96 protein-coding genes and 1 other RNA gene (2 of these 97 running past the window's edge) are annotated in these 115,343 nt (G+C 36.7%); 41 read left to right on the top strand and 56 right to left on the bottom strand.

The window, feature by feature from the left end; genetic code table 11:
* Positions 1-892: the 3' portion of a nucleoside permease gene (locus EPI11_RS13430; protein WP_128390497.1), read on the top strand. Its footprint begins 350 nt before the window's first position; 892 of the gene's 1,242 nt are visible here — the last part of the coding sequence; the start codon falls outside the window, past its left edge; it ends in the stop codon at positions 890-892.
* 1 nt (position 893) lies between these two features.
* Here the strand turns inward: EPI11_RS13430 and EPI11_RS13425 are convergent, their stop codons facing one another.
* Positions 894-4,175 (bottom strand): T9SS type B sorting domain-containing protein, encoded by a 3,282-nt coding sequence (locus EPI11_RS13425; protein WP_206619124.1) that lies wholly within the window; start codon positions 4,173-4,175, stop codon positions 894-896.
* A 418-nt stretch (positions 4,176-4,593) separates the two neighbouring features.
* Here EPI11_RS13425 and rpsA point away from each other — a divergent pair, with 418 nt between their 5' ends.
* A complete protein-coding gene (gene rpsA / locus EPI11_RS13420) occupies positions 4,594-6,375 on the top strand; it encodes a 30S ribosomal protein S1 (RefSeq protein ID WP_128390495.1) in 1,782 nt (593 codons plus the stop codon).
* 76 nt (positions 6,376-6,451) lie between these two features.
* Complete coding sequence (locus EPI11_RS13415; RefSeq protein ID WP_128390494.1) at positions 6,452-6,646, top strand: hypothetical protein; 195 nt, start codon at positions 6,452-6,454, stop codon at positions 6,644-6,646.
* Between the two features lie 13 nt (positions 6,647-6,659).
* Here the strand turns inward: EPI11_RS13415 and EPI11_RS13410 are convergent, their stop codons facing one another.
* Positions 6,660-7,433: a hypothetical protein gene (locus tag EPI11_RS13410; protein ID WP_128390493.1), complete on the bottom strand. Its 774-nt coding sequence runs from the start codon at positions 7,431-7,433 to the stop codon at positions 6,660-6,662.
* Between the two features lie 218 nt (positions 7,434-7,651).
* Here EPI11_RS13410 and EPI11_RS13405 point away from each other — a divergent pair, with 218 nt between their 5' ends.
* Positions 7,652-8,209 carry a fasciclin domain-containing protein gene (locus EPI11_RS13405; RefSeq protein WP_128390492.1) on the top strand — a complete coding sequence of 186 codons (558 nt, stop codon included), beginning with the start codon at positions 7,652-7,654 and terminating at the stop codon, positions 8,207-8,209.
* 67 nt (positions 8,210-8,276) lie between these two features.
* Here EPI11_RS13405 and EPI11_RS13400 read toward each other — a convergent pair whose 3' ends face one another.
* Together EPI11_RS13400 and EPI11_RS13395 are read right to left on the bottom strand one after the other, a co-directional pair.
* Positions 8,277-8,753: a hypothetical protein gene (locus EPI11_RS13400; protein WP_128390491.1), complete on the bottom strand. Its 477-nt coding sequence runs from the start codon at positions 8,751-8,753 to the stop codon at positions 8,277-8,279.
* 82 nt (positions 8,754-8,835) lie between these two features.
* Positions 8,836-9,885, bottom strand: a complete 1,050-nt coding sequence (locus EPI11_RS13395; protein WP_128390490.1) for a glutaminyl-peptide cyclotransferase — start codon at positions 9,883-9,885, stop codon at positions 8,836-8,838.
* A gap of 88 nt (positions 9,886-9,973) precedes the next feature.
* Between EPI11_RS13395 and ffs the strand changes: the two genes are divergently transcribed.
* The 3 genes from ffs to fsa all read left to right on the top strand — a co-directional run bounded on the left by ffs (position 9,974) and on the right by fsa (position 11,790).
* Positions 9,974-10,071, top strand: an RNA gene (gene ffs / locus EPI11_RS13390) — signal recognition particle sRNA small type.
* Between the two features lie 201 nt (positions 10,072-10,272).
* Entirely contained in the window at positions 10,273-11,076 is an 804-nt protein-coding gene (locus EPI11_RS13385; protein ID WP_128390489.1) for an SDR family oxidoreductase, read from the top strand.
* Between the two features lie 57 nt (positions 11,077-11,133).
* Positions 11,134-11,790, top strand: coding sequence for a fructose-6-phosphate aldolase (gene fsa, locus EPI11_RS13380; protein ID WP_128390488.1), 657 nt, complete (start codon positions 11,134-11,136; stop codon positions 11,788-11,790).
* An 83-nt stretch (positions 11,791-11,873) separates the two neighbouring features.
* Here the strand turns inward: fsa and EPI11_RS13375 are convergent, their stop codons facing one another.
* Both EPI11_RS13375 and EPI11_RS13370 read right to left on the bottom strand, forming a co-directional pair.
* Positions 11,874-13,691 carry a chloride channel protein gene (locus EPI11_RS13375; RefSeq protein WP_128390487.1) on the bottom strand — a complete coding sequence of 606 codons (1,818 nt, stop codon included), beginning with the start codon at positions 13,689-13,691 and terminating at the stop codon, positions 11,874-11,876.
* Between the two features lie 99 nt (positions 13,692-13,790).
* Positions 13,791-14,372, bottom strand: a complete 582-nt coding sequence (locus EPI11_RS13370) for an acyl carrier protein phosphodiesterase (RefSeq protein WP_128390486.1) — start codon at positions 14,370-14,372, stop codon at positions 13,791-13,793.
* 150 nt (positions 14,373-14,522) lie between these two features.
* On the opposite strand from EPI11_RS13370, the gene glmM reads away from it, so the two are divergent.
* Entirely contained in the window at positions 14,523-15,911 is a 1,389-nt protein-coding gene (gene glmM / locus EPI11_RS13365) for a phosphoglucosamine mutase (protein WP_128390485.1), read from the top strand.
* Between the two features lie 2 nt (positions 15,912-15,913).
* Positions 15,914-16,564, top strand: coding sequence for a peptide deformylase (gene def / locus EPI11_RS13360; RefSeq protein WP_128390484.1), 651 nt, complete (start codon positions 15,914-15,916; stop codon positions 16,562-16,564).
* 241 nt (positions 16,565-16,805) lie between these two features.
* Here def and EPI11_RS13355 read toward each other — a convergent pair whose 3' ends face one another.
* From EPI11_RS13355 to EPI11_RS13325, 7 genes are all read right to left on the bottom strand, one after another.
* On the bottom strand, positions 16,806-17,534 hold the full coding sequence (locus EPI11_RS13355) for an ElyC/SanA/YdcF family protein (RefSeq protein WP_128390483.1): 729 nt from the start codon (positions 17,532-17,534) through the stop codon (positions 16,806-16,808).
* Positions 17,535-17,647: 113 nt separating this feature from the next.
* Positions 17,648-21,580 carry a choice-of-anchor I family protein gene (locus EPI11_RS13350; RefSeq protein ID WP_128390482.1) on the bottom strand — a complete coding sequence of 1,311 codons (3,933 nt, stop codon included), beginning with the start codon at positions 21,578-21,580 and terminating at the stop codon, positions 17,648-17,650.
* 297 nt (positions 21,581-21,877) lie between these two features.
* Positions 21,878-22,630: a triose-phosphate isomerase gene (tpiA, locus tag EPI11_RS13345; RefSeq protein ID WP_128390481.1), complete on the bottom strand. Its 753-nt coding sequence runs from the start codon at positions 22,628-22,630 to the stop codon at positions 21,878-21,880.
* On the bottom strand, positions 22,630-23,133 hold the full coding sequence (locus EPI11_RS13340) for a TlpA family protein disulfide reductase (RefSeq protein ID WP_128390480.1): 504 nt from the start codon (positions 23,131-23,133) through the stop codon (positions 22,630-22,632). The genes tpiA and EPI11_RS13340 overlap by 1 nt, the downstream gene beginning before the upstream one ends.
* A gap of 123 nt (positions 23,134-23,256) precedes the next feature.
* Positions 23,257-24,333 carry an ABC transporter permease gene (locus tag EPI11_RS13335; protein WP_128390479.1) on the bottom strand — a complete coding sequence of 359 codons (1,077 nt, stop codon included), beginning with the start codon at positions 24,331-24,333 and terminating at the stop codon, positions 23,257-23,259.
* Positions 24,334-24,402: 69 nt separating this feature from the next.
* Positions 24,403-25,500 (bottom strand): BT_3928 family protein, encoded by a 1,098-nt coding sequence (locus EPI11_RS13330; RefSeq protein ID WP_128390478.1) that lies wholly within the window; start codon positions 25,498-25,500, stop codon positions 24,403-24,405.
* Between the two features lie 16 nt (positions 25,501-25,516).
* The gene (locus EPI11_RS13325) at positions 25,517-26,056 is read right to left on the bottom strand and encodes a DUF1599 domain-containing protein (RefSeq protein ID WP_128390477.1); all 540 of its coding nucleotides are present in this window, start codon (positions 26,054-26,056) and stop codon (positions 25,517-25,519) included.
* Positions 26,057-26,139: 83 nt separating this feature from the next.
* Here EPI11_RS13325 and folP point away from each other — a divergent pair, with 83 nt between their 5' ends.
* On the top strand, positions 26,140-26,961 hold the full coding sequence (gene folP / locus EPI11_RS13320) for a dihydropteroate synthase (protein ID WP_128390476.1): 822 nt from the start codon (positions 26,140-26,142) through the stop codon (positions 26,959-26,961).
* A gap of 282 nt (positions 26,962-27,243) precedes the next feature.
* On the opposite strand, the gene rlmH is transcribed toward folP, so the two are convergent.
* The 7 genes from rlmH to rpsF form a co-directional block, all read right to left on the bottom strand.
* Positions 27,244-27,717: a 23S rRNA (pseudouridine(1915)-N(3))-methyltransferase RlmH gene (gene rlmH / locus EPI11_RS13315; RefSeq protein ID WP_128390475.1), complete on the bottom strand. Its 474-nt coding sequence runs from the start codon at positions 27,715-27,717 to the stop codon at positions 27,244-27,246.
* A 22-nt stretch (positions 27,718-27,739) separates the two neighbouring features.
* Positions 27,740-28,327 (bottom strand): DKNYY domain-containing protein, encoded by a 588-nt coding sequence (locus tag EPI11_RS13310; protein WP_164879172.1) that lies wholly within the window; start codon positions 28,325-28,327, stop codon positions 27,740-27,742.
* 117 nt (positions 28,328-28,444) lie between these two features.
* Positions 28,445-30,445, bottom strand: coding sequence for an NAD-dependent DNA ligase LigA (gene ligA / locus EPI11_RS13305; RefSeq protein ID WP_128390473.1), 2,001 nt, complete (start codon positions 30,443-30,445; stop codon positions 28,445-28,447).
* Between the two features lie 113 nt (positions 30,446-30,558).
* Positions 30,559-31,026: a DUF6495 family protein gene (locus EPI11_RS13300; protein WP_128390472.1), complete on the bottom strand. Its 468-nt coding sequence runs from the start codon at positions 31,024-31,026 to the stop codon at positions 30,559-30,561.
* Between the two features lie 130 nt (positions 31,027-31,156).
* Complete coding sequence (gene rplI, locus EPI11_RS13295) at positions 31,157-31,603, bottom strand: 50S ribosomal protein L9 (RefSeq protein WP_128390471.1); 447 nt, start codon at positions 31,601-31,603, stop codon at positions 31,157-31,159.
* Between the two features lie 15 nt (positions 31,604-31,618).
* Positions 31,619-31,915 carry a 30S ribosomal protein S18 gene (gene rpsR, locus EPI11_RS13290; RefSeq protein ID WP_128390470.1) on the bottom strand — a complete coding sequence of 99 codons (297 nt, stop codon included), beginning with the start codon at positions 31,913-31,915 and terminating at the stop codon, positions 31,619-31,621.
* 3 nt (positions 31,916-31,918) lie between these two features.
* Positions 31,919-32,260: a 30S ribosomal protein S6 gene (gene rpsF / locus EPI11_RS13285; RefSeq protein WP_128390469.1), complete on the bottom strand. Its 342-nt coding sequence runs from the start codon at positions 32,258-32,260 to the stop codon at positions 31,919-31,921.
* Positions 32,261-32,432: 172 nt separating this feature from the next.
* Between rpsF and EPI11_RS13280 the strand changes: the two genes are divergently transcribed.
* Positions 32,433-33,128 carry a LytR/AlgR family response regulator transcription factor gene (locus EPI11_RS13280; RefSeq protein ID WP_128390468.1) on the top strand — a complete coding sequence of 232 codons (696 nt, stop codon included), beginning with the start codon at positions 32,433-32,435 and terminating at the stop codon, positions 33,126-33,128.
* Here the strand turns inward: EPI11_RS13280 and priA are convergent.
* From priA to nadC, 4 genes are all read right to left on the bottom strand, one after another.
* On the bottom strand, positions 33,125-35,572 hold the full coding sequence (gene priA / locus EPI11_RS13275; protein WP_128390467.1) for a replication restart helicase PriA: 2,448 nt from the start codon (positions 35,570-35,572) through the stop codon (positions 33,125-33,127). The genes EPI11_RS13280 and priA overlap by 4 nt on opposite strands.
* 144 nt (positions 35,573-35,716) lie before the next feature.
* Positions 35,717-36,145, bottom strand: a complete 429-nt coding sequence (locus EPI11_RS13270) for a DUF2147 domain-containing protein (protein ID WP_128390466.1) — start codon at positions 36,143-36,145, stop codon at positions 35,717-35,719.
* A 21-nt stretch (positions 36,146-36,166) separates the two neighbouring features.
* Positions 36,167-37,093 (bottom strand): YihY/virulence factor BrkB family protein, encoded by a 927-nt coding sequence (locus tag EPI11_RS13265; RefSeq protein ID WP_128390465.1) that lies wholly within the window; start codon positions 37,091-37,093, stop codon positions 36,167-36,169.
* Positions 37,093-37,950 (bottom strand): carboxylating nicotinate-nucleotide diphosphorylase, encoded by an 858-nt coding sequence (gene nadC / locus EPI11_RS13260; protein WP_128390464.1) that lies wholly within the window; start codon positions 37,948-37,950, stop codon positions 37,093-37,095. Before nadC ends, EPI11_RS13265 begins: the two co-directional genes overlap by 1 nt.
* A gap of 196 nt (positions 37,951-38,146) precedes the next feature.
* On the opposite strand from nadC, the gene EPI11_RS13255 reads away from it, so the two are divergent.
* From EPI11_RS13255 to EPI11_RS13245, 3 genes are all read left to right on the top strand, one after another.
* Positions 38,147-39,043, top strand: coding sequence for an HNH endonuclease (locus EPI11_RS13255; protein ID WP_128390463.1), 897 nt, complete (start codon positions 38,147-38,149; stop codon positions 39,041-39,043).
* Between the two features lie 156 nt (positions 39,044-39,199).
* Positions 39,200-40,705, top strand: a complete 1,506-nt coding sequence (locus tag EPI11_RS13250; protein WP_128390462.1) for a tyrosinase family protein — start codon at positions 39,200-39,202, stop codon at positions 40,703-40,705.
* Between the two features lie 74 nt (positions 40,706-40,779).
* Positions 40,780-40,965, top strand: a complete 186-nt coding sequence (locus EPI11_RS13245) for a hypothetical protein (protein WP_128390461.1) — start codon at positions 40,780-40,782, stop codon at positions 40,963-40,965.
* Positions 40,966-41,178: 213 nt separating this feature from the next.
* On the opposite strand, the gene EPI11_RS13240 is transcribed toward EPI11_RS13245, so the two are convergent.
* Positions 41,179-42,087, bottom strand: a complete 909-nt coding sequence (locus tag EPI11_RS13240) for a bifunctional metallophosphatase/5'-nucleotidase (protein ID WP_128390460.1) — start codon at positions 42,085-42,087, stop codon at positions 41,179-41,181.
* Between the two features lie 3 nt (positions 42,088-42,090).
* A complete protein-coding gene (locus EPI11_RS13235; protein ID WP_317125644.1) occupies positions 42,091-42,780 on the bottom strand; it encodes a 5'-nucleotidase in 690 nt (229 codons plus the stop codon).
* Positions 42,781-42,920: 140 nt separating this feature from the next.
* On the opposite strand from EPI11_RS13235, the gene EPI11_RS13230 reads away from it, so the two are divergent.
* The 16 genes from EPI11_RS13230 to EPI11_RS13155 all read left to right on the top strand — a co-directional run bounded on the left by EPI11_RS13230 (position 42,921) and on the right by EPI11_RS13155 (position 73,076).
* Positions 42,921-43,439, top strand: a complete 519-nt coding sequence (locus EPI11_RS13230; protein WP_128390458.1) for a DUF6913 domain-containing protein — start codon at positions 42,921-42,923, stop codon at positions 43,437-43,439.
* Between the two features lie 2 nt (positions 43,440-43,441).
* Positions 43,442-44,320: a 4-hydroxy-tetrahydrodipicolinate synthase gene (dapA, locus tag EPI11_RS13225; RefSeq protein ID WP_128390457.1), complete on the top strand. Its 879-nt coding sequence runs from the start codon at positions 43,442-43,444 to the stop codon at positions 44,318-44,320.
* A 30-nt stretch (positions 44,321-44,350) separates the two neighbouring features.
* The gene (locus EPI11_RS13220; protein WP_128390456.1) at positions 44,351-44,863 is read left to right on the top strand and encodes a ferritin; all 513 of its coding nucleotides are present in this window, start codon (positions 44,351-44,353) and stop codon (positions 44,861-44,863) included.
* A 153-nt stretch (positions 44,864-45,016) separates the two neighbouring features.
* The gene (locus EPI11_RS13215) at positions 45,017-45,823 is read left to right on the top strand and encodes an outer membrane protein assembly factor BamD (protein ID WP_128390455.1); all 807 of its coding nucleotides are present in this window, start codon (positions 45,017-45,019) and stop codon (positions 45,821-45,823) included.
* 7 nt (positions 45,824-45,830) lie between these two features.
* Positions 45,831-46,148 carry a DNA-directed RNA polymerase subunit omega gene (locus tag EPI11_RS13210; protein WP_128390454.1) on the top strand — a complete coding sequence of 106 codons (318 nt, stop codon included), beginning with the start codon at positions 45,831-45,833 and terminating at the stop codon, positions 46,146-46,148.
* 9 nt (positions 46,149-46,157) lie between these two features.
* Positions 46,158-47,369: a bifunctional phosphopantothenoylcysteine decarboxylase/phosphopantothenate--cysteine ligase CoaBC gene (gene coaBC / locus EPI11_RS13205; RefSeq protein ID WP_128390453.1), complete on the top strand. Its 1,212-nt coding sequence runs from the start codon at positions 46,158-46,160 to the stop codon at positions 47,367-47,369.
* Positions 47,362-48,249, top strand: coding sequence for a type IX secretion system protein PorD (gene porD, locus EPI11_RS13200; protein ID WP_128390452.1), 888 nt, complete (start codon positions 47,362-47,364; stop codon positions 48,247-48,249). The genes coaBC and porD overlap by 8 nt, the downstream gene beginning before the upstream one ends.
* 160 nt (positions 48,250-48,409) lie before the next feature.
* Positions 48,410-50,062: a DNA repair protein RecN gene (gene recN, locus EPI11_RS13195; protein WP_128390451.1), complete on the top strand. Its 1,653-nt coding sequence runs from the start codon at positions 48,410-48,412 to the stop codon at positions 50,060-50,062.
* Between the two features lie 71 nt (positions 50,063-50,133).
* Positions 50,134-51,324 (top strand): enoyl-ACP reductase FabV, encoded by a 1,191-nt coding sequence (fabV, locus tag EPI11_RS13190; protein ID WP_128390450.1) that lies wholly within the window; start codon positions 50,134-50,136, stop codon positions 51,322-51,324.
* A gap of 355 nt (positions 51,325-51,679) precedes the next feature.
* The gene (locus EPI11_RS13185; protein ID WP_164879171.1) at positions 51,680-55,804 is read left to right on the top strand and encodes an Ig-like domain-containing protein; all 4,125 of its coding nucleotides are present in this window, start codon (positions 51,680-51,682) and stop codon (positions 55,802-55,804) included.
* A 295-nt stretch (positions 55,805-56,099) separates the two neighbouring features.
* Positions 56,100-59,681 (top strand): Ig-like domain-containing protein, encoded by a 3,582-nt coding sequence (locus EPI11_RS13180; protein ID WP_128390448.1) that lies wholly within the window; start codon positions 56,100-56,102, stop codon positions 59,679-59,681.
* 352 nt (positions 59,682-60,033) lie between these two features.
* On the top strand, positions 60,034-69,063 hold the full coding sequence (locus tag EPI11_RS13175; RefSeq protein ID WP_128390447.1) for an Ig-like domain-containing protein: 9,030 nt from the start codon (positions 60,034-60,036) through the stop codon (positions 69,061-69,063).
* A 102-nt stretch (positions 69,064-69,165) separates the two neighbouring features.
* Positions 69,166-70,161, top strand: a complete 996-nt coding sequence (locus tag EPI11_RS13170; RefSeq protein ID WP_128390446.1) for a glycosyltransferase — start codon at positions 69,166-69,168, stop codon at positions 70,159-70,161.
* The gene (gene coaE, locus EPI11_RS13165) at positions 70,161-70,754 is read left to right on the top strand and encodes a dephospho-CoA kinase (RefSeq protein ID WP_317125643.1); all 594 of its coding nucleotides are present in this window, start codon (positions 70,161-70,163) and stop codon (positions 70,752-70,754) included. Before EPI11_RS13170 ends, coaE begins: the two co-directional genes overlap by 1 nt.
* A gap of 101 nt (positions 70,755-70,855) precedes the next feature.
* The gene (locus tag EPI11_RS13160) at positions 70,856-72,349 is read left to right on the top strand and encodes a sensor histidine kinase (protein WP_449404034.1); all 1,494 of its coding nucleotides are present in this window, start codon (positions 70,856-70,858) and stop codon (positions 72,347-72,349) included.
* 7 nt (positions 72,350-72,356) lie between these two features.
* On the top strand, positions 72,357-73,076 hold the full coding sequence (locus EPI11_RS13155) for a response regulator transcription factor (protein WP_128390444.1): 720 nt from the start codon (positions 72,357-72,359) through the stop codon (positions 73,074-73,076).
* A 34-nt stretch (positions 73,077-73,110) separates the two neighbouring features.
* On the opposite strand, the gene EPI11_RS13150 is transcribed toward EPI11_RS13155, so the two are convergent.
* The 10 genes from EPI11_RS13150 to EPI11_RS13105 all read right to left on the bottom strand — a co-directional run bounded on the left by EPI11_RS13150 (position 73,111) and on the right by EPI11_RS13105 (position 82,689).
* A complete protein-coding gene (locus tag EPI11_RS13150) occupies positions 73,111-73,851 on the bottom strand; it encodes an acyl-[acyl-carrier-protein] thioesterase (RefSeq protein WP_128390443.1) in 741 nt (246 codons plus the stop codon).
* Entirely contained in the window at positions 73,851-74,765 is a 915-nt protein-coding gene (miaA, locus tag EPI11_RS13145; protein WP_128390442.1) for a tRNA (adenosine(37)-N6)-dimethylallyltransferase MiaA, read from the bottom strand. The genes EPI11_RS13150 and miaA overlap by 1 nt, the downstream gene beginning before the upstream one ends.
* Positions 74,765-75,592 (bottom strand): ion transporter, encoded by an 828-nt coding sequence (locus EPI11_RS13140; RefSeq protein WP_128390441.1) that lies wholly within the window; start codon positions 75,590-75,592, stop codon positions 74,765-74,767. Before EPI11_RS13140 ends, miaA begins: the two co-directional genes overlap by 1 nt.
* Positions 75,593-75,632: 40 nt before the next feature.
* On the bottom strand, positions 75,633-76,997 hold the full coding sequence (locus EPI11_RS13135) for an exonuclease domain-containing protein (RefSeq protein WP_128390440.1): 1,365 nt from the start codon (positions 76,995-76,997) through the stop codon (positions 75,633-75,635).
* 105 nt (positions 76,998-77,102) lie between these two features.
* Positions 77,103-77,765 carry a YggS family pyridoxal phosphate-dependent enzyme gene (locus EPI11_RS13130; RefSeq protein ID WP_128390439.1) on the bottom strand — a complete coding sequence of 221 codons (663 nt, stop codon included), beginning with the start codon at positions 77,763-77,765 and terminating at the stop codon, positions 77,103-77,105.
* A 2-nt stretch (positions 77,766-77,767) separates the two neighbouring features.
* Complete coding sequence (locus EPI11_RS13125; RefSeq protein ID WP_128390438.1) at positions 77,768-78,283, bottom strand: YdbT family protein; 516 nt, start codon at positions 78,281-78,283, stop codon at positions 77,768-77,770.
* Positions 78,284-78,294: 11 nt separating this feature from the next.
* Positions 78,295-79,509 (bottom strand): DUF1015 domain-containing protein, encoded by a 1,215-nt coding sequence (locus EPI11_RS13120; RefSeq protein ID WP_128390437.1) that lies wholly within the window; start codon positions 79,507-79,509, stop codon positions 78,295-78,297.
* A gap of 110 nt (positions 79,510-79,619) precedes the next feature.
* Complete coding sequence (locus EPI11_RS13115; RefSeq protein WP_128390436.1) at positions 79,620-80,504, bottom strand: 3-hydroxyacyl-CoA dehydrogenase family protein; 885 nt, start codon at positions 80,502-80,504, stop codon at positions 79,620-79,622.
* A gap of 14 nt (positions 80,505-80,518) precedes the next feature.
* The gene (locus tag EPI11_RS13110) at positions 80,519-81,712 is read right to left on the bottom strand and encodes a carboxypeptidase-like regulatory domain-containing protein (protein WP_128390435.1); all 1,194 of its coding nucleotides are present in this window, start codon (positions 81,710-81,712) and stop codon (positions 80,519-80,521) included.
* A gap of 11 nt (positions 81,713-81,723) precedes the next feature.
* On the bottom strand, positions 81,724-82,689 hold the full coding sequence (locus EPI11_RS13105; protein ID WP_128390434.1) for a Gfo/Idh/MocA family protein: 966 nt from the start codon (positions 82,687-82,689) through the stop codon (positions 81,724-81,726).
* Positions 82,690-82,858: 169 nt separating this feature from the next.
* Between EPI11_RS13105 and EPI11_RS13100 the strand changes: the two genes are divergently transcribed.
* Together EPI11_RS13100 and EPI11_RS13095 are read left to right on the top strand one after the other, a co-directional pair.
* A complete protein-coding gene (locus tag EPI11_RS13100; protein WP_128390433.1) occupies positions 82,859-83,500 on the top strand; it encodes a protein-L-isoaspartate(D-aspartate) O-methyltransferase in 642 nt (213 codons plus the stop codon).
* A 38-nt stretch (positions 83,501-83,538) separates the two neighbouring features.
* Positions 83,539-87,285, top strand: coding sequence for a transglutaminase domain-containing protein (locus EPI11_RS13095; protein WP_128390432.1), 3,747 nt, complete (start codon positions 83,539-83,541; stop codon positions 87,283-87,285).
* A 34-nt stretch (positions 87,286-87,319) separates the two neighbouring features.
* Here EPI11_RS13095 and smpB read toward each other — a convergent pair whose 3' ends face one another.
* Positions 87,320-87,775, bottom strand: a complete 456-nt coding sequence (gene smpB / locus EPI11_RS13090; RefSeq protein WP_128390431.1) for an SsrA-binding protein SmpB — start codon at positions 87,773-87,775, stop codon at positions 87,320-87,322.
* Between the two features lie 156 nt (positions 87,776-87,931).
* On the opposite strand from smpB, the gene EPI11_RS13085 reads away from it, so the two are divergent.
* On the top strand, positions 87,932-88,159 hold the full coding sequence (locus EPI11_RS13085; protein WP_128390430.1) for a VF530 family protein: 228 nt from the start codon (positions 87,932-87,934) through the stop codon (positions 88,157-88,159).
* Here the strand turns inward: EPI11_RS13085 and EPI11_RS13080 are convergent, their stop codons facing one another.
* The 6 genes from EPI11_RS13080 to EPI11_RS13055 all read right to left on the bottom strand — a co-directional run bounded on the left by EPI11_RS13080 (position 88,160) and on the right by EPI11_RS13055 (position 94,394).
* Positions 88,160-89,710: a hypothetical protein gene (locus EPI11_RS13080; protein WP_128390429.1), complete on the bottom strand. Its 1,551-nt coding sequence runs from the start codon at positions 89,708-89,710 to the stop codon at positions 88,160-88,162. It abuts the gene before it with no gap.
* 10 nt (positions 89,711-89,720) lie between these two features.
* Entirely contained in the window at positions 89,721-90,872 is a 1,152-nt protein-coding gene (locus EPI11_RS13075; RefSeq protein ID WP_128390428.1) for an ABC transporter ATP-binding protein, read from the bottom strand.
* 81 nt (positions 90,873-90,953) lie between these two features.
* Positions 90,954-91,358, bottom strand: a complete 405-nt coding sequence (locus EPI11_RS13070; RefSeq protein WP_128390427.1) for a hypothetical protein — start codon at positions 91,356-91,358, stop codon at positions 90,954-90,956.
* Positions 91,359-91,418: 60 nt separating this feature from the next.
* A complete protein-coding gene (locus EPI11_RS13065) occupies positions 91,419-92,270 on the bottom strand; it encodes an aldose 1-epimerase family protein (protein ID WP_128390426.1) in 852 nt (283 codons plus the stop codon).
* Positions 92,271-92,382: 112 nt separating this feature from the next.
* Positions 92,383-93,324 carry a fibronectin type III domain-containing protein gene (locus EPI11_RS13060; protein ID WP_128390425.1) on the bottom strand — a complete coding sequence of 314 codons (942 nt, stop codon included), beginning with the start codon at positions 93,322-93,324 and terminating at the stop codon, positions 92,383-92,385.
* 125 nt (positions 93,325-93,449) lie between these two features.
* A complete protein-coding gene (locus EPI11_RS13055) occupies positions 93,450-94,394 on the bottom strand; it encodes an alpha/beta fold hydrolase (RefSeq protein ID WP_128390424.1) in 945 nt (314 codons plus the stop codon).
* Positions 94,395-94,669: 275 nt separating this feature from the next.
* Here EPI11_RS13055 and EPI11_RS13050 point away from each other — a divergent pair, with 275 nt between their 5' ends.
* Complete coding sequence (locus tag EPI11_RS13050) at positions 94,670-94,912, top strand: hypothetical protein (protein WP_128390423.1); 243 nt, start codon at positions 94,670-94,672, stop codon at positions 94,910-94,912.
* A gap of 69 nt (positions 94,913-94,981) precedes the next feature.
* Here the strand turns inward: EPI11_RS13050 and clpB are convergent, their stop codons facing one another.
* A complete protein-coding gene (gene clpB, locus EPI11_RS13045; RefSeq protein WP_128390422.1) occupies positions 94,982-97,591 on the bottom strand; it encodes an ATP-dependent chaperone ClpB in 2,610 nt (869 codons plus the stop codon).
* Positions 97,592-97,717: 126 nt separating this feature from the next.
* Here clpB and ytxJ point away from each other — a divergent pair, with 126 nt between their 5' ends.
* Positions 97,718-98,110, top strand: coding sequence for a bacillithiol system redox-active protein YtxJ (ytxJ, locus tag EPI11_RS13040; protein ID WP_128390421.1), 393 nt, complete (start codon positions 97,718-97,720; stop codon positions 98,108-98,110).
* 89 nt (positions 98,111-98,199) lie between these two features.
* Here the strand turns inward: ytxJ and fahA are convergent, their stop codons facing one another.
* Positions 98,200-99,486, bottom strand: coding sequence for a fumarylacetoacetase (gene fahA, locus EPI11_RS13035; protein WP_128390515.1), 1,287 nt, complete (start codon positions 99,484-99,486; stop codon positions 98,200-98,202).
* A gap of 109 nt (positions 99,487-99,595) precedes the next feature.
* On the opposite strand from fahA, the gene glyA reads away from it, so the two are divergent.
* Together glyA and EPI11_RS13025 are read left to right on the top strand one after the other, a co-directional pair.
* Positions 99,596-100,870 carry a serine hydroxymethyltransferase gene (gene glyA / locus EPI11_RS13030; RefSeq protein WP_128390420.1) on the top strand — a complete coding sequence of 425 codons (1,275 nt, stop codon included), beginning with the start codon at positions 99,596-99,598 and terminating at the stop codon, positions 100,868-100,870.
* Positions 100,871-100,987: 117 nt separating this feature from the next.
* The gene (locus EPI11_RS13025) at positions 100,988-101,425 is read left to right on the top strand and encodes a hypothetical protein (protein WP_128390419.1); all 438 of its coding nucleotides are present in this window, start codon (positions 100,988-100,990) and stop codon (positions 101,423-101,425) included.
* Positions 101,426-101,668: 243 nt separating this feature from the next.
* Here EPI11_RS13025 and EPI11_RS13020 read toward each other — a convergent pair whose 3' ends face one another.
* Positions 101,669-102,241: a pentapeptide repeat-containing protein gene (locus tag EPI11_RS13020; RefSeq protein WP_128390418.1), complete on the bottom strand. Its 573-nt coding sequence runs from the start codon at positions 102,239-102,241 to the stop codon at positions 101,669-101,671.
* Positions 102,242-102,562: 321 nt separating this feature from the next.
* Between EPI11_RS13020 and EPI11_RS13015 the strand changes: the two genes are divergently transcribed.
* The 4 genes from EPI11_RS13015 to EPI11_RS13000 are packed head-to-tail and all read left to right on the top strand — an operon-like array spanning position 102,563 to position 107,450.
* A complete protein-coding gene (locus EPI11_RS13015; protein ID WP_128390417.1) occupies positions 102,563-104,140 on the top strand; it encodes a TolC family protein in 1,578 nt (525 codons plus the stop codon).
* A 6-nt stretch (positions 104,141-104,146) separates the two neighbouring features.
* Positions 104,147-105,130: an HlyD family secretion protein gene (locus EPI11_RS13010; RefSeq protein ID WP_128390416.1), complete on the top strand. Its 984-nt coding sequence runs from the start codon at positions 104,147-104,149 to the stop codon at positions 105,128-105,130.
* A complete protein-coding gene (locus EPI11_RS13005) occupies positions 105,130-106,302 on the top strand; it encodes an ABC transporter permease (RefSeq protein ID WP_128390415.1) in 1,173 nt (390 codons plus the stop codon). The genes EPI11_RS13010 and EPI11_RS13005 overlap by 1 nt, the downstream gene beginning before the upstream one ends.
* The gene (locus EPI11_RS13000; RefSeq protein ID WP_128390414.1) at positions 106,299-107,450 is read left to right on the top strand and encodes an ABC transporter permease; all 1,152 of its coding nucleotides are present in this window, start codon (positions 106,299-106,301) and stop codon (positions 107,448-107,450) included. Before EPI11_RS13005 ends, EPI11_RS13000 begins: the two co-directional genes overlap by 4 nt.
* A gap of 138 nt (positions 107,451-107,588) precedes the next feature.
* Here EPI11_RS13000 and EPI11_RS12995 read toward each other — a convergent pair whose 3' ends face one another.
* The 10 genes from EPI11_RS12995 to EPI11_RS12950 form a co-directional block, all read right to left on the bottom strand.
* Positions 107,589-108,044 (bottom strand): hypothetical protein, encoded by a 456-nt coding sequence (locus EPI11_RS12995; RefSeq protein WP_128390413.1) that lies wholly within the window; start codon positions 108,042-108,044, stop codon positions 107,589-107,591.
* 98 nt (positions 108,045-108,142) lie between these two features.
* On the bottom strand, positions 108,143-108,493 hold the full coding sequence (locus EPI11_RS12990) for a hypothetical protein (protein WP_128390412.1): 351 nt from the start codon (positions 108,491-108,493) through the stop codon (positions 108,143-108,145).
* 53 nt (positions 108,494-108,546) lie between these two features.
* Positions 108,547-109,176, bottom strand: a complete 630-nt coding sequence (locus EPI11_RS12985) for an MCP four helix bundle domain-containing protein (RefSeq protein WP_128390411.1) — start codon at positions 109,174-109,176, stop codon at positions 108,547-108,549.
* Between the two features lie 232 nt (positions 109,177-109,408).
* The gene (locus EPI11_RS12980) at positions 109,409-110,038 is read right to left on the bottom strand and encodes a trimeric intracellular cation channel family protein (protein WP_128390410.1); all 630 of its coding nucleotides are present in this window, start codon (positions 110,036-110,038) and stop codon (positions 109,409-109,411) included.
* 4 nt (positions 110,039-110,042) lie between these two features.
* The gene (gene metQ, locus EPI11_RS12975; protein WP_128390409.1) at positions 110,043-110,861 is read right to left on the bottom strand and encodes a methionine ABC transporter substrate-binding lipoprotein MetQ; all 819 of its coding nucleotides are present in this window, start codon (positions 110,859-110,861) and stop codon (positions 110,043-110,045) included.
* Between the two features lie 23 nt (positions 110,862-110,884).
* A complete protein-coding gene (gene metI / locus EPI11_RS12970; RefSeq protein ID WP_128390408.1) occupies positions 110,885-111,538 on the bottom strand; it encodes a methionine ABC transporter permease MetI in 654 nt (217 codons plus the stop codon).
* Positions 111,531-112,562, bottom strand: coding sequence for a methionine ABC transporter ATP-binding protein MetN (gene metN / locus EPI11_RS12965; RefSeq protein ID WP_128390407.1), 1,032 nt, complete (start codon positions 112,560-112,562; stop codon positions 111,531-111,533). Before metN ends, metI begins: the two co-directional genes overlap by 8 nt.
* Positions 112,563-112,583: 21 nt before the next feature.
* Positions 112,584-113,582 carry an EamA family transporter gene (locus EPI11_RS12960; RefSeq protein ID WP_128390406.1) on the bottom strand — a complete coding sequence of 333 codons (999 nt, stop codon included), beginning with the start codon at positions 113,580-113,582 and terminating at the stop codon, positions 112,584-112,586.
* A gap of 753 nt (positions 113,583-114,335) precedes the next feature.
* The gene (locus EPI11_RS12955; RefSeq protein ID WP_128390405.1) at positions 114,336-115,211 is read right to left on the bottom strand and encodes a pirin family protein; all 876 of its coding nucleotides are present in this window, start codon (positions 115,209-115,211) and stop codon (positions 114,336-114,338) included.
* 6 nt (positions 115,212-115,217) lie between these two features.
* On the bottom strand, positions 115,218-115,343 hold the final stretch of the coding sequence (locus EPI11_RS12950; protein WP_128390404.1) for a GNAT family N-acetyltransferase. The gene runs 165 nt beyond the window's last position; 126 of the gene's 291 nt are visible here — the last part of the coding sequence; the start codon falls outside the window, past its right edge; its stop codon occupies positions 115,218-115,220.

The raw sequence follows: 115,343 nt of genomic DNA, 5'->3' as shown, positions 1-115,343 counted from the left end.
TTATACCGTTTTAGAGAAGAAAGGTTATAACATCGTTAAAGACTTTCCGCCTATACGCGTGTGGGGTACTGTGGGTTTTATTTGCGCTATGTGGGTAGTAGATATTTGTGGATGGACGCAAAGCCCTTACCAGCTATATGTAAGTGCAGGAGCTGCCTTGTTTTTAGGAGTGTATGCTTTTACAATGCCTGCTGCGCCGCCATTAATGGTACAGGCTAAAAAAAGCTGGTCTTCATCACTGGGATTAGATGCTTTTGTGTTGTTTAAACAACGAAAAATGGCGGTGTTTTTTATATTCGCCATGCTGCTTGGTGCTGCTTTACAAATAACAAATGCTTTTGGAGGACCTTTTCTGGATGATTTCAAATCGGCTTATCCTGACTCTTTTGCAGTGCAGCATCCTAATTTGCTGTTATCCATTTCGCAAATTTCAGAAACACTATTTATCCTTTCAATACCTTTTTTCTTAAGCCGTTTTGGTATTAAGCGTGTAATGATGTTCAGTATGCTGGCGTGGGCATTGCGTTTCAGTCTTTTTGGCTTTGGGAATCCTGATGACAGATTATACCTTTTGATAATCTCAATGGTTATTTATGGAATGGCATTCGATTTTTTCAATATATCCGGATCATTGTTTGTTGAACGCGAAGCAGACCCCACTATCCGTTCTAGCGCGCAGGGTTTGTTTATGATTATGTGTAATGGTGTTGGAGCCTTTATAGGTGGTCTAGCCAGTGGCTGGATAGTCGATTTTTTCACGGTAAACGGTGTAAAAGACTGGCAGAGCATTTGGTTTACATTTGCAGCCTATGCAATTATACTGGCGGTTATTTTCCCATTTGCATTTCGTTATAAACACGATCCCATGATTTTAAATGATAGTAAGGAATAAACTATCGTATCATAGAGAAATGCCCTTTTAGCTCCTGTCCGTTTTGGCGAATTACTACAAACCAATAATCGGTAGACGGTAATCTTTTGCCATTAAGTGTGCCATCCCATCCATTGCTGTTAGGGTCAAAACCGGTTATAAGTTTTCCGTAACGATCATAAATATAGATCTTCATATCCGGTTCTAAAACCGATAGCTTTATACGCCATGTTTCATTGATACCATCTCCGTTTGGTGTGAAAAATTTAGGGTAGGTAAGTATGTAAGCAAAACGTTTATCTATTCCGCAATCACCTTTATCTTTTACATAAACGGTATATTGTCCTGGTGGAAGCCCGGTAAAAGTTGGTGAATCCTGATAGGTGATATTGTCTATCGAATATTCAAAATCACTCGGGATATTTGTAGGCTCCATAACAACTGAAATAACATTGTTGTTATCTGTCCAATCGCTCACATTAACTGTGTTGATAACGGGTGGGGGTGAAGTTGTTACTTCTACTGTTTTTGATGCTTCACAGCCAAACTTGTCTTTAACAGTTACAGTATAAGATCCCGGCTGGCTAACGGAGGTACTTTGATTTGTCGATCCATCTGACCATATATAACTGCTAAAACCGCTATCTGCAGTAATAACTATATTTTCACCTTCACATCCATGCCATTTTTCGGCCATTTTTAATACAGGTTTTGGTCTTACAAGAAGATTGAAGGATGTTAGGGCAATACAGCCATTGCCGGAAATATGTGTAACTCTTACATGTATGGTTGTAGTTGCTGTTGTGTACTGTTGTAAATTTGTTATAGCATTGATGCCTTGCTGGGCATCATTTAAAGTAGCATGGTAGGTAATCGTTACATCGCTTGGAATCTGAGTATCTAAAATAATGGCATTGTGTACAGAAATATCAAATACTTCGGTACCATTATCATCATCATCACAATGTTCTAATGTGGGTATTCTGTCAGGATCTGGTGCATATACAAGCGAAGGAATATCTGCAATGTTAAAAGTGAGGGGTCTTGATCCGCATTTATCTGTTACAATTACAGTATATACTGCCAATTCTAAGTCGTTGAAAATATTATTTTCTCCATTATCAATAAGAAAAGGCTGTCCGTTTTTTGATACAATTTTATAGGTTATCGGGGCTACGCCAAATGCAGAAACCTGGATATCCCCATTTTGGCTAAAACAGCTAAGGTTTAGTAACCCGGTTATGGTTAACTCGTTAAAGTATTTAAATTCATAAGATACAGAGGTGCACAGTTTTTCATAGATTTCCTGGCTTCCGTCTCCCCAGCATTTGTATTGTTTTACGATTCTATAATTACCTGTTGGGTAAACAAGGCTGTAAGTGGTGTCATTGTTTTTTATTTTTAATGCATTTGGAGTGCCATTTAAAGGATCGTTTATAATTTTTGTGCCTTCGGTATATAAAACGCCTGTGTCCGGGTGCGACCAAAGTCCGGATACTTCATCCAGTTTTTGGAGAGAATAGGTAACAAATATCTGTCCGTTACTCACATGATCATAAAAAAGGTCGAAAGAACCGCAATGAGGGGTAAGTGTATGGTCATTAGTTGTTACTTTGTAGGCATTCACAGTAAAAACGGGGGGGAGCATCTCGACATCATTATCACATGTTGTAGAAGCTTTAAACTTATATTGGCCAGGCACTAAATGGTCCATATATAATGTTTCTTCACTTTGATTAACATAAGCAAAAACATCATGAGGAAGCGGATGCGGATAATTTGTCGGAGCTGAAACAATTGCTATTTGTGTAATATCCTCACCTATTGAAAGCCGTATTGTTCCAAAACCTTCTTCACAGTCTACCCGTGCGTTCACATCGGCTCTGGCGCCTTTATAAGGTGCGATCTTAAAATCTTTAGTAAGTACTATACCGCAGGTATCTATAAGTGTAACGCTGTATTCTCCCGGCGGAAGATTATTTATCAATACTTCATCTACAGGATCGTCGTCAGGATCGTATTCAAAAACAACATGAGGCACCGGATTGGCATATTCGGGCGGGGCAGCAGTTATTATTACTGTTTGCATATATAGTCCGGGAATAGAAACTACTGCGCTTCCAAGGCCGGTTGTACATAAAGCATTTCCTGTAAATACCTCGGCAGCTACTATGGGTTTGGCAATTTCAATTATTCCGGAAGAAGCTGTTCTGCCACAGGCATCTAAAATAGAGAAAGCATAACTGCCCTCGGGTAAGGGGTTGCCCGGACTTCCAAATACGGCAGGTAAGTCTGGAGTGTTATAAGGGCCGGGATATATGTCATTATAATCGGCCGGATTAAATCCGGGTGGGGTTGTAGTAAATTGCAGTGTAAACGGAGGCATGTACTTATTAGGATTAACTTCCATTGTTCTGCCTAAACATTCTACAAGCTTTAATTCTCCCATAACTGTAAGTAATGGTTTTACGGGATATAACGGACTTTGTAATTCTTTACCGCAACGGTCTACTATTTTAAATTTATAAGAACAGTTCTGATTATAATAATAAGGTACAACCTGAGTTATCGGAAAACCGTCATTAACACCTCCGGCAATTGTTTGGGTGTAAATAATAGGTGGGGCTCCATTTGGTGGGTAATAAGTAGAAGTAACCTCAATAGGGTAAGCTATAGCAGAAGTAGGATTGGTGTTTGCCACATCATTTAAGATCGTTAATAGATCACACGCAGCTAATTCATCATCAGGAAAACTTATAGAGCCTAGTTCGAGAACTGGAGTATCTAAAAAAAGTGTAACTACCTGAGAGTCGGCTGCACCGCAGTTGTCTGTAACTTTTATGGTATAAGAGCCGGGTGCAAGCCCTGTAAATATAGTTGATGTTTGTGCCGGCCTTATTATGGGAGTGGTTATTTCATACGTAACAGGATTTCCACTAATCATTACAACAGTAAGAATTCCGTCGTTACAAATTGCGTTTACATGATCTATTGTGAACTGTAAAGGAATGATGTTGTCATCTATAATTGTTTGTGTAACCGCTGGGGCTCCAAAAGGTGTACCTGCTACTATTTGTGTTGCTTCTACTTTATAGTTGCCACTTGTTTGTCCGATCACGTTTGGATCTGTACTACTCCATACAGGAGTTGTTACGTTAGGAAGTTTATAGACTCTATAATGTATTGAAGCACCGGTTTGTGCTCCGCTTGAAGATAATACCATACTGCCATTACCATTACAGGTCGCAGCTGTTGGTACAGCTGTAACTGAAAAGGTTTGTGCCCAAACAGAGGGAGCAAACATAAATAGTAAAAAAAAGCAAATGCAATTTTTTAAGGTTAATTGAATAACCTTTTGGGTTATTTTGTTTATGGCTAGTTTCATGATGAAAATTAAGTTTTTGTGACTTAATTTCAAGTTTTTTTCCGTGACTAAGTTAAAAAAAATATTTTATATAAAAACTATGTTAATTTTTTTGTTTTTATATGTTATATTTTAGATATGTAGATAAAATGATTTCGAATATCAAGCAAAAAGTATTTTACTTGCTTAAAAATCTGCATATTAATATTTGTAAATATTGAAAAAGGTAGTACCTTTGCACACCTTTTGGCAGATGAGGTTTCCTTAAGGTATTTAAATTATTTTATGTAAAACGCTTCTGTTGTTTTATACTGCATAAGAAACCATGTAAAGCACAGGATACAAATTTTTTATCAGCATGTCTGAACAAACAAAAACAAAAGAAGAATTTCTACAGGAGTTTAACTGGCATAACTTCGAAGAAGGTATTGATCCGGTAGACGAACAAAACCTAAGGGAATTTGAAACATTAGTTGAAAAAACTTTTATTTCAACTGATAGCGATGAAGTAGTAGAAGGTAGTGTAGTAAGAATTACTGACAGAGACGTAATCGTTGATATCAACGCAAAATCGGAAGGTGTTATTTCTCTTAACGAATTCCGTTACAATCCAAACTTAAAAGTTGGAGATAAAGTTGAAGTTCTTATCGACGTTCGCGAAGATAAATCAGGACAATTAGTATTATCTCACAAAAAAGCACGTACTATTAAGGCTTGGGATAGAGTTATCAATGCTAACGAAACAGGCGAAATCGTTAATGGTTTTGTTAAATGCAGAACTAAAGGTGGTATGATCGTTGACGTTTTCGGTATTGAAGCTTTCTTACCAGGATCTCAAATTGACGTTAAGCCAATCAGAGATTACGATCAGTATGTAAACAAAACTATGGAATTCAAAGTTGTGAAAATCAACCATGAATTTAAAAACGTAGTTGTTTCGCATAAAGCACTTATCGAAGCAGATATCGAAGTTCAGAAAAAAGAAATCATTGGGCAGCTTGAAAAAGGCCAGGTACTTGAAGGTGTTGTTAAAAACATTACTTCTTACGGTGTATTCATCGACCTTGGAGGTGTTGACGGACTTATCCACATCACTGACCTTTCTTGGAGCAGAATTAACCACCCAAGTGAAGTTCTTGAACTTGACCAAAAACTTAACGTTGTTATCCTTGATTTCGATGATGAGAAAACAAGAATCCAACTTGGTCTTAAACAATTACACGCTCACCCATGGGATGCACTTGATGCAAAACTTGCAGTAGGTGATAAAGTTAAAGGTAAAGTAGTAGTTATTGCTGACTACGGTGCATTTATCGAAGTTGCTGAAGGTGTTGAAGGACTTATCCACGTATCTGAAATGTCTTGGTCTACGCACTTAAGATCTGCTCAGGACTTTGTTAAAGTTGGTGATGAGGTAGAAGCAGTTATCCTGACATTAGACAGAGATGACCGTAAAATGTCTCTAGGTATCAAACAACTTTCTCAAGATCCTTGGACTGATATCACTTCTAAATACCCAGTAGGTTCTAAACATACAGGTATCGTTAGAAACTTTACAAACTTTGGTATTTTCGTTGAACTTGAAGAAGGTATCGACGGATTGATCTACATCTCTGACCTTTCTTGGACTAAGAAGATCAAACATCCATCTGAATTTGTAAACGTTGGTGATAAACTTGACGTAGTAGTTCTTGAACTTGATGTTGACGGACGTAAACTATCTCTTGGTCACAAACAAACTACAGCTAATCCTTGGGATAAATATGAAGAAGGATTTGCAGTAGGTACTGTTCATACAGGTGAAATCGCTGAGATCGTTGACAAAGGTGCTACTGTAGAATTTGGTGACGATATCGTTGCTTTCATTCCAACACGTCACCTTGAAAAAGAAGACGGAAAAAAACTTAAAAAAGGAGAATCTGCTGAATTCAAAGTAATTGAATTTAACAAAGAATTCAAAAGAGTTGTAGCTTCACATACTGCTACATTCCGTGACGAAGAAGAGAAAAACGTTAGAAACAATAACGAATCTAACAATAACAATTCTTCTTCTAACAACAATGCTGAAAGAAGCACTTTAGGTGATCTTGATGTATTAGCTGAATTAAAAGAAAGAATGGAAAAAGGAGAAAACAAATAATCCTTATCCTCTTTAAATATAAAAGTCCTCTGAGTAATCAGGGGACTTTTTGTTTATATTCGCTAAAAAATTCTTTATGTCGTATTTATTAAAGCGGCTCTTCCTGCTACTTTCACTTCTCATAGGCGCATGGCTTTTTGTATATGTAATTAGCTTTTTTGCTACGTTTAGCCCTGAAACAGAATTTACCCTGCAGCAATATTCTTTTATTACGGCTTTAATAGTATTTGTTGTAATTGTTGTTTACGAAAGAATTAAAGTCAGAAAGTAATAAAAATACATTCTTATTTGTGCTTTATCATATAAACAGCATCGGGCTCATAAGTTTTAGAATAGACTAAGAATGCAATATCCAGTTCGGGCAGCAGGTAATAGTATAAGCCTGTGTCATATTCATAATCGGAGGTAAAGAGTAATGCACCGCTCTGGCAGGGTATTTTTACTTTTAGTAGCTCTCCGTTAAATTTCACATCATAATACGCAGGTCCATCCCAATAATACGTTGGTCTGCCTCCGGTAGGATTACCCATACCGTGAAACGGATTGAGTGATGGCATGTGGAAGTTCTGTTTTGTAAAATGCCTCATATAGATGACCTGTGAATCGTCATTCCATTTTTGGAAGGGGACAAGCTGGTTTTTTACACTAAGGAGTTCTTTTGGCAGGCTATCTATTTTATTAATGCCTCCGTTTCTATCGATACTATAATATTCTCTTACTTTATCATCTATAGAACTCTCCGGATTAGTCACATAATTTTCTGTCTCAACAATAATCTTTTTTTGTGCAGGGTCATAATACAAATGTCCGTCGTTGCCTTCCTTGGGTATTGTATCATTAATATCTACAACAGCGGCAGCAGTATCGTCAAAGTGATATTCTATGATGCCAGGTATAGCAAGTTTTTTAAATGTATAGTTTTCTGATGATGTGCCTTTATCAACATCACTGTATTTGGAGTTATAATAAAGACCTGTAAGGTTGTTAATTAATATTACCAATAGTGGTATGGCTATAATTATCGCAACTATAATTAGTGCTTTTTTGAGTTTTTTCATGGTAAGATTGACGCTTCTTTTATACTGTGGCTTTACAAGATAAATAATTATTTTAATAAACCCTTTTATTATTACGATTATAGCTGATTAGTTATTAAAGGGCTATAGGATGCCGTTCAAATCCAAATGTTATAAAAAAATTAAAATTTTCATTCTCTAAAACCATGATCGGGTTTATGGCGTATCTGCTTTTATAAACTTTAAAACAATAACCGATTATGAAAATTTCAAGAATTTTATCGACAGCCGTAATGGCACTTACATTAATGTTAGGAACAACTGCTTTTGCCCAAAAAACTAAAATGGTGGGCGGTGCTGCAATGTATCCAACAAAAAATATTATAGAGAATGCAGTAAACTCTAAAGATCATACTACACTTGTAGCTGCAGTTAAAGCTGCAGGGTTGGTTGAAACATTAGAAGGAAAAGGTCCTTTCACTGTTTTTGCGCCAACAAATGCTGCCTTTGATAAGTTACCTAAAGGAACTGTTGAAACACTGCTTAAACCAGAAAATAAAAAAATGCTTCAGGGTATACTTACTTACCATGTAGTTTCAGGTAAATGGAGTGCTGCCGATGTAGCTGCTGCTATTAAAAAAGGTGGAGGCAAAGCAGAGGTTACAACTGTACAGGGTGGTAAACTTTGGTTTATGATGAATGGAAAAGATCTTTGGGTCCAGGATGAAAAAGGTGGAAAAGCTAAAGTAACTATTGCCGACGTTAACCAGTCTAACGGTGTAATACACGTTATCGATACTGTGTTAATGCATAAATAAGAAATATTAGGTTTGTGTTAGACTAAAAATCCCCCATGTGAAAGCATGAGGGATTTTTGGTTTAAAATTATAGTGCTTTACAAATGGTTGCAGGGGTAATATCTGTAACAATGCTTTGTATTTCCAATCCCTTTTCATCATTTGGATGTAGTTTTTGGTAGTATTGGGAATAGTTTTTGTCAAAATTTAAATACAAATTGGCACGTGTGAGTTTATCTTTAATTTTTACATGTTCTATAAAAGCAGCAAATATTTTTTCCTTCATAATCTGGGTGTAATTTTTAGGTACTTCTATAAAATAATAAAAAGTATGGTATAGGTTTTTTATTCGCTTAAGACATTTTGCGGCTTTATCGGGAATTATTTTGTTGTCTTCGCTTTGTTCATACATGGTGATGTAAGAAACGCCTAATCCATATTTAGAGTAATCTATACTTGTATAACTTATGGTATCATTGGCAACTACAAATTTTTCGATTAATTGCTTTTGAGCGTAACTGCTGAATGATAAGGATGCTAACAAAAGGATAAATATATTTTTCATACTATAAACATAAGTAAATTCTTTTATTAAAAAAAAGCTGCCCAAGGGCAGCTTTTACTTATTGTTTTATGTCAAATTTGAATTATTCTTTAATCCTGATTTCAAACATTGTATCCCAGTCTTTACCTGTTATAAAGAAGGTTTTTGTTTTAGGATTATAAGCTATGCCGTTAAGTACATCTCTGCCTGGGTTAGTTACTTTTTTATCTAACTCTGCAAGGTTAAGTACGCCTTCTACAGCACCCGTTTTTGGATCTATAACAGCGATAGCGCTCATTTGATAAATATTGCCATATATTTTCCCGTCAACCCATTCCAATTCGTTTACCGCTTTGATTTTGGTTCCCTGAGTATAAACATTAACATAGTCTACTTCTTTTAATGTTTCAGGATCCAGTTTCCATATTTTTTCTGAACCATCACTCATGTAGAGATTCTTACCATCGTTTGTAAGTCCCCAGCCTTCAATATCTTTAAAGTAAGTGAATTCTCTTTCTTTCTTTAAATTATCTGCATTGTATATAAATCCTGTTTTTTCTTTCCAGGTAAGCTGGTAGATCTTGTTGTTAAGTATGGTTATACCTTCGCCAAAAAAACGCTGCTCAAGATCAATACTTTTATAAACTTCTCCGGTTTTGTAATTTACCTTGCGCAGTTTAGATTCTTTGTACTGCCCGGTTCCTTCAACTAAAGTATCCCTGTAAAACTCAAGACCCTGAGTATAAGAAGTAACATCGTGCGGGTAGGTGTTTACAATCTCATATTTAAGTTCTTTAGTCTTAACATTAGAAACAAGTTCAACTCTGCCTGTGGTTTCTATGTTTTCACCTTCAAAATAAACAAGAGCTTTTATATCCTGATATCCGAATTTCTGATTGTTAAGAGCAAAATCCAGCTTTTTGTTGTTAACTGATGTACCGATCTTTTTATTGTTTATAAAGTAAACAACAGAGTCGATTGCCTTTTCTTTAGCATTTATAACCGACAAAGGAAGGGTTTCCTGAGGCTGATATTGCTGTTTTAGGCCAGTTGTATCAATACTGAAAAAGTTTTTTTTCTCTTCTTCAGAGGTTCCGCAGGATACTACTGCTGCACCCAATAAAATGAATGCTAATAGGTTATGTTTTTTCATGGTTTCAAAAATAATAATGACAATATACAATTGTATTTTATATGTTGCAATTGCTTTGCAAAAATACAAAAAGATTGTATATTTGCGCCGGCAAGTCCTACACGACCAGCTCCTGCTTACTCCTCCAGGGTGGGAACACAGCAAAGGTATGTGGTTGAGCGGTGCGATGTAGGTCGCTTGCCATTTTTTTCTTTTTTAAGATTACTTTATTATCTCCTCTAGGGAGATTTTTTTGTTTATAGGCTTTTCCTAATTACTTCCTGAAGTAAAAGTGTTGTTTTTAAAATTGTCAAAATGATCACAGAATTTCATTAGTGAAATTTATGTAATTCGTACCAAAAAAAGTAATTTCGCCATTCATTTTCAGTAATCTGATAAACTAAACAAATGAGCAAAGTAATCTTAATCACGGGCGGATCATCAGGTATTGGCAGATCTATAGGCGAATTTCTACATGCTAAAGGTTATACCGTATATGGTACCAGCCGTAATCCTGATCGTATAAAAAACTCTGTATTTCCATTAATAGCACTCGATGTGCGTAATGTTGAAAGTATTCAGGCTGCTGTTGCCGAAGTAATTTCGCGCAGCGGTACTATAGATGTACTGGTGAACAATGCAGGAGTAGGGATTACAGGTCCGTTAGAAGAAATACCTTCAGATGAGATAAGAAACAACTTTGAAGTGAACTTATTTGGACCTATCGAAGTCATGAAAGCTGTATTGCCGTATATGCGTAGCCAGAAGAGCGGACTGATCATTAATGTAACTTCTATAGCCGGTTATATGGGGCTTCCTTACAGAAGCGTCTATTCGGCTTCTAAAGGGGCATTGGAACTAATCAGCGAAGGGATGAGGATGGAAGTAAAAGCTTTTGGAATTACTATTACAACAATTGCTCCCGGCGATTTTGCTACGAATATTGCAGATGGTCGTTATCATGCACCGCTGGTTAAAGGATCGGCTTATGAAGCGCCTTATGGTGCTACGCTTGATATGATGAATACCCATGTGGATGCCGGTAGTAATCCTTTAGAAATGGCCGAAGCTGTATATGCAGTAATGAAGACTCCGAATCCTAATGTGCATTATAAAGTAGGCGCATTCATGCAAAAATTCTCTATTGTTTTAAAGCGTATTTTACCCGACAAAACATACGAGAAACTTTTAATGAACCATTATAAGTTGTAGTTTTGCAGTGCAATAGCAAATAGCTTTTTGAATAAACAACAACATAATTACATACACATGAAATTTTTTATTGACACAGCCAATTTGGCACAAATTAAAGAAGCACAGGAACTTGGTGTTCTTGATGGTGTTACTACAAACCCATCGTTAATGGCTAAAGAAGGCATTACAGGAAAAAACAACATCCTTAAGCACTATGTAGACATTTGTAATATTGTTGAAGGTGATGTAAGTGCTGAAGTTAATGCTCTTGACTTTGAAGGTATGGTTAAAGAAGGTGAAGAACTTGCTGATCTTCACGATCAGATCGTTGTGAAATTACCAATGACTAAAGATGGTGTAAAAGCTGCTAAATACTTTTCTGATAAAGGAATTAAAACGAATGTAACACTTGTGTTTTCTGCTGGTCAGGCATTGCTTGCTGCTAAAGCGGGTGCTACTTATGTATCACCATTTATTGGTCGTCTTGATGATGTTTCTACTGATGGTCTTGCACTTATCGAAGAGATCCGTCTTATCTATGATAACTACGGCTATGAGACAGAAATACTTGCTGCATCAGTACGCCATACAATGCACATTGTAAACTGCGCTAAAATTGGTGCAGATGTGATGACAGGACCACTTTCTGCTATTACAGGTTTATTAAAACACCCACTTACCGATATCGGTCTTGCTCAATTTGTAGCTGATTTCGAAAAAGGAAATAAATAATATACTGATAGGTATAGATCCAAAATAAAACGGGCTGCTTTTTTTAAGCAGCCCGTTTTTTATATCCCTAATTTTAAGTAATGTTACTCAATTATCATCTCTTTTAGTTTCATTCTGTATGCTTCCAGTATCTTAGCCTTATAGATAAAACCATAATAGCGGTTTTCTTTAAGCAGCGGTAGATAGTCAGTATCTGTTAGCTCAAACTTCTCCATAATACTTTCTATGGAATCTTCTATCGATGCAATTTCTGTCGGTACTGTCATCATTTCAAGTATCCCTGTATATTTTACCTGGAACTGATTGAAGACAATATGTCTTGTCTTATTGAAATCAATAACGCCCAGCAGCCTGTTTCTATCGTCTACTACAGCAAAAACTGATTGTTTGGTTGTAGCCAGTAACCCAATTATATCTTCGGCTTTTTGTGTTGGACGTACCGTTTGCATATCGGTATCGATCACAGTAAGTATATCGATGCCTGAAAGTATATTCTTGTCTTTATCAGTAGTAAAAACGTCACCTTTAGCAGCAAGATGCTTTACATCCATAGAGTGTTTCTCGAATTGTTTGGATACTGCAAAACTTATAGAAGAAACGATCATTAGCGGAACCATAAGGTTATAACCCCCGGTTATCTCACCAATAAGGAAAATAGCTGTTAGCGGAGCATGGAAAAGCCCGCTTAATATACCCGCCATACCTACAATAGTAAAGTTACCTGTTGGAAGATTTGAAACACCTAACAGCGTGAAAAACTTGGCTACAAAAAAGCCAAGGTAAGACCCTACAAACAGGGAAGGCGCAAAGTTACCTCCGTTACCTCCACTGGATAGTGTGAGTCCGGTTGCATAGGCTTTTACCAGCATGGTTAATCCCACAAACAGGAGCAGTACCCATCCGTTATCTTCAAAACCCTCTAAAAGGGTGTTATTAAGCAGTATCTCCGGATTTGAGGTAGAGAGTGTTTTAATGGTTTCGTACCCTTCACCAAAAAGGGTAGGGAACAGAAATATCAAAAAAGCTAACGGAATAGCACCATATAACGCTTTACGGTAGCCGCTTATTTTGAGACGTGCAAAATGTCCTTCGATCTTCTGGAAGGTACGAGCGTGGTATATGGAGACGAATCCCGCAAGTAAACCTATCAAAATATAGTAAGGGATGTTATGGTAATCGAAAACCTGCTGCTGTTTGAAAGACAAGAGTACTTCTTCGTTAAGTAATATAGTAGACACCAAGGCACCGGTAGCTGCCGATATAATAATGGGGATAAAGGCAGTAATAGTAACGTCGGTCAGTACTACTTCTATGGCAAAAAGTACTCCGGCAATAGGAGCATTAAAAGCAGCAGCAATACCTGCAGCCACACCACAAGCTAAGAGCAATATCCTGTCTTTTTGCGAGAGTTTGTATTTTTGGGCAAAGTTAGATCCAAAGGCCGCACCTGTTACCGTGATGGGTGACTCAAGTCCCGCCGATCCTCCAAGTCCAACAGTAAGTGAGCTTGTAATTATCTGGGCATACATTTGCTTGCGTGGCATTATACCTCCTTTTTTTGCAACAGCATAAAGTATACGTGAGCTTCCTTTCTCTATTTTATTATCCAGTAGTCTTTTTACAACAAGTACTGTGAGTAATATACCTACAACAGGCAGTATACTGTTAATGTATGGCAGCTTAAGGTAGCCGTTTACATAATTGGCAAGCAAGAAAACGTTGTGAGCAAAACTTTTAAGTATTATAACGGCAAACGCAGTGGATATGGAAACAACAACACAGGACAGGTAAATAAAATGCCTTTCTGAAAGAAGGCTTTTTAATAAAAAGAACAATGTTTCAAGACGGCGAAGGTTGTGCCTGAAAAATAATTGGATCTTTGAAACTTTGCGGTTTTGCATTTTAGGCTGGTGAAAAATTGATGAAATCGGAATAAAGTGCTAAGTTACTTTATTTGCCAAAAATTACCTGACAATTATAAGTTTTTTAGCTATTTCAGCTTATAACTCTGCCGATTTTTCTTTTACAAAGGCTCTTAGCTCTTCGAAGAATTGCGTGAATTCTGATTCAAATTCGGTATAAAATTCATGAAGCTCATCGACCGATGTGCGCATACCCGATCTGTTTTTAGTACGATTATCCATCTGCATCAATATTTCGCCAATACCATCTACAGTTGCATAACTTGCCAGCCAGTTATACTTCGTCATGTGAGGCATTAGTCCTTTGGTACGTTCGGTAAGGATGTCATAATTGTCATCTAATGCTTTATAGAATGCAAGAGTATATTCTTCCAATGGAGTTGTGTGATACTTAGCCCAGTTCTTTGCAAGGAAGTGATCGTAATAAATATCCATGATTACACCCGCATAATGATGGTAGCGCGGATGCAGGCGTTTTGTTCCCTGCCTAAATATTGGGTGGGCATCGGTATAGGTATCTATAGCGCGGTGCAGGATAATGCCTTTTTGTACTTCGGCAGGAAAATCTTCCGGTTTTCCATGAATGCCGTCGGCCATGAAGTTTCCAATTTTTACAAGGTCGTTATCTCCCGAAAGGTATATGTGTGCTAAGAAGTTCATAGGTACAATTTAGTGATAAGTTTTGTACAAACAAAGAACCTGGTGTAATATGATCATTACTATTGCCTGATAGTGAAAAAATGCAGGTAACTTAAATGCTGAATTATCAGGGATAACTTATATTTGCGTTAGCAAAAAACAAACCAAAAAATGACATTAATAAAATCGATATCAGGTATTAGAGGAACTATAGGCGGCAAAACCGGCGATAACTTAACACCTGTTGATGCTGTGAAATTTGCTTCGGCTTATGGTACATGGCTAAAACACCATTCAGGTAAGGAGAAACTAACTGTAGTTATAGGCCGTGATGCACGTATATCAGGGCCAATGATACACAATCTTGTAATGAATACGCTTTTAGGACTGGGTATCGATGTGATCGATCTTGGCCTTTCTACTACACCTACTGTTGAGGTGGCTGTACCAATGGAAAAAGCAGATGGTGGTATTATACTTACGGCGAGCCACAATCCTAAACAATGGAATGCACTTAAATTACTTAACGAAAAAGGAGAATTTCTAAGCGGCGCTGATGGTGCTAAAATATTAGAGATCGCCGATAGTGAAGCTTTTGATTTTGCCGATGTAGATAATCTTGGCGAGATAACAATAAATGATGCCTATATGGATATCCATATCGATGAGGTACTTGATTTACCTTTGGTAGATGCTGAAGCGGTTAAAAAAGCAGGCTTTAAAGTTGTGGTAGACGGTGTTAATTCATCGGGAGGCATTATTATTCCTAAGTTACTGGAGCAAATGGGGGTTGAAGTTGTAAAACTTTACTGCGAACCTAACGGTCATTTTCCTCATAACCCGGAACCGCTTAAAGAACACCTTGGCGATATTTGTGAGCTTGTAGTTAAAGAAAAAGCCGATTTTGGTATTGTTGTAGATCCGGATGTGGATCGTTTGGCATTTATATCAGAAGATGGTGAAATGTTTGGTGAAGAATATACGCTTGTTGCCTGTGCAGATTATGTACTGAGCAAAACACCGGGTAACACGGTATCTAATATGTCATCTTCGCGTGCATTACGCGATATTACCCAAAAACACGGTGGTAGCTATGAAGCCAGTGCTGTAGGTGAGGTAAATGTGGTTGAGATGATGAAAAAGAACAATGCAATTATAGGAGGAGAAGGTAATGGTGGTATTATTTACCCTGAACTGCACTACGGTCGTGATTCACTGGTGGGTGTAGCTTTGTTCCTGACATATTTAGCAGAGAAAAAAATGTCGGTTGCAGCGTTAAGAGCATCGTATCCACAATATTATATGAGTAAAAATAAAATTGAGCTTACTCCACAAATCGATGTTGATGCTATTCTTGTAGCAATGACGGATAAATACAAATTGGAAGATATCTCTACAATTGATGGAGTAAAGATCGATTTTGCTGAAGAGTGGGTACACCTTAGAAAATCGAATACAGAGCCTATTATCAGGATCTATACCGAAGCGGCAACGCAGGATAAAGCGGATGCACTGGCAGTGCGCATAATTGACGAAATTAAAGCAGTAGCAGGAATTTAATCATGAAAAAAGCACTATTCACATCGTTGGCTTTTGTGCTTTTTGCAAGTGCATCGGCTCAAAAATTTACAGATGCCGAACGAACCCTGACCAATTCAGGGTCGAAGCAAAGCCTGATGCGTGTATTGCAGGTTACTGATGCTGCCGATCTAAAGGTGCTTAAAGCTCCATCTACAGATGTGAACCTTAAAGACGAATCGCTGCCTTTACTTATAGACAGGATGCTTGCAACAGTTAATGACCCTGCAAGCCCCGGAGTTGGTATAGCAGCACCACAGATAGGTATTAACCGTAATGTTATCTGGGTACAGCGTTTTGATAAAGCGGGAGAACCTTTTGAGGTTTATCTAAATCCGAAAATAACATGGCGTTCGGCATTATTAAGAAAAGGTACCGAAGGCTGTTTGTCTATTCCTGACCTTAATGGTGAGGTGCTGCGTAATTATACTATCCATATTACTTATTATGACCGAAACGGTAAGTTTCGCGATGAAATGATAGAAGGTTTTACGGCTGTGATATTCCAGCACGAAACAGATCACCTAATGGGGATTTTATTCACAGACAGGCTGGAACAGCAAAAAGCTCAGGAATATTCGCTAATCAATGGAGAAGTAAAACTTTACCTTGAGAACAAACTAAGAAGACAGTAATTTTTGATTGATTACTGAAGTATAAAAATACCCTCTGACAAAATCTGAGGGTATTTTTTTGATTTATAATTGAGTAATACCTACAAGGTCTTGGAGACCTTGCAGGAAAACTGAATGTTGTTGAGTTCGCAACCTGCAAGGTTTTTTTAACCTTGTAGGTTTTATAAAAAGGGAGTAGTGTTTGGCTGATATGTTGAATCTAACACTGCAAGGTCTCCAAGACCTTGCAGGAAATTGAGTATTATAACTTAAACCATTTGTAATATAACTGTGCGGCATATTCGTAAGCAGCAGCTTCAGTATAAATTATTTTTGCTGTTGATGGCCACCAGTTGTACCTATAGCCAGTTTCTTTTTTAAGAAAGAATCCGGTAGGGGCGGCTATGGGCTGCATTCCCATAGAACGGAAAACTTCCATAGCGCGGGGCATATGTGTGGCATTTGTTACGAGTATGAACTTGTTTTTTGTACCAAAGCGTTTTTTATAAGCCACAGCTTCTTCCCAGGTGTTGCGGGGTGCCGGAAATAAGATTGTGTCTTTAGAAGATACTCCCAAACTAACGGCAGCTTTTGCCATTACATTTCCTGTAGGTTCTTTTTTATTGACGGCAAATCCTGAAAAGGAAATACGGGTATGGTTAAAGTAATTATAGATCCTTATCCCTTCTGTTACTCTTTCCAAAGCCTGAAATGAAAGTTTCTGAGTTGGGTATAAAGAAGGATCGTCGGCGTGACCATTACCTAATATATGTATGGGTAATTTTTCATTTTTAGAACCTTTATAAACCGGGTATTGCTTTTCCAGTTGCTGGATCATAAAAACAGGCAACGGCGTTACAGAAAACAGGAACAGCTGTGCTGCGCCAAGAATAGCAATATACTTTGCTGTTTTTTTTCGGTTGAATTTATAGAGAAGCAGTGAAACTGCTATAAATAGCCAGAAAAAGGTAAGCGGGTTAACAATACTCATTAGTAAGCTTAAATGGTTTGCAGTACAATTTAGGGAAATAAATTACATAAAAAAAATCCTGCCTTTTTAGGGGCAGGACTTTCAAAATTAAAAAACACGAAACTAATATTACCCTATTTCACGAGTAATTTTTTCACTATTCCTTCAGATGTTTTTACCAGGTAAAGTCCTGATGCCATGTTTGAAGTGTCTATAGTTAATGCCTGTTTAGCTGAATGTACCAGCTTTCCACTGTAATCGTATACTTCGATATCTGCAACACGGTTAAAGTAAGATACACCATTTACAGATGGGTTAGGGAACACTGCAAATGTTTTAGGTTCAAACTCAAATTCACCATTTGATAATTTAGAAGAATCTACTTCAAAAATGGTTAGCGTACCGCTTATTTCGTTAGCTACAATGATATAATCTTTTCCTGTTGGGCTGTCAGCTGCTTTAATGTGCGTGATGCCTTCCGGTCCGTGGTCGCCTTCATAAGCCGAAACACTTCTGCTGTTTTTATAATCTACAAACTTAACATCAGCCGGATTGGTAACATCATATACCATAACACCGCCTACACGCTCCAGGCTGATAAAAGCAAATGTTCTTCCTTCAATCTGTGCCACTGTTACACCTTCCGGCTCAGGACCTTTTGCACGGCTGCGGCTTTTAAGGCTGTTGTCTTCGTGATCAGAGTTAAACAATGCACTGATCGATGGAGTAGAAGCAGTATACATTTCGAAATCATCACCACTGTCAAATACAATTTCTTTTGTATCTGCATTGAAGATAGAGAATGAACGTGATCCTACTGCAAACATTTGGTTGTAAGCTGTACCAGCATTATTTTTACCATCAAAAGCGGTAACTCTAAATCTACCTGCATTGAATGATTTTTTAAGCATTGCTCCCTGTGGGTAAGCAGCAGCGTCAAGTACATAAGTAGCAGCGCCTACAGTTGTTCTTTCTACAAAACCTGTGTATTCTTTTTCGTCACCTTCGTTAGCGGTAACAATATAATTAACACCACCTACGCTATAGTTTGCAACAGCATCCGGCATATAATATGTTTTTATCGGCCAGTTCGCAATTAATATTTCGCCGTTGTTATCAGAAATATCAAAACCGTTGCCCATTGCATTCATGTCTTTGGTTCCTAATGCCCAAACATCGGCTATAGAATTGTTTTCCAGATTAATTTCAGCAATAGCGTTGTTTTCCTGTAGTGTAACCCATGCTTTTTTAGAATCGGCACTTGTAGTGATGTATTCCGGTTCAAAATCCTGCGACAGGGTACTGCTCAGCTTCAGTTTCCTCACACCAGAAGCTATAAGTGCAGTTTCCTGTGCATTATATGCTGTAAATAATAGAGTAGTAACATTATTTTGAGTCAGGTTAGCAACACCACCGCTTATATCGATAATGCTCACAGAACCTTCAGGATCTATACTGTAGTTGCTGTTTGGCTGACCTTCATTTGCCGTAAGCACTTTTTTACCATCCGGAGTAAATGAGATATTGTCAGGAAGTGCACCTACAGTTACCTGTTTGATGAATGTACCTGCTGTAGTAAAGAATACTACCGATCCGTCAAGATGTTCATCTGTATTAGGAGAAGCGACTGCTACAACACCGTTTTTAACCGCTACGCTGGTAACACCACCGTAAACGTTCATGTCTATTGACTGAAGTACTTCAGGGTCTGTTGGATCTGTGAAATCGATAACATCAAGGAAACCTGCAACAGCACTTGTAGTAAATAATTTTTTACTTGGAGCATCATATACTACTATCTCACAAGTACTTGAATTTGTACCTGATGGATCGAAGCTTCTCACGTAAGTAAGTTCGATATCCTTATTAGGAACAGGAGCAAGCCTGTCGTTATCTTTTATGTAAATAGTAGCCATTGGCTCACCGGTAACGGTTACGCCTACAGCATTTTCAAGGCTAAGTACAAAATATTCTGCCTGCTGCTCTTCGATAGTGTCATCTATAATTGGAATAGTGATGGTATGCGTTAGCGGGCTGTTACCTATAAAAGTAAGTGTTTGTGTAGTAAGAGTGAAATCTCCTGCATCTGCTGTGCTGAAAGGTGCTCCTTTAACAACAAGATCTACAGATCCTGCCGAAGGACTAACAAGGTTAATTACAAAGCTTAATGATCCTGCATTTTCGTTTACTACAACAAAATCTTTTTGGAAAGAAACAGTTGTGTTGTAACCGAAAGTGAAAGTGTAAGCACAAGACATTTCAAGACCTGTAGCATCTAAAACGTTATCTACAGTAAGCGTGTAGTTTGTACCTGCTGTAAATGGGGTTGCATAGGTAAGGGTTACCGTATTACCGTTAAGAACCGCTGAGGTTAATCCAGGGATACCGGTATAGTTTGCAATTGTAGCTGCAGAAGCTGCCTGAAGTGCATTATTGAATGTTAATACAATTGTAGTATTGTTAGTTACCAAAGTGTTTTGTACTGTTGGTGCGCTTGGGAAAGCCCATGTAGGCCATGTTTGTGCTACTGTACCACCTGCAACACCTGTCCAGTTGGCAGGATTAAGTATTGATGCTTTAAGGTTAGCGATGTTACCTGTTTGAGGGCCGCTGTAAAAAGCATTTACGGTATTACCTTCTATGTTAGCCGGGTTAGTGCTAAGGTTAGATGCATTTACACCGTCTGTAAGAGCATCCGGTTTCATAGAAAGGCTTCCGCTGCATGAAGTATTGGCAGCAACCCATCCGTTTGATGTAAGAGCTGTAATGTAGTTTGGAGCAGCAGGAGTACCGCTGTAAACGATTACCTGGTCTCCACCAGAGCTTAATCCGAAGCCTGCTCCGGTAACTGTACCAGTGTTTGCTGTTAAAGTAGATGTTTGTAGCATGATAACCGATCCTGCAGGAACGCAGTCTGTAGCTGTCCAAGTAATACCACCAGCACATTGTGCAGGAGCATTGGTTGTATATTTACCATCTGTAAGCGTAATGAATGTACCCGGTGCAATGTTTACAAAGGTTACAAGAGCTATTTCATCTTCAGTAGATGATGCGTTCATTCTGTAAGCTATGAAAGCCATGTCGCCAGCAGCAATAGGAGATTGTACAGCAATAGTAGAAAAGTCTGCCGATTTAGTATCTGCAATGGCGTTATTGCTCATGTCTTCTACAGTATTGCCTAAAAGGGCAGCATAGTACTGCTGGTTGTTAAGCAAAGTTGTTGTTGGAACAATGGTAATTGTATTGTCAGCATAAGTAGCATCAAACGGAACTACAGTTCCAGCAGCGTTGTTTAAACGAAGTTCTACAACTGCATCTATATTTGTATTGTTTATTGCTGCATCGTTAACAAGACGTATCGGCTCATTAAAAGCAATTGTTGGGTGTGCAGTTACTGCAATGTTTATTGCATTATTTGCCGGAGTAAACAGGGCAACCGGAACAGCAGTATCGCCACCTCCCAGAGTAGTTCCATTTAAGGTAAAGTTGTCGAAACGGTTATTACCAACAGCTCCGCCACCACCTTGTTCGAATTCTACTTTTAATTTGAAGTTTGGATTGTTATCTGAAGCAGCGATAGCCGAAAAATCTAAAGTCGCTAATGCAGGATCACCGTCGTTTGGTGCTACTGTTGTTAACGGAATAAAAATAGTTCCGTCTACAGAGTATGACCATAACTGGTTTCCAGCTCCTGAACCTGAACGGCGTGTAGCAAATTTTACAACTACATTTTCATAACCTGTTGTAGGCAGGGCAAATTGTAATGCACCACCGATAGGGTTGTTGAAACGTAAGTGTGCACCAGCCGGATCACCGTTTTGTGTGTTAAGGTTTAAAACGTTGAAATTTTGCCCGGTTCCGTTTGCAAAATCAAGAAGGCTGGTACCTCCTGCAATAGCAGTAAGACCTGCGCCCGTAATAATGGATTGAGAAGGTGTAGTGATAGCCGTTAACGAACTGCTGTCGTTAAAGTTCCAGTAATGGACCAGGGTTTGTGCCCCTGAGAACTGCGTTATCATCCCGAAGGCAAATAACATCAATCCTTTTTTTGTGTAGTTGTTCAACATGTGTGTTTGAGTTGGTTTTTAATAGTGCTACAAAAGTCTACGATATAGATTACGCCATCATTACTCTAGTGATAAAGAAGTGTTATCATGAGATGGTTGGGTGTTTTATAATCGTAAAATTTAAGTTAAGCGGTTTACGATAGCTTAATGTAGGTATTGAAACCAATTCTAAATGACGTAAAAAAGGTATTTAGGATTTAAGCATAAAAAAAACGAGTGAAGGTGGCTTCACTCGTTAAATGTAATTTTATTAAAAAAGGCGGTAAGTGATTACCGCCTTTTTTAATAAAATATGTATTATATAGCGTTTACGATAGCAAGGAAATCATCTGCTTTTAGGGCAGCGCCGCCTATAAGACCACCATCAACATCCGGTTTAGAGAATATTTCACGGGCGTTATCAGGCTTAACACTTCCTCCGTAAAGGATTGATGTGTTTTCGGCAATTGCCTCACCTACGTTGTCTTTAATAAGTGTACGGATAAAGGCGTGCATTTCCTGTGCCTGCTCCGGTGATGCTGTTTCTCCAGTACCGATAGCCCAAACAGGCTCATAAGCTAAAACAACACTGTTCCAGTCGTTTTTATCGATATGGAATAAACCTTCTCTTAGTTGCGTTTCTACTACATTAAAATGGTTGCCTGACTGTCTGTCTGCCAATTCTTCACCAAAACAGAAGATAATAGTAACATCATGTTTTAAGGCTGTATTTACTTTTTGTGCCAAAAGGCTGTTGGTTTCACCAAAGTAAGCTCTTCTTTCAGAGTGACCCAGTATAACCGTATTTACATGGATGCTTTTTAGCATGCCTACAGAGATCTCTCCTGTGTAAGCACCGTTTTCTGCCTGGTGCATATTTTGTGCCGCAACAATTACATTAGTACCTGCCGTTTGCTGTACAGCTGCCTGAAGGTTAACAAACGTAGGAGCTACTACAATTTTAGCAACGTTATTGTCTTGTTTTTTATTCAGTATTTCAGCAAGTAAAGCTTCTGTTTGCTGAATATCGTTATTCATTTTCCAGTTTCCTGCAACGATCTTTTTTCTCATTATTTAAGTTTTTTTAGAATAGCTATAAGTTTTTCGTCATCGGCCTCAATGGCTTTGAACAACGCAATTTTACCGGTCTTGTCTATTACCATATAACGCGGAATCCAGTCCAGTTTAACGCTTTCGGCAAATGCGCCCTCTTTCATGCTTTTACCAACATGGTAGTTTTCACCTTTTACCTCATATTTTTCAATTCCATTCTTCCATTTTTCATCTACTCTGTCATACGAAAGGAATAGATATACAGCTTCAGGGAATTGTTTTTGAAGTGCATGAACCTTAGGCATACCTTTAATACAATCCGGGCACCATGACGCCCAAACGTCTATTACAACGGTCTTTCCTTTGTATTGGTTAAGGATGTCTTTAAAAGCTATCTGTTTACCATCCAGTGAGGTCATTTTAGAATTTAATGCTTCGGGAGTAAAAGATGTTGGCTGTTGTGCCTGTGTACAGGATATTACAGCAAATAACAGTATAGGTAATAAAAGTAGTTTTTTCATTTTTTCCTGATTAAGAGAAACAAATTTACAATAAGAAGCTGAACAAACAGGGCTTCGTTTTGAAATATTTGGCATCTGTTTATCTGTAAAAGTTATTATATCGTTTTCGTTGGAAAATAATTATCAGCTTAGGCGGATCCTTGGATCGAGATAGGCATAGATAAGGTCCACAATAATATTGATGATCACAAAAGTGGTTGCAATAACCAGTACCGATCCCATGATAACAGGAAGGTCTAGCGTGTTAAGTGCTTCGACTACTTCTTTACCAAGGCCGTTCCATCCAAAAATATATTCTACAAAAACAGCTCCGGCAAGCATAGAGGCAAACCAGCCTGATATAGCTGTTACAACAGGGTTTAAGGCATTTTTAAGTGCGTGCTTGCGGATGATCCTCAGTTCGCTTAAACCTTTGGCTCTTGCAGTACGAATGTAATCCTGACCCAAAACTTCAAGCAATGAATTACGCATTAGTTGGATGACAACTCCAAGTGGCCGGATGCCTAATACAATAGCCGGGAGGATAATATTTTTCCATTTGATATAAGAACCTTCCCCAAAATCGTCTACTTCATACAGGCTTCCGGTCATATCAAGATGTGTGTATTTGTGCAGGAGGAACCCAAAGAACCATGCAAATAGGATTGCTGCAAAGAAAGACGGCAGGCTCATGCCTAGCGTACTCACCAGCGCAATAGTTCTGTCGATCCAGGTATCTTTATATAAAGCGGATATGATCCCGAAAATAATTCCGACAACAATAGCAATAATGATAGCAAAGAATGCCAGTACAATAGTGTTAGGCAGTGTGTCGCCTATAACCTGGGTTACTTTTTTGCCACTTTTTTGGAAACTCTCACGCAGGTAAGGCGTTTTTAAAACAACGGTAGTATGACCAATTGTAAATAGGGATAGGGCATTGTATTTCCCTTCAGCCAGAAAGGTGTAATCACCTTGGGTAGTGCTATGAAAAGAAACGGGGCAGAGGTCGTTGAGGTAATACAGGTATTGTTTGGATACCGGTTGGTCGAAACCATATTTTTTCTTGATAATAGCGAGCTGTTCCGAGTTTTCATTCTGGTCCAGCATCATACGAGCCGGATCACCCGGTAGTACTGTAAACAAAAAGAATATGACAGTTACCACACCAAAAAGCGTGAGCAAAGCATATCCTGTTTTGTGTAAAAAGTATTTTATCAAGTGTATTTGGGTTTCAGATTTTAGATTTCAGATTGCATGTTCAATCTGAAATCTAAAGTCCTGAATTAATTAAAGTTCAACGTTATCAATATCGTTCCAGTGTGCTTTTTGTACAATTGTTCCTTTGTTAAGGATCACGATACTTGGGTTAGCCCTTTCGATGGTTTTTAGCGTAGTGGCGTCACAGAAGTAATAATCTAATGTTAGCTTATGATCTGCTTTCTTTTTCGCAATTGTGCCTTCATCCGATGAAGTCATTCCGATAACTTTATACCCTTTAGCCTGTGCCTGTTTAGCAAAAGTCTCCAGTTTGTTAAGACCTTCGTCACTTGCTTTGTTCAGGTCATAAGAGACAAGCAGTATAAGTTTAGGTTCTGCAAGCATAGCAGTTGTAAAGTCTTCACCATCTTTTTCTATAGAGAAATCGTGTATAGGCGGTACATAACCTTGTTTTACTACTTTATCTTTTCTGTCTATAAATTCAGCATCAGCAGGGATTTTGTCCAGTTGTTTGTCTGTAAATTCTTTTTCAACACCGTTTATTTTGTAGATAAACACCATTTCATATTCCGATTTTGGAGCACCTTCCGGTATCGCCATTCCTTCCGGAATGTTAGTCCCGATTTTATAGGCTCTAAAGTCTATTGCAGGCAGGTGGTTTAGTACATAGTAACCAAATAATCCGCATAAAGCGAAAGCTGCAATAACGGTAATATTAACGGCAACTTTACCAAATAGCGGCTGGATATACTGCCTGTTAAAGAACAATATGATAATTAGCAGTGACAGTACTACGTCTTTAGAGAACGATTCCCAAGGGGTTAATTTTAGTGCGTCACCAAAACAACCGCAATCAGTTACTTTATTAAAATATGCCGAATAGAAGGTAAGGAACGTGAAGAAACCTATCATGAGTAGTAAACTCCACATGGTGAAATTTCTCTTGAAACCTACTAATAGCATTACACCTAATACTACTTCAAAAATTACTACACCTACGGCAATTGCCAATGCGAGCGGGATTAAAAATTCAAGATTCAGTACGTTAGCCCCAAAGTATTCTTCCAGTTTAAAAGAGAAGCCTACAGGATCGTTTAGCTTTATAAGTCCTGAAATGATAAATAAAACGCCTACAAGTACCCGAGAGATTTGTGTAATTAATTTCATAGTAAGATTGTATGGATTAAAATTTCTTCATTAGTATTAGTGCAAAAATGGCATAGTTGATCATATCCTGATAATTAGCATCAATGCCTTCAGATACAAGTGTTTTGCCTTTGTTGTCTTCAATTTGCTTCACGCGAAGCAGTTTTTGAAGTATAAGATCGGTTAGTGAGCTTACGCGCATTTCTCTCCAGGCTTCACCATAATCATGGTTTTTAGCCTCCATAAGGGTTTTGGTAAGCAGTACTTTTTCGTCATAAAGTTTTGTAGCATCTTCAACATTAAGATCGGGCTGATCAACCACACCCTTGTCAAGTTGAATAAGTGCCATTATTGAATAGTTGATTATACCGATAAATTCTCCGGTTTCATCTTCGTCTATTTTGCGAACATCATTTTGCTGAAGGCTTCGGATGCGCTGTGCTTTAATAAATATCTGATCTGTAAGCGATGGCAGTCTTAGTATACGCCATGCACTTCCGTAATCTTTCATTTTATTAATATATAGCTGCCTGCATATGGTAATGACACTGTCATATTCCTGAGAAGTATTACTCATTTAAGTAGTATCTTTGTGTGAAATTTTTTCAAATGTAATAAAAAAGCCCCCTAAAGACAAGGGCTATTTAAAAAAAGGACGTTATGTTTATTAACTGTAAAGGTTCATTGGTAGACTTATCAACCCCTAAAGTTATGGGGATTCTCAACTGTACTCCCGATTCTTTTTTTGATGGTGGAAAATACAAAGATGAATCCCAATTATTACAGCAGGCAGAAAAAATGCTGGCAGACGGAGCCGACTTCATAGACGTGGGTGCGTATTCGTCAAAACCCAATGCCGATTTTGTTACCGAAACGGAAGAATTGAACCGTATGGTTCCTGTTGTAGAATTACTTATAAAACATTTTCCGGATGTATTGATCTCTGTAGATACCTTTCGTGCGGCAGTTGCCAAAAGCAGTATAGAAAGTGGTGCAGCTATTGTAAACGATATCGCTGCCGGGTTATTAGATAATAAGATGCTGGAAACTGTCGGCCAGCTAAAAGTGCCTTATATCATGATGCATATGCGTGGTACGCCACAAACTATGATAAAACTCACACAGTATGACGATATCATTAAAGAAATGCTTTTCTATTTTTCTGAAAGGATAAGTACTGCCCGAGATCATGGTATAAATGATATTGTCATTGATCCGGGTTTTGGTTTTGCCAAAACAACAGAGCAGAATTATGAAGTGCTTCAAAAAATGGAGCTTTTCCAGATGACCGAATTACCGATACTTGCCGGTATGTCAAGAAAATCCATGATCTATAAACTGCTGGGTATTTCACCTCAGGAAGCACTTACTGGTACTACTGTTTTAAATACTATTGCGCTGACAAAAGGTGCCAAGATACTGCGCGTTCATGATGTGAAAGAGGCCGTTGAAACGATTAAAATAGTCAATCAGTTATTTTAGCAGTACCCTTCGACAGGCTCAGGCTGATTCGTAATACTTCAAATATGGAGCATTTAAAATAAATCTTTTCTGATTTTAGGATTACCCTTCGACAAGCTAAGGGTGACTTGTTTGAGGATTTATAATTTATCGATTTTAATATTTTTTATTTCAAAAAAGCCCTTCGACAGACTCAGGGTGACTTGTGTGTGGATTTATAATTTATCGCTTAAAATGAATCTTTTCTTTAAGAAACAACTCTGCGACAAGCTCAGGGTGACTGTTTCTTACGGATTCAAATTTTTACTGATGGTGATAGGGTTCGTTTCTTAAAATGGTAAACGCCCTGTATACCTGCTCGATAAAGAATAAGCGTACCATTTGATGGGAAAATGTCATGGCTGATAATGAGATCTTTCCCTGTGCTTTACTGTAAACTTCCTGGGAAAAACCATAAGGGCCTCCAATTACAAATACAAGCGTCTTGATTCCTGAATTCATTTTTTTCTGTAATTCTTCTGAGAAGCCTACACTGCTAAAGTTCTTTCCGTTTTCATCCAATAAGATAAGCTGATCGGTAGGGGAGAGTTTTGACAATATAAGCTCGCCCTCTTTTTCTTTTTGCTGTGCTTCGCTCAGGTTTTTTACATTCTTGATATCAGGAATAATTTCGAGGTCGAACTTAATGTAAAACGACAAGCGCTTTTGGTAATCATCCATTAGCTGCTGCAACGCTTTATTATCTGTTTTGCCTATGGCAAGGAGTTTAATGTTCATCTTTTTAGAGGTGCTGAGATGTTTAGTTTCTTAGTGGCTTAGTTTTTAGGATATATTTATCGAGTTCCTTTATTGCTTTCTTCGTTACAGGATCTTTCATAGCTTCAGCATCCAATTGTTCGTTGTTTCGATAATAAACATTTTTATATTTAGCAATACATATACTCTTATTTGGTAGTATTTTAAATACTTTAGAATCAATATTGTTCATAAGACCAAAACGCATATCATATATGTGGTTTTTATCGCGTCCATAACAGTTGTTGATTATTTCAAAAGTTTTATTGTCAACTTCATCCACTATATAAAAGTTACCTCCTCCGGAATTTCCGAAGTAATGATAAATATGGTTCTTGTCTTTAAAATATCCTCCCCAAGCCCAGTCGCCGCCTATTTGTTTAAAAGTTGAAATATCAATAATATCTTTAAAGGGTTGACCTTCATTGCAACACCCAAAAGATGTTCTGTATGTTGTTATACTTTCCCTGGAAACAACGTAAGAGGTTTTAAATCCAATATCTCCAAATCTGCTGATTGATAATCCGTCTTTAAGTGGTTCCCACTGCATAACCTTCATGAGGCTGTCTTCATAAGCGAGCGCTTTTTCCAAATGCCTTTTATCCCTTTGCTCATTTGTCTGTGTCTGTGATTTGACTGTAAAAGAAGAAAAAAGAAATAATAGGATTATAAAATTCAAATGCAGTTTCATTTTTAATTTGTTTGATGATTAGTTACTTATTAAAGAAATAAAATCATCTTCACTGATTATTGCTACGCCCAATTGGTTTGCTTTTTCAAGTTTTGCAGGTCCCATATTGTCTCCGGCAACTACATAATGTGTTTTGGCTGATATGGAACTACCTACTTTTCCACCATTGTCTTCGATCGCTTTTTTAAGTTCATCACGGGAGAATTTCTCGAACACTCCAGATACTACAAATATTTTCCCTGCTAGCTTGTCGCTCACGCTAGTATCTGTTGACGCTAATGCTTCGAGTTGTACGCCGTAACCTTTAAGGCGTTCTACTATTTTTTTGTTTTCTTCATTTTCAAAGAAGGCAATTACGCTTTGTGCAATGCGTTCGCCAATCTCATCAACAAGTACCAAATCCATCAATGAGGCATTCGCCAGATTGTCGATGCTCTTGTAATGCTTGGCCAGTTTTTTAGCAACGGTTTCACCAACATAACGTATTCCTAAAGCATATAATACGCGCTCAAACGGTACTTCTTTAGATTTTTCGACACCGTTGATAAGGTTGGCAGCCGATTTTTCCGCCATTCGTTCCAACGGTATTACCTGTTCTTTTTTCAGGTCATACAGGTCGGCATAATTATGAATGAGATCGGCATTATAAAGCAGGGCAACGGTTTCGCCGCCCAGTCCTTCAATATCCATCGCTTTACGCGAAATATAATGCTGAATACGTCCTATTATCTGAGGTGGGCATCCGTAAAAGTTAGGGCAGTAATGCTGTGCTTCGCCTTCTTTACGTTCTAGTTCGGTATTGCATTCAGGGCAATGGGTAATGTATGCGGTAGGTAACAAGTCTGCTGGTCTTTTGGTAAAATCTACCGCTATGATCTTAGGTATGATCTCGCCTCCTTTTTCTACAAAAACTTCGTCACCTTCACGAACGTCAAGTTTTGCGATCTGGTCAGCATTGTGCAACGATGCACGCTTTACGATCGTTCCCGCCAGTTGTACCGGTTCAAGGTTGGCTACCGGAGTAATGGCACCGGTGCGGCCTACCTGATAGGTTATCGTGTTAAGGTGTGTAGAAACACGCTCGGCTTTAAATTTATATGCTATAGCCCAACGGGGTGATTTGGCTGTATAGCCTAATTCTTCCTGTTGGTGGATGTCGTTTATTTTGATAACTACACCATCTGTTTCGTATGGTAATTGATGGCGGTGGGTATCCCAGTAGTCTATAAAAGCAAAAACTTCTTCCATGTTTTTGGCGAGTTTTGTTTCTTTAGGGACTTTAAAGCCCCACTGTCGGGCTTTTTCCAGTCCTTCAAACTGGGTTTTAAAAGGAAGGTTGCTGCCAATTATAGAGTAGAGTAAGCAGTCTAACGGACGTTTTGCTACTTCGGCACTGTCCTGTAATTTTAAACTTCCTGATGCTGTGTTACGGGGATTGGAATAAGGTGTTTCGCCTATTTCGATCAGTTCCTGATTCATTTTTGCAAAACCTTCAAATGGCAGGATGATCTCACCGCGAATGTCAAACTTTTCAGGATAATCACCTTTTAGCTTTAATGGAACAGCACGGATGGTTTTTATATTGGTGGTTACTTCATCTCCCTGAAAACCATCGCCACGGGTAACTGCTTTTACAAGTCTTCCGTTCTCGTATGAAATACTTATCGATGCACCGTCGTATTTCAGTTCACACGTAAATTCAATATCTGTAGCACCCAAGCCTTTGTGTACACGCTTTTCCCATTCAAGAAGCTCATCTTTTGAGTAGCCATTGTCCAGAGAATACATACGGTACTCGTGCTTAATGGTATTGAAACTCTTAGTTACGCCACCGCCAACGCGCTGGGTAGGGGAGTCAGCATCAAAATACTCAGGGTGTTTGGCTTCCAGTTCCTGTAATTCTTTAAGTTTCATATCGAACTCAAGATCAGAAATTGTTGGATTATCCAGCACATAGTAGTTGTGGTTGTGCAGGTTAAGTTCTTCACGAAGCGCCTGAATGGTTTGAAGGGTGTCCATTTAATAAAAATTAGTTTACTCTGCTAATTTAGCTAACTTTTAAAATATGGGAAATGTTTTTTTATAATAGTTACTAAGGTACTTAGTAGTTAAGTGCCTTAGTAACTTTAAAATTAAAACATGTCTTCCAGCTGCTTGTACAACACGCCGTCACTTAGTATGGCACCTTGTTGTATAATGCTGAATATATCGGCTCTGCGGTCTTCTGTAAAGGCTTTAGTGCCGCGTTGTATCTCTACTTTGTCTGAGAATATATTCTCGTTTAGCCATTGCAGTCCGCCTTCCGTAAGGAAATCGGCATAAGGTTCGTGCGAATGTATGATGATACTCTCCATTTCCAACTCTTTGCATTTAAAAAGAAAGATGTGGTTTTTAGAGTAATGCTCCAGCCATTCGGCTTTTTCAAGTACGTTATCCCATATCAGGTCAGAGAATACATCCAGTTCCTGTTCGGCTACTTCTGGTTTTTCCTCTTTAAGGGTATCCCATTCGGCTTTGTCGATAGATTGTGATGCCAGGAAACGAACAAACTCCGGGTGTAGTTCTTCCAGCTGTTCTTTGGTTAAGCGGGCGTATTTCATTTTTTTCTAATTTAAGATTTGCCACGAATTGCACAAATTCCACCGATTAATCAGTAGATAAATGATTTGTGGTTAAAAATAGTATAAAAAAAAAGCCCCGCGAACGGGGCTTTAGCTATAATTTCAAGAATTATTTTTCTTGCTCAGCAACGATTTCGTATGCAAGCTCAACAATAACATCTCTGTGAAGTCTAACGTTAGCAGTATATTTACCTGTACGTTTAACGATTCCACTAGTGATGAATTTTCTGTCGATAGATTGTCCACCTTTAGCAAGTGCTTCAGCGATATCTATGTTAGTTACAGAACCAAATAGTTTATCACCACCTGCTTTAGCAGTAATTTTTATTTCGATAGCTTTAAGAGCTTCAGCAGTTGCTTTAGCTTCGTTAACTACTTTTTGCTCTTTAAAAGCTCTTTGTTTTAAGTTTTCAGCTAATACTTTTTTAGCTGTAGGAGTTGCCATGTGAGCAAATCCTTGTGGTATAAGGTAATTACGGCCATATCCGGCTTTAACTGTAACTACATCGTCCTTAAATCCTAGATTTTGAACGTCTTGCTTAAGTATAAGTTCCATAATATTGACTCGTTATTATTTTAATAAATCCGCCACGTAAGGCATTAATGCTAAGTGACGTGCTCTTTTTACCGCTACAGAAACTTTTCTTTGGTATTTTAAAGAAGTACCTGTTAAACGACGAGGAAGGATTTTACCTTGCTCATTCACGAATTTCAATAAGAAGTCTGGATCTTTGTAATCGATATATTTAATACCTGATTTTTTAAAACGGCAATACTTTTTAGTCTTGTTCGTCTCTATGTTTAAAGGCGTAAGATATCTGATATCTCCGTCTTTTTTGCCTTTAGCTGATTGCTCTATTGTAGACATAACTTAGTTTGCTTTAGATTTTAGTTTTTCTCTTCTTCTCTCTGCCCAAGAAATCGCGTGTTTGTCAAGGCTTACAGTTAAGAAACGCATAACTCTTTCGTCACGACGGAATTCAGTTTCAAAACCGATAAGGATGTCTCCAGGAGCTTTGAACTCTAATAATGTGTAAAATCCGCTTTTTTTGTTTTGGATTTCGTAAGCTAGTTTTTTAAGGCCCCAGTCTTCTTTCGATACAAACTCGGCTCCTTTAGAAGTAAGATAATCTTCAAACTTACTTACTGTTTCCTTTACCTGGGCTTCAGATAAAACGGGATTCAAGATGAAAACAGTTTCATAGTGATTCATAATAAGAATATTTATTTGTTATAAAATTGGGTGCAAAAATAGTGAATTATATTTAATGTGCAACATCTAAAATTGATTTTTTAACTGTTAAAAAGTTGATTTTTTCTTTATATTTGTATTCATCCAAAACCAGACCTTAAAATTTTACTAAACATTTATAACCAAGCTGCCAATGAAACTTAACTGTGTTGTTGTCGATGACAGCACAATACATAGGATAACTATCGCTAAGCTGGTCAATGAGCATGCGGATCTAACGCTGGTAGGCGATTTTTCCAATGCTTCTGAAACAAGGAACTGCATCCTTAATAAGAATGTAGATCTGTTGTTTTTAGATATTGAAATGCCGGTTCAAAGCGGTTTTGACCTGCTTGACGGACTCAAGACAAGGCCACAGATTATCTTTGTATCGTCTAAGTCAGATTATGCTCTCAAAGCATTTGATTATGCCGCAATTGATTACCTGCATAAACCCATTACTAAGGATCGCTTTAATAAAGCCGTGCAGAAAGCAATTGAATCTAATCTGCGTAAAAAGGAAAACCCAGACGACGACGGTGAGTTTATTTTTATAAAAAGCAATTTAAAGAACTTCAAGATCTTTATTTCTAAAATTAAATGGATTGAAGCCTTTGGTGATTATATAAAGATCAATACTGAAGATGAGACGCATTTAGTGCTTTCTACTATGAAATCTTTTGAAAATGATTTACCTGAAGATAAATTTCTGAGAGTGCACAAGTCTTTCATTATTAATGTTGATAAGGTAGAGCGTTTTAATAGTAAGTTTGCCGAAATAGGTAATACTAAAATACCGTTAAGCCGCAACAAAAAAGAAGATTTGGCAAAAGCACTTAATAAAGCTTAATAAGGGTCTACATTCGCTGTTACCCTTATTGGCCTGTATTGCGGAACGGCATCAAAGCTGGCTATTATTTTTTCGATAGATTTTTTTGTACCTCCCAGTGCGGTGCCTTGTGGTATTTTTATCATAATGGTACGAATATACTCATTCCTTATTCTGTTAATACCCGGTTCTTCCGGACCAAGTACGGTTACACCAAGGTTTTGCGACATCACGTTGTAAAGCCACAATGCGCCGTCTTTTAACTTTTCGTAATCTTTATGTCTGAGCGTAATTTTTACCAGCCTGAAAAATGGCGGGTATTTAAAATTATGCCTTTCATATACCTGTTCCTTATACATCCCGTCATAGTCGTTATCGGTGACCTGGCGGATAACATTGTGCAATGGATTGTAGGTTTGTATGTATACTTTTCCCCTAACATCTTTACGCCCTGCACGCCCTGCAACCTGTACCATCATTTGGTAAGCTCTTTCAAAAGCACGGAAATCGGGTTGGTACAGCATATTATCAGCATTGAGTATGCCTACCATAGCTACATTGTCAAAATGCAGGCCTTTGGCAAGCATTTGTGTGCCTACTAAAATGTCTATTTCCCGATTTTTAAAGGCATCAATGATTTTTTCGTATCCATGTTTACCGCGTGTAGTGTCCTGATCCATACGCCAGGAGTTTTTATCAGGGAAAATGCTTTTTAATTCCAGTTCGATCTGCTCGGTACCAAAGCCTTTCGTATTCAGGTCTGTTGAATGGCATTTGTGGCAGTTAGTTGGGTTGGCAATATTGTACCCGCAGTAATGACAGCGCAGCTGATTTTTGTACTTATAATATGTTAGGCTTACATCGCATTGAGGACATTGCGGTACGTGTCCGCAGGTCATGCATTCTACCCAGGGAGAGAACCCTCTGCGGTTTTGAAACAGTATAACCTGCTTGTCCTGTGCAAGTGTTTCGGTAATGGCATCGATCATTTCGTCACTAAAATGCCCTGTCATGCGCTTGCGCTTGTACTTATCTTTTAGATCGATAAGTATAATCTCAGGCGGGGTAACATTACCAAAGCGTTCGGTTAGTGCTACATAGCCATATTTGCCATGTGTGGCGTTATAATAGGTTTCTATGCCGGGTGTTGCCGATCCTAATAGTACTTTTGCCTGATGCGAATTTGCCAATACAATAGCGGCATCACGCGCATGATAACGTGGAGCAGGATCCTGTTGTTTGAATGTTTGTTCGTGCTCTTCATCAATAATTATCAATCCTAAATCCTGAAAAGGCAGAAATAAAGCCGATCGAGCACCAATGACTACTTTGGCTTTTTCTGAACTTGACAATACCTGCTGCCAGGTTTCGATGCGTTCATTGTTTGAATATTTTGAATGGAATACAGCTACCTGATTGCCAAAGTAAGCCGTCAGCCGAACGACCAGCTGTGTGGTAAGAGCAATTTCCGGAAGCAGGTAAAGCACCTGTTTTCCTGTAGCAATGTATTCTTCTATGAGTTTTATGTAGATCTCCGTCTTGCCGCTCGAGGTGATACCGTGTAATAGTGTAACGTCTTTATTCGTGAAGCTGGTTTTTATCGACTCTAATGCTTCAAGCTGTTTTGAACTAAGTCCGAATCCGGCATTATCTGATCCTTCAAACTGTACGCGGTCTTCTTCAAGATGATATTCTTCAAAAATCTGTTTGTCTATTAATGACTTTATTACGGCTGCCGTAGTGCCCGCCTCTACAAGCCGTTTTACGGTTACTGGTTTTTTTTCTGCCGACTGTAATTGGAAATACTGCATTACTGCTTCACGCTGCTTTTGAGCTCGGGATAGCAGTTCCATTAATCCGTTTAGCTGATCGTTCTGCAGAAACTCAGGTTGAAGACGGATGTATCGTATTGTTTTTGGTTTGTATTTCTCTGAAATCTCTTCCTGGAGGGCTATGGCATTTTTAGCAATAAGCCTGTTAATTACAGGAAGTATGGTTTTTTTGTTGAGTATGGCTGCAACTTCTTCTACTTTAAGGGCAGATTGCTTTTGCAGTGCTTCATAAATCAGGTATTCTTCGTCGCTCAGATTGGCCGATTCTCCATCAAAGTCTTTATGAGAAGTGATTATAGTTTCACTTTCTAACAGAAAACCACTTGGCATTGCCGATTTGTATACTTCGCCAATACTGCACATGTAATAGGTTGCTATCCACTGCCAGTGGGCGAGCTGTGTTTTGGTTACTATTGGTGCATCATCAAGTATCTGGTGAATATCTTTTGCTTCATACAGTTGTGGCGGATTTTCATGTAATCCAATGACCAAGCCGGTATAGATCTTGTTCCTGCCAAAGGGCACTGCCACACGCATGCCGGGGTGCAGGAAAGCATATTCTGCTTCTGTAATGGCATAGGTAAAAGGTTTGGGTAATGCTAATGGGAGTACAACTTCTATGAAAAACGGCATATACTGGTTTTGAAATACAAATATAAGATTTTTTTAAGAGGGTAGAGGTTGGGAAGTCAGATGTCAGAAGTTGAATGTAATATACAGATACAAAAAAACACTTCCAATAGGAAGTGTTTTTTTGTATCTGTATATGTGATTTTTTTATTTAACCCTGTGCCAAACCTGTGTGCGGCCCAGCATAGATATACCCATGTAACCTCTTACATCCAGTTTGTCTTTACCGTCCAGTTTTATAGTACAGCTGTAAAGTTTCCCTTTTTGCGGGTCAAGGATATCGCCATCGGTATATTTGTCGCCATCTTTTTTAAGGCCTTTTATAATGATAAGCCCTTCAATAGGTTTGCCTTTATCTGCGCCATCGCATTTATCGCATTTAGAATTTTTCCTGGCAGGATTTAGAATTTCAACCACTTTACCATAAATTTTACCGTTTTGCTCATAAATCTCAACTATAGATTTTGCATCTCCGGTTTTATCATCGATGGTTTTCCATTTTCCGGTTACCTGTGCATTCACCGAAAAGATGCCGGCTACGGCTACGAATAAGAATGTAAAAAAGTAATTCTTCATAATAAATGCTTTTTAATTTTGTTAAATATATAAATTTTTTCTTTTTAATTTATGAATTAACGCATTTAATTCGAATCCTAATAACAGGATAAAGCAGTTGATCCATATATATAACATTAATACAAGTAGTGTGCCAATTGACCCATACAGCTGATTGTATTTTGCAAACCGAACTACGTAAATTCCAAATCCATAGGAAGTTAATCCAAAAAGAACAGTACTGAATATGGAACCGTAACTAAAAAATGCCGAACTGCGTGTTTCGGCTGCAGCAAATTTAAACAGCATTGAAGTAATGGTAAGCACCATGGCAATAAGTATGATGTAACGGCCTGATTTTAGCAGGTAAACATCATCTGTAAGGAGTCCGCTTGATGTAAGGCTGCTAATGATAACTTCCAGGGTTACAATAACGGCAACGGTTATAATTAAAAGTATGGCAAATACTAACGAAAGCCCAATTGCCAATGCATACTGGCGAAAAAATGTGCGTTTTATAGTAATGTGCATGCTGCTTTGAAAACCACTTAAAATGGCATTCATTCCGTTACTCATAAGCAGTATGGCAAGAAGGATACCTATAGAAAGAAGACTTCCCTGGCTGTTGTGCAGTATGTCATCCAGTATGCCTTTTATAGCGGCAAAAGTATTGGGAGGTACATTGTCTTCTACAAACATCATGAAATCTTCCTTAAAACCTTCCATCGGAATGTGTGGTATAAGGTTAAGAATAAACAGTGCAAAAGGAAAAAGCGACATAAAGAAGCTAAATGCAATGGCTCCGGCGCGGTAAGAAAGGTCGCCCTTAACAATCCCTGTAATGTAAAGTTCGCTCAGGTGGTAAAGCGTAAGCCCTTCAGAATAGGGAAGCTTAATACTTTTTCCAAATCGAACGATGTATTTTAGAATAGGGATCCGCTCCAGTTTATGTTCCAGTTCTTTCGACATTAAAATGCTTTTAGGCTTAAGTCCATATTGTATATCGAATGAGTCAATGCGCCTGATGAAATATAGTCTACACCACATTCGGCATATTTACGCATCGTGTCTTCGTTTATACCTCCTGATGATTCCGTCTGGCAGTAATCGCCAATGATAGCAACAGCTTCACGGGTTTGATCGTAATCAAAATTATCAAGAAGTATACGGTGCACACCAGGATTGGCGATAATTTCACGTACTTCTTGAAGATCACGTGCTTCTACAATAATTTTAAGGTCAAGGTTGTTTTCTTTCAGGTATGCATTTGTTTTTTGAATGGCAGGTGTAATGCCACCTGCAAAATCGATATGATTGTCTTTAAGCATTACCATATCATATAATGCAAAACGGTGATTTTCGCCTCCACCTATTTTCACTGCCCATTTTTCAAGAGCACGTATGCCCGGAGTAGTTTTACGGGTGTCTAAAACGCCTGTATTTGTACCTTCTAAAAGTTGTACATATTTTTTTGTTTTTGTAGCAATAGCACTCATACGCTGCATAGCGTTAAGCACCAGACGTTCGCATTTAAGGATGCTTAACGAATTTCCCGAAACGTGAAAGGCAATATCGCCATGAGTTACAGGTGTACCGTCATTAATAAAAACTTCTATTTTAAGATTTGGGTCTACATAAGCAAATACCTTCTTTGCAAAAGCTACGCCTGCCAGTATACCGGTGTCTTTTACCAATAGCTTTGCCCTGCCTGTTGCAGTAGGCGGAATACAGGCTAACGAACTGTGATCGCCATCTCCTACATCTTCTCTTATGGCATTAGCAATTATTAAATCTAACTCGTGTTGAAATTGAGCTTCGGATATCATTGTGTTTGTTTTGTCAGGCTAAAATAAGGGTTTTTTTTTGAAATGGGAATTTAGGCTGCTCCCAATGTTTTTGTTCGTCGGTAAATTCTGGTTACAAAATATAAAAAAGTGCGGAAATCCCGTAACGAAGTATTAATGGGATTATTTACCTTGGGGCCTTCTTGCTTAGGCATTTAATTATAATTATTACTGGTTTATGTTTGCAATTTCCCCCACGGATAACACTTGGTTTGGTTATTTAAAAGATAATGAGCTAAGCTCTTATGTAAATTTTTGGACACCTACCCCCTGGAATACAAAAGGCCTGAAAGAAGGTGACCGTTTTTATTTTATGCTAAAATCTCCTATTAGAAAAATTGGAGGATTTGGTGAATTTGTCGCTTATGAAAATATAACTCCTGAGTTGGCCTGGAATAAATTTGGCCATAGAAACGGAAATGCTTCCAAGCTGGATTTTATTAAGAACATTCAAAGTTATATTGATAAAAACAGTGAAAAGTATGGTAAGCGTAATTTAGATACTTATTCTTATAAGATAGGCTGTGTTGTATTGAGAAATTGTGAGTTTTGGGATGAAGAAGATTATAAAGATCCTGAAGATTATGATATTAAGTTTCCGTCGCAGATAGTAACGATTAAATGCTTTGAGCAGTATGACCCGTTTCTGCAGGATAATTTTGGTTCTGATGACTTTGGATTGGTGAATGAACCAAGGGAAGATAAGGTCTTTTTGATAAAACAAAGGGATGGCCAAAGTGTATTTAAAGGGAAGATATTAAAGACCTATAATAATGCCTGCTGTATAACGGGAGAAACTATTCCGGAGCTTTTAGAGGCGGCTTATATCCAGGGATATAAAAACAAAAACTCTAATCATACCCAGAACGGGTTGTTATTAAGGGTAGATATCCACAGGCTTTTTGACAGCAATCTTCTTTTCATAGATAAGGACTATACGATCCATTTGAGCAGTTTAATAACAGATGGCTGCTATAAGCAGTTTGATGGAAAAAAAATACGCCTCCCGCTTTTAGAACATGACCGACCTTCTACCGAAGCACTAGAATTAAGAGAGAATGAATTTAGGAGGTAAACATTGCTTTAATACTGTTTTAACTAGTTATTTGTTCAGATTATAAATAATTGATTTTCAGGTAGTTTTTTGTAAAGTTAAAACAGGTATTATTACCTGTATCCACGATTGTGGGATGGCTTAATTTAGTTGCACCAACTAATAGTCATTTATAATATGAAAAAAATTATCTATCCTTTTTTATTCCTTCTTGTTTTAACAGGCTGTAAAAAAGAAAAAGAAGAAAGCAAAGACACCCCGTTGACACAGGGAGAGTCACACAGGTTTGTTCGAAAAAACATTTACTCCCCGGAAGCACAAAAAGATGTTGAAGCACTTGAGAAGGCTTTGGCCATCATGCAAAAAACAGACTGCAGCGATCCGCTAAGCTGGTATTACCAGGGTGCAATGCACTGGATCCCGGAAGAAATTAACGGCAAAAATAAACTATGCAGTTCTTATCAAACTTATAAAGATCTTAAAGCGGCATGGAACAATTGTACGCATACCGAAGACGGGGCAGAAGAGATCCACTTTTTAGTATGGCACAGGATGTATACCTATCATTTTGAGAAAATTGTTCGAAAAGTGTCGGGCTATTCAGACTTTGCATTGCCTTACTGGGGATATACTAACGTTGAAGATTCTTTAAAAAACCGTACTATGCCGGAAAGGTACAGGGATAAAGCATCTGCTTTATATCAGGCTGCCCGTTTAGACAGTCTTTTAAATGGTATACCTATAAGTGGTAATGCTACGAGAAAACTTAGTCTAACCAAACTGAATGAAAATCATTCTTATGCCCTCTATAATAAAAACATTGATCGTGCGCCACATGGTGCCATGCACAATTATATTGGTTTTGGTAATGATACTTTAGGAAAACGTAAGTATAACAATGTGTGGCAACAGGATACTTACGGAATGATGTCTGAAGTTGCCACGGCAGCTTTCGATCCTATTTTCTGGGTGCATCACGCTAACATTGACAGGATATGGCAGCAATGGACAAACTCGCCAAACGGCCAGAAGGTACTGCTGGAAGAATTAAAGAAAGTGCCATGGAGCTATGTATTTTTTGATGAGAACGGTAAAAAAGTAGAGTACACCATAGAAGAAGTAGTAGACATGCTTTATAATATGGACTATGATTATGATGATACCAAAGTATACGCTAAGGAGATCCAAAAAAACGACCTGCTTGTTTTTAGTGTGCAGGACTTTACTAAAGGAGATACGCTTTCTGCTACTACTAAAAAGATCGCGTTAAATAAGGATATAAAGATATCTCTGCCAAATACTAAAGGTAAAAATGTAAGGCTGCTTAGCAAAAGCAATAAGAAAGGGGAGGTACTTATACTATCTGTAACTGTGTCTTTTGTAAAAGCACCGAAGGGAGATTTTGAGGTATATCTTAACCTGCCTACGAACGTGAAAGCAACACCGGAGAATAAATACTTTGCAGGTTTTATGACCTTTTTTGGTGCCGACCATAAACACGGAGTAGCTCATAATACCAATAAACCTCATAGAATTACTAAAACATTCAGTTTTGAAATAACTGACGAAGCAACAGATACAGATGCACTTAATAAGCCGGCATTTGATATATCGGTTATAAAATTTGATGGTTCAAGGGCCGATGATATCCAGATCGATAAAATCGCTGTGCTTAAACAGTAATCCAATTATTAATTCAATACATGTCCTGTTTGTGCTATAACACAAACGGGATGTGTTTTTATACTTGAGAACCGATGAAAATTTACTCCTATTTTTTATTATTCTTTTTATTTGGATTGTTGGGTTGTGAAAATTCAGAACAACAAACCGGATTAATAACTTCGGTGGTGGATTGTATTGTACCCGAAGAAACCGTAATGAAAATAGATTCGGTTATGGAAAGTAAAGTAACAGTTACGCCCATTGTCCAGTTAAAATGAAATTCGGGTCGATTTTTATTTTACAAATTTCGGGATTAAAAAAGATAATTTACTGCAATCGCTTTTGCAGTAAAATCGATCCAATTTTAAAAAAGGTGCCAAAAGTGGAAAGTGTCTTTGAAATTGATTGAATTTCAGTTGTTTATGGATGTATAATTGTCCACTCAAAAGGTGGATGTAAGGAACAAAAAGTGGAGAATTGAAACAACTTTTTTAAACTGAAATTATCCTCCCTTTGGATGACATTTTACCCGGTTCAAAATAGAAATCTATTTGGCCAAGATTGAGTCCGTAGCATCCCACCTGATTTACCAAAACTTCTTTACCATCTATATTTTTTTCGATATACGGTTTGTTCAAAAAAGTATGCGTGTGCCCTCCAATAATAAGATCGATGTCTTTTGTGTTGCGTGCCAGCATAAGGTCGTTCACCTTTGTAGGTTCGTTGTTGTACATGAAACCTAAATGCGAAAGGCAAATTACAAGATCACATTTTTCGGTATGGCGCAGTGTTTTTGCCATGTCCTGAGCTACTTTTAAAGGGTCGTTGTAAACTGTTTCTTTATAGTTAGTAGGGTCTACAAGTCCTTTTAATTCAATGCCTAATCCAAATATTCCAATTTTGATTCCGTCTTTAATAAATGTTTTATACGGTTTGATCATGCCATCTAAAATGGTATTCTTAAAGTCATAATTGGCATTTACGAATTCAAAAGAAGCGTGGGGCAGTTGTGCCAGGAAACCTTGTAAACCATTGTCGAAATCGTGGTTTCCAAGGGTGGCAAGATCATATTTCATCATGCTCATCAGCTTGAATTCCAGTTCGCCTCCATAATAATTAAAATAGGGAGTTCCCTGAAATATATCACCGGCATCAAGTAAAAGCACGTTAGGATTTTCACGACGGATGGATTCTATAAGGGTAGCTCTCCGGGCAGCCCCTCCCATATTTGGGTACTTGGGATCTGAAACAGGAAAAGGGTCAATGTGGCTGTGTACATCGTTAGTATGCAGTATCGTGATTTTCTTTGCTGGAGGTTCGGCAAAACTACTCAGTGATAATCCTCCCAAAACTAATGCCGAGCCGGCTGCTGTTTTTTGTATAAAATCCCTTCTTTTCATGATCTACTGGGTAATAATGCGTTGTGTTGTTGAAACAGGTAATGTATCGGTCTCTTTAAAGTAATCTATAAAGAGGTTACGAAGTTTGTAGTCAAGGCTGTAACTTCCGGTATTATTAAGGAAGAAATTCATCCTGTCACCGCCTCCGGATAGATAATCGCTTGTGGCAACGTAGTAGGTTTGGGTAAGATCCAGAGGTTTGCCCTGTACGGTTACGTTCTTTACCAGTCCATTGGCATCAAGTGTGATCAGCATTCCTGAAAGGGGATGTGGTTTTCGTTCCATTGCGATATAATCTGCCATTTCTTTTAGCTGTTCACCTTTAAGGGCTATAACTACTGTGCTGTTTTCGAAAGGCATAATATCATAAGCTGTTTTAGTGGTAACATTGCCCTTAGGAATGATAGCTCTAATGCCCCCATGATTAAGAAGGCACACGTTTATATGCTTGCCTTCTCTTGTGTAAAAGATCTTATCAGCTCTTTCAAAAGTAGCATCAGCAAGCAGGTTACCAATGTTGGTCTGCCATTTGCCTTTACTTTTGTCGAAAGTTTCGGGAGCATAAGCAAGTATGTTGTCAAGATCTTTATTAATATGAGTGCGGTAAGGGGCAATAAAATCCTCAATTTTTTGTTCTTCAGTAAGATCGCCGGTTATAGCATTTTTTTTTGCTTCGATCTTTGTATTTCGCAACCCCGTGCTGCTACAGGAGATAAGGCTTGTTATTGTTAAAAATAAAACAAACCTTTGCACGTATGTGGTATACTTTTTTAAGTTTATCATTGCGAAGACCTTTATTTGAATTATTTTTGTATTCGACAAGTAAAAGTACTATGTTTTTAAAGTTTATTAAAGATTTTGGCCTTAAAAAGATTATTAAGAAAAGTTTATCGGGATATAAACCGATATCTTCTCCAGACCCTGTAATTACCGTAGGTATACTGCTGGACGAGAGCTACTTTCTTGAAAAATATGGTCTTATGAAAGAATTGGCAGCAAATGGCATTGCCGCTAACAATATAGAAACGTTAAGTTTTAAGGAGAAGGTAAAACCTAAGGAAGTCTTAGATTATAACTTTTACACCCGAAAAGACATATCAGTATTAGGAACTTTTGATAAAGAAGCTGCTGCAGCTTTTGTCAATAAACCCTTTGATATGCTTATAAGCTATTATGATGTGGAGAAGGCTCCGCTTTTGCTGGCTACGTTAAAGTCTAAAGCAAAATTTAAGGTAGGTTTTTCGAGTATCGATAACCGCTTTAATAATTTTATGATAAGCAGCCAGGCTGAAAAATATCCCGAATTTGTATCGGAACTTATTAAATATTTGAAAATTTTAAACAAAATATAAGCATGCAGTCATTAATAGGTACGGGCGTTGCGCTCATTACACCCTTTAAAAAAGACCTTTCAGTAGACGTAGAAGCGTTAGAAAGAATTGTGAATTATCAGATAGACGGGGGTATAAATTACCTGGTAGTATTAGGTACTACAGCCGAAAACGCTACGCTGAATAAGGACGAAAAGGAACTTGTTATAAAGACGGTGCTAAAAGCTAATGCAGGTAAGTTACCTGTCGTTTTAGGTGTTGGAGGTAATAATACCCTTGAAGTGGTAGAAGAACTTAAAACCCGTGACTTATCGGCGTTTGTAGCGATACTATCAGTATCACCTTATTATAATAAACCAACACAGGAAGGTATTTACCAGCATTTTAAAGCAGTTGCAGAGGCATCTCCAATTCCTGTTATACTTTATAATGTACCGGGTCGTACAGCAAGCAATATGCTGCCGGCTACAGTTATTCGTTTGGCAAATGACTTTAAAAATGTAGTCGCGATCAAAGAAGCAGCCGGGGATATTGTTCAGGCAATGAAATTGATCCAGAATAAACCGGAAGGTTTCCTTGTAATATCAGGAGATGATATGGTTACACTTCCAATGGTTCTTGCCGGAGGAGCGGGAGTAATCTCTGTAATTGGAGAAGGATTTCCTAAAGAATTCTCTACAATGGTGCGTTTAGGACTTGAAAAGAAAGTAGACGAAGCTTATAAATTACATTATTTATTAGCAGATTCTATAGATATGATATTTGAGCAGGGTAATCCGGCAGGTATCAAATCGGTATTCAAACATTTAGGCTTATGCGAAGATGCTGTAAGGCTTCCATTGGTTACTGTTAACGAAGATTTAGCAGGCCGTCTGGGTGATTTTGTCAAAAAAATCCGTTAATTTGTATAGGTAACATTAAAACGACACACCATGCTATCGGAAAAAATGCAGGCAGCGCTCAATGCGCAGATAAAAATGGAGGCAGAGTCTTCTCAAATATACCTTGCAATGGCTTCATGGGCCGAAATTAAAGGCTTTGAAGGTATTTCAACTTTTATGTTTAAGCAGTCAGACGAAGAAAGACAACACATGCTTAAACTTTTAAAATATATAAATCAGCGTGGCGGCCAGGCTGTTGTATCAGCATTAGAAGAGCCAAGGCTTGACTATAGCTCATTCAGAACGCTTTTCCGTCAGTTATATGAACATGAGGTAAGAGTTTCTGAAGCAATCAATGAATTAGTAGATATAGCACTTACAGGAAAAGATTATGCGACCCATAACTTTTTACAATGGTATGTGTCTGAGCAAATTGAAGAAGAAGCTACAGCTAAAGTAATTTTAGATAAGATCGACCTTATTGGTGACGATAAGGGCGGGCTATACATGTTTGATAATGACATGAAGAATTTTACAGCAAATGCACATAATACAGTGCAATAAAAAAGATAGAATTAAGTTTTAAGAAGGTGCCTGCTAAAGGCATCTTTTTTTTATAGCAAACAAGCTGTAAAAAAAGATTTTGTATTCTCTAATTATTAACTAATTTTGCAGTTGCTTTAAAATAGCCGCTGACGTACAGCATAACCAACAAATATGAGAAGATACTTATATATACTTTTTTTTGCATTAGCTCTTACATCGTGTAGTGAATACCAGCAAGCTCTTAAAAATGATGACATTGCCAAAAAATATACAGTAGCCGAAAAAATGTATGACAAAGGCAAATATACTAAGGCTATTAGGCTTTTTGAACAAATTGCACCATCATACCGAGGTAAACCACAGGCAGAAAAATTGTTTTACATGTATTCTCAGTCTTATTATAAAACAGAGCAGTACTATACGGCAGGTTATCAGTTTGATAGCTTTACAGCAAATTATCCAACAAGCACAAAAGTAGAAGAGGCTGCTTTTTTAAGTGCTAAAAGTTACTATATGTTATCTCCAAGTTATTCGCTTGATCAGGTAGATACATACAAAGCACTGGATAAATTACAGCTGTTTATCGATAATTACCCTAATTCTCAGTACATGCCGGAGGCAAATACGCTGGTAAAAGAACTTAGGGAGAAACTGGAAAAAAAGGCATATAGTATTGCAAAGCAGTACAATGATATATCTGAATATAATAATGATCATACTGCTGCAATAAAGGCGCTTGATAATTTTATTTTAGATTTTCCGGGTACAATATACAAAGAAGACGCATTATACTATAAATTAGATGCTTCATATAAATTGGCAATAAACAGTGTTGAATCAAAAATGTTTGACCGTTTACAAACGGCAAAAGCAAATTATAATGCACTGATTAAATTTAAAGCTGATAGTAAATACAAAGAGCAGGCAGATAAAATGCTTGCAAATATAGACACTGAACTACAAAAAATTTCTAAATAAACGAGTCATGGATTTAAAGAAAACAACTGCTCCCGTTAACACGATTACCTACAACAAGAGTACGATAGAAGAGCCGACAGGTAACGTTTACGAAGCAATTACCATTATCGCAAAAAGAGCAAACCAAATCAATACCGAAATTAAAAAGGAATTGATCGAGAAGCTTGAGGAGTTTGCTACTTACAACGATAGCCTTGAGGAAATTTTTGAGAACAAAGAACAAATAGAGGTTTCTAAATTTTATGAAAAACTTCCAAAGCCGCATGCTTTGGCAGTTCAGGAATGGCTTGACGAAAAAATTTCGTACAAGAGAGAATCTAAATAAATAAAAGAGATGACTGTTTTAAGCGGTAAGAAAATTTTACTCGGCATATCCGGGGGGATAGCCGCATATAAAACAGCCTCACTCGTAAGGCTTTTTATTAAAGCAGGCGCTCATGTCCAAGTGATAATGACGCCTGCTTCTAAAGACTTTGTTACCCCCCTCACTTTATCCACACTTTCTAAAAATCCTGTGCATTCTTCTTTTTATAATGAAGAAGATGAAAATGCAGTATGGAACAACCACGTGGACCTTGCCTTATGGGCAGACCTTTTTTTAATTGCACCCGCTACAGCCAATACACTTTCTAAAATGGTATCGGGCAATTCAGATAATTTACTTCTGGCAACCTATCTTTCCGCTAAATGTCCTGTGTATTTTGCTCCGGCAATGGATCTTGATATGTATAAGCATCCTTCTACATTAGCCAGTTTTAAAGCTTTGGCGTCTTATGGTAATATAATGATTCCGGCTGAAAGCGGTGAGCTTGCCAGCGGTCTTTCAGGAGAAGGAAGAATGGCGGAGCCTGAAAATATTATTGCTTTTTTAGAAGCTGATTTGGAAAGTAAATTACCACTTCGCGGGAAAAAAATACTGGTTACGGCTGGTCCTACATACGAACCGATAGACCCGGTGCGTTTTATAGGAAATCATTCTTCAGGAAAAATGGGTTTTGATATTGCTCTTGCTGCTGCTAACGAAGGAGCTGAGGTAATACTGGTCGCTGGACCAACACACTTAAAGCTGGGCCATCCGTCTGTTAAAGTGGTGAATGTAACGTCATCTGAAGAGATGTATAATGCATGTCATGAGTATTTTGATGGTGTAGATGCTGCAATTGCTGCAGCTGCAGTAGCAGATTACAGGCCTAAAATTGTTGCATCTCAAAAAATAAAGAAGAATGACAGTACTTTTTCATTAGAATTGGAAAAGACTAAAGATATATTGTTTTCACTGGGTCAGATTAAAAAACAGCAATTCCTTATTGGATTTGCGTTGGAGACTGAAAATGAAATTGAGAATGCTAAGCTGAAAATACAGAAAAAAAACTTAGATTTGATTGTTTTAAATTCATTGAATGATGAAGGTGCCGGTTTTGGTAAGCCTACAAATAAAGTAACTTTTATTGATAAGGACTTTAATCTGGAACCGTTAGAGCTTAAAACAAAAGAAGAAGTTGCAAAAGATATTATAAATAAAATAAAATCCCATTACAATGCATAAATGGCTAGGTTTGCTACTATTAGTTTTCTCCTTTTCAGCTAAAGGGCAGGAACTTAATTGTACTGTGAAGATAAGTTTTGAACGTATTACAGATGCTAATCCGCAAATATTTAAAACGCTCGAAAGATCGCTTAATGACTTTGTGAATAATACAAAATGGACTTCCAGGGATTTTGAAAGGAATGAACGTATAGATTGTTCTATGTTTATAAACATATCTGCATATTCTTCTAATGCGTTTACGGCAACGCTGCAGGTACAGTCGTCAAGACCGATTTTTAATTCAAGTTATTCATCACCTGTTCTTAACTTTAATGATAAGGATTTTAATTTTAGATATACTGAGGGAGAAAATTTATATTACAATCCTAACAGCTACGACTCTAATTTAATTGCAGTAATTGCTTTTTATGCTAATGTAATTATAGGTTTAGATGCTGATTCTTTTCAAAAGAATGGAGGAACGACTTATTATCAGGCAGCCCAGAGTTTGGTTAGCCTTGCATCAGGAGGAGGAGCTAAAGGATGGAGCCAGCAGGATGGGGGAAATAACAACAGGTATTTTTTAATTACTGATCTTATGTCTAATACATATGCTCCGTTTAGAGAATCACTGTTTGAGTATCATTATGGTGCTCTTGATAAAATGTCAGACAACCAAAAGGAAGGTAAAGAAAAAGCAGTTGTAGCATTGAAAACATTGGCTAAGGTACAGAATGTGCGTCCAAATGCTCTTTTAACCAGAATGTTTTTTGATGCAAAAACTGATGAAATAGTAGCTATGTTTTCTGGAGGGCCAATGATGGCTAATGCAGATTTAATTGAACTGCTAAATAGGGTTTCTCCATTAAATTCTTCTAAGTGGAATAACATAAAGTAACTTACAACTATAGTATAATAATGCCTGCAGTTTCTTTAAAGAACTGCAGGTTTTTAATTTTATAATATATTTGATTTTAGTCTATTGTATAGCATTTTTCTTCTTTTAATTAGCGGTTAAATAGTATATTTGTTATGCTATTATACATGCACAATTTGATATGCTGCAAACATTACATATAAAAAACTTTGCTCTGATAGAGCACCTGCATATTGATTTTTCTAACAGGTTGTCCATTATAACGGGCGAAACCGGTGCAGGAAAATCGATTCTTTTAGGAGCACTAGGATTGATACTGGGAAACCGTGCCGATCTTACTTCGCTAAAGGATAAAGAACAAAAATGCGTTGTTGAGGCCTATTTTAAAATAGCCGATTACAACCTGCAGGAATTCTTTTCACAAAACGACCTCGATTATGAGGATGTAACGATTATCAGAAGGGAAATTCTTCCTTCTGGAAAATCACGTGCTTTTGTAAATGATAGTCCGGTAAATCTTCAGGAACTTCAGGAATTAGGAACTTACCTTATAGATATCCATTCGCAGCAGCAAACCCGTGAACTATCTGATGAGCAGTATCAAATGCAGATACTGGATGCCGTTGCAGGAAATAGCGATACTGTTGCTGTTTATAAAAAGCAGTTGACAGGATACAAAGCAATTCAGTTACAGTTAAAAAAACTTCAGGAACAAAAAGAAGCACTTACAAAAGAGCAGGACTATAATTCATTTCTATTACAGGAATTATTATCTGCAAATTTAAAAGCGGGTGAACAGCAGGAACTTGAAAGCGAACTTGAAAAGCTTAGTAATGTAGAGTTTATAAAAGAATCATTAGGCAGGGCATTGTCCATAGCTAATGATGAACAGATAGGTGCTGTGCAAAACCTTAAGGAAATAAAAGCAGCGCTGCAAAAGGTAAGTGGTATATCTTCTGAATATGCCGGTTTTTTCGAACGTATTTCAAGTCTGCTTATAGAGTTTGATGATATTACTGATGAACTGTCTCACGACTTCGAAAAACTTATAAACGATCCGGAACAGTTAGAACTGATAAACCATAAATTACAGCTTATATACAGTCTTCAGAAAAAACATCAGGCAGCTACTGTAGAAGAGCTGCTGGTTATTCAGGAAGCATTAGATAACAAAGTAGTAATGGCTGACGAACTGGAAGCCTCTATAGAAAAACTAACTGTCGAGATTGAAACTGTAAAAACGGCTATTGATAAAACTGCAGTATTACTATTTGATAAAAGACAAAAAGCCATACCTGTGCTTACCGATAAAATTACAGTTATTTTGGCACAGCTGGGGATGCCAAATGCACGATTTAATTTTGAAGTAAAAGCAACAGATAATTACCACAATAATGGTAAAGACGAGATGAGTTTGTTATTCTCTGCTAATAAGGGAACCGACTTTGGTTTGCTTAAAAAAGTAGCTTCAGGAGGAGAGATGTCCAGGATAATGCTTGCTGTAAAAGCAGTATTGGCTGAATATTCTAAACTGCCTACCATTATTTTTGATGAGATCGACACAGGTGTCTCTGGGGAAATTGCTCATAAGATGGGTGATATTATGAAAGTGATGAGCCGTGGTATGCAGGTATTGGCTATTACACACCTGCCGCAAATAGCTGCAAAAGGCGATCAGCACTATAAAGTATTTAAAACCACACAAGGCGAAAATACGGTATCGGAACTTAAATTACTCTATAAAGAAGAGAGAGTGAGGGAGATAGCAGAAATGCTGTCGGGTAAGGATATATCCGATTCGGCTCTTAAACATGCCGAAGCATTGCTTAACTAAAAAAACAATTTATATTTGTGGGTAATTACAATTATTACCCTGTTTATTGATAAAGATATAATTTCAGCGATATGATCATAGAACCTAGAATGAGAGGATTTATCTGCCTTACTGCACATCCTGCAGGAGCAGAACAAAATGTAAAAAACCAGATTGAATATGTAAAATCTAAAGGCCACATTGAAGGCGCTAAAAAAGTGCTGGTTATTGGAGCATCAACCGGTTTTGGTTTGTCTTCAAGAATTACAAGTGCTTTTGGAAGCGATGCGGCTACTATAGGCGTTTTCTTTGAAAAGCCACCTATGGAAGGTAAAACAGCATCACCAGGCTGGTACAATACAGCAGCATTTGAAAAAGAAGCTCAGGCAGCAGGTTTATATGCAAAAAGTATCAATGGCGATGCTTTCTCTGACGAAATAAAAAAACAAACACTTGATCTTATAAAAGAAGACCTGGGGCAGGTTGATCTTGTAGTTTACAGCCTGGCATCTCCGGTAAGGGTACATCCTAAAACAGGAGTAACACACAGATCGGTATTGAAGCCAATTGGTGATACTTTTTCAAATAAAACTGTAGATTTCCATACAGGAAAAGTATCTGAAGTTTCTATTGAGCCAAGTAAGGAAGATGATATAGAAAATACTATCACTGTTATGGGGGGCGAAGACTGGGCAATGTGGATAGATGCTTTAAAAGCAGAAAACCTTCTTGCTCCGGGTGCTACTACAGTCGCTTATTCTTATATTGGGCCATCACTTACAGAGGCAGTTTATAGAAAAGGTACTATTGGTCGTGCTAAAGACCATTTAGAAGCTACAGCTTTTGAAATTACTGACAGTCTTAAAGATATTAACGGTAAGGCTTATGTATCTGTAAACAAAGCATTGGTTACTCAGGCGAGTTCTGCAATTCCTGTTATTCCTTTATATATATCATTACTATATAAGGTTATGAAAGCAGAAGGTGTTCATGAAGGTACAATTGAGCAGATTCAGCGCTTATATCAACAACGATTATTTACTGGAAACGAAGTGCCTACAGATGAAAAAGGCAGGATTAGAGTTGATGATTGGGAAATGCGCGAAGATATCCAAAATAAAGTAGCTGCATTATGGGATCAGGCAACAACTGAGAATTTAGCAGAAATTGGAGATCTTGAAGGTTATAGAAAAGATTTTTATAACTTGTTTGGTTTTGATTATGAAAACGTCGATTATAAAGCCGAAGCTAATGAGCTTGTAAATATTCCAAGCATTAAATAATTTCTGACATATAACATAAAAAATAGCCCCATTTGGGGCTATTTTTTATGTTATATGTAAAATGTAATTAAGAATATACATAATGTAATTTGAATATTTATCACTATTAAATTATGTAATCATCAAAATAATCATTGATAATGATTTTTAATGCATAAAAATCATTAAAATATAACAAATTCAGTTTTTTCAATAAAAATATAACTCGTAATGCTTATTGGTGTATTCGTATATTAAATTTCTATAATTTTATGTTCTATTAATTTATCAACAATATTTTATGAAAAAAACTATTCTTTTTAAAGTTTTTATCAATAAAGTGGAGTTCAATAGACAAGTTAATTTTGTCTGTTGTATGCTCTTTTTATTGATTGGACAAATGACATTTGCACAAGGTTATGTCACCTTGGGAACACAGGTGAGTAAAAGTGGAAATTATAGCTCGAGTCCTGTTAGTGGATATTACACAAGCCGACGTATTCAGGTAGTTTATACTGCCGCTGAATTGATCGCACAAGGTGGAACTGCAGGAAATATCCAGCGATTGGCTTGGGATGTATCTGATTTATATGAAGAAGCATTACCAAATTACACCATAAAAATGGCTCATATTACAACACCAGACATTCCTACATCTGATTTTGTTACAGGTGCCACAGTTGTAAAAAATGCATTTAGTTATACGCCTGCTTTAGGTTTTAATGATATTACATTTGATGCTCCTTTTAACTGGAATGGTACTAGTAATGTACTTGTTGAAATTTGTTTTAGTGATGCACCATTTCTGGATTCTGACCTGCATGGACAAGCGTGGAATTATGCAGGTGTAACAAATAACTACCGTCATAGACAAGAGGATGGTGTTGACTCCTGTGAAAATCTTACTGCTGGAGATACTTCAGCTTTAAAGCCAAGAGTGAGATTCTATATGCAGCAGGCGTCATGTTTGCCTCCAGGAATTTTAACCGTTCCTACAGTTGGCGAAAATACAGCAACAATTAATTGGGGAGCATCAGCAAGTACTCCTGCTAATGGATATTCTTATTATAGAAGCACGAGCGGTACACCGCCAACAGCCGGAGCAACACCAACCGGATCTGTTTTGGCAGGTGTTACAACAGTAAATCTTACAGGTTTAGCTGCAAGCACTTCATATTATGTTTGGGTAAAAGCAAATTGTGGTCCTGGCTCATCTAGTTCATGGATAGGTCCTGTATTATTTGCAACACTTTGTGATGCTTATGATATAACTGCTACTACAGCAGGTACAAGATGTGGTCCGGGAACTGTAACGTTAGGAGCTACGGCAAGTGGAGGTACTATAAAATGGTATTCAGCTGCTACAGGTGGGCTTGCATTAGGATCTGGTAATTCTTTTGTAACACCTTCTATCAGTACTAATACTACGTATTATGCAAGTGCCGAAGTAATGGCCGGATCTGGTCTTATTGGTACAGGTACAACTTTTACTGTACAAGGTAATAATGAACCAACTGCATTTTGTAACCGTTATGCAAATTACAGGGCTCAAATGGTGTATACGGCAGCAGAATTAACTGCAGCTGGTTTAACTGCAGGTTTTTTAACATCTCTTAAGTTTAATGTTGCAACATTAGGTGATGCTGCTTTTAATGATGATTATACTGTTAGAATAGCATCAACAACTGGTAGCACTTTTGCTGATACAAACTTTTTAACAACTGGTTTTACAACCGTGTTTGGTCCTCAAACCTATACACATACAGCAACCGGATGGCAAACAATTAACTTTACAACTCCATATGCATGGAATGGTACATCTAACATTGTTATAGAAATTAGTCATAAAGGGGCTAATGGCACAAATAATGCTAGTACTAACTATACTACTACCGCAGATACAGTTCTTTTTGATCTAAATACTACTACTACTGCTGGAACACTTTCGGCTTTAAGACCAAATATTGTGTTTGGTAGCTGTGCTTCAGTAAGAACTGCTGTTCTTGCAACGGTTGGAGCATCTCCGGTATTAACTTTAAGTACGGCATCGGCTGCAATTTGTGTAGGGCAGACTTCTACAGCTGTTACTATAACTGCAGGTGCTACGGATTATGATACTTATGTTTGGACTCCTTCTACAGGTGTATCTGGAAATGCTGTTACAGGATGGACATTTAACCCGTCAGCAACTACTACTTATACATTAAATGCTTCTAAGTCAACTGGTACAATGTGCGCAGCTACACCGGTTACTGTAAAAATTACAGTTAATCTTTTACCTTCTACAATTACAGTTCCTGCAACTGCATCTGCATGTGCAGAGACTATATTGCCTATAACGGCTAATGGAGGTACTGTGCAAAGTGAAGCGGTTACAGGTTTAGGTACAACATTAACAGGAGACACTGAGCAACCAACGGCTTTTTGTAACCGTTGGCCAAATTACTGGAACCAAATAATCTATACAGCTCAGGAACTAACAGCTGCAGGATTAACGGCAGGTAACATAACCTCATTATCTTTTAACATTACCAGCTTAGGTAGTGGAGCAACAAATGATAATTATACTATTAAATTAGGTGCGACTAATGCTGTAAGTTTTGCTGATAGCAACTTTTTATCTACCACCGGCTTTTCAACAGTTTATGGGCCAACAACTTATACACATACAGAGAGTGGATGGCAACTTATTACTTTTACTGCACCTTATGTATGGGATGGAGTTTCAAACATAGTAGTAAATATCACACATGATGGAGCTGATAGTACATATAATACACAAACTTACTATACAGAAACAGCTGATAATACGCTGCTTTATACGTATTCATATGATAGTTCTACAACAACTTCAGGGTCATTATCAAAAAAGAGGCTGAATGTTAAATTCCAGTCTTCTCAGCCAACAACTATTGCATGGTCGCCTGTAACCAATTTGTATACAAATGCAACAGCGACAACTCCATATGTAGCAGGTACAAATGCAAAAACAGTATACTTTAAGTCTTCAACAGCAGCTCCTGCTGTAACATACACTATCACAGGAACTTCAAGTGCTAGTTGTGTGCGTACAGCTACGGTAGCGGTAACTGTAAGCAGTACTGTTGCACCAACTGTACCGGCTCCGGTACAGGAATTTTGTAATGCAGGAACTGTTGCTAATCTTAATGCTACAGGAACGGCTTTAAAATGGTATGCTGCAACTACAGGAGGAACAGCTTTAGCTGCTACAACACCTCTTGTTGATGATGCGGTTTATTATGTATCACAAACACTTGATGGATGTGAAAGTCCAAGAACAGCAGTTACAGTTAATATCAATGTAACTCCAGTACCAACTGTACCTGCTCCGATACAGGATTTGTGTAATGCAGGAACTGTTGCTAATCTTAATGCTACAGGAACGGCTTTAAAATGGTATGCTGCTGCTACTGGCGGAACTGCTTTAGCTGCTACAACACCTCTTGTTGATGATACAATTTATTATGTGTCACAAACATTGGGTGGATGTGAAAGTTTAAGAACAGCTCTTACAGCTAATATAAACGTAACTCCTGCTCCTACAGGATTAGCAGCACAAACGTTTTGTGGAGCTGGTACTGTAGCAGATCTTGTTGTTACAGGTGATTCAATTGTTTGGCATGATGCTGCAGCTGGAGGAAATCTTGTAGCTGCTGCTACAGCACTTGTAAACGGTACAACATATTATGCTTCACAAAGTATTGGAGGTTGCGAAGGTTTAACAAGACTTGCTGTTCAGGTAGCAATAACAACAGTTACAGTTGAAGATATAGAAGATGTAGATGCATGTTCTCAATACATTTTACCTGCTTTAAGTAATGGTGCTTACCATACAGCAGCAGCAGGAGCTGGAACGGTTATTACAGCTGGAACGGCTATTACACAAACCTCAACAATTTACATTTTCGCTTCGGCAGGTACAAACCCTGTTTGTACAGCGGAGAGCTCGTTTGTAGTTACAATAACAAATGTACCGGCTCCTACAGGAGACGCTACGCAGACTATTAATGCAGACGTTGCTGCTAATGCTACAATTGAAGATATAGTAATTGATCTTGAAGATGGTGGAACTGTTACCTGGTATGCGACACAAGAGGATGCTGCTAATGGAGAAAATCCTTTATCAGCTAATACGCAACTTGTAAACGGAGAGAATTATTTCGCTACACAGACTATTGGAGAATGTACAAGTACTGAAATATTTGTAGTAGTTATAGATGTTGTACTTGGAAGAGAAATCTTCAATAAAGATGCGTTTAATTATCATCCTAACCCTGTAAAAGATGTACTTAATCTTTCTTACTCAACAGAGATAACTTCTATCACAGTATTTAATTTACTAGGTCAGAAGGTTATTTCTCAACAGCCAAATGCTGCAGATGTTAAGGTTGATATGTCATCACTTGCAGATGGAGCGTATGTTGTTAATGTTGCTTCTGGAAATACTGTAAAAACAATTAAGATTATTAAAAGACAATAATTGTAATACATAATATATTGGCGTTAACGCGTCTTATTTAAATATAAAGCCCCATCCAGTATGGGGCTTTTTTTATGGAATAAATTAATCCCTTTCAAAAATCGGATTATTGTATCAATATTTTTTTATGGTTTTACTGTCGATTGCTGTAATAGAAGAAGGTTTTTTGTAGTGTAATACTATAAAAGGAAGGTGTGGGGTACTTATAATATAAAAATAATAGGAGAGAAGTTGTAGCTATATTTTTACAATTAAATTTTATAATTTTATTAACTTTTATAATTAAAATTATTTCATGAAAAAAACTATGGTTTTAAGTCCTTTTCCTGTGAAAAGAAAAAGCATAAAGCATTTGAATACTGCTTTATGCTTTTTCTTTTTAGCATTGGGACAGATAGTGTCTGCACAAGATTATGTTACGCTTGGTGCACAAATTCAAGACAGCGGTAATGAAAATAGCAGTCCGGTAAATGGATTTTATGCAGGGCGTAAAATTCAAATTATCTATTCGGCTGCGGAGCTGCTTGCCGGAGGTGCTGCTGCAGGAAATATTCAACGATTAGCCTGGGATATTATAGCAGCAAATGATGCCGAAGAGGGATTCCCAAACTATACTATAAAAATGGGACATACTACGGTAACTGGTATTTCTGGATCTAATTTCATTACATATCTTACACAGGTAAAAGCACCTTTTGATTATATGCCGGCTACAGGCTTTAATGATATTATATTTGATAGTCCTTTTAACTGGAACGGTATCGATAATGTGGTGATAGATATTTGTTTTGACAATATGTATTTTTCAGATAGCGATACCTTTGGAAAACTGTGGAATTATAATGGCGTAGCAAATAGTTATATTCATTCTGAATCGGATGATATTGTTTTATGTAATACTCCCCATGCCGATGGATCTCTGGCTAAAAAGCCCAGAGTTAGATTTTTTATGCAGAAACCATCCTGCGTAGCACCAACAACTTTTTCTACTTCAGTAATTACTGAAAATTCTGTAGTAATTAACTGGGGAGCATCCTCAAGTAATCCTGCAAATGGATATTCTTATTATAAAAGTGATAGTAGTGTAGCCCCCTTAGTAAATACAAGTCCTACAGGAACTGTAACAGCTGGTAATAGCTTTACGAATATTTCTGGACTTAATCCAAACACAGTATATTATGTATGGATAAAATCAAACTGTTCTACAGGAACATTTAGCAATTGGAATGGTCCAATTGTCTTTAGGACATTATGTGATTCTAATGACATAGTTTCCACCATAGAAGGTGCAAGATGTGGTGCAGGAAATGTGACTTTAGAAGCAGTGTCAAATGGAGGCACAATAAAATGGTATGATACGCCTACTGGCGGTGTAGCTTTGGCAGCGGGTAATAGTTTTATAACACCTGAAATTAATACAAATACTACTTATTATGCAGCTGCCGAAGCAATGGCAGGTTCTGGGATTATTGGTACAGCAACAACATTAATTGCCGCACAGGAGTTACAACCAACGGCTTTTTGTAATCGCTGGTCAAATTATAAAGCTCAAATAATATATACTGCAGGAGAGCTAATTGAGGCAGGCCTTACACAAGGAAATTTAACATCCATAGGTTTCAATATTGCAACATTGGGCAGCAGTGCAGTAAATCAAGATTATATCGTAAAAATGGGTACAGTTACAGGAGTTTCCTTTGCAACTACTACTTTCTTAACCACAGGTTTAACCACTGTGTTTGGTCCTCAAACATACACTCATACAGCAAGCGGATGGCAGATTATCAATTTCACTACACCATACTTTTGGGATGGATCTTCAAATATTGTTGTAGAAATTAGTCATAAAGGGGTAGGAAGCGATGATAATGCCCGAACTTATTATACAGAAACAACAGGTAGTAATACAGCTCTTGTTAATAACGGAATTACAAGTAAACTATCATCACTAAGGCCAAATATTGTTTTTGGCAGCTGCTCGTCGCCAAGGGTTCCTGTATTGGCAGCTTTAAGTGTATCACCTGTGTTATCCTTAAGTGCTTCAAATGTCATTGTTTGCGCGAATGAAGCAGCTGTGGTTACAGTGGCCGAAGGTGCAGATGATTATGATACTTATGTATGGACTCCTTCAGAAGGCGTGTCAGGAAATGCCGCTTCAGGATGGGTATTTGATACAGATGTAACAACTGAATATGTGCTTCATGCATCACAATCTACAGGAACACTGTGTTCAGCAAACCCATTAACAGTAAATATTGTTGTTCACTCATTACCAACAGCGATAATTACGACTCCCGAAATCAGTGTTTGTCCGGGGAGTATACAAGTCATGACCGCTGAAGGAGGTGTAGTTGCTAAACAATTATTTAAGGATACTTTTGATATTGCTTCGACACAATTTATCACACAAGATTTTGCAGGAACATCAAGTGCAGCCCTAAATACTTCGTACGCTTTTCAGGGAACAGGATCTGTATTGTTTAAAGCAACATCAAATAATGCAGATGTATGCTATAGTATGAATACAAACATTAATCTTTCAGGATATACTGTTGCACAATTAACATTTTCACATATTGCGGCTTTAGATGGTCCGGTTAAATCTCATGATTTGGGTTATGTACAGTATTCTTCTGATGGAGGAACAACCTGGGTTACATTTCCTGCATCAAGCTATGCAGGAGAGGGAGATTTAGTAACAATCCAAGGGGAAAATGTAGCTGTAAATGGTGTGATTTTTTCCTCAAAAAGTTATGCAGACTGGGCCCTTAAATTTATAGGGGATAATTCATTACCAGACGATCCGTCACTTTGGAAGACAGAAACAATAAACATTCCGGTAGCTGCCTTAACAAATGATTTTAGAGTCCGTTTTAAATATACTTCAGATTTCTCATCATTATTTTATGGCTGGCTGATTGATAACTTAAAAGTAACTGGTATTGGGAATAATCTGGTATGGTCTCCGGTTACAGACTTATATAGTGATGAAGCTGCAACAATACCTTATACAGGAGAGCCATCAGAAACCGTTTATGTTAAGTCTGATATCTCAAGGTCTTATATAGTTACAAGTTCTTCATCTGTAGTAGGGTGTGCAGTAACAGCAGGGATAGATGTTATAGTAAAAGAAGTTGCGGCGCCAACTGTTCCTGCAGCTGTTCAGGTTTTTTGTAATTCCGGCACTATAGCAGAATTAATTACTGATTATGGAACAGATATAAAATGGTATGCTAGTGCTGCAGGAGGAATAGTTTTAGCATCTACAACAATTTTAGAAGACAATGTTATTTATTATGCCTCACAAACAATAGATAATTGTGAGGGCGTTTTAAGAACACCTCTTACTGTACATATAAATGAGCTGCCACCAGCTCCAAAAGGCGAAATTATACAAACCATTACTTTAAATGGAGACAGTGTGGCTACAATAGAAGATATAGAAGTTATCCTTGAAGAAAGAGGAACAGTAGTTTGGTATAATACCCTTAATAATGCTGTGAATAATGAGGATCCTCTTGAAGCGTATACACAGTTAATAGATGGTGAAAATTACTTTGGTGTACAGGTGATAGAAGCGTGTGTAAGTGAAGAAGTTTTAAATGTAACTGTAGGTATTATTATGGGAAGAGATCAGTTTAATAAAGATCAGTTTACATACTATCCAAACCCGGTTAATAATGTTCTTAATCTTTCTTCAATTACCGAAATAACTTCTGTTGGTATATTTAATTTGTTAGGACAGCAAATTAGCTTTGATCAGCCTAATGCATTAGAAGTAAAAGTTGATATGACATCATGTATTGAAGGCATATATCTAATTAAGATAGGTGCGGCCAATAACACTGTAAAAACAATTAAGATTGTAAAAAAATAATATGACCTAATGTTAGGGTTACAAAACCTTTCACTATTAAGCCACCATTTATGGTGGCTTTTTTTATTGGTGTTTTTTTGTTAAAAGCAAAATATTGCTCTGGTTATTTAATTTTTAATTAGGTAATCTACATTATTTAACAGAAAAATAAAGGTAATGAATTGTTGCTTTAACATATTTTTCCATTAAAAAAGGTGTTTTTTATAGAAAAAATAAAATTTATTGCATTAAAGTTAATTAAATATAACATATACGGTTTTTTGTATAAAAATATCACGTCTATAGACTATTGTCTTATTTGCATATATAAATTTTATATTTTTATTAACTTTTAATTAATTAATAATATTTTATGAAAAAAATTACATTTTTAATTGCATTTCTGCTCTCCCTAATAACGGGAGCATATGCACAAACAGTGTTAATTGATCCTGCAGGAGGAGGAGGGTTTGCCAATGGCGCTACCTTTGCTGCTAATGGATGGACTGTAGCAAATTCAGCAAACAATCCCTGGTATGTGGGGCCTGTTGCTGCTTCAGGAGTAATGACTGGAAATGTTGCGTATATTTCCAGTGCTGTAAACGGTGCAACTTACACCTATAGCAATTCTTCTCCGGCTACAAACTTCTTTTGGAGGGATGTAACAGTTCCTGCAGGAGAAACAAAAATCACACTTAGTTTTAACTGGGGAAGCCAGGGAGAAACAGATTGGGATATGTGGCAGGTGTTTTTTGCACCTGTTACAGTAAACCCTGTCGCTTCTGCAACTCACCCTGGAGTTGCATCTACTAATGGTGTACCTGCAGGAATTGCTGGTGCAACTTACATTGGTAACGGATCTCCTCAAACAGGAGTGCAGTCAGTAACTTACAGCTTACCTGCTTCATTAGCAGGAACAACATTCAGGATTATTTTTTCGTGGAAAAGCGATGATAGCGTTGGAACACCACCACCTGCGGCTATAGATAATATATCATTAGTATCACGTATTCCGGGTAACTATATTTCTATTGCTTCAGGAAACTGGGATTCACCATCTACATGGAACTTAAATTCAGTTCCTGATAGTGGAGATGCTAGTGTAACTATAACGGCTGGACATACTGTTACAGTAAATGCAGCCGGACAATCTAGTCCAAACACTATAGTAAATGGAACATTAGCTTATGGTACTGCACCTGGTTCATTTATAATAGGCGGTAATTTAACCGTAGCATCAGGAGGATTAGTTAATGTATTTAATGGAACTACAGGTAAAACATTAACTGTAGGAGGTAATATTATTAATAATGGATCTATAGATGTTTCTGTAGGTACAACTACAGCAGGTAGCCTTATTTTTAATGGTTCAGCTGTTCAGACATTAAGTGGAACAGGATCTTTTGTTAATAACACAATAAGAAATCTTACTTTTTCGAACACAAGTACTGTTATACCAAACATTAATTGGCAAATGAACAATTTAAGTGTTGATTATAACCTTAATATTTCTAATGCTAAAATTAACTTAGGAACAAACAAGTTTACATATGGTACAAGCCTTACCTCAGCAGGTAATACTTTTACGATTACTAATGGAGGTTTTATGGGTACTGGAAAATTTGCAAGATGGTGGGGTAACACCACAACAGGTTATGTTACTTCGGGACCAACTTCTTTACCAACTGCACCTGAAGGAAGATATCCTTTTTATGCTGCAGATGGTCAGCAGAGAGTTTTTTTTCTAGGAAGAACTACTCCAACAGTTGGAGGTATATATGCTGTGTCATATAACGATGCAACGACTGTAACAACAGGGCTTTCAATTGTTGATGGCGCATATACTGTTACAAACAGATGGAATGGTAATTTTGTTGTAACTACTGAGGCTACATCTCCCGTAGCTGCATCAAACTGGGTTACAATTTTCGCACCAAATGCTTATGTAACTGCTTATGGAAACAGTAGAATTTTAGGTCAGAGTGCCGTAGTAAGTGGTACGCATGTAAACACTTCATCTGTACCATCAGCTCAAAGAAGCGGTGTTCTAACTGCTGATGTTACTGCTGCAACAGGTTTATATATGGGCTTTGATACTGAGGATACTCCTTATGTTTCTATAGTAAACGGTGACTGGAACAATGCTGCAACTTGGAATAGAGGAGCTGTGCCTTTATGTACAAGTACTGTTGTCATTGCAGCCGGAACAAATGTTACAGTAAATTCTGCAGCTAATGTTGTGAAAAATATGTCTATTCTTTTAGATGGTACATTAACAGTTGCCTCTGGCGACCTTACAGTTGGTTGTACATTAAAAAACAATAGTTTTGTAAATAACGGGACACTTACCGTAACAGGAGGGACACTTAATGTTAATGGTAGCATGCAGCATAATGCCGGAGCTACATTTAATCAAAGTGGTGGTGATATTAATGTTGATGGAAACGATGCAGGTGCTGCTGCAACTTCGGTTGCTTCAGGTGTATCAATTGTTCAGATCAATACACCATTGTTAAACTGGACAGGCGGTATGTTAACTATCGTCGATCCTCATGCTAATTCAACTGCATCAAATTCGTTTACATATACTAACTCGTCAACCCACGTAAATATTACAGCTGGGCATACAATACGTTTTGGTAATGGTGTATCAACAGATGCAGGTGGAAATGCAGCTAATGGTTTCCGTGTATCTACATTCCCTGGTTCAAACAGGATATCGTTTAACAACTTTGTTGTTAATGGAGGTACAGGTACAAATCGTTATGTTACATCGACTCATGCTTTTGGTATAAACGGTAACATGACAATAAACGCTAATAGTGAATATAGAGATAATGGTGTTGCTGTTAATATTACAGGTAATCTTGTAAATAATGGAACATATGTAGCAACAGGAACCTTGTCTTTTAGTACTTTTTTAAATGGTACCGCAGGAGCATCTACATTAGCACAAACAGTTACAGGAACAGGTATATTTGTTAATGCAGCTACAGCTGCTACGGCTAATATTGCTTCTTTATCAGTAAATAACAGCAATCCGGCAGGTGTTACTTTTGCAGGAGCATCGAATATTGCAACTCAACCGGCAAATTCAGTTTCAGTTAGTGGAACATTAACATTTGTTTCTGGTAAAATAAGTACTGTGGGTAATGCATCGTTTATATTAGGAGTTTCTACTACAACATTAGGAACGCTATCGTATACTGCAGGTGGATTTGCTTCAGGTGTTACTTTTGGAAGATGGTTTACAGCTACCGGAACAGGTAGCCCAATAGCAGCTGGTACTGACGCTTCAGCTACTACATCAAGATATCCTTTTGTAAACTCACTTAATCAAGACAGATCTACATTTGTAGAAAGAAATACGCCAGTTGCAGCAGCAGGTGTATTAGGTGTTACCTATAATAACATTGCAGGAACAACTGCAATAAATGTAACAGATACCAGTTCAACCCCTAACTTCGTGGTTGATACTAAAGCCAATGATACATGGACAGTTTCTGCGATTAGCGGTACGCCAACTGCAGCTACATCATTTGAATTACAATTGCTTGCTCCAGGTATCTTTGGAGGTGTAACTGTAACTCCAACAGCAAGGATTATTCAGGGAGCGTCTTTAGTAGGTACTTATCAGGCGGGAACTATTACTCCAGGAGCACAAAGAGTACTTACTGCGACTGAGCTGCTTGCTGGTCCTTTCAGTATGGCTACTGCGGCTGTTGATGTTCCTTTTGCTTCTGTAGCAAACGGTGACTGGAACAGTCCTGCTACCTGGAATAAAAATGCAGTACCTGCATGTACAGATCTGGTTAACATTACTTCAGGAACAACTGTTACAGTTAATACAGTTGGTGCTGTTTCTAAAAATACAACGATCGCTACTGGCGGTACTTTAACAGTTGCCTCTGGCGACCTTACTGTAGGATGTACATTAAAAAACAATAGTTTAGTAAATAATGGTACACTTACCGTTACAGGAGGTACACTTACTGTTAATGGTAATATGCTTCATAATGCTACTGCTGCATTTAATCAAAGTGGAGGTGACATCAATGTTGATGGAAGTGATATAGGTGTTCCTGCAACTTCAGTTGCTTCAGGTACAGCTATTGTTCAGATTAATACACCATTGTTAAACTGGACAGGAGGTACACTTACAATTGTTGACCCACATGCTAATGCTACAGCAACTAACTCGTTTGCATATAACTCGTCAACCAATGTTAATATTACATCAGGCCATACAATACGTTTTGGAGATGGTGTATCAACAGATGTAGGAGGAAATGCTACAAATGGTTTCCGTATAAACACATTTGCAGGTGCTGGAAGAATATCATTCAATAACTTAATTGTTAATGGAGGAATAGGTACAAACCGTTATGTTACAACAGCAAGTACTTTTGGTGTAAATGCTAATATGACTGTAAATGCTAATAGTGAATATAGAGATAACGCTGTATCTACTTATGTTACAGGTAATCTTCAAAATAATGGAACATATGTAGGAACAGGAACTTTGGTATTTGGTACTTATTTAGGAGGTACTGCTGCAGCATCTACTCTTGCACAAACAGTTTCTGGAACAGGAACATTTGCTAATTCGGCTTCAACGCCTACTGCAAATTTAGTTTCTATGACACTAAACAATACTAATGTTGCGGGTGTAACATTAAATGTACCATTATCTCTTAGCGGTACTTTAACACTTACAGCAGGTAAATTAAACACAACTACAGCTAATTTACTTACTTTAGGTACAGCTGCAGCTGCAGGAACATTATCAGGCGGTAGTGCTACTGCATATGTTACAGGTCCTATAGCAAGAACTATAGCTAATACAAATACAAGCTATATTTTATTCCCTGTAGGAAAAGCAGCTTATGCTCCTATTTTATTATCTCCGGCTACAACAGCTGTTTCGGTAATGAAAGCAGAAGCGTTTGATACAAATGCAGGAACTCAGGATGCATCAATAATCAACTTAGCAGCTAATAGAAGATGGGAAGCACCATTAGTATCTGGAACTATGACTGCATTAAATGTAAGATTAGCAGATGCTGTTTTCACAAATGAAAACATACCGGTAATGGCTCCGGCTGCTGACGGTATATATACAGGTTTATTTGGTAGTACTTCAACATTTGTTGCGGGAACACCAAATACCATACAGTCTAATACTGCTGTAACAGCTGCAAACTATACAGGATTTATTTCTTATGCGAAATCTAACCTTTGTGCTGGTACACCTGTTCCTGGCAATACTATAGCTTCAACTAATGCTATTTGTGCAGGGGCATCAGTAACTTTATCAGTACAAAATGCTACTCTTGGTTCAGGAGTAACATATCAATGGCAAAGTTCTCCGGATAATGTAACATATACTGATATAGCATTAGCTACATCAGCAACTTATGTTACTACACCTTTAGCTTCATTATATTATCAGCTAAAAGTAACTTGTGCGTCAGGACCTGCTACAGGCACATCTACACCGGTTCAGATTACTTTTTCTAATAATGTTCTAACTTCAACTCCGGGAGTAAGATGTGGTGCAGGAACTGTATCTTTAGCAGCTACAGGAAGTGCAGGAACAACAGTAAAATGGTATACTGCAGTAACAGGAGGTTCTTCAATTGCTTCAGGCTCACCTTTTGTAACCCCATCAATTAATGCTACTACAACTTATTATGCAGCAGCAGAATCTACTGGTGGCGCACCTGTTCCAGGTGGAAGAATAACTCCGGACGGAACATGGGGTGGTTCAACTTTCACCGATTGGGGTATTGTATTTAGTGCTTTACAGAATGTCACTCTTAATTCTGTAGATATTTATTCTACAACAGATGGTACGGTTACTGTAAAAGTTACTAACGCAGCAGGTACTGAATTGTTCTCTACAGGAACTATCAACGTTACTGCCGGAGGAACTACTACACCTACTGTTGTACCTCTTAATTTTAATGTAAATGCAGGTACAGGTTATAAAATATTAGTTAAATCATATAGTGGAGTAAGCCTTGTTAGAGGAAGTACTGATCTTGCTTTTCCTTACACAAATAGTAACATAAGTGTTACTTCAAGTGAATGGGGTGGTACAACTACAGGAACTTACTATTATTTTTATAATTTAAAAACAAGTGCCGGATGTTCTTCAGCAAGAGTACCGGTAGTTGCAACAGTTAATACGCCACCGGCTATTACACTAAGTGCGGCTCCAGCGGCTGTTTGCTCTGGACAAACTACAACAGCTGTAACAATTGTTACAGGTGCGTCTGATTATGATACATACGTTTGGACACCATCTACAGGTGTTTCTGGAAATTCAACAACAGGATGGACATTTAATCCTGCTGCATCTACAGTATATTCATTACAGGCAAGCAGTACTACAGGAACAATGTGTGTTGCTATCCCTGTAACAGTTAATATCGCTATTAATCCATTGCCAAGTGCAATAGTAACTGCTCCTACAGTGGCTGTTTGTGAAGGTACTGCTCAGGCTTTAGTAGCTACAGGAGGTTTAAATCCTACACCAGTGGGACAAGAGACTTTTGATGTCTTGTCTACACAGTTTACAACAGCTAGTGTTACAGGAACGGCTAGTGCAGCATTGAACACTACTTATTTCTCGCAAGGAACAGGATCTGTGTTATTTACGCCAACAGGTAACAGTTCTGATGTAAGCTATAGTTCAAATGCAAATATTGATCTTACGACATATGGAGGTGCACAATTAACATTCTCTCATATTGCGGCTATAGAAGGAAGTGCAACTTCTTGGGATTTAGGATATGTTCAGTATTCTTCTGATGGTGGAACTACATGGGTAACATTCCCTGCATCTAGTTATGCTGGTTCTGGTACTTTAATAACTACTCAGGGAACAACCAATCCTGTTGATGGTGTGATTTTTTCAACGAAGAGTTATCCTGACTGGATTACCCAGTTTACAGGAGCTACATCGTTACCAAATTCAACATCACTGTGGAAAACCGAAACAATTAATATTCCTGCAGCGGCTTTAACGAATCAGTTTAGAGTACGTTTCAGATATACTGCAGAGGTTTCTACACTTTATTATGGTTGGTTAATTGATAATTTAAAAATAACCGGTCTAAAAAGTAATCTTGTTTGGTCTCCAGTGACTAATTTATATACAGATGCAGCTGCTACTGTTCCTTATACAGGACAATCGTTAGGAACTGTATTTGTTAAGCCAACTGCAGCGGCATCATATACTGTAACGTCTTCATCTCCGGCAGGATGTTCAGTAACTGCTCCGGTAGCTGTTACAATAAATGTAGTAGCAGCTCCAACTGTTCCGGCTCCAACACAGGATATTTGTAATGGAGGTACTGTTGCAAATCTTGTTGCTACAGGAACGGGTATAAAATGGTATGCTGCTTCTACAGGCGGTACAGCTTTAGTGGCTACAACAGCTCTTGTTAACGGAACTATTTACTATGCATCACAAACGGTGGGCGGATGTGAAAGTGCAGGAAGGGTAGCTCGTACAGTAAATATTACTGTAGTGAATGCTCCTACAGTTCCTGCTCCAATACAGGAATTCTGTAACTCAGGTACTGTTGCAAATCTTATTGCTACAGGAACAGGTATAAAATGGTATGCAGCTGCTACAGGCGGTACTGCTTTATTACCTACGGTAGCTCTTGTAGATGATGCTGTTTATTATGCATCACAAACAGTAGGAACATGCGAAAGTGCTACTAGAATTGCACTTACAGCAAACATTAATTTAGCTCCTACTCCTACAGTTCCTGCTCCAATGCAGCAGTTTTGTAGTGCAAGCACAATTGCAGATCTTATTGCTACAGGGACAGGTATAAAATGGTATACAGCTGCTACCGGTGGTACAGCTTTATTAGCTACAACTGCTCTTGTAGATGATACTACTTATTATGCAGAATCTACAGCAGGTACATGTGTTAGCCCTGCAAGGACTGCGCTTATAGTTAATATCACTTTAGTAAATGCGCCAACTGTTGCTGCTCCAACACAGAATTTCTGTAGTGCAGCTACTGTTGCAGATCTTACTGCTACAGGTACTGCTATAAAATGGTATGCAGCTGCTACAGGTGGAACAGCTTTAGCTACTACTACACAACTTGTTAACGGTACAACTTACTATGCATCTCAAACTATAGATACATGTGAAAGTACTGCTAGAACAGCGCTTACAGCAAATGTTAGTATTGTTCCTGCACCAACGGTTCCTGCACTTGTTCAGCAGATATGTAATTCGGGTGCTGTAGGTGAACTTATCACTGATTCAGGAATAAATATTAAATGGTATGCAGCTGCTACAGGTGGAACAGCTTTAGAGTCTTCAGCATCGCTTATAGATGATACGATCTATTATGCTTCACAAACTATAGGTACATGTGAAAGTGCTGCCAGAACTGCTCTTACAGTAAACATAAATGTAATTCCTGCTCCTACAGGTAATGCTACACAAGCATTTTGTAGTGCAAGTACAGTAGGTAATCTTACTGTTACTGGAAATGCAATTGTATGGTATGACGAAGCAATTGGTGGAAATATTGTGGCTGTGACTACTCCTATAGTTAGTGGTACTACCTACTATGCTTCTCAGAATATTGATGGATGTGAAGGTATAACAAGACTTGCTGTTCAGGGTATGATTACTCCTGCAATAGTTGATGATCTTGCTGATGTAAGCGAATGTTCTCAATACACGCTGCCTGTTTTAACAAACGGTTCTTATTTTACAGGACCAAACGGAACAGGTACACCGCTTAACGCAGGTGGAGTTATTACACAAACAACAACACTTTATGTGTTTACTTCAGTAGGTACAAACCCTGTTTGTACAGCCGAAAGTTCATTTGTTGTAACGATAGCTAATGTACCAGCACCACAAGGAGCAGCTACACAAACTATCAGCGTTACTACACCTGGAGAGGCTACAATTGCGGATATCGTAGTTACTCTTGATGCAGGAGGAACAATTACATGGTATGCTACTGAAGAAGATGCTTCTAACGGTACAAATCCTTTACCGGCTACTACAGAGCTTGTAGATGGAGAAGACTATTTTGCAACTCAAACCATAGGTACATGTACAAGTATATTAACTCTTAAAGTTACTATAGATGTTGTACTGGGAAGAGATACTTTCAATAAAGATATATTTACATATTACCCTAACCCGGTAAAAGATATACTTAATCTTTCTTATACTTCGGATATGACTTCTATTGCAGTATTCAATTTATTGGGCCAGCAGGTTATATCTCAACAGCCAAATGCTGGTGAAGTTAAAATTGATATGTCATCACTTGCTGATGGTGCTTATATCGTTAATGTAACTTCAGGAAGTACTATTAAAACAATTAAAGTCATTAAAAAACAATAGTTGTACTAAACCGGTAGTATTAATACCGGTTTAAATTTAAAGCCACCAATTTTTGGTGGCTTTTTTTATTATAAAGAGTAACTTTGTTAAAAAATAAGATCAATGCTTTTTTCATTAATAATTCCTGTTTACAATAGACCTGATGAAATAGAAGAATTACTTGCCAGTCTTACTCTACAGTCATTTAAGGAGAAATATGAAGTCGTTATAATTGAAGACGGTTCTACAGTAACCTGTAGCGAAATAGTAATTGCATACAGCGAAAGGCTGAATATATCTTATTATTTTAAAGAAAATAGTGGACCGGGGGATTCCAGAAACTATGGAATGGCAATAGCAAAAGGGGATTACTTTATTATTTTGGATTCAGATTGTATCATTCCTCCAAATTATCTTGAAAGTGTATCTCAAAATCTTAGAAAAGATTATGTAGATTGTTTTGGAGGTCCCGATGCAGCATTAGACTCTTTTAGTGATATACAAAAGGCGATAAATTTTTCGATGACATCATTTATAACGACAGGAGGGATAAGAGGAAAATCTGAAAAGTTAGAAAAATTTCAACCAAGAAGTTTCAATATGGGACTTTCTAAAGAGGCTTTTGAGACTTCAGGTGGATTTGGTAATATTCATCCGGGAGAAGATCCGGATCTTTCAATACGATTATGGAAACTAGGCTATAAAACTAAATTGTTTACAAATTCTTTTGTTTATCATAAACGAAGAATTGATTGGGATAAATTTTATCGCCAGGTAAATAAATTTGGAAAAGCTAGACCAGTATTAGATCAATGGCACCCAGAATATAAAAAAATAACCTTTTTATTTCCATCGTTATTTATCATTGGTTTAGCCAGTTCTCTTATCTTATTGTTAATTAATATTTATTTCTTCTTATATATTTATATTTTGTACGTAGTTTTAGTATTTGTGGTATCATCTTTGCAAACAAAGAGTATTAAAATAGGAGGTTTTTCGGTCATTTCTGCCCTAATACAGTTCTATGGATACGGAACTGGATATCTAAAATCACTGATTTTGGTTCAAATTTTAAAGATGGACCCTAAAAAAGTATTCCCAGAGCTATTTTTTAAGTAATGATAACAAAAATTATAGGACTGACAGGTGGTATAGGAAGTGGTAAAACTACCATTGCTCAGTATTTTAAGTCGCAGGGAGTTCCATTATATATTGCAGATGATGAGGCAAAGAAAATATTAAACACGCCAAATGCAGTAAAAGATATTGTAAATGCATTTGGAGAAAGTGTATTAACAGGAGGTTTGCCGGATAGAGCCAAAATAGCAGCTTTGGTTTTTAATTCGCCTGATAAATTGCAAATACTGAATAGTATAATTCACCCAAAAGTACTTGAGCATTTTAAAGAGTGGCTGGAAAAACAAAAAGACACAAAATTTATAATTAAAGAAGCGGCAATTTTATTTGAAAGCGGCAGCTATAAAGACTGTGATAAGATAATTCTGGTAACTGCACCTAAAGAGGTCAGGGTTGACAGGGTAATGCAGCGCGACGGAGTAACCCGGGAAAAAGTATTAGAAAGAATGAATGCCCAGTGGGAAGATGAAAAAAAAACTAAGCTTAGTGATTACATTATTAATAATATTGATTTAGAGAATGCTAAAAAAGAAGCACTTAAAATACTGAATACTTTAAAAAAAATTTTAAATTAAGGCCCGTTGTTAATCTTTGGTTAATATTTTTAGGCTTTAAATGTTAAAATGTTAATTTTGTAAGGATGAATAAAACTAGATTTCGTTTACTGGTATTTTTTATGAGCTTATCCCTTGTGGGGATTATACTAGTACAACTTTATTGGGTTAATTCTTCTTTAAAAAATAACGATGAACAGTTCAGACTCAATGTTCAGCAAACTCTGGGGAAAACTTCTGAAAATCTAGAAAGACAGGAAGGGTACGAGTTTTTAAAACTTTACAATCATTATAAAGATAGTATTGGTCATCCGCCCTCTAGAAAAGAGATGTATCCGTTTTATGAGCGCAATGCAGGCGGTAAGAATGAGAATATAATATATTCAGATAATATTACCGGTGGAGATTACCGGGATTTGTTCTTTGATAAAGATGATGTTGAAAATTTGGCAAGAAGTAAAGCCAGGAAAGAGAATGGCGAAAGCGTCAATGATTTTAAATATAGAGCATTAGGGTACAGTCAACCCATGAAGTTGTTTAACTTTGAGCTCTATGTAAATGATTTTAGAAATTTTAATTCACTAGAGTCATGGTTAACAAAAGACAGAGTTCAGGAGATGCTTTATGCTGAACTTAAACAAAATGGTGTAGACACGAAATTTGAATTTGCTATTTACAATAATGGATTGCCAACTAAGATAAAGTCAAATAATTTCGCTTATGATAAAACCAATTTTTATGAGCGTCAGATTTTAGGAGGTGACACAGATACTAGCGGTTATAGGCTTTTACTGAATTTTCCTAAAAAGAAAACATTTTTGTTTTCATCTATATTAGGAATAACATCATTGTCTATCATATTTACACTGGTTATTATTATTGCTTATTTAAGTGCTATCAATCAGCTTATCAAACAAAAGCAGATATCGGAAATTAAAACCGATTTTATTAATAACATGACGCACGAGTTCAAAACGCCTATAGCTACTATTAATTTAGCACTGGATGCGATAAAGAGCCCAAAGATATTTGATGATAAAGAGAAGGTACAGCGGTACCTCCAGATGATAAGAGAGGAAAATAAAAGAATGCATGCACAGGTTGAAAACGTATTACAGATATCTAAACTCGATAAACGAGAATTAGAGATCACAAAAGACCAGGCAGACATACATGATGTAATTGAAGGAGCTATAGAACACGTAGACCTTATTATAGAAGCAAGACACGGTACGCTAACAAGACACTTTGGTGCACAACGCACTACAGCTTTATTAAATGATGTACATTTTACCAATGTTTTGGTTAACATTCTTGATAATGCTATCAAATATTCTCCGGATGAGCCCGTTATAGATATATACACTGAGAATGTTAAAGATTTTATACTTATTAAGATAAAAGACAACGGGTTAGGAATGTCTAAGATTTCTCAAAAAAGGATATTTGAGAAATTTTATAGAGAACATACAGGAGATATTCACAACGTAAAAGGGCACGGTTTAGGACTGGCCTATGTAAAGAGAATTATAGACGACCATAATTGCCACATTTATGTGGAAAGTGAAAAAGGAAAGGGGAGCACCTTTATAATAAAAATGCCATTAATAAATTAAAAAAAATATGGAAGAAGTAAACAAAAAGATTCTGTTAGTTGAAGATGATCCAAACTTTGGAGCAGTTTTAAAAGACTACCTGTTAATCAACGATTTTGATGTTACGTTAGCTAAAAACGGAATGGAAGGTTTTGAGAAATTCAAGAAAGATAATTTCGACTTATGTATTCTTGATGTAATGATGCCTTACAAAGACGGATATACACTTGCAAGAGAGATCAGAGAAAAAAATAAAGAAGTGCCTATCATTTTCCTTACAGCAAAATCAATGAAGGAAGATGTATTAAAAGGATACAAAGTAGGAGCAGATGATTACCTGAATAAGCCTTTTGATTCTGAGGTGCTTTTAATGAAAATTAAAGCGATTATCCAAAGAAAAGCATCAGAAACTAAAACAGATAATTCTAAATTTGAGTTCCAGATTGGTAAATTCCACCTGAATTCAAAATTGCGCTTCCTTACTTTTGATAAAGATGAGCCTATTAAGCTTTCTCCAAAAGAAAACGAATTGCTTAAAATGCTTGCGCTTCACGAAAACGATTTGATGCCAAGAGAGCTTGCTCTTACAAAAATTTGGAGAGATGATAACTACTTTACTTCAAGAAGTATGGACGTTTACATCGCTAAATTAAGAAAATACCTAAAACCGGATGAAGATGTAGAGATACTAAACATTCATGGTGAAGGATTTAGACTTGTTATAAAAAACAAAGTTGAAGAGAAATAGTATTAAAAAGCCCCTCGTTATCGAGGGGCTTTTTTTATTTCCAATTAAGCTCCAGCGCAAAGCAGGGGCTTTCTTTTTTATTTACGGTAAAGTAGGTTTGCTTTTCTTCTGTACCAGAGAATAACTCTATCTCATCTCCCAGCATCAGTTCACGCATATAGTTCATGTCAAAACTTAATAGTTGTTGTTTTAAGATAGGTCGGTGGTCTATAGCATCAAGACACCATTCCAGGTATTTTACATTGTTAGCATGAAAAACAATGTCAAGGTCAGACAGCACTACTTTTTTTTGAGAATTCAATGTCAATTCCCTTTGCAGGTTTATTTTTTTGAATGATTCTGCCGTAGCTTCCATCTCAGGATATTTTTCAAAATGTTCATGCGCTAAGGCCAGCGTTTCTGCTTTTCTCAGCTTTGTATTGAATACAGCCCAATAGGTTGTAGAACCTACAATTTTTTTATCTCCAACATACATTTCCAAAGCCCTTATGGAACGTGAACCCTGTAAGTCATAGATCCAGGTTTTTACAGTTACAGTATCTCCCCACTTGGGTAATTCATCAATTTCAACCCTCATTCGGCTTAATACCCATGCCTGATCAAATTGCTGCATGTCGGTAAAGCTTATTCCGCCTATCTCGGCATGGTGGCCTGCTGTAAGCTGTAAAAGGTTACAAAGCTCGGTATGTTTAAGTAATCCGTTTGGTGTACACTGAAGAAAGTTTATTTCCCAGTCGTGCGAATATATCGATGTGAATTTATCAGATATTGGCATTAGCGTTTCATTTCAATATAATTAATAATCTCCTGAGGGACTGTTTTAAAGTCAAACCATGCAGCGGCCTCATTGCGTTTAAACCATGTCATCTGCCTTTTGGCAAACCTACGTGTATTTTTCTTTATTTCTTCAAGAGCAAAATCAAGCGTACAGTCGTCATCAAAATGTGCAAATAATTCCCTGTAACCTACTGTTTGCAGAGCATTCAGTTTTTTATGCGGATATAAAGTTTTTGCTTCTTCCAGCAATCCGTTATTAACCATTATATCTACCCTTTGGTTAATACGGTTGTACATTAACTCTCTGTCAGCTTCAAGTCCAATGATAATTGGAGTAAAGTTTCGTGTGTTCTTCTTCTGATTTAAAAACGAAGAGTACGGCTTACCGGTTCCAATGGATACTTCAAGTGCACGCATTAATCGCTGCGGATTCTCTTTGGCTACTTTCTCATAATGTACAGGATCGCGTTTTTCCAGTTCCTGCTGTAAATATTCTAATCCATGCTGTTCATAATTAGTAACCAGTTCTGCTCTTATAGATGGATCAATATCAGGAAAATCATCAAAACCTTTCAGTACCGCATCAATGTATAGTCCGGATCCGCCTACCATAACGGCAAAATCGCTCGTTTTGTAGAGTTCATCCAGCTTTGTTATAGCTTCGCGTTCAAAATCACCTACGGTATATTCATCAAAGATGCTTATGTTTTGGATAAAATGATGATTTGCTTCTTCCAGTTCGTCTTTTGAGGGTACGGCGGTACCAATGTTCATTTCCTTAAAAAACTGCCTGCTATCGGCAGAAATGATATCGCATTTAAAATGTTTTGCAATTTCTATAGCGAGAGCCGTTTTACCTATGGCTGTAGGGCCAATTACAGTAATTAAATATTTTTGAGGAGTAGTATTCATTATTCGTGAAGGGAGTGGCCACATCTATAGCAGTACTTTGCATCATCCCTGTGTTTATCTGCACTGCAATTAGGGCACACCTGTGTGTTAAGATTTACTTTTTTTTCACCGCGCATTAACTCAGCAGTAACAAGCCCTGTTGGTACAGCAATTATACCATAACCTAATATCATAATAACAACAGATACCAGCTGTCCTAAAGGAGTGGTAGGGGTAATGTCTCCAAAGCCAACAGTAGTAAGAGTTACAATTGTCCAATAGATACTTACAGGTATACTTGTAAAACCATGTTCAGGACCTTCTATCATGTACATTATAGTTCCAAGTATGGTACAAATCACTAATACACAAAATAGAAATACAGCAATTTTTGCTCTGCTTGTTCTAAGTGCAACTACCAATTGGTTAGAAGCTCCTACAAAATGGGTTAGTTTAAGTATCCTGAATATCCTTAAAAACCGAATGGCACGTATGGCAATGAAAAAGCCTGTTCCAGGGAATAGGAGTCCAACATATTTAGGCAGTGTTGCCAGCAGGTCGATTAGGCCATAAAAGCTTAAGGCATATTTTAAGGGCTGTTTTACTGCGATAAGCCTTGCTATATATTCCAGCGTAAAAAATATGGTTACAATCCATTCTATTACGGCAAGTTCATACCCGTATCTGATTTTAATACTCGCAACACTTTCCAGCATTACAGCAACAACACTTATAAGAATGATGGCTAATAAAGCAAGGTCAAAAAAACGACCTGCCTTAGTATCGGCTTCATAGATTATAGTGTGTAGCTTTTTGCGAAAATCTTCGGATATAATACCGTTTTTCAATAGATTGGTTTTTTTGCGTCTATCAAAAATAACAAATCTCTTATAGACGTACTATTTTTAAGGCTTTCTTTTTTCGGATATAGTTTTGGATAATCACTTTTACATCCTTATTATTTTCCATCGGAACTATAATATTCTTAAGGATATCAATATTCGTTATTTGATAGTTGAGGTTGTAAAAAGCATAGCCTTTATAAACGCCATTTTCTATTAGTACAGCGCTTCGTTCTTCAACACTGCGGCCACGATCTATTATAATCATGCTTTGATTATTAAAGCTGTTGTTGTTTATAAATTCCATAACCCGCTCGTTATACTCATCGGGCATCTCTTTACTAACACAGGCACCATTACAATTTTCGAGGTCTAAAGCAAAGCAGTTTTCTTTATCAGAGGCGTCAATTCCGTTTATTTTTTGGCACAGTTTATATTTCTCAATAATAGCAAAAAGAGCATTTCGTCCTTCTACAATTCCGGGAAAAGAGACGATTTCTTTTTTACGTCCATCAGTTTTTTGCAGTTTGAGTGCAAGATAGCCCTGAGGATTTTTTTCGGCATAAAGTGACCACGGAAAAATGGTTTTTTTAAGTGCCCGGTTATAAGCAGGCTTATTTACCTTTATTTCCTGACATTCTTTAAGTAAGGCAATTAGCTCACTGCCGGTTGCTTCATATTGTACGCTAAAAGCTTCACGCTGAATTCGCTTGGATTTTCTTGCAGTACTTGTAAAATGCTGATTAACCCTCTTTTTAATATTTTTGCTTTTACCAAGGTAAATGATCTCACCTTTTTCGTTGTATATATAATACAATCCTGTGGTTGACGGAAGTCCTTCTAAGAGATCCATCAGTTTAGGAGATATACCTTTTTTGGTATCGCTTTTTATTAAGCTGGTAAGTATTTCTTTTTCGGTGTCTTTGGCAAGAAGCAACTTAAACAACTGAACCGTTGCCTGTGCATCTCCAGAGGCACGATGCCTGTCGCTCATGGGTATTCCCAGTGCGCGAACTAGTTTACCAAGACTATGCGATTTTTGTTCGGGTAGTAATTTTTGTGATAACTCTACAGTGCAGAGTGTCTGACTTTCAAAGTTATATCCTAAACGGTTGAACTCTGTTCGCAGTACACGATAGTCAAACTGTGCATTATGTGCGACTAAAACGCAACCTTCGGTAATTTCTATAATACGTTTGGCGACTTCAAAAAACTTTGGAGCACTTTGAAGCATGGCATTACTTATACCGGTTAGTTTTACCACAAAGGGCTGTATGGGTATTTCGGGATTTATAAGACTAATAAACTGGTCTACCACTTCATGCCCGTCAAATTTGTAAATGGCAATCTCGGTTATTCCTTCTTCATTATATTGTCCCCCCGTCGTCTCTATGTCAAGTATTGCGTACAAAGATTTTTCTAAGATTTAAAGTTCAATGTTTAGGTTACAAAGTACGTAAATTTTAATCATTTCACACGTTCAAATAATCAAATTACCTAATTGTCACATTTACAATTATCTATGTCCAAAAATACTACTGCCAATCCTAACCATAGTACTTCCACAGGCAATAGCTAACTTATAGTCGCCACTCATACCCATACTCAGTGTTTTAGGTTTCAGGTTTGCAGCTTCACGTTGTTGGTCCAAATTGTCAAAAATAGATTTAAGATGATCAAATTCTTTTTTGATCTGGGTTTCATCTTCAGTAAAAGTAGCCATACCCATAAGTCCGGTTACACGTATGTTTTTCATTTGTTGAAAATCATCAGAAGTAATTACTGCTGTAAGTTCCTTTTGATCCATACCAAATTTAGTTTCTTCTTCGGCAATGTGTACCTGAAGCAAACAGTCTATAACACGATTGTTTTTAGCTGCTTGTTTGTTTATTTCTGCCAATAACTTCATACTGTCTACACCATGGACAAGACTTACAAAAGGAGCCATATACTTCACCTTATTGGTTTGTACATGACCAATCATATGCCATTCAATGTCTTTAGGAAGCTGCTCATATTTATCGGCCATTTCCTGAATTTTATTCTCCCCAAAAATACGTTGCCCAGCTTCATAGGCTTCCATAAGATCGGGCACAGGTTTGGTTTTAGAAACCGCTACAAGCGTCACGTGTTCCGGTAAAGATGATTTTATTTCGAGAAGGTTATTTTTTATTGACATGCTTAAGATTTACTTTCTTTAATTTTTTCCTGAATTAATTGATATACTTCTTTATAATCTTTAATATATTCAATTACTGTTTTATCTCTTGTTAAATTTAATCCTCCTTTATAACCAAATGAAAATTCTTCATTTGGATCACCAAAAATATTTTCTTCTTCTCCAAAAATAATTGAACCATAGATAAATTTAAATGGATGATCAGTGTAACTAATCTTTTTTATCTCCTTAAATGGAATGGTAACAGTATTTTTTGGTTTACAGAGTATTACATGTTGTTCTGTAATATAATATTTTGTGTTTTTCCTATCAATGATATCTCGTATATATCTTGTGTATATAACATAGACAGTAAATATGACAAAAAATATACCAATGAAATTTATATAAAGCATAAATATTGATGCACAAATGAAAAGTAGTAAAAATGGAATGATAATTAAATCTTGTAAAATGATTTTAAACCCCTGTTTAGGAACTCCTTGCCATAGTATTTTTTCACTCTTGTTAAGCTCCATAGTATTTACTCTCAAAGTTCATAAACAACTAGACCACTCCTTATTTTTGGTTCGATATAGGTACTTTTTGGCGGCATGATAAGGTTGTTGTCTGCCAGTTCTTTTATTTCACTAATGCTGGCAGGGAAAAGCATAAAGCCTACTTCATATTCTTCTTCATCTACCATTTGTTTTATTTGCGTGATAGGTTTACTGCCGGGAATGTATTCAATACGTGAATCATTACGCAAGTCGGTTATACCAAGCAATGGATGAAGCACTTTTTCGTATAGTATCTGCGCATCCAGCGCTTCCAGTACCGATCCAAATTGTGTCTCTTTTAAACGCAGGGCATAAAACTCACTGTCCAGATACATTCCAAAGCTAAATTTAGCATCAGGCTTCCATAGTTCCTGTGCTTTATTCTCTACAATAAAATCTTTTGCGAGAGCATGAAGAAACTGGTGTTTTGTGAGTCCGTTCAGGTCGTGGATAATACGGTTGTATTCGTAAATTTTCAAATCGTTTTCTGAAATAAGAAAACTCATAAAGTAGTTCAGGTTTCCATTACCCGATATCTTGTCTTCTTCATACAGCATTTCTGCTGAAGCCGAACGGTGGTGTCCATCGGCGATATAAAGGCTTTCCATAGCGGCAAACTGTTCCTGAATCCAAAGTATTTCTGCTTTGTCTTTTACACGCCACAAGGTATGTTTATCCCTGTTAAGAGTAGTGAACAGGTACAATGGCCTCTTTTGTTTTTTAACGCCAATCCATTGTTCCAGTTCTTTATTCTCAGGATAGGTTATAAGCACAGGCTCTGTATTAAACCCTGTCATGTGTAAATAATCCTTAAAGTATTCTACACGGTAGGGCAGGGTATCTTCGTGCTTTTTTATAACATTGTTTTGATAGTCCTCTATAGAAGTTCCGGCAATTATTCCTGTATAAACACGGTTTTTGCTATGGATCTCATACAAATAAAAAACAGCGTCAGCCTCCTTTTTAAGTACGTGTTCTTCCTTAAATTCAGCATACTTATTGTGTACCGATTTAAATCGTGTTTCTGCTGATGCCTTTAATAAATTTATATAAGCCGGATTGAGCACATGTAAAAATGAAAACGGATTATAATCCAATTGCGAAGCAAGCTCGGCGGGATTATAATCGTCATAAGAACGCGATACTACAAGGCTTACCTTATCTCGGGCGGGACGTACTGCTTTAAAAGGAACTATTTTGGCCAATTTTATACGTATTGGTTAGTGTTGTGTCATTGTAAATGAAGAAGAATCTCATTAATCTAAATTAGTGAGATTCTTCGACTTTGCTGCACTCTGTTCAGAATGGCAAATAATTATTTTTTGTAAGCGACTTTTTCAGCTTTTTTACTTTCTGAATAATCATAGAAACCTTCACCGGATTTTACACCAAGTTTACCGGCTCTTACCATGTTTACTAATAATGGGCATGGTGCATATTTAGGATTTTTAAATCCGTCATACATTACATTTAGGATAGAAAGGCATACATCAAGACCAATAAAATCGGCAAGTTGCAACGGACCCATTGGGTGTGCCATACCTAATTTCATTACCGTGTCAATTTCATAAACACCTGCAACACCATTGTAAAGTGTTTCGATAGCCTCATTGATCATTGGCATTAAGATACGATTAGCCACAAAACCAGGATAATCGTTAACTTCTACGGGTACTTTCCCAAGTTTTTCAGAAAGTTCCATGATTTGTTTTGTAACCTCGTCTGATGTATTGTATCCACGGATAATTTCTACCAGTTTCATGATAGGCACCGGGTTCATAAAGTGCATACCAATTACTTTATCCTGTCTGTTTGTTACCGCAGCGATCTGGGTAATAGAGATAGATGAAGTATTTGTTGCCAGGATTGTTTTCTCTTCGCAAAAACCATCAAGGTCTTTAAATATTTTTAGTTTAAGATCTACATTTTCTGTAGCAGCTTCAACAACCAGGTCAGCATTAACAACACCGTCTTTAATATCGGTATACGTAATAATATTACCAATGGTCTTCGCTTTATCTTCTTCGGTGATAGAACCTTTTGCAACCATCCTGTCAAGGTTAGCGGCAATAGTAGCCATTCCTTTATCTAATGATTTTTCAGATATGTCAATTAGTTTAACGCTGAATCCGCTTTGAGCAAAAGTGTGGGCAATACCATTACCCATTGTTCCTGCACCTATAACTGCAATGTTTTTCATTTTGTATATAAATTCTATTGTTTGTTCTCTATTGATTTAATAATTCGTTCTTCCTCTTTCGTTAAAAGCAGGGAGTTGTTTTTTAGCCAGAAATTCTCGGTGTAATTACTGCCGTGATCGTATAAGGCTTTGTCTTTGTAGCGTTCTTTTTTATTGAAAGAAGACAGGTCAGATGTAAAATTAGTTACAATAAGGTCACTTTTAAATGTAATGTTATCATTGTATGTTCGCTTATTGCGAATATGAACTGTACCGTTTCTTGAAGAAAACGAAAGCAGGTATTTATCATCTACTATTTTAAAAGCACTTTTGTACTCCATATCTTCAAGGCTGGCTTTTATGATAAGGAAATTACGCTCTTTAATATATTTTTTATGCGATTCCGCCATGGAGAGGTCTACATTCAGGATAAGGAACTGCTCAGGGTCATAGGTTATAGTTCCTTCAAATAAAGCCTCCTGTACATCATCTTTAGGCTGTACAATTATACTGTGGGTTTTCTGGCCTTCTTTACCTTGCTGCACCTTAACTAAAAAGTCATATTTTTTGTATTCTTTCTTGTCCAGTAATACATTGTGTATCCCTGCAAAATTATAATCTTTTTCAACCGCTTTTCTTACATCCAGTGGAGAAACAATATCTATGTTTTCTTCGTCTTCACCAGGCAGCTTTGCTGCACGGCTTTGTTTTACAACAACTTCTGTATCCAGTTTTTTACCTTTTCTTCGCGCATTATAATCAATAAGCGCATCGGCAAATTTGGTATAGTTGTCATTTATTTTTACAAACTCCCTGTAATAAGTACTTAACAGTAAAGGAGCAGTAAATCGTGCCATAGATGTTGTAATAAGTTTATTAAGGACATCCTGGATGGGTTCTCCCATAATAACGATCTCATCGAGCATTAACTGCTGAGGTTCCATTAAAAAGATTCCGTCAGCAGGCAGTTTGTTTGCATCAACACTTAGAGTGGTATAGTTTAAGTGTGTTAATGTAATTGCTTTGCTGCTCTCTGGGCTTGATAAGGAAAAAGCACCTTCGTCGTTAGAAACGGTACCGTACTTCTGGTCTTGGGTAGTTATGGATACCTGGCCAATAACTTCATTAGTAATTAAGTCTTTTACAACTCCTTTAATCTGCAAATTTTGAGCGATAGCTGTATTTGCAAGAAATAGAACTATAAGTACTGTAAGTAGTTTTTTAGCCATGTTGTTATGATTTATTTTTTAAAGCAATCAATAATCTGGTAAGCAATTCTTAAGGCTTCGGTACCGTCTTCTAAAGTCACTACCGGAGTTGTGTTGTTGTTAATTGCATCGGCAAACGTTTCAAGTTCGTCAAGTATGGCATTGTTACTTTCAACATCAGGGTTTTCAAAATAAATTTGCTTTTTAACGCCTTCTGCATTTTGAAGTATCATATCAAAATCACCGGGAACTTCTGGAGCATCTTTCATTTTTACCACTTCACAGACCTTATCAAGAAAATCGACAGAGATGTAAGCATCCTTTTGAAAAAACCTGGATTTGCGCATGTTCTTTAATGAGATCCTGCTCGAAGTAAGGTTTGCTACACAACCGTTCTCAAACTCGATACGGGCATTGGCAATATCCGGGGTGTCGCTAATAACCGAAACACCACTGGCATTAATAGATTTAACTTTAGATTTTACCACACTAAGAATAGCATCGATATCATGTATCATTAAATCCAGTACTACAGGAACATCTGTACCACGTGGATTAAATTCTGCTAAACGGTGTGTTTCTATAAACATTGGGTTTACGATCATGTTTTTAGTGGCAATGAAAGCAGGATTAAAACGCTCTACATGACCTACCTGACCTTTAACATTATGTTTTTTAGTAAGTGTAATAAGTTCTTCGGCTTCTTCTATGGTGTTAGAGATAGGCTTTTCTATAAAAACATGTTTTCCTGCCTGTATGGCTTCTTTAGCGCAGTCATAGTGAGAAAGGGTAGGAGTAACAATATCTACAACATCTACGGCTGCTATAAGCTCGCTGATGGTATTAAATTTTTGATAACCAAATTCGGCAGCAACCTTTTCTGCATTTTCATTATTTGGGTCATAAAAGCCCACAAGGTTATATTTTTGGGACTGGTTGAGCAAACGCAAATGTATCTTTCCAAGATGCCCGGCACCTAATACTCCAACTTTTAGCATAAAAATATATTTTAAACAAAAATAACATTATTTGTTTTGATATTACAATAACACCCAATCAAAAAAAAGACCTTTATTTTGATGCATTTTTAAATAGTAGAATAAGCTGTTTTGGGTTTGACAATGCCATTATTGTTTTCTATTTTTACCAAAAAATAATCCCCTTACATTGAAAGATACAGCCAAACACCAAGGTCTTCGCAATCAACTTGCAGCCGTTTTGGAGAAAAAAGGCATTACCGATAAAAATGTTCTTCAAGCCATTAAAAAAGTGCCCCGACACCTTTTTTTAAATTCGAGCTTTGAAGATTATGCTTATCAGGATAAAGCTTTTCCTATCGGTGCAGGGCAAACCATTTCCCAACCTTATACAGTAGCGTTCCAGTCGCAGCTATTAGAAGTTGAGAAAGGACATCAGGTATTGGAAATTGGTACCGGGTCAGGTTACCAAACGGCAGTACTTTGTGCTATGGGCGCTAAAGTTTTTAGTATAGAAAGGCAAAACGAACTATTTAAAAGTACCTCATTGTTATTGCCTAAACTAGGCATACGTCCTAAGCTACTTATGTTTGGTGATGGTTATAAAGGACTGCCTAATGATGCTCCTTTTGATAGTATAATTGTTACTGCAGGCGCACCAATGATACCTAATCCATTATTAGCACAGTTAAAAATTGGAGGCAGGCTGGTTATTCCTGTCGGTGAGGATCCGCAGATCATGACATTGCTTATCCGTAAAAATGAAACACAATTCGAAAAACATGAATTTGGAGAATTCAGGTTTGTACCATTGTTAGAAAATAAAAATTAAAAAGATCTAACCCCCCCAATCTTTTACCTTGTTATTGTATGAAAAAAATTCTACTTGTGTTATTATTGGCATGTAATCTTACCCATGCTCAAAACATTCAGAAAGTATGGGACCTCTTACTTGTCAATAAAAGAGAAGAAGCAAGGAAGCTATTCAATAAAGATTTTGGTAAGAAAAAAGATAGCGATATTGATTTACTTATTCTTGATGCCCTATTAGATAAAGAGCAGGGCAGATTATCTTATGATAAAGCTTTTTTGGAAAAATTATCAAAATTTAAAGAAAGTAAAAATTATTTATATCCATTATGGTACCAGCCTTTTGTAATAGGAAATGTAAAGTCTGACGGATTTGATGATCTTACTTTTGAAAAAATGGATTTTGTTTCTAATAATATTGAATATAGTAACGATCCTTTTATTATTTATTTTAAGTCAGTATTTGAAAGAAGGAGACAAAATTATACCTCATATGATAGTTATATTAAAAAACTCGGAATAATATCCAAATGGCAGTTTTGTGGTGTTTTTGAGAACATGAATGGTAGTGGTCTTGAAACTGAATATGAAGCAGAATATTACGCTAAGAATGACAAAACATTTAATGCTAATAGTAATGGTTTTGTGAGATGGTATATACCCGTAATAAAACAAAATGAAGCCTGCCATTATTATTTAAATGAAAAAGAGTACGGAGATGGGATTATGTATGCACAAACATTTATCGATTCAGATACAGACAGACAGGTAATTTTGAATTTTGGAGGGAGTGGTCCTTTAAAGATATTTCTGAATGATGTTGAAATTTATGTTAATGATAATATCAGTAACTCAGACATTAATTCTTATCATCTTAAATTCAATTTAAAAAAAGGAACCAATAGACTTGTATTAAAATCATCTATCCATGGTGCTGTCGATTATTTTTATGCAGCGATAAAAGATATCAACCAAAATGAAATTGAATCGCTATCATTCTCAGATGTATATAAACCTTATAATAAATCTACTATTGCAGAAATAAACCCTGTAGAGGCAAATCCTTATTATGAGGATTTTTTGCAGCAAAAGTTAATTAAAGACCCGGGTAATATATTAAATACGTTATTACTATTTGATGCCTATATGAATAATCATAAATATGAAAAGGCATATGATGTTATAGAAGGTCTTATCGCAAAATATCCAAACAGTTCATTGCTTAATGTAAAATTAATAGGTTACTATAATGGAATGGAAGACGTTCAGAAATCTGAGGAAATAAGAAAGAATATTGAACTAAATGATGAAGACTATTATTATAGTATTATCTATAAATTTCAGGATGAAGGCTGGTTAGGAAAAGCTAATATAAGTGAACTTGAGAAATACAGAGAAAAATCAAAAAAGTTACATTCAAATCTGTATGCCTTATTGTATGAATATATGATACTTATTAGAAATTCTGATATTGATTTAAGTATAAAAAAGATGGAGGAGATAATTGGGCAGTCATATAATAATGAATTATTTGTAACTCTTTTTTCACCATTATATACGACTTTTAAAAATGATAAAGCAAAAACTATTTCAATGCTTGAAGAAATAGTGAGTAAAAGGGATAATTCTACTGCCCAGGATTTACTTATTAGCAATTATAATTCATCTGGTAGAAAAGAAGATGCTAAAAAACTAATTGATCAGAGAATTCAACGATATCCTTATTTTAACTATGTGTATAATTCAGGAATATCCTATGCTAATAATGATAGTGATTATGAAAAATCAGTAAAATATGCAGATATAGCTCTTGGTAATTTCCCTTACTCCTTCCTTTTTATGGAAGAAAAAGGAAAGGCATACAATTCCCAGAAAAAAATAAATGAAGCTGAGAAACTTTTTAAAGAAGCTCTAGTTTATTATTCTGCTAACTCTTCCTTAAGAAAAATACTTTATGATATTACAAAAGTGCCAGACGAAATAGAGCAGGTAGCATCAAAAGATATTTATGCTATTATAAAGCAAAGAAGGAAATCTAAAATGCAGTGTGATTATGGTGTAAATGTATTGTTAGATGAATATATTGCTAGCATATTACCTGAAGGCGGAAGAAGAGCAAAAGTGATAAACCTGTATGAAGTTATTGCTGAAAACGGTATTGAAGAGCTAAAAGAATATAAAATTAATGGAAATAACTTAAATATTCTTAAAGCAGAAATTGTTAAGCCAGATGGTAGTATTGTTCCTGGTGAAAAAAATTATAATACTGTTATATTTACTAACCTTAAGGTAAATGATGTTATTTATGTTGAATATGAAACTTCCGATAATGGGTATGGACGTTTTTATAAAGATTTTAATATCTCTTATTATTTTAATGGAGTATATCCTTCACAGCAAAGCATATTTGGCATTATACATCCGATTGAAGCAAAATTCTCCTATGATGTAATGAATGGAGAGATTCCTTCAAAAACAAAAAAAATCAATAATAAGAATACTTATATATCTTGGGAAAGAAAAAATATTCCGGCAATGCCGCTTGATGAAAGTTTTTCACCAAGTTCATCTGATTTAGTAAATCAGGTAAGAATATCTTCTATTAAATCATGGTCTGATATTTCTAATTGGTATGCAGATTTGGTTAAGAAAAACATTAAAATGGATTATATATCCATAAAAACTTATAATGAAATTTTTCCTGAAGGAGTTGGCGGTTTAACTCAGTATCAAATTGCTTATAAGATATATAAATATGTAGGCGAAAATATTACTTACAGTTCTCTTGATTTTAGACAAAGCGGATACGTACCTCAAAAGCCATCCAAAACAATAAATACTAAATTAGGAGATTGTAAAGACGTTTCAACATTGTTTGTAGCTATGGCTGAACGTGCAGGATTAAAAGCAAATTTGGTATTGGTACAAACAAACGATAATGGTACACAATCCTTAAAATTACCGTCTATTAATTTTAATCACTGCATAGTCAGATTAACAATTGACAATAAAGATATTTTTGTAGAGATGACGGATAATTATTTACCTTTTATGGCAATGCCATCCACTCTCTATAAAGCAAAGGCTCTGGTTGTATCTTTTGATAAGAATGAGAATGAAAAATCAGGAATTATCAATATACCATCTGATAATGCTCTTGAAAATAAAATTGAAACTGTAAGTGTAATCACTATTGAAGACAATTTGAAAAAATTTACAAATACTCATATTTGTTCAGGAAGTAATAAATCATATTACAATGAATTATTTTCTCAGGCAACTACTGAAGATGTAAGAAAGAAAGAATTTGAGGAAGAATTAAAGAATGGACTCAATAAGGTGATTTCACTTGAATCTTTTAAGCTAATAGCAAATGAGAGATTTGGTGAAGAAATTAAATATGAAACTAAATTTTTAATATCGGAAAAGCTGCAATCTGTGGGTAGCTTAAAAATATTAGAAATCCCTTATATTGATAAACCATACACAAGAGATATTATTACTACAGATAAAAGAAATTTTGATATTGAGTATGCTACCTATGAGCGTGTGAACAATTATAAAACAGAAGTTATCCTTAATATACCTCCAGATAAAAAGTTTACTGAAATACCCCAAACTAAAAATTTAAAATATAAAGGACATATTTATGATGTTACTTATGAGTTGGTTAAACCTAACCAGCTAAAAGTTGTCAGAAAAGTAAAGACTTCATGGAATAATATACAGCCTGTAGACTACCCAGAGTTTAAAAAATTCGTTGAAGAAGTTATTGCATCCGAAGAAGAAATTGTAGGATTTAAATAGTATAAAAATTAAAGGCCTCAATTGAGGCCTTTTTTTATTTGTATTCTTTTTTGATTCTTGCTATGTCGCGTTTCACGTCCTGTTCTTTCATATTTTCACGCTTATCGTAGTTTTTTCTACCGCGGCCAAGACCAATTTCCAGTTTGGCAATACCTTTTTCGTTAGTAAACAGTCGAAGAGGGATAATAGTAAGTCCTTTGTTCTGGACACTTTTCAAAAGGCTTTTAAGCTCTTTTTTATTCAGCAGCAGTTTACGTTCGCTTTTTGGTGTATGGCTAAAGCTTCGGCTGTAAGCATATTCTTCAATGTTCGTGTTTATTGCAAATAGCTCATGTTCATGGAATTCGCAAAAACTTTCTGCAATTGAAGCTTTACCTAAACGGATCGATTTTATCTCAGATCCAGCTAAAACAATACCCGCAGTATAGCGGTCCAGGATCTCATAATCGAACCTGGCTCTTTTGTTTAGTATGTTAACCGTTTTTTGCATAAGGATTGCAAATGTAAGCACAATAGTTCAAAGGCGCAACTGTATAGTAAGTTACAATTTTTATAATTTTTCAAAACATAGGGTTCTTTACTTTAAAGCTGATTTGGATAACCTTGTGTAAAGAAAAGTGTCTTTTTTATTTGCTACATTTACAGCATGGAAAATACGACTTCAAAAGATCCGCTCCACGGTATCACACTTAAAAAAATACTCGAAGACCTTGTAGCTTATTATGGGTTTGATACACTCGGTGAACTGATAAAAATTAAATGTTTTATAGAGAACCCTAGCGTTAAATCCAGTCTTACCTTTTTACGAAAAACTGATTGGGCACGTAAAAAAGTAGAAGAGCTGTACATAAGGACTTTACCTAAACTAAAATAGTTATCCTTCTGCTATTCCTTTCCACTTTTTTATAGAAATAGTAAAGTAATACATAGATAAAATTACAAATATTAAATTAGCAAAAAACATTATGCCCATATATTGGTCCAGCCAGATGTATAATGGGTGTTCTACCATTACATAAGCTTCATCTTTTATATAGTCGGTATTTAAGGATGCTGCTAATTTATGTGAAACATCATATATAACAGGTAATAGGAAAGGAATAAGCCATAGCAGTAAGTTTAAGACAATCCCCAAAATTCCTTTCGATTTTTTTCTTAAAGCTATACAGTAGTATATCAATAAAATAATTGTGAGTACCGCCCAGATGGCAATAAAAAGGTATTCATTTCTTAATAGCAATCTCTCTCTACCTAATGTTTCGGAGATTATTACGGAAATTAAAGCAGTAATAACTACAAGAATACCACCAGACACAGCTGCAATAAGCCAACTTCTTCCGGATGTTACCCTGAAAGAAAATATAAGAACCGATAAGCCTAATGCAAAATATAAAAGCCCTAATAAAACAGTTGTATTAGCTTCAGGATTTACCCACGCTTTCGACATTTTACTATAGGCTGATTTTAGCTGACTTAAAGGAACATAATATTTAGGGTAATAAATAGTATCTTTTTTTACAATTTTCCGAATGTTTATCGAAAGGTCAATAGTGTTTTGTGTGTAATTATATTCGTCATTATACTCATCATAAATATAATTTGAATTGTATCCATATACAGGACTAAAACTGTCATTACCAACAACCTTATAATTTATAAATTCGGGATAATTATATACTAAATCCATCCACTGCTCAGTCGAAATGTTGCTTTTGAGATTGTGCTCAGTAGATATATTCTGGAATTGTGTCAAAATATTTTTAACAGAATCTTTCCTGTTTTCTACAAGCCAGTGCATCACTGTTCTTTTATTAATGGAGTCTTTTTCCCGGCTCTGGAGTGTAAAATTCTCCATAGATTTATTAAGCAACGAACCAAATTGATATTTTTTTCCAAAATAAATAAAGTTTTTTCTTTTTATATCCTGCTGGTTTATTATAGTGTCTTCGGATCTGTCGTAACCTCCCTGAGTAAATATTGAAGCTTTAGATAATATATCCAGTCTTTTTACCAATTCATTTTTTTCATAGTAATGTCTGGCCCGCAATTCATACGCATAGGTGAAAGAAATAAAATAAGAACAATTTACTATGCATAATATAAAAATAAGTCCCCATTCTTTAAATAGAGACATCCTTTTTTTTGGATAAAAAGTTTTAAAAGCATTATTTCGAATGTAGTATACAATCCAAATTATAAGAACTAAGAGTGAGAGAATAATGCTCAGGAATATTACAAATACAGGAGTGCTGTCATTATATCTGTAAGAGTCTTTTATTTTAGTAAAGTCTATAACGCCATATATATATCCACCAAAAAAGAAGAATAGATTTATAATAGCTGCTATAATAAATACAGGGACAAATTTTATGTTCCACAAAAGTGGATGGTTCAGCAGGAGGTAATTTTGTGTTTTTTTAAGCATTTTACTATTGTTATGAAACGAAAAAACGTCTTGTTGAATTTGATATGTTTCTCATGTAATTTACGGGAATGTTATTTTCGATAATATCACCCATGAAGTCATTCATGGTTTTTGTATTATCGAAGGTCGCTATATAGGTACCTCCATTAAACTGAAGTGATATAAGCTTTTTTTGTGATAAAACTTTATTTAGGCTGCCTTGACTCCATTCACTGTCAAATTCAATTATAAGATCGTTTTCTTTTTCACTATCATTTATTGTAGTATTATGTAGGTTTTTTTGAATACCGTTTTTTAGAAAAATAACCTGATCGGATGTTTTTTCAACTTCATACAGTTGTTGTGAACTCAGAATTATTCCGATAGGCCTGAAAGGTGATTTAGCTATTGCTTTGAAATCTTCTAGTATGGTTTGCTGCGCCAGTATATCCAGATTCGCCAAAGGTTCATCTATAAGCAATACTCGCGGTTTTCTTAAAAGCATCCTTGCCAATTCAAAGCGCATCTTATAGCCTGAAGAAAGATCTTTCCATTTATGATTTCGAAACTTTCTCAGTCCAAGACGGGCAATAGTGAGATTAACGATAAGGTTGTTTTCTTCGGGAGTGTATCCATAATATGCGGCTGTAAATACAAGATTCTCATACATAGAACCATGCCAGGTATCAGTGCGTTGTGGTATGTATACAAGCTTGGTCCTAAGATCATAGTGATCTTCGTAATCAAAATTATATTTAATGCTTCCTGATGAATTGTAAAGTTCACCACATAATAATCGTAAGAGAGTGGTTTTTCCATTTCCATTTTCACCTACAAGACCTACAATATCTCCTTCAAAAAGTTCCAGATTTATTGGGCCAAGGGAAAATGAAGAAGAATACTTCTTGATTAACCCATTTGCTTCGAGTATCTTTTCTTTAGTTTTTAAGGGTTTGTCAGATAAAAAAGCATAGAGATCATTAACTAAAGTCAAAATCTTTTCGGGTAATGTAGTGCTATTTTGATTCTCATCTATCCAATCCAGAAACTGATCGGTTTTTTTATAAAATTCGATGTTTTGCGTGTCAAGTGTAAAATCCAGGAGTCGTTTTATTGCCAGAGCATAATCTCCAAATTTTATAAGATCTTTTACTTCTTCAAAACTTTTTTGAAAGTCATTCATAATGTGTAGGTAGGTTCTCAAATATATTAAAGAAGTTCTTACAAAATTAAAAAATCTTCCATAACGGAAGATTTTTTAGTATTATTCTGTAACTGTAATTTTTTTGGTAACCGGAGAACTTGGGTCGGCCGTTTGAAATTTTAAAATATATTCCCCGGCTGTAGTTGCTGTAAAAGAATAAGGTATTGTTTCCTCTTTTTCCGTAGGTAAACAATTACAGCCTTCATAATCTACAAGTACTTTAATTTCTTTTGGGAATGTAGTTGACTCTGTAAATTGCTTGAATTTTCCACATGTGCCTAATGGTACATAAGTTACATTTATTGTAATAGCTGTATTTACAGCAGTTGTCTCAGGTCCGGCAACCGATTTTACAGCAGTATATACTGATCTGAAACAGTAGCCTTCATTTTTTTCAGTAGAGCAGGCACTTATACTTGCAAGGACAATTAAAAAAGCAATGAATTTAAATTTTATAGTTTTCATGTATTCTGATTTTTGTTTAGATGTAAATTTAATAAAGAAGTTGCGTTGACTACACAAAATTTAATGGAATATCTGTATAGAAAAGCCGGCATTGAATTTTTCTGCCGATTTTAATAGAATGATACCTTCTTTATCTAAAATATTTCCATTAGAGTCGAATGAATCAGAATATCCCTGCCATGGTTCGATACATAAAAAGGGAGCGTTTTCTTTTGTCCATATTCCCAGATGCGGAAAATCATTATAAGTAACTCTTAAAAACGGATCGTCGTTTTTAGCAATGTCAACATAATTTGAAGATGTGCTTTTTAAAATAAGGGCATCATTTTTAAAAAGGTTGTAAGATAGTGGCAATTTTCCGCCATGTGTAGGCAAACTAATCGTTTTATTTGATAACAGGTCATTTTCTAACTGTGTACTTACTAACGTTTTATCCTTTTCGAATGTAAGGCTATAATCATCAAAATTGCCGGGTAATGCAAAAGCAGGATGTGCACCTATAGAAAAAGGCATACTGTCGATTCCTTTGTTTGTTACCATATAATCTAATGTCAGCGTAGTGTTTACTAAAGTATATTTTAGTTCCAGTTCAAATTCAAACGGATACATTTTTAAGGTATCTTGATTTGAAGTTAAAGAGAAGACTATACTATTATCAGTGTGATGTTTTATTGTAAATTGATTATCACGCGCAAAACCATGACGGGTCATGTGATAGGCATCATCCTTGTAAGTGTACAAATTGTTTTTAAGTGTACCCACAATAGGGAACAAGATAGGGGAGTGCTTTCCCCAAAATTCAGGATTTCCTTCCCATATGTATTCATGGCTATCGCTTTTTAAGGAGTTGAGTTCTGCACCCTGTGGATTAATGGTTGCAGTTAGCAGTTCGTTTTTAATTGTAATGTTCAAAATAGTGTTTTTAGATGTAGTTCGTCAAAATTACTATTTTGGATCAATTAAATACTGTATAAAAAGCAAAAGAGTGCCCTTGAGCACTCTTCTGTTGGATATATTAGACGTGTTAAAATACTATTGTTTTTTTAGTCCATTCACTTTTCTTATCATCATTACATTTTGCTCTTACATAAAAATCATAGTCAATACCATTGTATAAATTATTGTAAACCGGGAATTCTCCCGATTTGCTGGTACGGATGTCTCCTTCTTTTATTACTTCGTTTTTAGGTACTAAAGTGTATTCATAGTTAAACGGACCATTAAAAATATCTACACTCCATTTTACTGCTACCTTACTGTAAGATGGCTGTATGCTTGTCGTTTCATAACTTATGTTTTTTGGAGATTCACATTGATTCACGCCATTGCCTGCATAATATGAAATAGGTCCTGCCCAGTTGCCATATCCTACATTGTTTTTACAATATGCTCTTACATAGAAATCATAATGCTGTCCTGCGGTAAGTGTGTAACCTGAAAAAACACTGTTATTAACGGTTACAATCGTACCTGTACCATGAGTAAAACCCAGAGGGCCATACTCAATCTGATAATTTGAAGCTTCTTCACCATACAGATGTGACTCGTTCCATCTAAAGAACTGACTTGTTATATAAAGATCAGAAGGAGTATCGCAGTATTGCTGTAGCGTAATTTTTTTTGGCCCTATCCATTTACCTTTATTACTGCCGTCGCAAACGGTTCGCGCATAAAAAAGATAATCGTGTGTGTTTAATAAATTCGCAGGTATCGATCCGATAGGAGAATTAGAGGTTATTATAGTACCGTTGTTGGGGTCGTAACTGCTTCCGCTCAAGATATAGCTTACTTCGTAGGTAAGTGCATTTGAAGCCGTAATAGAAAAGTTTATCTGATTTGCCTGCTGTACGATCTCAAAGGCTGTAATATCTGTGCATTTTATTTTGTCGTCATTGCTGTCACTGCAGCTGCTTATTAATAGAAAAGAACAAACTGATAAAAAAACCAAAGGTATTATTTTTCTCATGTAGAATATTTTGCGGCAATTTTACAGAAATAATCCTCGGGAAATGATTAGAAATAATGAAGGAATTGTTACCAATTTGATTGTTATTTAGCGCTATAGCGTTTTATTGTTTACTTCTTGAAATTTTATTTTTCTTTTAAAAAATCAAGTACTCTTTTATTTACATCCTCGGGTCGGTCTATAGTAAGAAAATGGCCTGCGCTCTCAATTACTGCTCCATGTGCATTTGGTATTTTCTCTGCAGCAGTTTTTATAATATCTATAGGATTTAAAATATCATGATCGCCTACTAAAACTAACACAGGAAGATTCAGGCTTTTTAGTTCTTCATCACTAAATGGTTTCATAGCAAATAAGTCCAATTTGGTTTTGCTATAGTCATTACCTAAATAGATTTGTTCTTTTATAATGGGGTCAATTTTTTCAGGATACAATGAAAAATCTTCAATAAGTTTTTTTAAACGTCTCCTGTTGGGAGCAATTTTAAAGTTAGCGGCATTTATCAGATCAGGTTTCATACTAATCATTCCAAAGGTTTGTACAGGAGCCAGTAATAATAACTTTTTGACTCTATCGGGATGTTTGATCGTATAGAGTGTTGCATTCCATCCTCCGCGTGATGTGCCTAATAAATTGATGTTTTTTAATTTCAGGTTATCAAAGATCTCATTGTACCAGGTAACGATCTCTTCACTGTTGAGGTTCTTATTTTCTTTAAGCACAGATTTTCCCGCTTCCATTATATAGTCAATAGCGTAAATTCTATACTCTTTAGCGAATGCTTTTATATTAGGGTACCACATGGTAGAAGTAGCATCCATACCATGAAGTAATACAAGGGGCTCACCATTTTTAGGGCCACTAATTATGATGTGGGCAGTACCAAAGCTTGTAGTAACGTCTTTTTCTTCAAAAGGTACCGGCCACAGTTTAAGACTTTTGTTATACGCCTTAATATACTTTTGTTCTTCTTTTTTTGATTTGAATAAAGCATGGTTGCTTTTGTCTTTGGCTGCAGAACAGCTTAGTAAAAAGAAAGGAAGTAGTAAAAGGGATATGTATCTTTTCATTGCAGTTAAACAGGTTAAAGGTGTGATTACAAATTTGAGACTAAATAGAGTATTATTATGTGTGATTAAAAAAATATTAACACAAATGATGTTTAAAGTCAGATTTTGTGTTAATGCTTTGTTTTAAAAAGGTTTTAGTTTAACATATACTACAAAGGCTACAAAAAAAAACATAATCAAAAGTTATAGCGTCACAAAGTTATACAGTATGGTAAATTAAATCCCGAACTTGTATCGTGTTTTGAGCGAATGTCTAACGATTAATATTTACGTGTATGAAACCACTGTACTATCTGTTTTTATTGGTCATCCTTCTGTTTACGGGTTATCTTTTTATAAATGACTTTAATTTTGATAATATAACCTTTAGTGATTATCTTATCAATACATTGTTTATCCTGTTTTTATCCTGCCTTGCTGTAGGGGTTTCAATATATTTTATTGCAATTAGAAGAAAACATCTTAACAAAGACATCCAAACCATACGACAATACTATGAATATAAAAGTGCCCGCTAAAATGATAGGAGCACCTAATAAAAACACCCCGCAATCGCGGGGTGTTTTTGTATTTGCTAATTACTAATCTTATTCTTTGTCAACCAGATCAGACTGATTTCTAAAGACAAGGTTTCCATCAAAACTATCCAGTAATATAATACTGTCTGTTGTGACTTTACCGGAAAGTATTTGTTTCGATAATTCGTTCATAACTTCTTTCTGAATAACTCGTTTTACCGGACGCGCACCAAAGTCCGGGTCATAACCTTTTTTAGAAAGGTATTCTATAGCCTCCGGTGTTGCATCGAGTGTAATGTTTTGCTGTGCTAATAATTTTGTAACCGATTTTATCTGTAAACCAACGATCTCTTTGATGTTATCGGCACTCAGCGGTGTAAACATTACAATGTCATCTATACGGTTGATGAACTCAGGACGAACTGTTTGTTTCAGTAAGCCCAGTACTTCAACTTTTGCAGCTTCAATAGCACTTTCAACATCGCCTTTCAGCGTTTCGAATTTCTCCTGTATGATGCTGCTACCCATGTTGGACGTCATAATGATAATCGTATTCTTAAAGTCGGCCACACGACCTTTATTGTCTGTAAGTCGGCCTTCGTCCAATACCTGTAACAGTATGTTAAATGTATCCGGGTGGGCTTTCTCGATCTCATCCAGTAATACTACTGAGTAAGGTTTTCTCCTTACGGCTTCTGTAAGCTGACCACCTTCATCATAACCTACATATCCAGGAGGTGCACCAACCAATCGGCTCACACTGTGACGTTCCTGATATTCACTCATATCAATACGGGTCATGGCATTCTCATCGTCAAACAAGTAAGCGGCAAGTGCTTTTGCTAACTCTGTTTTACCAACACCGGTTGTACCAAGAAATAGGAACGAACCTATTGGTTTTTTCTGATCCTGTAAACCGGCACGGCTCCTTCTCACCGCATCGCTTACTGCTTCGATAGCCTCTTCCTGCCCCACTACACGTCTGTGCAGCTCATCTTCCAGCTTAAGCAGTTTTTCACGATCACCCTGAAGCATTTTTGTTACAGGGATACCGGTCCATTTTGCAACTACTTCAGCAATATCCTCTCTGGTTACTTCTTCTTTAATAAGACTCTGACCATTTTGGTTTTCTGCAAGATGCTGTTCCATTTGGTTCAGTTTTTCCTGAGCATCTTTTATCTTGCCATAACGAATTTCGGCTACTTTACCGTAATCGCCATCACGTTCGGCTCTTTCAGCTTCAAGCTTAAAGTTCTCAATATCTGTTTTAGCAGCCTGTATGTTGTCTACAATATCTTTTTCGCTTTTCCAGCGCGCATAAACCTCGTTACGTTCTTCTTTAAGATTGGCAAGATCCATTCCTAACGATTTCAATTTTGCTTCATCGTTCTCACGTTTTATGGCTTCAATCTCAATCTCCAGCTGCATGACCTTACGATCCAGTACATCCAGTTCTTCCGGTTTGGAATTGATCTCCATACGCAGTTTAGACGCTGCTTCATCCATAAGGTCAATCGCTTTATCCGGAAGGAAACGATTAGTTATATAACGCTGCGATAATTCAACCGCTGCAATAATAGCTTCGTCCTTAATTCGCACCTGGTGGTGTGTTTCATATTTTTCTTTGATACCACGAAGCATCGATATAGCACTTTCGGTATCCGGTTCGTTTACCATTACCTTTTGGAAACGACGCTCAAGGGCTTTATCTTTTTCAAAATATTTTTGATACTCATCAAGCGTTGTAGCACCTATGGCACGAAGTTCTCCGCGGGCAAGGGCAGGTTTTAATATGTTGGCGGCATCCATAGCACCTTCACCACCGCCGGCACCTACAAGAGTATGTATCTCATCTATAAAGAGTACGATATCACCTTCGGCAGAGGTCACTTCTTTTACCACCGATTTTAATCGCTCTTCAAACTCACCTTTGTATTTTGCACCTGCAATTAGTGCACCCATATCCAGGGAGTATACTACTTTGTTTTTAAGGTTTTCAGGAACGTCGCCCTGAATAATACGATGTGCCAGTCCTTCTGCAATTGCGGTTTTACCCACACCGGGTTCACCTACAAGCATTGGGTTATTCTTGGTACGTCGTGATAATATTTGTAACACACGCCTGATCTCCTCATCACGTCCAATAATAGGATCCAGCTTGCCGTCATTGGCCATCTGGTTGAGGTTCTTAGCATATTTGTTAAGTGAGTTATAGGTTTCTTCAGCACTTGCAGAAGTTACTCTTTCACCCTTACGCAATTCTTCTATAGCGGCCTTAAAGCCTTTTTCGGTTACACCCTGGTCTTTTAATATTTGGGCTACCTTACTTTTTGAAGCAAATATTGCAAGTAGTAAATGTTCGATAGAAACAAATTCATCGTTCATTTTACGGGCAATATTGGAGGCTTCGTTAAGTGCAGTACTCGCATCGCGTGAAAGTGTCATTTCACCTCCCGAAACTTTGGGGAAGCTTTGTAGGGTACTGTCCAGTATTTGCTGGAATAAACCTAAGTTAACATTTAATTTTTTTAGCAGAAAAGGAGTTACGTTCTCGTCAACTTCCAAAATGGCTTTTACGATATGTTCGTTCTCTATCTGCTGGTGGCCAAAGCTTTGAGCGAGTTGCTGCGCCCTTTGTATGGCCTCTTGTGATTTTATGGTAAAATTGGCAAAGTTCATAATCTAATTTATTTATTTTTGATTAATGATTTCAATTTACGTTCCAGTATGATAAATATGACTAATTGTCTGTTTTGAGCTTGAAATCTCTTAATTTAACAGACAAAATGTCTTAAAATTGTCAATATGAGTATGTTTAATAAATTATTCGGGGATTCTACAAGTAAAGATACAGCATCTTCAAACATAGTATGGAGCGATTTAACACAATTGAAGCAATTGGAAGATATCATTGAAGAATCAGCAGAAACCCCGGTTGTTATCTTTAAGCATAGTACCCGTTGTAGTATCAGCCGTATGGCGCTTAAAAATTTTGAAAGGGAATATGCTGTTGAAGAGGGTAAGGCGAAGCCTTATTTTTTAGATTTATTGGAACATAGAGATATCTCTAATGAGATAGCCTCACGTTTTGAAGTACAGCACCAGTCGCCACAGCTACTTTTAATTAAAAATGGTAAAGCGGTTTACAATAGTTCACATAGTGATATTGATGCAGCTATAGTAAAAGATAAACTTTAAAATAGTATAAAAAAAATCTTCCTTTGGCAAAACGGAAAATAGATTAGCTTGAATAAAAAAACGCCCCAATTGGGGCGTTTTAAGTTGTATTATTTTTTGATGTATGGAGGAAGAAGCTTACTGCATACTTCTCCAAAACCAATACGTACTTCATCGTTTTGGCAATGACCGCGCATTATCACAGTATCACCATCATTAATAAATTTACGTTCAGTCCCATCTTTTAGTGTCAATGGGTTTTTACCTCCCCAGCTTAGTTCCAGCATAGAACCGTAACTGTCCGCAGTAGGGCCTGATATCGTTCCGCTTCCCATAAGGTCACCAGAGTTTACACGACATCCGTTTACTGTATGGTGCGCCAGCTGTTGCGCCATGCTCCAGTACATATATTTAAAGTTCGAATTCGAAATTACTGTTTCTTCACCATTTTCCGGTTCGATAGCAACCTGTAATTTAATATCGAAAGAGTGATTGCCTTCAAGTTTAAGGTAGTCTAAAAGTTCAGGTTCTTTTTGAGAAGGACCTGCTGTACGGAAAGGCTCTAAAGCATCAAGCGTAACGATCCATGGTGATACAGACGATGCAAAGTTTTTAGCTAAGAAGGGTCCTAGCGGCACATATTCCCATTTCTGAATATCACGTGCACTCCAGTCGTTAAACAGCACCATTCCGAAGATATGGTCTTCTGCTTCTTCAACCGGGATCTGCTCACCCATAACATTAGCATCGGTAGTGATAAATGCCATTTCAAGTTCAAAATCTACCAGTTTAGATGGGCCAAAAACCGGTTTGGTTTCTCCGTTAGGCAATGTTTGTCCCATTGGGCGGTGTACAGGTATGCCTGAAGGTACTATAGTAGACGATCTTCCGTGGTATCCTACTGGTAAGTGCAGCCAGTTAGGGAATAAAGCATTTTCCGGGTCACGGAACATAGTACCTACGTTTGTAGCATGTTCACGGCTTGAGTAAAAATCGGTATAATCACCTATAAGTACAGGAAGCTGCATTTCTACGTCCTGTATGTTAAAGATAACGACTGCTTTGTGGTCTTCGTTATTTTTAAGTGTAGTATTATTTATATCAAAAAGATCTGCTATACGGTTACGTACCAGTCTCCATGTCTTTTTTCCGTCAGATATAAAGTCATTTAGGGTGTCCTGCATGAACATATCGTCTGTAAGTTCAATGCCTTCAAAGTAATTTAGCTGCTGAAGAGCGCCAAGATCGATGGCGTAATCGCCAATTCTTGTGCCTATCGTTACCACATCATCTTTGGTTATGAATACTCCAAATGGAATATTTTGTATAGGGAAATCACTGTCTTTATGTACATTAAGCCATGACTTCCTTGAAGGATCGTTTGCTGTTAGTGGCATATTTGCTGTTGTATTTTTTTGTTTTTTTGAATTATCAAATATAGCTTTGTCTGTCGTTTTACCAAACGTTTTTCGTACTTTTGACGGCAAATTAACGAAATATTATAAAATGCAACGCGACGAACAAATTTTCGACCTTATTCTTGAAGAACAAGACAGGCAAATACACGGTTTGGAACTTATTGCATCAGAAAACTTTGTTAGCGACCAGGTAATGGAAGCAGCAGGTTCTGTGCTTACAAATAAATATGCTGAAGGGTATCCTGGAAGAAGGTATTATGGAGGCTGCGAAGTGGTAGATGTTATCGAGCAGCTGGCTATTGACAGGGCTAAAGCCTTATTTGGTGCAGAGTATGCTAACGTACAGCCACACTCTGGTTCTCAGGCTAATGCTTCTGTTTACCATGCATTCCTTAAACCTGGCGATAAAATTTTAGGATTCGACCTATCTCATGGTGGTCACTTAACTCACGGTTCTCCTGTAAACTTCTCAGGAAGGTTATATGTACCGGTATTTTATGGTGTTGAAAAAGAAACGGGTCGTTTAGACTATGACAAGATTCAGGAAATTGCTGAAAGAGAAAAACCAAAAATGATCATTGCAGGAGCTTCGGCTTACTCTCGTGATATGGACTTTGAGCGTTTCAGGAAAATTGCTGATAGCGTTGGTGCATTCTTATTTGCAGATATATCTCACCCTGCAGGTCTTATTGCTAAAGGACTTATGAATGATCCAATTCCTCATTGCCACGTTGTTACTACAACTACGCATAAAACCCTTCGTGGGCCAAGAGGCGGACTTATATTAATGGGTAAAGATTTTGAAAATCCATTTGGAATCAAAACACCAAAAGGAGAAACAAGAATGATGTCTTCTTTACTTGATGCTGCTGTTTTTCCCGGCAATCAGGGCGGACCATTAGAGCACATTATCGCTGCTAAAGCGGTTGCTTTTGGTGAAGCATTATCTGATGAATTCTTCCAATATGCTATGCAGATACGTAAAAATGCTAAAGCTATGGCTGAAGCATTCGTTAAACGTGGATATGATATCATTTCTGGGGGTACAGATAACCACATGATGCTTATTGATCTTAGAAATAAAAATATTTCTGGTAAAGAGGCAGAGAATGCATTGGTTAAAGCAGAGATCACTGTAAACAAAAACATGGTTCCATTTGATGATAAATCTCCATTTGTAACTTCAGGTATCCGTGTGGGTACAGCTGCAATCACAACTCGTGGCCTTGTAGAAGCTGATATGGAAACTATCGTTGATTTTATTGACCGTGTGGTTGTGGATCATACAAATGAAGAATTACTTGAGCAAATTGCTGACGAAGTAAACGATATGATGAGCGAAAGACCGATTTTCGTTTTCTAATATCTCATACATATATAATTAAAAATCCCTCTTCGGAGGGATTTTCTTGTTTTGTTAAATGTCTTTTCTCGGCAAAATGGTTTTGGTAATTTTAAAAATAACTTTAAACCATTTATTATGAAAAGATTATGCACAGCCTTACTACTATTAACGGGAATGTTTATAAATGCACAAACGTTTGGATCTACAGCGTTAAGCGTTAAAGGGACTTTAGATCCTTCTAAACCTGTAATGGGGCAGTGGCAAAGGCAGGGAAACTCCACCAGAGCTACAATACAGTTTGCTCAGACGCCAACAGGTATAAACGAAGCTATGGCGCTTGTTGATGGTATGCTATTAGATAACGGACTTACTTTTTCTGACCCGGATGTTTACAGAAGTGTAGAAGGTAAAGACCTTCAGGGAAATGTTAGAAATGCAGATTTGCTTAATAATTCTATACAAAAAGGTAATTCTAAAATAAACCTTGCCTGGAATGCTAAAGACGGTTCTGTACTGCAATTGTTTTTAGGAAAGAATGGTTATGAGGTTACTGTGATGAATGCTTACAAATAGGCTGTACAATTATAGCAATACAATTTGCCCGGTATCTGAAAAGGTACTGGGTTTTTTATTGTAAAATAAGGATTGTGCTGTAGCGAAAAAAAGAATCGCAGAGGTATATAAATAAAAAAGACCCGTGAGTGGAAGCCCCTGGGTCTTTAAACTATTAACCGTTGTAACATGGTTTATAGTAGACTGCAAATGTAAGCTAAATATTTAGTTATTCACCATAAATACAGGAATAATTTGAATATTTTATTTCACAATAATATCATATTTTTCTAATAGTCCCTTAAGTCCTGCTTGTGAGAACATTGCCTTTTTTAGTTCGTTCCTTTCCGGGTCAATAGAGAAGTTATAGCTGGTAGTAAAGTCGGCTTTGTTGGCAACAGCATCTACAAAAACCGCTTTATGAAGGTTACAATTGTCAAAAATAACACCAGTTAAGTCGGTACTCATGAAGTCTACAGCAGTAAGGCTGCAATTGCTAAAGATGGTTCCTTTAATTTTTAAGGTGTAAAATTTAGCATAGTCCAAAATACAGTCTTTAAATTCTACACCAAATAATAAGGAATCTACCATGGAGAAATTTACGCTGCTAAAATTGCAATCGGTAAATGATGCATCCCGTAATGATACATAATTGATTTTTGCCTCATTAAAGTTACAGGAGATAAAAATACAATCGGTAAATGCAACACCGGTAAAATCACATTGTGTAAAATCACAGTTTTTAAATGTACAGCGTTCAAAGTCTTTGTACATAATATCAGGATGGCTGTATATAGTATTTCTTATTTCCTGATCGATCAAGTAATTTAAAGACATGCTGACTCGTAGTTTTGTTAAGAATTAGAAGACCGAAAGATAATGAAAAAACTTAAAGCCATTTTAAGGGGTTTCATCTTGTTGATAGTCTCATGAAATAAGGGTTAATCAGATGTTGAATATTTTTTATCTGAAAAATAAATAATTAATCATTTAGAGGATAACTTTAGTAATAATTAACATTTTAACTTACTTAAGTTAAAATAATGAAAAGTTTTAAAATAACCAATAGCCGTGAATGTTTTTAAGTTAAATGTTTATTCTAAATTTGAGAATACATAAGTGTCTGAATTAAAGATAACTACCCTCAAATTTATATTCATGGCAAATAATCTAAAAAAAACACGCCTAATTCCAATGATATTAATGGTAGATCGCTACCTGATAGATGATATTGCCATAGTATCTATAGGAATTGGTTCTTTAAAATCTTTGATTAGCAATAACTTATTATTTAAGACTATAATTGTTGCTTTATATGCCATTCTATATATACTCCCCTTAAAAGGTTATGCACAGGATGTAACATTAGAACAATTGTTTAAAATGGCTAATGATAACAGTCTTACGCTGGAACGTGGTAGAATGTCGATCAGCTTTAAGGAACAAATGCTAAAAGCACAAAATGCTGCATTTTATCCTAAGGTAGATTTTCTTTCAGGCTATTATTATTTAAGTGATCCATTAGAAATTAACGTGCAGACTTTAAAGCCCGGAGTTGTAAATGGGGTTACCGATCTTAACCTTCAAATTGCCAATGATTTTTATAGTGATATTACAGGAAACCCATTACCGGAGCCTTTAGCCAATAAGGTTCGGGATTTTTCGCAATCCCTTGCAGAAAAATTATACCCTAAAGAGAATTTGCGTTTAAGCGATCAAAGTTATTTTCTGGCCAATGCAGCAGTAATAATGCCCTTATATATGGGAGGCAAGTTACAACGCCTAAAAGATGTTGCGAAAACTGAACTGGAGTCGAGTAAAACCGGTCTTGAAAGCTCTCAATACACACTTAACTATCTTATTACACTGCATTATTTAAGAGTACTGAGTTTAAACAGCCAGATACAAAGCAGTAAAAAAATAAAAGTAAGTTTAGAGAAAAACCTGAATTATGCGGAGTCTTTGGTTAAAAATGAGATTCTACCGCCTTACCAAAAAGGATGGGTATCTGTAGCTTTATTAGATGCCGAAAGCAGGATAAGTAATTTCGAACTATCAAAGAAAAATACTATTGTAGAGCTTAATGAATTAATGGGGCTTCCGCTTGATACTTTATTGGTTGTAAACGATACTATCAGGAAATTACCTTTTATGATTAAAAACGAAAGTGAGAATTTCTGGGAAAGGCATCCTGCTTATCATGTGGTTGAAACAGCTGTAAGCCTTGCTGAGATTAATAATAAGGCGAATAAATCGGGTTTTTTACCAGATCTTTTTGCTACGGGTAATTACCAGTTTTTGCAAAAAAACCTTCCGGTTGTTATTCCAAACTGGATTGTGGGGATCAATCTTAAGCTTCAGATTTTTGATGGCGGTGAAACGAGAAAACGCGTTAATGCCAGTAAATTAGTATTGGAAGAGAGTATACTCGTTAAGAATAAGACTCAGGAGATCATCAAATCGAAAGTATTGATAGCCAGGAATACCATCGAAAAGTTATCAAATGATATTAATTCTATTCAGCGGGCAATAAAACAGTCTCAGGAAACTACCCGAAGCATTATCAAAAGGATGGAAAACCAACTGGCATCTCCCAAAGATGTTACCGAATCTGTTATTATACAGGATAGCTTGTTTAAAATTTACTATGCAGCTGTTTTAGCCTATGATATAGCAGTGGCCGATTATCTTTTTAATTATGGCGAAATGAATGAAATTACTAAAATCTTAAACTAAAAAGATATGAAAACACTAAAAAAATACTGGGTTGTTTCCATACCTGTACTACTTATTGTTATTATCCTTATTTTCTTTATGAGTCGTAAAGAGCATTATAAAGACCAGTTTATAGGCATGGTAGATGCCGATTTTATCGATTTGGCCTCTCAGGTACCGGGACGATTGGACAGCTTGTATGTAAAAACAGGTGATACAGTTCATAAAGGGGATGTATTAGCTAAGATCAGTTCTGAAGAAATTGATGTTTTTAAAAATCAGGCATTTTCTATGGTTGAAGCATTGAAAGCTCAGCTACTATTGTTACAAACGGGGGCACGTCCTCAATTACTGGATGCTACACAAAACATATTGGATATCTCCAAAGACCAGTACGGGTTGTTTAAAAACACTAATGAAAGATTCCAGAATTTATACAACGACGGAGTGGTTTCGGGGCAGGAAAGGGATATCGTTAACTTTAAGTATGAAGCTTCAAAAAAAGAAATGTCTGTAGCCAGGCTTAATCTTGAAATGTTGAAAGAAGGTACTCGTCCCGAAGTAATTACTGCAGCCAAAGCGATACTTAAACAGGCAGAAGAAGGCCTTAGCCTTACTGAAATGGTTAAAGATAAAACGAAAATAACTGCACCAAGCGATGGTATTATAGTATCTACCATATTGAGCGAAGGGGAGTTGGCTTCTATTGGCTATCCGGTGATGTCGCTGCAAAAATTGAACACGTTTAAAATTAAGTTCAACATAAGGCAGGATAAGATCAAGGATTTCCATGTAGGCAAAAAGTTTACTGTTGAAGTTCCCGGAGTTACTCCCGAAGAATTTGAGGTAGTAGTAGATGAAGTTGATCCTACATTGGAATTTGCCAACTGGGTTCCGGTTAAAGACAAAGGAAAATTTGAGTTGCGGACATTTACCGTAGTCCTTAAGCCTGAAAACATAAAAAAACTAAAAGGACTGCGTTCAGGAATGACCGCTTCTTTGAAAATATAATGATAGAATCATTACAAAAAATATGCAAACGTGAGCTTCGTCGGATTTTTACAATACCGGCATTTTATATCGTGCTTTTTATTATTCCGCCTTTTCTGTTTTGTTTTTACGGATTGATCTACAGTAAAGAAAAAGTCCTGGATCTGCCCGTTGTTATTTGGGATGAAGATCAGTCGGCACTATCGAGAGAACTTATTTTTTTACTTCAGCAAACAGAGTCGATCAATTTTACCCATGTTGTTTCCGACAGGAAAGAAATGGAAAAACTTATTAATACAGGAGAGGCTTATGGAGGGATTCATTTTCCTGAAGATATGGAGAGGGATATAAAAAGGACCAAAGCGGTTACGGTAGGTATTTTTACCAATGCCGCGTCCTTAGTACCCAGTAAACTGATCTACAAAGATGCCATGCAGGTTTTACTCATGGCAAACGGTGGGGTTATATTAAAGAAACTCACTAAAAAAGGGGTGGAGAAATCGACAGCGATGTTTCTTGCCCAGCCTATAAAGCTTAATACATTGCCGTTATTTAATCCTACGTATAACTATATAAAATACCTGCTGCCGGGGCTTACCTCTGTAACCCTTCAAATGGTATTTTTATTAATAGGTGTACTGGTTATCAACTATGAAAAGAAAACAAAAACCGAAAAAGAACTACGGGAACTTTCCGGCTTTAATGTATTTGCAATTATAGGAGGTAAGTTTGTGGCGTATTTTGTACCAATGATCATTAATTATTTGATCCTTACGATCCTTATTTTTCCATTGTTTGGTTTCGGATTCGAATTTCTCAGTTTCAAATTCTTCTTTTTACTGATGCTGATGCTTTCGGCATGCCTGGCATTGGGGATGTTGGTTTCGGCACTTTTTGATGATATTATGTTCACTACAGATGTAGCTTTGTTTTTTTCATCGCCTGCATTTGTTTTTAGCGGGTTTACATTCCCCCGATGGGCAATGCCATGGTATGATCAGTATTATGCGGTATTAATGCCTTACACGCACTTTGTAGATGCCTACTTTAAGATTGGCAGCATGAACTTGCCCTTACGGTATGTAACCAAAGAAATAACTATTTTGCTGGCTTTTATAGTATTTAGCTTTTTACTGGCTAATGTGGTGTATGGAAGTAAAATGAGAAGGCAACAATTAAAACCTGCGTTATGAAAGCCATACTACAACTTTTATTACGTGAGATCCAAAAGATCGGCAAAGACCATAGTCTCTTACTGGTTTTGATGATTGCCCCTGTTTTATATGCTTTTTTTTATGGCAGTATTTATCAATATAAGGAAGAGGAGAGGGTGCCACTTGCAATTGTAGACGATGATAAAACACCATTATCGCAAACGCTTATTGATCAGATAAAAAAACTCCAAATCGCTAATGTTTATATTGTGAGCAATTTAGAAGATGCTCAGGAAGCCATGAATAATGGAGATTGCGTAGGTTATTTATACATCGAAAATGGACTGCAGAAAAAAATGCAGCAATTTAAACAGGCTAACACGGTTTTGGCTTTAAATTCCTCTAAATTTTTACCTTCTAATGACTTGGCAGGCGGAGTAACTAAAGTCGTTTTAACCGTAGGAGCAGGAGTAAGGCTCAAGTATTTTAATGCCAAAGGATTGGTGACTGATGTTGCTATGCCTGAGATCAATCCCATTACAGCAGATTATAAACCTTTACACAATGAGAGGTCCAGCTACGGGCAATTTTTACTACCCGGACTGATAGCCCTTATATTACAACAAACTTTATTATTAGGACTCACAACCAGTATCGTGGGTGATAAGAAAGAGAACGCAGAAATAGTAAAAATAACAGGTAATCCTGCTAATTATCTGGCTGGATTAGGTATTGTATACTTCTTGCTGTTTATGCTGTATGCTGTGTTCTTCTTTACCATTAACTTTTCGTTGTTAGAGATCCCTGTTAAGGGGAGTTTCTTCCAGCTATTATTGATCACAGCATTTTTTATTATGACTGTTATTCCGTTTGGAGTAGTGATCGGTACGCTTTTCAAATCTAAATTGATCGGTATGCAGATCATGGCTTTCTCGACCTATCCTATTTTTCTTGTTACAGGATATACATGGCCCTTTTCGAGTCTGCCATTAATCCTTCAGGCTTTTTCGTCTTTACTACCTACTACTCCTTTTCTAAAAATATACATTGCAATTACGCAGGCAGGTGTTTCGATCACAGAAATGCCAGGTACTGTAATTCATTTGTTGATCTTATGCACGGTATATACATGGATTGCAATTTTTTGTGTTAACCGATTCATTTTTAAAAGTAACATGGTTTCTTAAAAATGAAAATTTAAACAGTTACTAATACGCGCAGCAATTGAATAAAATTGACATCTATTTTTTATTAATAGGATGGCGAAACAAAAAAAGAGACCCTTTTGAGGTCTCCTTGATTGAATAATAACTAACAAAAATAACTTAAAAACAATCTTCAATAAGTTTTTGCCATTTTTTGGCTATTTGTTCATTTCCTGGCCAGTATATGTTTCCAAGTTTGTCACTTTCAAGATCATATAGAACGACTTCTTTGTTTTCTTTTGTGCCAGATTTAAAATGCATTATTATTTTAGAATTGGTTCCGGCATTTATCTCTTCGATCCTGCAGGAAGTAACTTCGTTTAAGTCTACAAAGTGAGTATCATCATGGTCTGCATCCAAATTAACAAACAAGAATCCTTTGTTTTGCTCATCTAAAGCAAATATCTTTTTAAAGTGAGTTTCTTTAGTCGTAAATATAAATTTCCCCTGATGATAGCGGCTGAAAATTTCTTTTATTTTGTTTTTAGTTTTTCCTTGTGCCTTAGCAATATAGATAATAGGCAATGCACAGACTAATGTCAGTACAAGGCCGATTATTAATGACGATGTATCCATTTTTTTATTTTTTGTATATGTATAATGTAATTATTGAACTGATATAGAATATCAATTCAGAATAGGTTTATAGCCTAAATGACTGCATTATAATGTGTTTACCAAAAAATATGGAAAGGAAAAAGGAGTATGGAGACATGTAAACAGCGGTTGATATCCTGCTTTAAAAAAGAAGCATAGGAAGTGAAAGCTGTAAAATGCGTGAATTTTAAATCGATATAAGAAACGAACCATTTTGCAGTTAACGGAGAATGGTCGCGATTTTCAGACGATATATTAGAACCGAAATGGGGCTTGACAAAAGCAGTAGTTTTTAAGTAATCAACCTTGTCAATGGAGTTTTTAGACGGCTTATGCAACAACTGATGAGAAGTCTTCTCTCCGGCACTGCAGAAGAGAAAAGCAAAAATCAGAAGCGAGAAAACCGCTATGTTCTTAAACCATTTCATTTTGCAAAGATACCCTATATATTAAGGATTCAAAAAGAACGGTGGGAATTCTGTTAATTTAGATTAAACTGTTTGGGTGCTTTGATAGAATTCACAGCTTTTGATGAAAATACTAAGGCCTGTATTATGAGTGCAATTATTACCAGTATAGCAATTTCAAAATGCGAACTTAGGTTAGAGAAGTTGTATAGGCTGTTTGCACTTTCCATTTGCAGTTTTGCTTCAGAAATCTGGATTGAAGAAAGGTTATGTAGTATTACTACCGCTTCACTAGATAATTCCTTTACCTTAGACAAACTCCCTGCTGATGAAGTTTGTGCAATCTCTTTGCAAAGGCTTGTAAACTTGTCGAAATTTAATTTTTCTTCTTCGGTTAGCTTTGTCTTGCTGTATAGCATGTTCAGGTCACTTATTTTGGCAAGTGATGCCGCAATATGTTCTTGCTTTTCGGAGATAGAGTAGGAAGGATTTTCTATAATATGAGTGATCTTCTGAAAGTATTGTGCATCCTGGAAGATATAGTTTCCTACTACAAGGCGGTCTTCATAAATAGAAGAAATCGCTTTGTTGATCTTAGTGGAATTACTTCGTTCACTAAAATTAATTATTATAACTACACCCAATACAGTGAAAAGCAATAACGCCGCAGTCATTTTACTTTTTATGTTGTATATCCAATTCATAATAATTAATGTTTAAGTGAGAGATTGAGTGGTATTCTCCGTGATCTTGTTATAATTAAAATCACCAGTAAGTTACAAATTTTTACAATTTAATAACCTGCAATATAGTGATTTATTCTCAAGATCATTTACTCTATTAAGTTTTACAGGAATCATTATGAAAATGCAATTGCAGGTTTTGTCTAATAAAAAAGCCCCGCTATAGCGAGGCTTCAGTGTACTGTTTGTGTAATTATGTTACTGGTTCACCAGTATCTTTTCGGAATTTAGGAAGGCTCAGGTTATAGCGTACAGCCATTATTCTTATAGCAGCGATAACCGTTCCTGATAACCAGAAATTGAGGTTTCGGTTTACATCAAAGTAAAATAAAAGCAGGTACAATACCGCTCCTGCAAGACAGGCAGTCGCATAAATTTCTTTATGAAAAATAATGGGTATCTCATTGGTTAGCATGTCCCTTAGAACCCCGCCCATAACAGCACTAAACATACCCATAATGGCTGCAGTTACAGGACCTGCACCAAGGCTCAGCGCTTTCTCTGTGCCTACAATGGTAAAGAGGGCAATACCCAGTGTATCAAATAGAAACATTGTTTTCCTGAGTTTGTGCAGTGTGGTATAAAACACACTGGCTAATATTGTTCCGCCTAAAATGGCATACACAAAATAAACATCTTTAACCCAAACAATGGGGTAACAGCCTAACAGTACATCCCTGAGACTACCGCCGCCAATAGCAGTAATGAAACCTATAAATGTTACACCAAACCAGTCTGAAGCTGATTTTTTATTGGCTACCAATGCCCCTGATATGGCAAAGAATCCTGTACCTAATAACTCGAAGAGATACTGTATCTGCATTATTTTACCAGCCTTTTATGGCTCCTCCTTTAAATTCTTTCTCAGCCGCCTTTTCTACCTCTACTGATTGATAGGCTTTTAAGAAACGTTGCACTTTATCATCTGTCTTATTGTCCTCTCTGGAAACGACGAGGTTAACATACGGAGAATCTTTGTCTTCTACAAATAAAGCATCACGGGAAGGAACAAGCCCTGCCTGAGACGAAAATGTGTTATTAATGATAGCGATCGTTACATTCTCATCATCCAGTGCCCTTGGTATTTGCGGTGCTTCAAGTTCCAGTATTTTAAGGTTCTTAGGATTCTCTGTAATATCGGTTACTTTTGGCAATAGACCAATGCCGTCTTTAAGTTTTAAAAGACCATTCTTTTGAAGAAGTAATAATGATCTCCCTCCGTTGGTAGGGTCATTAGGAATAATAATGGTGCTTCCCGGTTTTAACTCAGTAAGCGACTTGATTTTCTTTGAATATGCCGCAATAGGGAAAACAAAGGTTTTACCTACGATAGCCAGTTTGTATCCTCTTTGTTCAGATTGTGCATCCAGATACGGTTTGTGCTGAAAAGCATTCACATCGATATCTCCCTGGTTTAGGGCTTCGTTTGGCACAACATAGTCATTGAAAGATATCAGTTCTACTTCCAGATTGTATTTTTCTTTCGCTACTTTCTGTGCCGCCTGTGCCACTGCAAATTCAGGTCCGGCAGCAACACCTACTTTAATATGGTTAGAGTCACTTTTTTTATCACCTCCACAATTGGTAAGTGTCAGGCTTAATAATAGTATTCCTGTTAGTGCAGAAAATTTTATTTTAGTATTCATGGTTATTATTTTATTATTAGTTTTTATCTGTGATCAAAATATTTAGAAAGGGCATCGCCCGAGAATTGTATTATAAATACCAATGCAACAAGCAATACTAATACGGTATTCATTATAGTAACATCATAACCGATGTAACCATACTGATAGCCTATTTGTCCCAGTCCACCGGCACCAACAGCACCACCCATAGCCGAATAGCCTACAAGGGTAATTAGCGTTATAGATGCAGCATTGATAAGTGATGGAAGTGCTTCCGGTAATAATACTTTGTATACAATTTGTAATGGAGTAGCTCCCAATGCACGGGCAGCTTCAATTAATCCGGATGGTAAACCCAACAGGCTGTTTTCTACAAGCCTTGCAATAAATGGTGCAGCACCAATACTAAGCGGTACTAAAGCAGCACTAACACCTATGGATGTTCCAACCAGTGCTCTTGTAAAAGGGATCATCCATACGATTAAAATAATGAAAGGTATCGACCTGAAGACGTTTACAAGAACTGATAGGCCTCTGTTAATAATAACATTTTCTAAGATTTGGTCTTTTCGGGTAAGGAACAGCAATATACCAGCCGGAAGCCCTAAAAGGAATCCAAAGAAACCGGATACAAACGTCATCATGATGGTTTCCCATGTTCCTTTTAATAGTAATGTGATAATAGATTCAGACATAGCCCAGTATTTCAGTTTTTATATGTTTCGATTTAAAATATTCTATAGTTTCTTTTTGCTGGTTTTCATCACCGGACAATTCGATAATTAGAATCCCAAAATTGGTGTCTCCGGCATAAGCCGTTTGCGCTGTGATAATATTGGCATTGATTCCAAATTGTTTAGCGGCATCGGTTAGTATAGGTTCATCTACCGATTTACCATTGAGTTCCAAGCGCAGTAAAGGGTATAGGCCGGTTTTATATAGAGTAACTAATCGTTCCTGATAGATAGCCGGAATTTCGATATGCAAAGAAGAAGCGATAAACTCCCGTGTCAATTCATTTTTTGCATTGGTAAATATGTCACTTACCGTGCCCTGTTCTACTAATTCTCCATGACTTATTACAGCTACTTCATCACAAATGGCTTTAATAACTTCCATTTGATGGGTGATGAGTAGTATGGTTATATTAAGACGTTTATTGATGTCTTTTAGCAGATTTAATATCGATCTTGTAGTTGCAGGATCGAGTGCACTAGTTGCCTCATCACACAATAAAACCTTCGGATTATTGGCAAGCGTTCTTGCAATTGCAACTCGCTGCTTTTGCCCTCCCGAAAGATTTGATGGATAATCGTTTATTTTATCAGTAAGGCCTACTAACTCAAGTAATTCTTTAACCCTTTCTTTAATGAGAATTTTAGGAGTTCCAGCCAGTTCTAATGGAAAAGCAATGTTCTCAAAAACGGTTCGGGAAGATAAAAGATTAAAGTGTTGGAATATCATTCCTATCTGTCTTCTTTCCTGTGCCAGTTGCGAGTTAGAGAGTTTTAATAATGATTTACCATCTACTATAACCTCCCCCGAAGTGGGTTTTTCTAATAAATTAATGGTACGTATCAACGTACTTTTCCCCGCTCCGGATGTTCCTATCACGCCAAAGATCTTTCCGGGAGGAACCCTTAGGGAAACATCCTGCAACGCAGTTATTTCCCTTCCGGTCTTATAAAACTTTTTTGTTATGTTCTTTAATTCTATCATCTTTTGTATTTACGATCGTTGTTAGTTTGTGCTATGTTTGTAACCATTATTCCTTGAGAATATACGTTCCACTTTTCGCCATTTAACTTTAGATCTTTTTGTGATCTTATAATTTATCATGTTTGTTAATAGTACGCCAAGTAGGATTACAAGCAACCCAATTGTCTGCATACCGGTTATATTCTCATTGGCAATGATCCATCCAAATACAACCGCAACAACAGGGTTTACATAGGTATGCGTACTTACCAGTGCCGGAGGTTTTATAGAAAGCAGCCATATAAATGACAGGTAGGCTATAATAGATCCAAATACAATAAGGTAGGCAAGACCAGACCAGGCTTCTAACGGAATAGCACTCCAGTTAATAACGGTCCATTCGCCAAGAATCGAAGCTATTATCAGGCTCGTAACACCCCCAACTATAAGCTGTTGCCCCACGTTCATGAAAATAGAGTGGCTTGATGCCCTGTTTTTAGAAAAGAGCGAACCCAATACCCATAACAGTGAACTGATGAATAAGATTCCAAATGAAGCATACCTCATTGTATCATCTGCAGTATGAGCACCGTTCTGAAGGCTGTCTTTTAAGAATAATAGCAAACCACCCATACCAATAACAAGTCCGGTAATTACTAAAGGGTTAGACAGGTAGTTTTTCCAGTTCTTTTTGTCTAATAGAATAAACCAAAAAGGTTCGCTTGCCATGATAATAGCGGCTTCGGTAGAGCTAAGGTATTGCTCTGCCCATGCTACCAGACCTACACCAATAGCAAGGATAAATATACCAGGTATCAGGTTTTTATACCAGTTGGTTAATGAGTTAGGTTTTTCGCCTTTTTTCCAAAGCCAAAGCAGGATAATAATACCTGCAACCAGGAAACGCAAACCGGATAATATAAAAGGAGGGAAGCCTTTAAGGCCGTAAGATATTGCTAAATAGGTTGTTCCCCATATAATGTAGATACCTACAAAGGCGAGGAGGACACGAAGTTTGAAGTTGTTGACAATTGTACTCATATTAAAATTTATTAAAGGTGGATGGAAATGGTTTAAAAAAAAAGCCCTTTTACATGTGTTGTAAAAGGGCTTGAGCAGTTATATTAGTATAACTATATCGCAGAAGAACTCTTACAGGGCACGGGCATTGACATATAACAACATGTCATATTCATCATATTTTTAATAGTATGCATACACATATGATATCGTTTGCTAAAATGCATAGTATGGCCATGAAAATGCATGAAACGATTCGATTTTGATTCGAATTTGTTTGTCTTAGCAGTTGTGATTACTTTTTTCATGGTTTTTAATTTTAGTTCTGAATAATTCCGGTGCAAATATAAGTGATTTAAAAGTCTACTAATTTAGTAGAGTAATAATAAAATGTTATTTTTTTATAAATTTTGTTTTTTGTTGAGCTGAGAGGCTAAAAGTGTATAAAAATAAAAAGACCTTTCATTGTTATATGAAAGGTCTTTTTTAAAGTATATATACTCGTTTATGCTTAAGCCCGTTCATACCATAGATTCGTCATACAACGCATCATGTTGCACTTCTTCAAATAGGTAATATGTAGACTGTTGTTTCTCATTTCGAGTGCAAATGTATAAAGATGTTTTGGTAAATCGCATAACATTTGTGTTTTTTTTAATAATAAAATAACGAAATGAGGTTTTGTTGTGTTTTTGTTGCGTTTTTCGTATTTCTGTAAAAGAAAAAGCAATGCCTTGTGAGCATTGCTTAAACTAAATTTATATTGGATAAGGATTAATCTAAAAATCCAAATCTGCCCATATTTACATCATTGAATGCCTGCATGATCTCTTGTTGTGTATTCATTACAAAAGGACCATGTGCCACTATTGGCTCATCAATCGGCTCACCGCTTAAAATTAACACCACCGAATTTTCCAGTGCTTTAATAGTGAATTCTTCGCCTTCATTTGTAAATAACAGGAAATTGTCTGTAGGTACTGTTTCGCTGTCGTTCACTAAAACGCTACCTTCTATTACTAATACTGCCGAGTTGTGTTTTGCCGGAAAGTTAAACGTTGCAACAGCATCTTTGTTTAATTTGGCATTGAATAAATTTACAGGTGTAAAAGTTGAAGCTGCTCCAGCCACACCATTATATTCTCCAGCGATTATTTCAACAAGCCCTCCATTATCAGGAAGCTGATACTTCGTGATCTGGTCATTGGTAATGCCCTGGTATTTTGGTTTCGACATTTTGTCTTTTGCAGGAAGATTAACCCATAACTGTACCATTTGGAAATCGCCGCCTTCTTTACTAAACTGTTCTTCGTGGTATTCTTTGTGTAAAATTCCCGATGCAGCAGTCATCCATTGTACATCTCCTTCTCCAATAACACCACTATTGCCGGAACTGTCGTTGTGTGCTACTTTACCTTTGTAGGCTATAGTAACAGTTTCAAACCCTCTGTGCGGGTGTACGCCAACACCTCTTTGTTCTTTAGTAGGAGGGAAGTAAAACTTGGAGTTATAATCCATCATGATAAACGGGCTCATTCTCTCCATGCTCATTCCATTTCCATACGGAATAAAATTGTGTACTCTAAAACCATCACCTACCATGTGTGGTACAGGCGGTGCAATCACTCTTTCTATCTTTTTTGTTTTCATGTCTTTTTATTTTTTATCGTGAAATAATGAGTTGGCCTGATATTCAGGATGTTTGTTGATGTATGCATTGATATATGGGCAGTAAGGTTTTACCCTGAGTCCATTATTTTGTGCATACTCTAAAACATATTT

The sequence above is a fragment of the Flavobacterium cerinum genome (assembly GCF_004028155.1).
Classification (GTDB): Bacteria; Bacteroidota; Bacteroidia; order Flavobacteriales; family Flavobacteriaceae; genus Flavobacterium; species Flavobacterium cerinum.
This window is presented reverse-complemented; position numbering and strand designations above follow the sequence as displayed.

Coding starts and splice junctions, on each gene's coding strand:
- miaA (WP_128390442.1), bottom strand. CDS start 74,765: ATGAATACTACTCCTCAAAAATATTTAATTACTGTAATTGGCCCTACA.
- EPI11_RS13150 (WP_128390443.1), bottom strand. CDS start 73,851: ATGCCAATATCTGATAAATTCACATCGATATATTCGCACGACTGGGAA.
- EPI11_RS13000 (WP_128390414.1), top strand. CDS start 106,299: ATGAAAGCCATACTACAACTTTTATTACGTGAGATCCAAAAGATCGGC.
- recN (WP_128390451.1), top strand. CDS start 48,410: ATGCTGCAAACATTACATATAAAAAACTTTGCTCTGATAGAGCACCTG.
- EPI11_RS13010 (WP_128390416.1), top strand. CDS start 104,147: ATGAAAACACTAAAAAAATACTGGGTTGTTTCCATACCTGTACTACTT.
- EPI11_RS13175 (WP_128390447.1), top strand. CDS start 60,034: ATGAAAAAAATTACATTTTTAATTGCATTTCTGCTCTCCCTAATAACG.
- rpsA (WP_128390495.1), top strand. CDS start 4,594: ATGTCTGAACAAACAAAAACAAAAGAAGAATTTCTACAGGAGTTTAAC.
- EPI11_RS13245 (WP_128390461.1), top strand. CDS start 40,780: ATGAAAATTTACTCCTATTTTTTATTATTCTTTTTATTTGGATTGTTG.
- EPI11_RS13350 (WP_128390482.1), bottom strand. CDS start 21,580: ATGTTGAACAACTACACAAAAAAAGGATTGATGTTATTTGCCTTCGGG.
- nadC (WP_128390464.1), bottom strand. CDS start 37,950: ATGATATCCGAAGCTCAATTTCAACACGAGTTAGATTTAATAATTGCT.
- EPI11_RS13025 (WP_128390419.1), top strand. CDS start 100,988: ATGAAAAGATTATGCACAGCCTTACTACTATTAACGGGAATGTTTATA.
- EPI11_RS13110 (WP_128390435.1), bottom strand. CDS start 81,712: ATGGCTAAAAAACTACTTACAGTACTTATAGTTCTATTTCTTGCAAAT.
- rplI (WP_128390471.1), bottom strand. CDS start 31,603: ATGGAACTTATACTTAAGCAAGACGTTCAAAATCTAGGATTTAAGGAC.
- EPI11_RS13230 (WP_128390458.1), top strand. CDS start 42,921: ATGTTTTTAAAGTTTATTAAAGATTTTGGCCTTAAAAAGATTATTAAG.
- EPI11_RS13130 (WP_128390439.1), bottom strand. CDS start 77,765: ATGTCAATAAAAAATAACCTTCTCGAAATAAAATCATCTTTACCGGAA.
- metI (WP_128390408.1), bottom strand. CDS start 111,538: ATGTCTGAATCTATTATCACATTACTATTAAAAGGAACATGGGAAACC.
- EPI11_RS12960 (WP_128390406.1), bottom strand. CDS start 113,582: ATGAGTACAATTGTCAACAACTTCAAACTTCGTGTCCTCCTCGCCTTT.
- EPI11_RS13080 (WP_128390429.1), bottom strand. CDS start 89,710: ATGCTTAAAAAAACACAAAATTACCTCCTGCTGAACCATCCACTTTTG.
- rlmH (WP_128390475.1), bottom strand. CDS start 27,717: ATGAACATTAAACTCCTTGCCATAGGCAAAACAGATAATAAAGCGTTG.
- EPI11_RS13385 (WP_128390489.1), top strand. CDS start 10,273: ATGAGCAAAGTAATCTTAATCACGGGCGGATCATCAGGTATTGGCAGA.
- EPI11_RS13340 (WP_128390480.1), bottom strand. CDS start 23,133: ATGAAAAAACTACTTTTATTACCTATACTGTTATTTGCTGTAATATCC.
- EPI11_RS12985 (WP_128390411.1), bottom strand. CDS start 109,176: ATGAATTGGATATACAACATAAAAAGTAAAATGACTGCGGCGTTATTG.
- dapA (WP_128390457.1), top strand. CDS start 43,442: ATGCAGTCATTAATAGGTACGGGCGTTGCGCTCATTACACCCTTTAAA.
- fahA (WP_128390515.1), bottom strand. CDS start 99,486: ATGCCACTAACAGCAAACGATCCTTCAAGGAAGTCATGGCTTAATGTA.
- EPI11_RS13215 (WP_128390455.1), top strand. CDS start 45,017: ATGAGAAGATACTTATATATACTTTTTTTTGCATTAGCTCTTACATCG.
- EPI11_RS13050 (WP_128390423.1), top strand. CDS start 94,670: ATGAAACCACTGTACTATCTGTTTTTATTGGTCATCCTTCTGTTTACG.
- coaE (WP_317125643.1), top strand. CDS start 70,161: ATGATAACAAAAATTATAGGACTGACAGGTGGTATAGGAAGTGGTAAA.
- EPI11_RS13115 (WP_128390436.1), bottom strand. CDS start 80,504: ATGAAAAACATTGCAGTTATAGGTGCAGGAACAATGGGTAATGGTATT.
- EPI11_RS13210 (WP_128390454.1), top strand. CDS start 45,831: ATGGATTTAAAGAAAACAACTGCTCCCGTTAACACGATTACCTACAAC.
- rpsF (WP_128390469.1), bottom strand. CDS start 32,260: ATGAATCACTATGAAACTGTTTTCATCTTGAATCCCGTTTTATCTGAA.
- EPI11_RS13005 (WP_128390415.1), top strand. CDS start 105,130: ATGATAGAATCATTACAAAAAATATGCAAACGTGAGCTTCGTCGGATT.
- ytxJ (WP_128390421.1), top strand. CDS start 97,718: ATGAGTATGTTTAATAAATTATTCGGGGATTCTACAAGTAAAGATACA.
- glyA (WP_128390420.1), top strand. CDS start 99,596: ATGCAACGCGACGAACAAATTTTCGACCTTATTCTTGAAGAACAAGAC.
- EPI11_RS13070 (WP_128390427.1), bottom strand. CDS start 91,358: ATGAAAACTATAAAATTTAAATTCATTGCTTTTTTAATTGTCCTTGCA.
- EPI11_RS13255 (WP_128390463.1), top strand. CDS start 38,147: ATGTTTGCAATTTCCCCCACGGATAACACTTGGTTTGGTTATTTAAAA.
- EPI11_RS13220 (WP_128390456.1), top strand. CDS start 44,351: ATGCTATCGGAAAAAATGCAGGCAGCGCTCAATGCGCAGATAAAAATG.
- fsa (WP_128390488.1), top strand. CDS start 11,134: ATGAAATTTTTTATTGACACAGCCAATTTGGCACAAATTAAAGAAGCA.
- rpsR (WP_128390470.1), bottom strand. CDS start 31,915: ATGTCTACAATAGAGCAATCAGCTAAAGGCAAAAAAGACGGAGATATC.
- porD (WP_128390452.1), top strand. CDS start 47,362: ATGCATAAATGGCTAGGTTTGCTACTATTAGTTTTCTCCTTTTCAGCT.
- EPI11_RS12980 (WP_128390410.1), bottom strand. CDS start 110,038: ATGCAGATACAGTATCTCTTCGAGTTATTAGGTACAGGATTCTTTGCC.
- priA (WP_128390467.1), bottom strand. CDS start 35,572: ATGCCGTTTTTCATAGAAGTTGTACTCCCATTAGCATTACCCAAACCT.
- EPI11_RS13095 (WP_128390432.1), top strand. CDS start 83,539: ATGAAAAAAATTCTACTTGTGTTATTATTGGCATGTAATCTTACCCAT.
- EPI11_RS13085 (WP_128390430.1), top strand. CDS start 87,932: ATGGAAAATACGACTTCAAAAGATCCGCTCCACGGTATCACACTTAAA.
- EPI11_RS13425 (WP_206619124.1), bottom strand. CDS start 4,175: ATGTTTGCTCCCTCTGTTTGGGCACAAACCTTTTCAGTTACAGCTGTA.
- EPI11_RS13355 (WP_128390483.1), bottom strand. CDS start 17,534: ATGAGTATTGTTAACCCGCTTACCTTTTTCTGGCTATTTATAGCAGTT.
- EPI11_RS12955 (WP_128390405.1), bottom strand. CDS start 115,211: ATGAAAACAAAAAAGATAGAAAGAGTGATTGCACCGCCTGTACCACAC.
- EPI11_RS13250 (WP_128390462.1), top strand. CDS start 39,200: ATGAAAAAAATTATCTATCCTTTTTTATTCCTTCTTGTTTTAACAGGC.
- EPI11_RS13410 (WP_128390493.1), bottom strand. CDS start 7,433: ATGAAAAAACTCAAAAAAGCACTAATTATAGTTGCGATAATTATAGCC.
- folP (WP_128390476.1), top strand. CDS start 26,140: ATGTTTATTAACTGTAAAGGTTCATTGGTAGACTTATCAACCCCTAAA.
- EPI11_RS13405 (WP_128390492.1), top strand. CDS start 7,652: ATGAAAATTTCAAGAATTTTATCGACAGCCGTAATGGCACTTACATTA.
- EPI11_RS13240 (WP_128390460.1), bottom strand. CDS start 42,087: ATGAAAAGAAGGGATTTTATACAAAAAACAGCAGCCGGCTCGGCATTA.
- metQ (WP_128390409.1), bottom strand. CDS start 110,861: ATGAATACTAAAATAAAATTTTCTGCACTAACAGGAATACTATTATTA.
- EPI11_RS12995 (WP_128390413.1), bottom strand. CDS start 108,044: ATGGATACATCGTCATTAATAATCGGCCTTGTACTGACATTAGTCTGT.
- EPI11_RS12990 (WP_128390412.1), bottom strand. CDS start 108,493: ATGAAATGGTTTAAGAACATAGCGGTTTTCTCGCTTCTGATTTTTGCT.
- EPI11_RS13395 (WP_128390490.1), bottom strand. CDS start 9,885: ATGAAAAAACATAACCTATTAGCATTCATTTTATTGGGTGCAGCAGTA.
- fabV (WP_128390450.1), top strand. CDS start 50,134: ATGATCATAGAACCTAGAATGAGAGGATTTATCTGCCTTACTGCACAT.
- EPI11_RS13055 (WP_128390424.1), bottom strand. CDS start 94,394: ATGAAAAGATACATATCCCTTTTACTACTTCCTTTCTTTTTACTAAGC.
- EPI11_RS13400 (WP_128390491.1), bottom strand. CDS start 8,753: ATGAAAAATATATTTATCCTTTTGTTAGCATCCTTATCATTCAGCAGT.
- smpB (WP_128390431.1), bottom strand. CDS start 87,775: ATGCAAAAAACGGTTAACATACTAAACAAAAGAGCCAGGTTCGATTAT.
- def (WP_128390484.1), top strand. CDS start 15,914: ATGAAAAAAGCACTATTCACATCGTTGGCTTTTGTGCTTTTTGCAAGT.
- EPI11_RS13075 (WP_128390428.1), bottom strand. CDS start 90,872: ATGAATGACTTTCAAAAAAGTTTTGAAGAAGTAAAAGATCTTATAAAA.
- EPI11_RS13270 (WP_128390466.1), bottom strand. CDS start 36,145: ATGAAGAATTACTTTTTTACATTCTTATTCGTAGCCGTAGCCGGCATC.
- EPI11_RS13280 (WP_128390468.1), top strand. CDS start 32,433: ATGAAACTTAACTGTGTTGTTGTCGATGACAGCACAATACATAGGATA.
- EPI11_RS13125 (WP_128390438.1), bottom strand. CDS start 78,283: ATGGAGCTTAACAAGAGTGAAAAAATACTATGGCAAGGAGTTCCTAAA.
- EPI11_RS13300 (WP_128390472.1), bottom strand. CDS start 31,026: ATGAAATACGCCCGCTTAACCAAAGAACAGCTGGAAGAACTACACCCG.
- EPI11_RS13180 (WP_128390448.1), top strand. CDS start 56,100: ATGAAAAAAACTATGGTTTTAAGTCCTTTTCCTGTGAAAAGAAAAAGC.
- tpiA (WP_128390481.1), bottom strand. CDS start 22,630: ATGAGAAAAAAGATCGTTGCAGGAAACTGGAAAATGAATAACGATATT.
- EPI11_RS13155 (WP_128390444.1), top strand. CDS start 72,357: ATGGAAGAAGTAAACAAAAAGATTCTGTTAGTTGAAGATGATCCAAAC.
- ligA (WP_128390473.1), bottom strand. CDS start 30,445: ATGGACACCCTTCAAACCATTCAGGCGCTTCGTGAAGAACTTAACCTG.
- clpB (WP_128390422.1), bottom strand. CDS start 97,591: ATGAACTTTGCCAATTTTACCATAAAATCACAAGAGGCCATACAAAGG.
- EPI11_RS13160 (WP_449404034.1), top strand. CDS start 70,856: ATGAGCTTATCCCTTGTGGGGATTATACTAGTACAACTTTATTGGGTT.
- EPI11_RS13265 (WP_128390465.1), bottom strand. CDS start 37,093: ATGTCGAAAGAACTGGAACATAAACTGGAGCGGATCCCTATTCTAAAA.
- EPI11_RS13015 (WP_128390417.1), top strand. CDS start 102,563: ATGGCAAATAATCTAAAAAAAACACGCCTAATTCCAATGATATTAATG.
- EPI11_RS13060 (WP_128390425.1), bottom strand. CDS start 93,324: ATGAGAAAAATAATACCTTTGGTTTTTTTATCAGTTTGTTCTTTTCTA.
- EPI11_RS13415 (WP_128390494.1), top strand. CDS start 6,452: ATGTCGTATTTATTAAAGCGGCTCTTCCTGCTACTTTCACTTCTCATA.
- EPI11_RS13170 (WP_128390446.1), top strand. CDS start 69,166: ATGCTTTTTTCATTAATAATTCCTGTTTACAATAGACCTGATGAAATA.
- glmM (WP_128390485.1), top strand. CDS start 14,523: ATGACATTAATAAAATCGATATCAGGTATTAGAGGAACTATAGGCGGC.
- EPI11_RS13105 (WP_128390434.1), bottom strand. CDS start 82,689: ATGCTAAAAGTTGGAGTATTAGGTGCCGGGCATCTTGGAAAGATACAT.
- coaBC (WP_128390453.1), top strand. CDS start 46,158: ATGACTGTTTTAAGCGGTAAGAAAATTTTACTCGGCATATCCGGGGGG.
- EPI11_RS13020 (WP_128390418.1), bottom strand. CDS start 102,241: ATGTCTTTAAATTACTTGATCGATCAGGAAATAAGAAATACTATATAC.
- EPI11_RS13325 (WP_128390477.1), bottom strand. CDS start 26,056: ATGAGTAATACTTCTCAGGAATATGACAGTGTCATTACCATATGCAGG.
- metN (WP_128390407.1), bottom strand. CDS start 112,562: ATGATAGAATTAAAGAACATAACAAAAAAGTTTTATAAGACCGGAAGG.
- EPI11_RS13375 (WP_128390487.1), bottom strand. CDS start 13,691: ATGCAAAACCGCAAAGTTTCAAAGATCCAATTATTTTTCAGGCACAAC.
- EPI11_RS13185 (WP_164879171.1), top strand. CDS start 51,680: ATGCTCTTTTTATTGATTGGACAAATGACATTTGCACAAGGTTATGTC.
- EPI11_RS13330 (WP_128390478.1), bottom strand. CDS start 25,500: ATGAAATTAATTACACAAATCTCTCGGGTACTTGTAGGCGTTTTATTT.
- EPI11_RS13370 (WP_128390486.1), bottom strand. CDS start 14,372: ATGAACTTCTTAGCACACATATACCTTTCGGGAGATAACGACCTTGTA.